This is a genomic window from Streptomyces dioscori (assembly GCF_003024195.1).
In the GTDB taxonomy this organism is placed as follows: domain Bacteria; phylum Actinomycetota; class Actinomycetes; order Streptomycetales; family Streptomycetaceae; genus Streptomyces; species Streptomyces dioscori.
On the sequence record NZ_KZ679047.1, the window covers coordinates 234,734 to 348,507 of the forward strand.

General features: G+C 71.6%; 95 protein-coding genes and 1 pseudogene (1 of these 96 cut by a window edge). 45 read left to right on the forward strand and 51 right to left on the reverse strand.

All coding sequences use genetic code 11. The features are described from left to right. The first annotated feature begins 775 nt into the window (after positions 1-775). From dhaK to C6Y14_RS25340, 3 genes are all read left to right on the forward strand, one after another. Positions 776-1,768, forward strand: a complete 993-nt coding sequence (gene dhaK / locus C6Y14_RS25330; RefSeq protein ID WP_107019119.1) for a dihydroxyacetone kinase subunit DhaK — start codon at positions 776-778, stop codon at positions 1,766-1,768. A gap of 68 nt (positions 1,769-1,836) precedes the next feature. Beyond that, positions 1,837-2,436, forward strand: a complete 600-nt coding sequence (gene dhaL / locus C6Y14_RS25335; protein ID WP_107019120.1) for a dihydroxyacetone kinase subunit DhaL — start codon at positions 1,837-1,839, stop codon at positions 2,434-2,436. Then, a complete protein-coding gene (locus C6Y14_RS25340) occupies positions 2,429-2,884 on the forward strand; it encodes a PTS sugar transporter subunit IIA domain-containing protein (protein WP_404828825.1) in 456 nt (151 codons plus the stop codon). Before dhaL ends, C6Y14_RS25340 begins: the two co-directional genes overlap by 8 nt. Before the next feature lie 34 nt (positions 2,885-2,918). Here the strand turns inward: C6Y14_RS25340 and C6Y14_RS25345 are convergent, their stop codons facing one another. Continuing rightward, positions 2,919-3,701, reverse strand: coding sequence for a glycoside hydrolase family 75 protein (locus tag C6Y14_RS25345; protein WP_107019121.1), 783 nt, complete (start codon positions 3,699-3,701; stop codon positions 2,919-2,921). A gap of 430 nt (positions 3,702-4,131) precedes the next feature. Between C6Y14_RS25345 and C6Y14_RS25350 the strand changes: the two genes are divergently transcribed. After that, positions 4,132-5,130, forward strand: a complete 999-nt coding sequence (locus C6Y14_RS25350) for a fibronectin type III domain-containing protein (RefSeq protein WP_107019122.1) — start codon at positions 4,132-4,134, stop codon at positions 5,128-5,130. A 160-nt stretch (positions 5,131-5,290) separates the two neighbouring features. Next, complete coding sequence (locus C6Y14_RS25355) at positions 5,291-5,863, forward strand: hypothetical protein (protein WP_107019123.1); 573 nt, start codon at positions 5,291-5,293, stop codon at positions 5,861-5,863. Positions 5,864-5,917: 54 nt separating this feature from the next. On the opposite strand, the gene C6Y14_RS25360 is transcribed toward C6Y14_RS25355, so the two are convergent. From C6Y14_RS25360 to C6Y14_RS25370, 3 genes are all read right to left on the reverse strand, one after another. Continuing rightward, the gene (locus C6Y14_RS25360; RefSeq protein ID WP_107019124.1) at positions 5,918-6,475 is read right to left on the reverse strand and encodes a PadR family transcriptional regulator; all 558 of its coding nucleotides are present in this window, start codon (positions 6,473-6,475) and stop codon (positions 5,918-5,920) included. A 40-nt stretch (positions 6,476-6,515) separates the two neighbouring features. Further along, positions 6,516-8,531: an NADPH-dependent 2,4-dienoyl-CoA reductase gene (locus C6Y14_RS25365; RefSeq protein ID WP_107019125.1), complete on the reverse strand. Its 2,016-nt coding sequence runs from the start codon at positions 8,529-8,531 to the stop codon at positions 6,516-6,518. 422 nt (positions 8,532-8,953) lie between these two features. Continuing rightward, a complete protein-coding gene (locus C6Y14_RS25370; RefSeq protein ID WP_107019126.1) occupies positions 8,954-9,778 on the reverse strand; it encodes a putative protein N(5)-glutamine methyltransferase in 825 nt (274 codons plus the stop codon). A 317-nt stretch (positions 9,779-10,095) separates the two neighbouring features. On the opposite strand from C6Y14_RS25370, the gene C6Y14_RS25375 reads away from it, so the two are divergent. Then, positions 10,096-10,518 (forward strand): MarR family winged helix-turn-helix transcriptional regulator, encoded by a 423-nt coding sequence (locus C6Y14_RS25375; protein WP_107019243.1) that lies wholly within the window; start codon positions 10,096-10,098, stop codon positions 10,516-10,518. A 45-nt stretch (positions 10,519-10,563) separates the two neighbouring features. Here C6Y14_RS25375 and C6Y14_RS25380 read toward each other — a convergent pair whose 3' ends face one another. After that, positions 10,564-11,292, reverse strand: a complete 729-nt coding sequence (locus C6Y14_RS25380) for a GNAT family N-acetyltransferase (RefSeq protein ID WP_107019127.1) — start codon at positions 11,290-11,292, stop codon at positions 10,564-10,566. Continuing rightward, entirely contained in the window at positions 11,289-12,209 is a 921-nt protein-coding gene (locus tag C6Y14_RS25385; protein WP_107019244.1) for a quinone oxidoreductase family protein, read from the reverse strand. The genes C6Y14_RS25380 and C6Y14_RS25385 overlap by 4 nt, the downstream gene beginning before the upstream one ends. A gap of 254 nt (positions 12,210-12,463) precedes the next feature. Between C6Y14_RS25385 and C6Y14_RS25390 the strand changes: the two genes are divergently transcribed. Together C6Y14_RS25390 and C6Y14_RS25395 are read left to right on the forward strand one after the other, a co-directional pair. Further along, positions 12,464-13,069, forward strand: coding sequence for a sulfite oxidase-like oxidoreductase (locus C6Y14_RS25390; protein ID WP_107019128.1), 606 nt, complete (start codon positions 12,464-12,466; stop codon positions 13,067-13,069). Between the two features lie 10 nt (positions 13,070-13,079). After that, positions 13,080-13,856 (forward strand): ferredoxin reductase, encoded by a 777-nt coding sequence (locus tag C6Y14_RS25395; protein WP_107019129.1) that lies wholly within the window; start codon positions 13,080-13,082, stop codon positions 13,854-13,856. 88 nt (positions 13,857-13,944) lie between these two features. Here C6Y14_RS25395 and C6Y14_RS25400 read toward each other — a convergent pair whose 3' ends face one another. Then, positions 13,945-16,386 (reverse strand): phosphoketolase family protein, encoded by a 2,442-nt coding sequence (locus C6Y14_RS25400; RefSeq protein WP_107019130.1) that lies wholly within the window; start codon positions 16,384-16,386, stop codon positions 13,945-13,947. A gap of 343 nt (positions 16,387-16,729) precedes the next feature. On the opposite strand from C6Y14_RS25400, the gene C6Y14_RS25405 reads away from it, so the two are divergent. The 3 genes from C6Y14_RS25405 to C6Y14_RS25415 all read left to right on the forward strand — a co-directional run bounded on the left by C6Y14_RS25405 (position 16,730) and on the right by C6Y14_RS25415 (position 18,866). Then, positions 16,730-17,344, forward strand: a complete 615-nt coding sequence (locus C6Y14_RS25405) for an Rv1733c family protein (RefSeq protein ID WP_107019131.1) — start codon at positions 16,730-16,732, stop codon at positions 17,342-17,344. A 267-nt stretch (positions 17,345-17,611) separates the two neighbouring features. Beyond that, positions 17,612-18,076, forward strand: coding sequence for a Crp/Fnr family transcriptional regulator (locus C6Y14_RS25410; RefSeq protein WP_107019132.1), 465 nt, complete (start codon positions 17,612-17,614; stop codon positions 18,074-18,076). 91 nt (positions 18,077-18,167) lie between these two features. Further along, positions 18,168-18,866 carry a response regulator gene (locus C6Y14_RS25415; RefSeq protein WP_107019133.1) on the forward strand — a complete coding sequence of 233 codons (699 nt, stop codon included), beginning with the start codon at positions 18,168-18,170 and terminating at the stop codon, positions 18,864-18,866. Positions 18,867-18,902: 36 nt separating this feature from the next. On the opposite strand, the gene C6Y14_RS25420 is transcribed toward C6Y14_RS25415, so the two are convergent. Next, positions 18,903-20,810 carry a sensor histidine kinase gene (locus tag C6Y14_RS25420; RefSeq protein ID WP_107019245.1) on the reverse strand — a complete coding sequence of 636 codons (1,908 nt, stop codon included), beginning with the start codon at positions 20,808-20,810 and terminating at the stop codon, positions 18,903-18,905. A 212-nt stretch (positions 20,811-21,022) separates the two neighbouring features. On the opposite strand from C6Y14_RS25420, the gene C6Y14_RS25425 reads away from it, so the two are divergent. The 3 genes from C6Y14_RS25425 (at position 21,023) to C6Y14_RS25435 (ending at position 24,220) form a co-directional block, all read left to right on the forward strand. Further along, the gene (locus C6Y14_RS25425; RefSeq protein ID WP_107019134.1) at positions 21,023-21,991 is read left to right on the forward strand and encodes an acetylxylan esterase; all 969 of its coding nucleotides are present in this window, start codon (positions 21,023-21,025) and stop codon (positions 21,989-21,991) included. A 147-nt stretch (positions 21,992-22,138) separates the two neighbouring features. Then, the gene (locus tag C6Y14_RS25430; RefSeq protein ID WP_107019135.1) at positions 22,139-23,314 is read left to right on the forward strand and encodes a serine hydrolase domain-containing protein; all 1,176 of its coding nucleotides are present in this window, start codon (positions 22,139-22,141) and stop codon (positions 23,312-23,314) included. Positions 23,315-23,473: 159 nt separating this feature from the next. Continuing rightward, entirely contained in the window at positions 23,474-24,220 is a 747-nt protein-coding gene (locus tag C6Y14_RS25435; RefSeq protein WP_107019136.1) for a GntR family transcriptional regulator, read from the forward strand. 72 nt (positions 24,221-24,292) lie between these two features. Here C6Y14_RS25435 and C6Y14_RS25440 read toward each other — a convergent pair whose 3' ends face one another. Next, positions 24,293-26,491, reverse strand: coding sequence for an MMPL family transporter (locus tag C6Y14_RS25440; protein WP_107019137.1), 2,199 nt, complete (start codon positions 26,489-26,491; stop codon positions 24,293-24,295). Between the two features lie 111 nt (positions 26,492-26,602). On the opposite strand from C6Y14_RS25440, the gene C6Y14_RS25445 reads away from it, so the two are divergent. After that, entirely contained in the window at positions 26,603-27,181 is a 579-nt protein-coding gene (locus C6Y14_RS25445) for a TetR/AcrR family transcriptional regulator (RefSeq protein WP_107019138.1), read from the forward strand. A gap of 246 nt (positions 27,182-27,427) precedes the next feature. Here the strand turns inward: C6Y14_RS25445 and C6Y14_RS25450 are convergent, their stop codons facing one another. Beyond that, positions 27,428-28,333: an MEDS domain-containing protein gene (locus C6Y14_RS25450; RefSeq protein WP_107019139.1), complete on the reverse strand. Its 906-nt coding sequence runs from the start codon at positions 28,331-28,333 to the stop codon at positions 27,428-27,430. 168 nt (positions 28,334-28,501) lie between these two features. Between C6Y14_RS25450 and C6Y14_RS25455 the strand changes: the two genes are divergently transcribed. Both C6Y14_RS25455 and C6Y14_RS25460 read left to right on the forward strand, forming a co-directional pair. Then, positions 28,502-30,574, forward strand: a complete 2,073-nt coding sequence (locus C6Y14_RS25455) for an ATP-binding protein (protein ID WP_107019140.1) — start codon at positions 28,502-28,504, stop codon at positions 30,572-30,574. A 202-nt stretch (positions 30,575-30,776) separates the two neighbouring features. Next, on the forward strand, positions 30,777-31,598 hold the full coding sequence (locus tag C6Y14_RS25460) for an alpha/beta fold hydrolase (protein ID WP_107019141.1): 822 nt from the start codon (positions 30,777-30,779) through the stop codon (positions 31,596-31,598). A gap of 66 nt (positions 31,599-31,664) precedes the next feature. On the opposite strand, the gene corA is transcribed toward C6Y14_RS25460, so the two are convergent. From corA to C6Y14_RS25495, 7 genes are all read right to left on the reverse strand, one after another. Further along, positions 31,665-32,747 carry a magnesium/cobalt transporter CorA gene (corA, locus tag C6Y14_RS25465; RefSeq protein ID WP_107019142.1) on the reverse strand — a complete coding sequence of 361 codons (1,083 nt, stop codon included), beginning with the start codon at positions 32,745-32,747 and terminating at the stop codon, positions 31,665-31,667. Positions 32,748-32,898: 151 nt separating this feature from the next. Then, on the reverse strand, positions 32,899-33,312 hold the full coding sequence (locus C6Y14_RS25470; protein WP_107019143.1) for a VOC family protein: 414 nt from the start codon (positions 33,310-33,312) through the stop codon (positions 32,899-32,901). A 161-nt stretch (positions 33,313-33,473) separates the two neighbouring features. Next, positions 33,474-34,103 carry a potassium-transporting ATPase subunit C gene (locus C6Y14_RS25475; protein WP_107019246.1) on the reverse strand — a complete coding sequence of 210 codons (630 nt, stop codon included), beginning with the start codon at positions 34,101-34,103 and terminating at the stop codon, positions 33,474-33,476. A gap of 34 nt (positions 34,104-34,137) precedes the next feature. After that, the gene (gene kdpB / locus C6Y14_RS25480; protein ID WP_225891262.1) at positions 34,138-36,267 is read right to left on the reverse strand and encodes a potassium-transporting ATPase subunit KdpB; all 2,130 of its coding nucleotides are present in this window, start codon (positions 36,265-36,267) and stop codon (positions 34,138-34,140) included. Further along, on the reverse strand, positions 36,264-37,928 hold the full coding sequence (gene kdpA, locus C6Y14_RS25485) for a potassium-transporting ATPase subunit KdpA (protein WP_107019144.1): 1,665 nt from the start codon (positions 37,926-37,928) through the stop codon (positions 36,264-36,266). Before kdpA ends, kdpB begins: the two co-directional genes overlap by 4 nt. A 7-nt stretch (positions 37,929-37,935) precedes the next feature. Next, positions 37,936-38,043 (reverse strand): K(+)-transporting ATPase subunit F, encoded by a 108-nt coding sequence (gene kdpF, locus C6Y14_RS25490; RefSeq protein WP_225891263.1) that lies wholly within the window; start codon positions 38,041-38,043, stop codon positions 37,936-37,938. 313 nt (positions 38,044-38,356) lie between these two features. Beyond that, positions 38,357-39,091, reverse strand: a complete 735-nt coding sequence (locus tag C6Y14_RS25495; RefSeq protein ID WP_107019145.1) for a class I SAM-dependent methyltransferase — start codon at positions 39,089-39,091, stop codon at positions 38,357-38,359. Positions 39,092-39,212: 121 nt separating this feature from the next. On the opposite strand from C6Y14_RS25495, the gene C6Y14_RS25500 reads away from it, so the two are divergent. After that, the gene (locus C6Y14_RS25500) at positions 39,213-40,796 is read left to right on the forward strand and encodes an alpha-amylase family glycosyl hydrolase (protein ID WP_107019146.1); all 1,584 of its coding nucleotides are present in this window, start codon (positions 39,213-39,215) and stop codon (positions 40,794-40,796) included. 15 nt (positions 40,797-40,811) lie between these two features. Here the strand turns inward: C6Y14_RS25500 and C6Y14_RS25505 are convergent, their stop codons facing one another. Then, positions 40,812-42,101 carry a cytochrome P450 family protein gene (locus C6Y14_RS25505; protein ID WP_107019147.1) on the reverse strand — a complete coding sequence of 430 codons (1,290 nt, stop codon included), beginning with the start codon at positions 42,099-42,101 and terminating at the stop codon, positions 40,812-40,814. Positions 42,102-42,140: 39 nt separating this feature from the next. Then, on the reverse strand, positions 42,141-43,328 hold the full coding sequence (locus tag C6Y14_RS25510) for a flavin-dependent monooxygenase (protein ID WP_107019248.1): 1,188 nt from the start codon (positions 43,326-43,328) through the stop codon (positions 42,141-42,143). 351 nt (positions 43,329-43,679) lie between these two features. On the opposite strand from C6Y14_RS25510, the gene rho reads away from it, so the two are divergent. Together rho and C6Y14_RS45155 are read left to right on the forward strand one after the other, a co-directional pair. Continuing rightward, positions 43,680-44,825, forward strand: a complete 1,146-nt coding sequence (gene rho, locus C6Y14_RS25515) for a transcription termination factor Rho (protein ID WP_107019148.1) — start codon at positions 43,680-43,682, stop codon at positions 44,823-44,825. A gap of 401 nt (positions 44,826-45,226) precedes the next feature. Further along, a pseudogene (locus tag C6Y14_RS45155) lies at positions 45,227-45,895 on the forward strand (D-alanyl-D-alanine carboxypeptidase family protein); the annotation flags it as partial. An 11-nt stretch (positions 45,896-45,906) separates the two neighbouring features. Here the strand turns inward: C6Y14_RS45155 and C6Y14_RS25525 are convergent. The 9 genes from C6Y14_RS25525 to C6Y14_RS25565 all read right to left on the reverse strand — a co-directional run bounded on the left by C6Y14_RS25525 (position 45,907) and on the right by C6Y14_RS25565 (position 55,042). Next, positions 45,907-47,382, reverse strand: a complete 1,476-nt coding sequence (locus C6Y14_RS25525) for a glycosyltransferase 87 family protein (protein WP_107019149.1) — start codon at positions 47,380-47,382, stop codon at positions 45,907-45,909. Further along, complete coding sequence (gene mptB / locus C6Y14_RS25530) at positions 47,379-48,785, reverse strand: polyprenol phosphomannose-dependent alpha 1,6 mannosyltransferase MptB (RefSeq protein WP_107019150.1); 1,407 nt, start codon at positions 48,783-48,785, stop codon at positions 47,379-47,381. Before mptB ends, C6Y14_RS25525 begins: the two co-directional genes overlap by 4 nt. Before the next feature lie 124 nt (positions 48,786-48,909). Next, positions 48,910-49,833 carry a glutaminase gene (locus tag C6Y14_RS25535; protein ID WP_107019249.1) on the reverse strand — a complete coding sequence of 308 codons (924 nt, stop codon included), beginning with the start codon at positions 49,831-49,833 and terminating at the stop codon, positions 48,910-48,912. Positions 49,834-50,272: 439 nt separating this feature from the next. Next, positions 50,273-51,334 (reverse strand): asparaginase, encoded by a 1,062-nt coding sequence (locus C6Y14_RS25540; protein ID WP_107019151.1) that lies wholly within the window; start codon positions 51,332-51,334, stop codon positions 50,273-50,275. Continuing rightward, on the reverse strand, positions 51,331-52,800 hold the full coding sequence (locus C6Y14_RS25545; RefSeq protein ID WP_107019152.1) for an amino acid permease: 1,470 nt from the start codon (positions 52,798-52,800) through the stop codon (positions 51,331-51,333). The genes C6Y14_RS25540 and C6Y14_RS25545 overlap by 4 nt, the downstream gene beginning before the upstream one ends. Further along, positions 52,797-53,543, reverse strand: coding sequence for a FadR/GntR family transcriptional regulator (locus C6Y14_RS25550; protein ID WP_107019250.1), 747 nt, complete (start codon positions 53,541-53,543; stop codon positions 52,797-52,799). Before C6Y14_RS25550 ends, C6Y14_RS25545 begins: the two co-directional genes overlap by 4 nt. Before the next feature lie 188 nt (positions 53,544-53,731). Further along, positions 53,732-54,106 (reverse strand): fluoride efflux transporter CrcB, encoded by a 375-nt coding sequence (gene crcB / locus C6Y14_RS25555; RefSeq protein WP_107019251.1) that lies wholly within the window; start codon positions 54,104-54,106, stop codon positions 53,732-53,734. After that, positions 54,103-54,591, reverse strand: coding sequence for a fluoride efflux transporter CrcB (gene crcB / locus C6Y14_RS25560; protein WP_107019153.1), 489 nt, complete (start codon positions 54,589-54,591; stop codon positions 54,103-54,105). The genes crcB (C6Y14_RS25555) and crcB (C6Y14_RS25560) overlap by 4 nt, the downstream gene beginning before the upstream one ends. A gap of 52 nt (positions 54,592-54,643) precedes the next feature. Beyond that, positions 54,644-55,042, reverse strand: a complete 399-nt coding sequence (locus C6Y14_RS25565; protein WP_107019154.1) for a nuclear transport factor 2 family protein — start codon at positions 55,040-55,042, stop codon at positions 54,644-54,646. Between the two features lie 210 nt (positions 55,043-55,252). Here C6Y14_RS25565 and C6Y14_RS25570 point away from each other — a divergent pair, with 210 nt between their 5' ends. Then, positions 55,253-56,764 (forward strand): AMP-binding protein, encoded by a 1,512-nt coding sequence (locus tag C6Y14_RS25570; protein ID WP_107019155.1) that lies wholly within the window; start codon positions 55,253-55,255, stop codon positions 56,762-56,764. Between the two features lie 72 nt (positions 56,765-56,836). Here the strand turns inward: C6Y14_RS25570 and C6Y14_RS25575 are convergent, their stop codons facing one another. After that, the gene (locus C6Y14_RS25575; RefSeq protein WP_107019156.1) at positions 56,837-58,432 is read right to left on the reverse strand and encodes a glycoside hydrolase family 53 protein; all 1,596 of its coding nucleotides are present in this window, start codon (positions 58,430-58,432) and stop codon (positions 56,837-56,839) included. A gap of 276 nt (positions 58,433-58,708) precedes the next feature. Next, complete coding sequence (locus tag C6Y14_RS25580) at positions 58,709-60,769, reverse strand: beta-galactosidase (protein WP_107019157.1); 2,061 nt, start codon at positions 60,767-60,769, stop codon at positions 58,709-58,711. A gap of 184 nt (positions 60,770-60,953) precedes the next feature. Between C6Y14_RS25580 and C6Y14_RS25585 the strand changes: the two genes are divergently transcribed. Genes C6Y14_RS25585 through C6Y14_RS25600 form a run of 4 tightly spaced genes read left to right on the forward strand, consistent with a single transcriptional unit; the run spans position 60,954 to position 65,123 of the window. Further along, on the forward strand, positions 60,954-62,273 hold the full coding sequence (locus C6Y14_RS25585) for an ABC transporter substrate-binding protein (RefSeq protein ID WP_107019158.1): 1,320 nt from the start codon (positions 60,954-60,956) through the stop codon (positions 62,271-62,273). Beyond that, positions 62,270-63,193: a carbohydrate ABC transporter permease gene (locus C6Y14_RS25590; RefSeq protein WP_107019159.1), complete on the forward strand. Its 924-nt coding sequence runs from the start codon at positions 62,270-62,272 to the stop codon at positions 63,191-63,193. The genes C6Y14_RS25585 and C6Y14_RS25590 overlap by 4 nt, the downstream gene beginning before the upstream one ends. Next, positions 63,190-64,095, forward strand: a complete 906-nt coding sequence (locus C6Y14_RS25595; protein WP_107019160.1) for a carbohydrate ABC transporter permease — start codon at positions 63,190-63,192, stop codon at positions 64,093-64,095. The genes C6Y14_RS25590 and C6Y14_RS25595 overlap by 4 nt, the downstream gene beginning before the upstream one ends. Beyond that, positions 64,092-65,123 carry a LacI family DNA-binding transcriptional regulator gene (locus tag C6Y14_RS25600; RefSeq protein ID WP_107019161.1) on the forward strand — a complete coding sequence of 344 codons (1,032 nt, stop codon included), beginning with the start codon at positions 64,092-64,094 and terminating at the stop codon, positions 65,121-65,123. The genes C6Y14_RS25595 and C6Y14_RS25600 overlap by 4 nt, the downstream gene beginning before the upstream one ends. Positions 65,124-65,132: 9 nt before the next feature. On the opposite strand, the gene C6Y14_RS25605 is transcribed toward C6Y14_RS25600, so the two are convergent. Then, the gene (locus C6Y14_RS25605) at positions 65,133-65,561 is read right to left on the reverse strand and encodes an SseB family protein (RefSeq protein ID WP_225891264.1); all 429 of its coding nucleotides are present in this window, start codon (positions 65,559-65,561) and stop codon (positions 65,133-65,135) included. A gap of 381 nt (positions 65,562-65,942) precedes the next feature. On the opposite strand from C6Y14_RS25605, the gene C6Y14_RS25610 reads away from it, so the two are divergent. From C6Y14_RS25610 to C6Y14_RS25625, 4 genes are all read left to right on the forward strand, one after another. Continuing rightward, positions 65,943-66,527 (forward strand): TMEM165/GDT1 family protein, encoded by a 585-nt coding sequence (locus C6Y14_RS25610; protein WP_107019162.1) that lies wholly within the window; start codon positions 65,943-65,945, stop codon positions 66,525-66,527. A gap of 150 nt (positions 66,528-66,677) precedes the next feature. Then, positions 66,678-67,028, forward strand: coding sequence for a VOC family protein (locus C6Y14_RS25615; protein WP_107019163.1), 351 nt, complete (start codon positions 66,678-66,680; stop codon positions 67,026-67,028). 78 nt (positions 67,029-67,106) lie between these two features. Then, positions 67,107-67,529, forward strand: coding sequence for a MarR family winged helix-turn-helix transcriptional regulator (locus tag C6Y14_RS25620; protein ID WP_107019164.1), 423 nt, complete (start codon positions 67,107-67,109; stop codon positions 67,527-67,529). A gap of 86 nt (positions 67,530-67,615) precedes the next feature. Continuing rightward, a complete protein-coding gene (locus C6Y14_RS25625; RefSeq protein ID WP_107019165.1) occupies positions 67,616-68,602 on the forward strand; it encodes an AraC family transcriptional regulator in 987 nt (328 codons plus the stop codon). A gap of 262 nt (positions 68,603-68,864) precedes the next feature. Here C6Y14_RS25625 and C6Y14_RS25630 read toward each other — a convergent pair whose 3' ends face one another. From C6Y14_RS25630 to C6Y14_RS25640, 3 genes are all read right to left on the reverse strand, one after another. After that, positions 68,865-69,269: an SseB family protein gene (locus tag C6Y14_RS25630; protein WP_107019166.1), complete on the reverse strand. Its 405-nt coding sequence runs from the start codon at positions 69,267-69,269 to the stop codon at positions 68,865-68,867. A gap of 120 nt (positions 69,270-69,389) precedes the next feature. After that, entirely contained in the window at positions 69,390-70,631 is a 1,242-nt protein-coding gene (locus C6Y14_RS25635; RefSeq protein ID WP_107019167.1) for an acyl-CoA dehydrogenase family protein, read from the reverse strand. Between the two features lie 125 nt (positions 70,632-70,756). Continuing rightward, entirely contained in the window at positions 70,757-73,732 is a 2,976-nt protein-coding gene (locus tag C6Y14_RS25640; protein WP_107019168.1) for a carbohydrate binding domain-containing protein, read from the reverse strand. 206 nt (positions 73,733-73,938) lie between these two features. Here C6Y14_RS25640 and C6Y14_RS25645 point away from each other — a divergent pair, with 206 nt between their 5' ends. Then, entirely contained in the window at positions 73,939-75,204 is a 1,266-nt protein-coding gene (locus tag C6Y14_RS25645; protein WP_107019169.1) for an alpha-L-fucosidase, read from the forward strand. Positions 75,205-75,288: 84 nt separating this feature from the next. On the opposite strand, the gene C6Y14_RS25650 is transcribed toward C6Y14_RS25645, so the two are convergent. Together C6Y14_RS25650 and C6Y14_RS25655 are read right to left on the reverse strand one after the other, a co-directional pair. Further along, positions 75,289-76,773, reverse strand: a complete 1,485-nt coding sequence (locus tag C6Y14_RS25650) for a purine-cytosine permease family protein (protein ID WP_107019170.1) — start codon at positions 76,771-76,773, stop codon at positions 75,289-75,291. Between the two features lie 137 nt (positions 76,774-76,910). Continuing rightward, positions 76,911-79,130: an NADP-dependent isocitrate dehydrogenase gene (locus C6Y14_RS25655; RefSeq protein ID WP_107019171.1), complete on the reverse strand. Its 2,220-nt coding sequence runs from the start codon at positions 79,128-79,130 to the stop codon at positions 76,911-76,913. Between the two features lie 307 nt (positions 79,131-79,437). Between C6Y14_RS25655 and C6Y14_RS25660 the strand changes: the two genes are divergently transcribed. After that, positions 79,438-80,901 (forward strand): MFS transporter, encoded by a 1,464-nt coding sequence (locus C6Y14_RS25660; protein WP_225891265.1) that lies wholly within the window; start codon positions 79,438-79,440, stop codon positions 80,899-80,901. Between the two features lie 66 nt (positions 80,902-80,967). Here C6Y14_RS25660 and C6Y14_RS25665 read toward each other — a convergent pair whose 3' ends face one another. Genes C6Y14_RS25665 through lnt form a run of 4 tightly spaced genes read right to left on the reverse strand, consistent with a single transcriptional unit; the run spans position 80,968 to position 85,951 of the window. Next, positions 80,968-82,902, reverse strand: coding sequence for a helix-turn-helix domain-containing protein (locus C6Y14_RS25665; protein ID WP_107019253.1), 1,935 nt, complete (start codon positions 82,900-82,902; stop codon positions 80,968-80,970). A 59-nt stretch (positions 82,903-82,961) separates the two neighbouring features. Beyond that, on the reverse strand, positions 82,962-83,762 hold the full coding sequence (locus C6Y14_RS25670) for a 3-hydroxybutyrate dehydrogenase (protein WP_107019172.1): 801 nt from the start codon (positions 83,760-83,762) through the stop codon (positions 82,962-82,964). A 60-nt stretch (positions 83,763-83,822) separates the two neighbouring features. Further along, on the reverse strand, positions 83,823-84,296 hold the full coding sequence (locus tag C6Y14_RS25675) for an NUDIX hydrolase (RefSeq protein WP_107019173.1): 474 nt from the start codon (positions 84,294-84,296) through the stop codon (positions 83,823-83,825). 26 nt (positions 84,297-84,322) lie between these two features. Further along, on the reverse strand, positions 84,323-85,951 hold the full coding sequence (gene lnt / locus C6Y14_RS25680) for an apolipoprotein N-acyltransferase (protein ID WP_107019174.1): 1,629 nt from the start codon (positions 85,949-85,951) through the stop codon (positions 84,323-84,325). Between the two features lie 263 nt (positions 85,952-86,214). Between lnt and C6Y14_RS25685 the strand changes: the two genes are divergently transcribed. Further along, positions 86,215-87,258 (forward strand): O-antigen ligase family protein, encoded by a 1,044-nt coding sequence (locus tag C6Y14_RS25685; protein ID WP_107019175.1) that lies wholly within the window; start codon positions 86,215-86,217, stop codon positions 87,256-87,258. A 106-nt stretch (positions 87,259-87,364) separates the two neighbouring features. Here the strand turns inward: C6Y14_RS25685 and C6Y14_RS25690 are convergent, their stop codons facing one another. Both C6Y14_RS25690 and C6Y14_RS25695 read right to left on the reverse strand, forming a co-directional pair. After that, positions 87,365-87,922 carry a hypothetical protein gene (locus C6Y14_RS25690; protein ID WP_107019176.1) on the reverse strand — a complete coding sequence of 186 codons (558 nt, stop codon included), beginning with the start codon at positions 87,920-87,922 and terminating at the stop codon, positions 87,365-87,367. A 142-nt stretch (positions 87,923-88,064) separates the two neighbouring features. Then, positions 88,065-88,850 carry a glutamate racemase gene (locus tag C6Y14_RS25695; RefSeq protein ID WP_107019177.1) on the reverse strand — a complete coding sequence of 262 codons (786 nt, stop codon included), beginning with the start codon at positions 88,848-88,850 and terminating at the stop codon, positions 88,065-88,067. 58 nt (positions 88,851-88,908) lie between these two features. On the opposite strand from C6Y14_RS25695, the gene C6Y14_RS25700 reads away from it, so the two are divergent. Next, positions 88,909-90,081: a glycosyltransferase gene (locus C6Y14_RS25700; RefSeq protein ID WP_199854850.1), complete on the forward strand. Its 1,173-nt coding sequence runs from the start codon at positions 88,909-88,911 to the stop codon at positions 90,079-90,081. Positions 90,082-90,100: 19 nt separating this feature from the next. Here the strand turns inward: C6Y14_RS25700 and C6Y14_RS25705 are convergent, their stop codons facing one another. Continuing rightward, on the reverse strand, positions 90,101-91,402 hold the full coding sequence (locus C6Y14_RS25705; RefSeq protein WP_107019179.1) for a TerD family protein: 1,302 nt from the start codon (positions 91,400-91,402) through the stop codon (positions 90,101-90,103). A 292-nt stretch (positions 91,403-91,694) separates the two neighbouring features. Here C6Y14_RS25705 and C6Y14_RS25710 point away from each other — a divergent pair, with 292 nt between their 5' ends. The 4 genes from C6Y14_RS25710 (at position 91,695) to C6Y14_RS25725 (ending at position 96,408) form a co-directional block, all read left to right on the forward strand. Further along, positions 91,695-92,156, forward strand: coding sequence for a DUF6643 family protein (locus C6Y14_RS25710; protein ID WP_107019180.1), 462 nt, complete (start codon positions 91,695-91,697; stop codon positions 92,154-92,156). A gap of 46 nt (positions 92,157-92,202) precedes the next feature. After that, complete coding sequence (locus tag C6Y14_RS25715; RefSeq protein WP_107019181.1) at positions 92,203-93,027, forward strand: MOSC domain-containing protein; 825 nt, start codon at positions 92,203-92,205, stop codon at positions 93,025-93,027. A 161-nt stretch (positions 93,028-93,188) separates the two neighbouring features. Continuing rightward, positions 93,189-93,794 carry an Rv1733c family protein gene (locus tag C6Y14_RS25720; RefSeq protein ID WP_199854851.1) on the forward strand — a complete coding sequence of 202 codons (606 nt, stop codon included), beginning with the start codon at positions 93,189-93,191 and terminating at the stop codon, positions 93,792-93,794. Positions 93,795-93,972: 178 nt separating this feature from the next. Continuing rightward, a complete protein-coding gene (locus C6Y14_RS25725; RefSeq protein WP_107019183.1) occupies positions 93,973-96,408 on the forward strand; it encodes a right-handed parallel beta-helix repeat-containing protein in 2,436 nt (811 codons plus the stop codon). Positions 96,409-96,444: 36 nt separating this feature from the next. On the opposite strand, the gene C6Y14_RS25730 is transcribed toward C6Y14_RS25725, so the two are convergent. Continuing rightward, a complete protein-coding gene (locus C6Y14_RS25730; RefSeq protein ID WP_404828827.1) occupies positions 96,445-98,868 on the reverse strand; it encodes a hypothetical protein in 2,424 nt (807 codons plus the stop codon). 305 nt (positions 98,869-99,173) lie between these two features. Here C6Y14_RS25730 and C6Y14_RS25735 point away from each other — a divergent pair, with 305 nt between their 5' ends. Together C6Y14_RS25735 and C6Y14_RS25740 are read left to right on the forward strand one after the other, a co-directional pair. Further along, a complete protein-coding gene (locus tag C6Y14_RS25735; RefSeq protein WP_107019255.1) occupies positions 99,174-100,007 on the forward strand; it encodes a DeoR/GlpR family DNA-binding transcription regulator in 834 nt (277 codons plus the stop codon). 158 nt (positions 100,008-100,165) lie between these two features. Beyond that, a complete protein-coding gene (locus tag C6Y14_RS25740) occupies positions 100,166-100,651 on the forward strand; it encodes an SRPBCC family protein (RefSeq protein ID WP_107019184.1) in 486 nt (161 codons plus the stop codon). Between the two features lie 192 nt (positions 100,652-100,843). Here C6Y14_RS25740 and C6Y14_RS25745 read toward each other — a convergent pair whose 3' ends face one another. After that, positions 100,844-101,977 carry an L-cysteine desulfhydrase Cds1 gene (locus C6Y14_RS25745; protein ID WP_107019185.1) on the reverse strand — a complete coding sequence of 378 codons (1,134 nt, stop codon included), beginning with the start codon at positions 101,975-101,977 and terminating at the stop codon, positions 100,844-100,846. Between the two features lie 500 nt (positions 101,978-102,477). Between C6Y14_RS25745 and C6Y14_RS25750 the strand changes: the two genes are divergently transcribed. Both C6Y14_RS25750 and C6Y14_RS25755 read left to right on the forward strand, forming a co-directional pair. Continuing rightward, positions 102,478-102,801 carry a hypothetical protein gene (locus C6Y14_RS25750; RefSeq protein ID WP_107019186.1) on the forward strand — a complete coding sequence of 108 codons (324 nt, stop codon included), beginning with the start codon at positions 102,478-102,480 and terminating at the stop codon, positions 102,799-102,801. Positions 102,802-103,018: 217 nt separating this feature from the next. After that, a complete protein-coding gene (locus tag C6Y14_RS25755) occupies positions 103,019-103,603 on the forward strand; it encodes an ATP-binding protein (RefSeq protein WP_107019187.1) in 585 nt (194 codons plus the stop codon). Between the two features lie 310 nt (positions 103,604-103,913). Here the strand turns inward: C6Y14_RS25755 and C6Y14_RS25760 are convergent, their stop codons facing one another. The 3 genes from C6Y14_RS25760 to C6Y14_RS25770 are packed head-to-tail and all read right to left on the reverse strand — an operon-like array spanning position 103,914 to position 107,691. After that, on the reverse strand, positions 103,914-106,475 hold the full coding sequence (locus C6Y14_RS25760; RefSeq protein WP_107019188.1) for an ABC transporter permease: 2,562 nt from the start codon (positions 106,473-106,475) through the stop codon (positions 103,914-103,916). Beyond that, positions 106,472-107,377 carry an ABC transporter ATP-binding protein gene (locus tag C6Y14_RS25765; RefSeq protein ID WP_107019189.1) on the reverse strand — a complete coding sequence of 302 codons (906 nt, stop codon included), beginning with the start codon at positions 107,375-107,377 and terminating at the stop codon, positions 106,472-106,474. Before C6Y14_RS25765 ends, C6Y14_RS25760 begins: the two co-directional genes overlap by 4 nt. Next, the gene (locus C6Y14_RS25770; RefSeq protein ID WP_107019190.1) at positions 107,374-107,691 is read right to left on the reverse strand and encodes an SHOCT domain-containing protein; all 318 of its coding nucleotides are present in this window, start codon (positions 107,689-107,691) and stop codon (positions 107,374-107,376) included. Before C6Y14_RS25770 ends, C6Y14_RS25765 begins: the two co-directional genes overlap by 4 nt. Positions 107,692-107,925: 234 nt before the next feature. On the opposite strand from C6Y14_RS25770, the gene C6Y14_RS25775 reads away from it, so the two are divergent. The 3 genes from C6Y14_RS25775 to C6Y14_RS25785 are packed head-to-tail and all read left to right on the forward strand — an operon-like array spanning position 107,926 to position 110,071. Continuing rightward, a complete protein-coding gene (locus C6Y14_RS25775; RefSeq protein WP_107019191.1) occupies positions 107,926-108,546 on the forward strand; it encodes a TetR/AcrR family transcriptional regulator in 621 nt (206 codons plus the stop codon). A 17-nt stretch (positions 108,547-108,563) separates the two neighbouring features. Further along, on the forward strand, positions 108,564-109,148 hold the full coding sequence (locus C6Y14_RS25780) for a DUF4865 family protein (protein ID WP_107019192.1): 585 nt from the start codon (positions 108,564-108,566) through the stop codon (positions 109,146-109,148). Further along, positions 109,145-110,071 carry a phosphotriesterase family protein gene (locus C6Y14_RS25785; protein WP_225891266.1) on the forward strand — a complete coding sequence of 309 codons (927 nt, stop codon included), beginning with the start codon at positions 109,145-109,147 and terminating at the stop codon, positions 110,069-110,071. Before C6Y14_RS25780 ends, C6Y14_RS25785 begins: the two co-directional genes overlap by 4 nt. Before the next feature lie 111 nt (positions 110,072-110,182). Here C6Y14_RS25785 and C6Y14_RS25790 read toward each other — a convergent pair whose 3' ends face one another. Then, positions 110,183-111,424 carry an ROK family protein gene (locus tag C6Y14_RS25790; RefSeq protein WP_107019193.1) on the reverse strand — a complete coding sequence of 414 codons (1,242 nt, stop codon included), beginning with the start codon at positions 111,422-111,424 and terminating at the stop codon, positions 110,183-110,185. A 50-nt stretch (positions 111,425-111,474) separates the two neighbouring features. Continuing rightward, on the reverse strand, positions 111,475-112,179 hold the full coding sequence (locus C6Y14_RS25795; protein WP_107019194.1) for an alpha-ketoglutarate-dependent dioxygenase AlkB family protein: 705 nt from the start codon (positions 112,177-112,179) through the stop codon (positions 111,475-111,477). Positions 112,180-112,275: 96 nt separating this feature from the next. Between C6Y14_RS25795 and C6Y14_RS25800 the strand changes: the two genes are divergently transcribed. After that, positions 112,276-113,442 carry a methyltransferase gene (locus C6Y14_RS25800; RefSeq protein WP_225891267.1) on the forward strand — a complete coding sequence of 389 codons (1,167 nt, stop codon included), beginning with the start codon at positions 112,276-112,278 and terminating at the stop codon, positions 113,440-113,442. Here C6Y14_RS25800 and C6Y14_RS25805 read toward each other — a convergent pair. Then, positions 113,423-113,774, reverse strand: partial view of an AraC family transcriptional regulator gene (locus tag C6Y14_RS25805; protein WP_107019195.1) — the 3' end only. It continues 437 nt past the right edge of the window; the window shows 352 of its 789 coding nt (coding positions 438-789); its start codon lies beyond the right edge, outside the window; its stop codon occupies positions 113,423-113,425. The two genes, C6Y14_RS25800 and C6Y14_RS25805, sit on opposite strands and share 20 nt — an antisense overlap.

A 113,774-nucleotide genomic window follows, 5' to 3' on the forward strand; every position in this document is an offset into this window, starting at 1 on the left:
CCGACCCGACGCCGACGCTCCTCCAACCGCCCAGGCCGACGACCACCCTCCGCCGCCGCATCCACCGCCACCGCCGCAACCCGACGACGCTCCCCCGCCTCCTCCTGATCCTCCCGGGAGGGCTGCGGCACTTCGGCGGCCGAGGTCAGGTCGGCGGGGGCGGAGTTCGACCGGCCCCTGCCGGTCACCAGGGCGGCTGTCTCGGCGGAGCCCGTCTGCCGCTGATCTGCCCCTGCGGAACCGGGACGGGGACCACTCGACGCACGCTGGATCGCTGCCGCGACGGCCCTGTTGCCCGCTTGGCTCTGCAAGGAGGCCAGCGAGGGCCGCGGACTCTGCGTGCGGCGCTTCGCCGGGTCTCCGGCGTCCGTGCGACGTGGCTGCGTTTCGCGCGGGCGGTCCAGCACGGACAGCTCCTTCTGACTGAGAGACCAGGACGGTTGAGCAAAAGGAACATCAGGCGCAAACGACCCCGTATCAAAAAAGAACGCAACGTGAACAGGGGAACACCACGACGTTTCGAAAAACCTACCCGTGCCGACCGAGCCGCGTGTTTCCTTTGTGTTTATTGTTCGAGCGAGCTGCGTTTCGGTGTTGTTCAGACGGTTCGGCGCAGCCGCCGGCGTCGAGGCGTGACCTTCGCCGGCGACGGGTCGATACTGCCGATGACGGCACCCCCACCGACACTCGTGGGGCCGCTCCCGCACGCACGTCATACGCTTCGAACAGCTGGAACGCAGACTGAACGCCCTGCCAGGCACCCCAGGAGGTACCCATGAAAATGCTCATCAACGTCGCGGAGACCGTGGTGGCGGACGCGCTGCGGGGGATGGCCGCCGCGCACCCCGAGCTGACCGTGGACGTCGAGAACCGGGTGATCGTGCGGCGGGACGCGCCGGTGGCCGGGAAGGTGGGGCTCGTCTCGGGCGGCGGGTCGGGGCACGAGCCGCTGCACGGCGGATTCGTGGGTCCCGGGATGCTGTCCGCCGCCTGTCCCGGTGAGGTGTTCACCAGCCCGGTGCCGGACCAGATGGTACGGGCCGCCGCGGCCGTGGACAGCGGCGCCGGGGTGCTCTTCGTCGTGAAGAACTACACCGGTGACGTCCTCAACTTCGACATGGCCGCGGAGCTGGCCGAGGACGAGGGCATCCAGATCGCCAAGGTGCTCGTCGACGACGACGTGGCCGTCACCGACAGCCTCTACACGGCCGGCCGCCGCGGCACCGGCGCGACGCTGTTCGTGGAGAAGATCGCGGGCGCCGCGGCCGAGGAGGGCCGGCCGCTGGAACGGGTCGAGGCGCTGGCCCGTCAGGTCAACGAGAACTCGCGCAGTTTCGGTGTCGCGCTCAGCGCCTGCTCCACTCCCGCGAAGGGCAGCCCCACCTTCGATCTGCCTCCGGGGGAACTGGAGCTGGGCGTCGGCATCCACGGCGAGCCCGGCCGGGAGCGGCGGGCGATGATGACCTCGCGGGAGATCGCCGATTTCTCGGTGAACGCCGTCCTGGAGGACATGAACCCCCGCAACCCCGTTCTGGTCCTGGTGAACGGCATGGGCGCCACCCCCCTGCTGGAGCTGTACGGCTTCAACGCGGAGGTGCAGCGGATCCTGGCCGACCGCGGCGTCCCGGTGGCCCGCACCCTCGTCGGCAACTACGTCACCTCGCTCGACATGGCCGGCGCCTCGGTGACCCTGTGCCAGGTCGACGAGGACCTGCTGCGGCTGTGGGACGCGCCGGTGCGTACCGCGGGTCTGCGCTGGGGCATGTGAGGGGCCGTACCCCTTCCTCGTACCTCCCGGCGCGACCCGGCAACACCCTCACCACGCAAGGAGATCCAGTGCTCGACGCCGACTTCTTCCGCCGTTGGATGACGGCGACCGCCGTGTCCGTGGAACACGAGGCGGAACGGCTCACCGCCCTCGACTCACCGATCGGCGACGCCGATCACGGCAGCAATCTGCAGCGGGGTTTCCGCGCCGTGGCGACCGCGCTGGAGAAGGAGGAGCCCGGCACCCCGGGCGCTGTCCTGATCCTCGCCGGACGCACGCTGATCTCGACGGTGGGCGGCGCCTCGGGCCCGTTGTACGGGACTCTGCTCCGGCGCACCGGCAAGGCGCTCGGTGACGCCGCCGAGGTCGACGAGGCGGAGTTCGCGCAGGCGCTGCGTACCGGCGTGGACGCCGTGACCCAGCTCGGTGGCGCGGCGCCCGGCGACAAGACGATGATCGACGCGCTCCTGCCGGCGGTCGACGCGCTGGGACAGTCCTTCGCGGCCGCACGGTCCGCGGCGGAGGAGGGTGCTCAGGCGACCACTCCGCTGCAGGCGCGCAAGGGCAGGGCGAGTTATCTGGGCGAACGCAGTATCGGGCACCAGGATCCCGGTGCCACCTCCTCGGCGATCCTGATCGCGGCGCTCGCGGAGACGGCCGGTGAGTGACCTCGTGAGCGGCGGGACGAACGGCGGGACAGCCGACGGCGACGGCGCGAGGCTCGTGGGTGTCGTGCTCGTGTCGCACAGCGCCGCGGTGGCCGCCTCGGTCGCCGAACTGGCGACGGGGCTCGCGGGCGGCGGCACGCTCGCCCCGGTCGCGGCGGCGGGCGGTGACGGCGACGGCGGTCTGGGCACCAGTTCCGAGCTGATCTCCGCCGCGGCGGCCGCCGTGGATCGCGGCGCCGGGGTCGCCGTTCTCACGGACCTGGGCAGCGCGGTCCTCACCGTGAAGGCCCTGCTGGCCGAGGGCGACGAACTGCCGCCGGACACCCGGCTGGTGGACGCGCCGTTCGTCGAGGGCGCGGTGGCGGCGGTCGTCACGGCGTCCGCCGGAGCGGACCTGGCGGCGGTGGAGGCCGCGGCCGCGGAGGCGTACACGTACCGGAAGGTCTGACACCGGCACGCAGAAACACCGAGAAGGGTGTGGCTCAGCTGCGGCCGACGAGTTCGCGGGCCAGCCGTTCCCCCTGGGTGACGGCTGCCCCGGGGCTCTCGATGGGAGAGGCTCCGGAGCCCTTGAACAGGATGTAGGTGACTCCGGACGCCGCTCCGCCGCCCTTCGGGTCGGGGCTCAGCCCGAGGTTCCGGGCCAGGGCGTACGAGGCCTCGCCGATGATGTCCTCGGGGCCGATGTCGCCGACGACCGCGTACCGGACACGGTCGCCGTGGACGACCGCGGCGACCGTCCCGCGCCGGACGTCGTGCTCCTGGTGGTCCCAGCGGTGGCTGGGGCCCGGCACGACCACGTACGGCAGTCGCTCGGCGCTCAGCTGCCGCCCGTCGGACTGCTGGAAGGCGGTGGTGTCGCAGAAGAGCGGGTCGGTGCGTGCGTTGCAGTGCCGGCCCGGCCTGCCGTCGCAGTCGATGTCCAGGTCGGCCTTCCAGAAGACGGCCTCTTGTCTGCCGCAGACCTCGATGTCTGCGGGCTCGCCGTCGTCGCTGCTGAAGCGGTCGTCCGAGACGGGAGCGCAGTCGCGTACGGCCGCCAGGAGTTCCGTGGCCCGGACGTTCCCCGGAGGCGGTGCCTTCTCTGCCTTCTGCGCCTTCTGGGCCTCCGGGGCACCAGCCGCTCGCGGGACGTTCCCCGCGCTCGGGCCGCCGTATCCGGCCCGCTCGTGCCCGGCCTCGGGCGGCGGGGCGGCGCCGGGGAGCGCGGTGGGGGCGACCAGGGCGGCACCGGCCGCGGCCAGCATCAGTGACCGGACACGCACGATAGAAGACCCTCTCCTGAGCGGGCACTGACGAACACTCAGCCCAATCTGGTGGGGGTCCGCCGGTGCGGCCACTGCTGGGGGGCCGTACGGTGCACGTCCGGTGACGCGTCGGACGTACGGGGGGATGTACGAGGGGGATGTACCCGCTGACGTGCCGGGTGACGTGCCGTCGGGGGTCGGGTGGCCGGATTCGTCGACGACTCCGGCCACCCGGCCGCCCTCGCCGGCGCGGGATCAGCGACGACAGCATTCCGCACCGAGGGCATGAACTTCCCTGCGACATGGGTGAGTTCAGCCGCTTGGAGGATCAGCATACGTAACGATCGGCCGATATCGCGAACGGCGGCCCTCTTGTTACGGCCCCACCGAGGACGCCATATTGGTCCGGACCAATCTCGTTGTGGAAGGGTCGAAGGAGGGCAGGGCTGTGCGACGCGTACTCCTGCGAGCCGCCGTGGTCTGGGGCGCGCTGCTCATGGTGGTGTCCTGCGGTCGGACCGGGCAGGGCTCGGGCGAGGACGGCCGGCCTCCCGGCGCTCCTGCCGGCGTCACCGCGGCGGCGGGCAGCGCGACCAGCGTGCATGTCATGTGGAACCGGGCCTCGGGAAAACCCGCGGTAACCCGCTATGAGGTGTATCGCGGCACCACAAAGGTGAAGGAAGTGCCGGGTTCCGAGTACATGGTCGACATCACCAGGCTCAAGCCTTCGACCCAGTACGCCTTCTCCGTGCGGGCCCGGGACGCCGACGGCAGGCTGGGGCCGCCGAGCGAACGGGTCCGGGCCACCACGCCCGCCGCGACCGCTGCCGACGAGCGGGCCCCGAGCCGCCCGGGGCGTCCCGGCGGGAAGGCGGTCGGTAGCCGGGCCGCGCAGCTGTCCTGGACCCGGTCCACGGACGACCTGGGCGTGGCCTCGTACGACGTCTATCAGGGCGGCACGAAGATTCACAGTGTGGGCGGTGCCCAGACGGCGACCGTGGTCACCGGGCTGCGGCCGGGGACGCGCTACTCCTTCACGGTCCGGGCGCGCGACGCGGCGGACAACGTCTCGCCCGCGAGCGAGGCGGTCCGGATCACCACCCCGGCGGGCCCCGACGGCGCGAAGGGCACGGACGGCGGGACGGGCATGGCGCCCTCCGCGTTCCGCGCCACGACGCATCGCAAGGACGGGGCGCACTACCTCGACCTGTCCTGGATCCAGCCGGAAGTGGACGGAGTGATCACGGAGTACCAGATCCAGCTCGACCGGAAGCCGGTCACCTCGCTCGTCTGGGGCGCGACCCCTCCGCCCGGCAGGGCGACGTACAGCTTCTACGTGGGCCGTGAGGCCGGGCTCGTCCAGCGGGTACGGCTCCGGGCGAAGCTGCCGGACGGCACGTGGGGCGCCTTCTCGGCGGAGCGGACGGTGACGACCGGGAAGTCGTGAGGAAGAGCCGCGCACCACGGCAATTGTTCACCTGTACGGTCCTGGCCCGCATGCGGAAACGGTGGCCGTCGCATTGGCTCGGTCCGAAGGCAGCACGGGCGTTCCCGACCCCAGGCGGCTCATGGGATGTACCGCCACCGTGCCGCTGGAGGGCAGTCCTATGCGTATGACTCAGACACTCGTCCGCTCCGTGCAGGCCGTGGCGGTCGCCGCGCTGCCGTTGGCCCTCACCGCGGGCATGCCCGGCACGGCCGCCGCGGCGGCAACGGGCATCGATGTGACCACCAGTGGCGGGACGGTGCAGGTGACCACCACCGCGTGCGTCACCAGGTCCAACGGATCGATGGGGAACGCCTCGCTGCTCTCCAGCGGTCAGGCGAACTTCGCGCAGGGGCGCCAGGTGACCCTGTCCGGGACCAGCGGCAGTCAGTCCGCGGCCTGGTCGAGCGTCACCTCCGGTACGTACACCGTCGTCGTGGTGTGCGCCGACGGGTCGACGGCGGGTACCCAGTCCGTGACCGTCTCGCCGGTCTCGACACCCACCATCTCGGCGACGAGGACCGCGACGGCCACGGCCACGGCGTCACCCTCGCGCGGGGTGATGGGCGGTATGGGCAGCACCAGTCAGGACTACGGCACCGTCACCTACGCGGCGGGCGGGGTCCTGGTGGCCGCCGGGGTCGGAGCCACCGTCTGGGTCCTGCGCCGACGCTCCAAGCCGAACCGCTTGTGACCGGTTCGGCCGTGACCCGTTCGGCCGCGACTTGTTCGGCCGTGACCGGGCCGGTCAGGGTGTGGTGGATCCCTCGGCCGGGATGCGTTCGAACTCCGCCAGAGCGTGCGTGAGCCAGCCCGTCCAGAAGGTCTCCAGATCGATCCCCGCACGCAGGACGAGATGCTGGAGCCGGTCCGCGGGAGCGTCCTTGCCGGGTGGGAAGTCGCGCTCCTGGATCTCCTCGTACTCCGCCAACTGCCGCCGGTGCAGGTCGAGATGGCGGCGCAGGTCCTCCCCGATGCCCGCGGTGCCGACCACCGCCGCCGCGCGCAGCCGCAGCAGCAGCGTGTCGCGCAGGGGCTTGGGGTCCTGGGACGCGGCGGTCCAGCGGGCCAGTTCGGCGCGGCCCGCCGGCAGGACCTCGTACCGCTTCTTCTGCCCGCGGGCCGGCTGCTGCGAGGCGAGGGCCCTGATGGAGCCCTCGGCCTCCAGCTTCCCCAGCTCGCGATAGATCTGCTGATGCGTCGCCGACCAGAAGTAGCCGATCGACCTGTCGAAGCGGCGGGTCAGCTCCAGCCCCGACGACGGCTTCTCAAGCAGGGCGGTGAGGATCGCGTGCGGGAGTGACATGGGGTCATCCTAGGGACGGGTCAGGGCGGGGTCCGGCGGCCTACAGCGCCGCCGCCAGCTCGGTGCCCTGCTTGATGGCCCGCTTGGCGTCCAGTTCGGCCGCCACGTCGGCGCCACCGATGAGGTGCACGCTGCGGCCCGCGGCGAGCAGTGCCTCGTACAGGTCGCGGCGGGGTTCCTGGCCCGTGCAGAGCACGACGGTGTCGACCGGCAGGACGGAGCTCTCGCCGCCGACGGTGACATGCAGTCCTGCGTCGTCGATACGGTCGTACCGGACGCCGGGGACCATGGTGACTCCGCGATGCTTGAGCTCGGACCGGTGGATCCAGCCGGTGGTCTTGCCGAGCCCCGCGCCGACCTTGGACGCCTTGCGCTGCAGGAGGTGGACGCTGCGCGGCGGGGCAGGCCGCTCGGGGGCGCCGAGGCCGCCGGGTGCCTGGTAGTCCATGTCGACGCCCCAGTGCCGGAAGTACGTCGCCGGGTCCTCGCTCGCCTTGTCGCCGCTGTCGGTCAGGTACTCGGCGACGTCGAAGCCGATGCCGCCCGCGCCGAGGATCGCGACCCGGTCGCCGACGGGGGCGCCGTCGCGCAGCACGTCGAGGTAGCCGACGACGCTCGGGTGGTCGACGCCGGGGATGTCGGGGGTGCGCGGTCCGACGCCCGTGGCGACGACGATCTCGTCGTACGCGGCGAGGTCGCCGTCGGTCACCCAGGTGTTCAACCGGACGTCCACGCCGTGCAGTTCGAGCTGCGTGCGGAAGTAACGGATCGTCTCATCGAACTCCTGCTTGCCTGGGACCTTGCGGGCCACGTTGAGCTGGCCGCCGATCTCGGCCGCGGCGTCGTAGAGGGTGACCTCGTGTCCGCGTTCGGCGGCACTGACCGCGCAGGCCAGTCCGGCCGGGCCCGCGCCCACGACAGCGATCCGCTTACGGGTACGGGTCGGGGCCAGGACCAGTTCCGTCTCGTGGCAGGCCCTCGGGTTCACCAGGCAGGAGGTGATCTTTCCACTGAAGGTGTGGTCGAGGCAGGCCTGGTTGCAGCCGATGCAGGTGTTGATGGCCTCCGGGCGGCCGGCCCTCGCCTTGCTGACGAAGTCGGGGTCGGCGAGCATCGGGCGGGCCATCGACACCATGTCCGCGTGGCCGTCCGCGAGCAACTGCTCCGCCAGTTCGGGGGTGTTGATGCGGTTCGTCGTCACGAGCGGGATCGACACGGCGCCCATGACCTTCTTGGTGACCCAGGCGTACGCGCCTCGCGGCACCGAGGTCGCGATGGTGGGGATGCGTGCCTCGTGCCAGCCGATGCCGGTGTTGATGATGGTCGCGCCCGCGGCCTCCACGGCCTGGGCGAGGGTGATCACCTCGTCGAGGGAGGAGCCGCCCGGGACCAGGTCCAGCATCGACAGGCGGTAGATGACGATGAAGTCCTCGCCGACGGCTTCGCGTACGCGGCGGACGATTTCGAGGGGGAAGCGTGTGCGGTTCTCGTAGCTGCCGCCCCAGCGGTCGTCGCGCTTGTTGGTCCGGGCGGCGATGAACTCGTTGATCAGGTAGCCCTCGGAGCCCATGATCTCGACGCCGTCGTAACCGGCGGCCTTGGCGAGGCGGGCGGTCCTGGCGTAGTCGTCGATGGTCTGCTCGACCTCGTCGTCCGTCAGGGCGCGGGGGGTGTGGGGGCTGATGGGGGCCTGCAGTGCGCTCGGGGCGACCAGGTCGGGGTGGTAGGCGTAGCGGCCGAAGTGCAGGATCTGCATCGCGATCTTCCCGCCCTCGCGGTGGACCGCGGCGGTGATTTCGGCGTGCTGTTCTGCTTCCGCCTCGGTGGTGAGTTTGGCGCCGCCGTCGTAGGGGCGGCCCGCGTCGTTGGGGGCGATGCCGCCGGTGACGATGAGGCCTACGCCGCCGCGGGCTCTGGCCGCGTAGAACTCGGCCATGCGCTGGAAGCCGTGTTCTGCCTCTTCCAGGCCTATGTGCATGGAGCCCATGAGTACACGGTTCGGCAGGGTGGTGAAGCCCAGGTTCAGCGGGTTGAGCAGGTGTGGGTAGTGGGTCATTGGCCCCTCCGTGCGCGGCGTCGTCCCCATGTTTGTAGACGACGCCCGGGGGTTTATGCAACTAGTTGCAAAAGGGAGGGGCTCATTGTGACGAGAACCTCTCGCGAGGGGGTCGTCTGCGGGTGCGGCTCCGGGGTGGCTGGTCGCGCCGTTCCCCGCGCCCCCAGGGGGTGGGGGGCTCAGGTGTGATCTGAGGTGCGGGAACGTCGTGGTTGCTCGCGCCGTTCCCCGCGCCCCCAGGGGGGCGGGGGCTCAGGTGTGATCTGACGTGCGGGAACGTCGTGGCTGCTCCTGTCGTTCCTCGTGGTCCTTTGGCGGGTGGCGGCCCATCGTGGCGCGGGCGGCGTCTTTGGGGGCGCGGGGAACTGCGCGGCCAGCCACGGCGAGTCCGCAGATGCAGTCCCGCTCACGCCCCCGAGCTTTCAGGGGCGCGGGGAACTGCGCGGGCGGTTGCCGAGTGTGTGGTGGCCGATCACCACGTTCGCGTGCAGCTCCGTCGAGACCTTCGTGCGCGCCACAAGCCCCGCCGCGGCGAAGATCTCGACGGCGAGCCCCACCTGCCGCTCGCTCGTCTCGACGAGCAGACTCCCCCCGGGCGCCAGCCACCCCGGCGCCTGCGCCACCACGCGGCGCAGGACGTCGAGCCCGTCCCCTCCCCCGTCGAGCGCGACCAGCGGCTCGTGGTCGCGGGCTTCCGGCGGCAGGAGCCCCACCTCCCCGGTGGGCACGTACGGCACGTTCGCCGCCAGCACCCCGACCCGCCCGCGCAGACCGCGCGGCAACGGCCCGAAGAGGTCACCCTCGTAGACCCGGCCGCGTTCGCCGACGTTGCGGCGCGCGCAGCGGACAGCAACGGGGTCGATGTCCGCGGCATGCAGCTCGGCGCCGGGAATCGACGCCACGAGCGCCGCCCCCACCGCCCCCGAACCGCAGCACAGGTCCACGACGACCGGCGTCTCGGAGGGAAGGGCGTGGGCGAGACCGACGGCCTGCCCGACCAGGAACTCCGTGCGCCGGCGCGGTACGAAGACGCCGGGTTCCACCAAGATCCGCAGACCGCTGAACTCGGCCCAGCCCACGACGTGTTCAAGGGGCCGGCCCGCCGCACGACGGTCCACCATGGCGGTGAGTTCGGCCGGGGTACGGGCGGCGGCGAGGATGAGTCGTGCCTCGTCCTCCGCGAAGACACACCCCGCGGAGCGGAGCGCGGTGACGACATGCACGTAAGAAGGTGAAGAAGGTGGCATGGAAGCCGAGGAGCCTTTCGGGAAGCCGAAGAGCGCTCTCCGAGGCCGGCAGGGCCTAGGTCACCTGTTGCCGACGAGGCCACGAGGCGGGAGCACCCGAGCTGACACAGCGGTAATGGGGCTCACCTCCTCGGTCTTGGTCCGGCGCGGCTGAGGGCAGTCCACGACCCGCAACCGGACGGCAACATTACACGCCGACCCTGTGATTGCCCCACGCAATTGATGGTTGTATCGTGCAACCATCAGGGAGGGGCAGGCCAGTGACCGCAGCCGACGGGACCGCAGCCGACGTCGCCATCGAGACGATCCATCACGAGATGACGGCCTTCGCCCGCCGCGCTCGGGCCTCGGCCGGGCGTCTGCACCCGGAGCTGTCCCTGGTCTCGTACACACTGCTCGGTCATCTGGAGGAGCGCGGCGGCTGCCGCGCCACCGATCTCGCCGCCCACTACGCCCTGGACAAGTCCACGGTCAGCCGCCAGGTGTCGGCCCTCGAAGGCGCCGGGCTGATCGAGCGACGGTCCGATCCGCAGGACCAGCGTGTGCAGGTGCTCCACCTCACGGCGGCCGGGACGGAGATCCTCGCGCAGGTGACCGCGAGCCGCCGGGTGGCCTTCCGCGAGCGGCTGGCGGGCTGGCCCGAGGAGGATCTTCGACGGTTCGCGGGCTATCTGCTGCGGTACAACGCGGCGGGCCCAGGCACGGACCCGGGCCCGGCCGACTCGCCCGCGACCGGCTGAGCGGCGCCCGAGGGCGCAACCCCGGGCGCCCACTTCGCCTCCCCCTCAGCCGACCGCCGCCACCCGCCCGTCCTCCAGCCTCTCCGGCCGCTCCGGCACCCGCGCCGCCAGGAACCTGGTCCTGCGCCGCAGCCGGAAGCCCAGTGACTCGTAGAGGCGGACGGCGGTGGTGTTGTCCGCGCCCGTGTGCAGGAACGGGGTCTCGCCCCGGGCGCGTATGCCGTGCGCGACCGCCAGCGTCAGCCGGGTCGCCAGGCCCTGGCCGCGGACGGCGGCGTCGGTGCAGACCGCGCTGATCTCCGTCCAGCCGGGCGGATGCAGCCGCTCCCCCGCCATGGCGACCAGGGCCCCGTTCCGGCGTATCCCGAGGTAGGTGCCGAGTTCGACCGTGCGCGGCAGGAACGGGCCCGGTCTGGTCCGCTCCACGAGAGCCAGCATCTCCGGCACGTCGGCGGGGCCCAGCCGGACGGCCTCCGGGTCCGGCGCGGCGGCCAGGCCGTCGTCGACGAACTGCACGCCCTCCCCGCGGAACGTGACCTCCCAGCCCTGAGGGATCTCCCCGCGGAAACCGGGCAGCGCGATCTCGTTGCCCGGTCCGGCGAGCGCCGCGACGTCGGCCCAGTCGTCGGCGCCGGGGTCGTCGGGCAGCGCGAGCCAGGGCGACACGTCGGCCTGATAGCGCAGCACCCGGCCGCGGCGTTCGGCGAAGTGGGCGTGCGGGCCGGTCAGCGAGGCACGCGCGGGGTTGTCCAGGATGTGGGGCGTGTCGCTCATTCCGCGACCTCGATCACGACCTTGCCGCGGGCGTGGCCCTCTTCGACGGTACGCAACGCCTCGCCGGCCTCTTCGAGGGGGAAGGTCCGTGTCACCAGGGGGTCGAGCCTGCCGTCGACGACGAGCCGGACCACCTCGTCGAGGACCGCGGCGGTACGGGCCCGTACGACGGGTGAGCCGCCGAGGCCCTCCACGATGTCCTTGCCGCCTGCGGTGATCAGCTCGGCGCGGTCCTTCACCAGCTCGGCCGCGGCCTCCAGGACCTCGCCGCCGACCAGGTCGTACACGGCGTCCACGCCGTCGGGCGCCAACGCCCGGACACCCTCGGCGAAGTCCGGGCCGGAGGGCACGTGCGCGGCGCCGAGGGACTCGACCAGGTCCTTCTTGCCGGCGCTCGCGACTCCGATGACGTTCAGGCCGTCGGCGCGGGCGATCTGGGCGACCGCGACGCCCACACCGCCGCCCGCGCCCGTGACCAGGAGGGTCGCGCCCGTCGGCAGGCCGAGCTGGCGTACTCCGTCCCAGGCGGTGGCCGCGGCGACCGGCAGGGCTGCCGCGTCCGTGAAGGAGACACCGGCGGGCTTGTGCGCGGTCACGGCCACGGGGAACAGCGCGTACTGGGCGTAACCGCCGGCCACGGGGTTGCCGAAGACCTCGTCGCCGACCGCGAAGCCGGTGACCCCTTCGCCGATCTCCTCGACGACACCGGCGGCCTCGTTGCCGAGGACGGCGGGCAGTTCACGCCGCTGCTGGCCGGGCCGCTGGTAGCCGGTGCGCTGCTTCCAGTCGACGGGGTTGACGCCCGCGGCCCGGACGGCGACCAGCAGCTGGCCGGGCCCGGGGGACGGCCGGTCCTGTTCGACGAGGGCCTCGGTCTCCGGACCGCCGTACTGGGTGAAGACGTACGCCTTGGGCATCTGCTCCGTCACTCTCCTTCACGCCGATGAGGCCACTGGCCGGGCCATGGCCGGCCACTGGCTGGGCACTATCGGCAAGGAAGATCGCGGGTGCGGCTATTCCCGGGAACCGCCGGACCCGGCGAGTGTTCATACGGCGGCAATGATCCCCGGTGGGGTGCCGTCGGCGGGCCCGGTACCGTGGAGGGCGTACGCAACGATCAAGGGCCGCCGTCCGGTGGGCCTGGAGGCACCACTCGCATGAACGTGACCCGATGAACGTCACCCGGGGTTTCGCCGGGCGTCCGCGCGTCCGCAACGACGGACTGCCGCCCGGCCAGTACGACGCCCGCGACGACTGGCCCGTCCTGTCCGCGGAGGTCACGCCGGAGCTGGCGACCTCGCAGTGGACGTTCACCGTCGACGGACTGGTCGCCGAGGAGCGCACCTGGTCCTGGGACGAGGCGCACGCGCTGCCGCCGTCCGCCTACGAGGGCGACATCCACTGCGTGACGAGCTGGTCGAAGTTCGGCGTGCGGTTCTCGGGGGTGTCGCTCGACGCGTTCCTCGATCTCGCCCGCCCGGCCGCCGAGGCCACCCACGCGGTCGCCTACTCGCACACGGGCTACACCACGAACCTGCCGCTCGCCGATCTGACCGGCGGACGGGCCTGGATCGTCTGGGAGTACGGGGACGAGCCGCTGCCCGCCGAGCACGGTGGCCCGGCGCGGCTGATCGTGCCGCACCTGTACTTCTGGAAGAGCGCCAAGTGGATCGCGGGCATCCGTCTCCTGGACCACGACGAGCCGGGTTTCTGGGAGCAGAACGGCTACCACCACCGCGGCAATCCCTGGGAAGAGCAGCGCTACTCCGGTGACTGAGACGACCCCCATGTCCTCGACAACCTCCACGCCCTCGCCGGCCGCCGCGCCCGCGACACGCTTCGCCGTGCCCGGCCGGATCGCGGTGAGCAACCGGGCCGCGGCCACCTGGCAGCGCGCCACCCTCACCGAGGTCCGCCGGGAGACGCCGTACGCGTCGACCTTCCGGTTCGCCGTGCCCGCGTGGGCGGGGCATCTGCCCGGCCAGCATCTGATGCTCCGGCTGCGGGCCGAGGACGGTTACGTCGCCCAGCGGCACTACTCGATCGCCTCGCCCCCCGACGACGACGGACACGTCGAACTCACCCTCGACCACGTCGACGGCGGGGAGGTGTCCGGCTGGTTCCACACCGTGGCCAAGCCCGGCGACGAGGTCGAGCTGCGCGGACCGCTCAGCGGGTTCTTCGCCTGGCCCGGCGACCGGCCCGCCCTGCTGATCGGCGCGGGCTCCGGTGTCGTACCGCTGATGTCGATGGTCCGCCACCACCGTGCGCGGAACCTGACGGTGCCCCTGCGGCTGCTGGTGTCGGCCCGCGGCCCCGAGGAGCTGATCTACGCGTCGGAGTACGGACCCGAGACGACCACGGTGTTCACGCGCAGCGCCCCGGAAGGTGTGGCCGTGGGCCGTGTGGCGGCCGCACATGTGGCGCGCCTCCTGGCAGACGCGCCCGATGGTGGGTGGGAAGCCTATGTGTGCGGCTCGAACGGGTTCGCCGAGCATGCCTCGCGGCTGCTGGTGGACGCGGGCCAGCCGGTGGACCGTATCCGGATCGAACGCTTCGGCTGACCGCCCCGAAGCCCGCATCACACGTGTCTTTACACGACACATGTCTTCACGCCTGTCTTTGCGCGTGTCTTTGCGTCTTCCGTCCTTGTCAGCCGGACCAGGTCCACTCGGCGACCTCGGGCAGGTCGGTGCCGTGTTCGCGGATCCAGGCCTCGTGGCGGGTGTGCACGTCGGCCATCCGCTGGCGTACGGCGGCGGCGCGCACGGCGAGGCCCGGGACGCGGTCGATGACGTCCATGACGAGGCGGTACCGGTCGAGGCGGTTGCGGACGACCATGTCGAAGGGGGTCGTGGTGGTGCCCGACTCCTGGTAGCCGCGCACATGGAGGTTGGCGTGGCCGGTGCGCCGGTAGGCCAGCCGGTGAATCAGCCAGGGATAGCCGTGGTAGGCGAAGATCACCGGCTTGTCCGCGGTGAAGAGGGCGTCGTACTCGGAGTCGGCCATCCCGTGCGGGTGCTCGCCCTGCGGCATCAGCCGGGCGATGTCGACGACGTTGACGACCCGGACCGCCAGGTCGGGCAGGTGGGTGCGCAACAGGGAGGCGGCGGCCAGGACTTCCTGGGTGGGTACGTCTCCGGCGCAGGCCAGCACCACGTCCGGTTCGCGGTTGCCGTTCTCCGTGCCGGCCCACTCCCAGATGCCCGCGCCCCGCGCGCAGTGGGCGCGGGCCTGCTCCATGGACAGCCAGTCGAAGCAGGGCTGCTTCCCGGCGACGATCACGTTCACGTGGTCGCGGCTGCGCAGGGCGTGGTCGGCCACGGACAGCAGGGTGTTGGCGTCCGGCGGCAGATAGACCCGTACGACCTCCGGACTCTTGTTGAGGACGTGGTCGACGAAGCCCGGGTCCTGGTGGGAGAAGCCGTTGTGGTCCTGGCGCCAGACGTGCGAGGTCAGCAGGTAGTTGAGGGAGGCGAGCGGCGCCCGCCACGGCAGCTCCCGCGAGGTCTTGAGCCACTTGATGTGCTGGTTGACCATGGAGTCGACGATGTGCACGAACGCCTCGTACGACGAGAACAGACCGTGCCGTCCGGTGAGGAGGTAGCCCTCAAGCCAGCCCTGGCAGAGGTGTTCGGACAGGACCTCCACCACGCGGCCGTCGCGGGCGAGGTGTTCGTCGGTGTCGAGGGTCTCGGCCTGCCAGGCCTTGCCGGTCGCCTCGTACAGCGCGCCCAGGCGGTTCGACTCGGTCTCGTCGGGGCCCACGACACGGAAGTTGCGCTGTCCGGCCGTGTCGGCCATGACGCGGGCGAGCATGCCGCCGAGGACCCGGGTGGGCTCGTGGGTGCTCGCGCCGGGCTTGTCCACGGGGACGGCGAAGTCGTCCAGGTCCGGCAAGGGCAGCGAGGTCAGCAGCAGGCCGCCGTTGGTGTGCGGGTTGGCGCCGAGACGGCGGGGACCGTCGGGCACGCCGTCGAGGACGAGGCGGGTGGGGCGCCCCTCGGCGTCGAAGAGTTCCTCGGGCCGGTACGAGCGCAGCCAGGCCTCCAGCTGACGCAGGTGCTCGGGGTTCTCGCGGACACCGGAGAGCGGGACCTGGTGGGAGCGCCAGGTGCCCTCGACCGGCTCGCCGTCGACCTCGGCCGGGCCGGTCCAGCCCTTCGGGGTCCGCAGGACGATCACGGGCCAGCGGGGACGACCGCTCGCCGCGCCCTCGCTCGTGCCGCCGCGGCCCCTGCCGCTCCGGGCCTTGCCGCTCCGAGCCCCACCGCTCTGCGCCTTGCCGCCCTGGCCGGCCCTTCCGTCGCGGGCCTCCCGCTGGATCTCGGCGATACGGTCCAGCGCCTGGTCCATCGCCTTCGCCAGGTCCCGGTGGACGCGTCGGGGGTCGTCGCCGGACACATGGATGGGGTCGTGCCCGTAGCCGCGCAGGAGTTCGTCGAGTTCGGCGCGCGGCAGACGGGCGAGCACGGTGGGGTTGGCGATCTTGTAGCCGTTGAGGTGCAGGACGGGCAGGACGGCGCCGTCGTGCACCGGGTCGAGGAACTTGTTGGAGTGCCAGGAGCCGGCGAGGGGTCCCGTCTCGGCCTCGCCGTCCCCGATCACACAGGTGACCAGGAGATCCGGGTTGTCGAAGGCGGCCCCGTAGGCGTGGGCGAGCGAGTAGCCCAGCTCGCCGCCCTCGTGGAGGGAGCCCGGGGTCTCGGGGGCGACATGGCTGGGGACTCCGCCGGGAAAGGAGAACTGCCGGAAGAGGCGTTCCATGCCGGCGGCGTCCCGGGTGATGTCCGGGTACGTCTGGGTGTAGCTGCCTTCGAGCCAGGAGTTCGCGAGGACCGCGGGGCCGCCGTGGCCCGGCCCCCACACACAGATCGTGTCGAGGTCGCGCTCGGCGATGACACGGTTGAGGTGGGTGTGCACCAGGTTGAGGCCGGGCGAGGTGCCCCAGTGCCCGAGCAGCCGTGGCTTGATGTGCTCGGGCTTCAGGGGCTCGGTCAGCAGCGGGTTGGCGAGCAGGTAGATCTGACCGACGGCCAGGTAGTTCGCGGCACGCCAGTGCGCGTCGAGCGCCGCCATGCGGTCCTTGGCCATGGTGAGGGACTCCTGTCAGAGGATTACGGGGGTTGCGGGGGGGGTCCGGCGGTCGCGCTGGTTGCGAGGGGGTGGGACGCGGGTTCCACACGGGGCGCCGATCAGTCGTGGAGGGACGGGTTGTTCGGCCGTTCGTGTCAGTGGCCCCCCGTGGGCGATGGCCGCCGTGTCCGGTGACGGGCCCCGCTACGGGCGCCTACGTGACGTTCGCACCGGCCGCCGGGCGGACGGGAGTGGCGAACCGGCCCCTGGGAGGGTCCGTTCGGCCCGCACGGGGCACACGCACGGTGTACGGCGGTGGCTCGGGCGGCGCGGCACGGTCACGGGTGCTGAGGAGGCGGACATGCGGACGCGGGAACAGCGGGCGAGCGAGAAGCGGGCGCGGGTGATCGGGCGGCGCTGGCGGCACAATCCGCTGTGCCGCCGTACCGACGTGGTGGAGGCCTGGACCGCGCTGGTCGTCTCCGTGGTGCTGTGGGCCGGTGCGCCGCTGGCCGGGCTGGCGGCGGGCTGGTGGGCGTACGACGGGGCGCGGTCCACTGCGGCGGAGCAGCGGGCCGAACGCCACCGGGTCCTCGCGGTGATCGTCGGGGGGTCGCACGCCTCCGCGCCCACCGGCGAAGGGGACCGGCGGCCGGTGAAGCGGGTGAGCGTCCGCTGGACGGAGCCGGGCGAGCGGGCGCGTACGGCGGAGACCCGGGTGCCCGCCGGAGCCGGGGTCGGCGACCCCACGTACATCTGGCTGGACCGGCATGACCGGATCGTGCCCGCCCCGACGAGCGGCACGGTGGTCTGGCAGCACGCGCTGGCGGTGGGCGCCTGCGCCGCGGGGGTGGCCGCGGCCGGCGTACTGGCCCTGCACGCCCTGATACGCCGGGTCGCCGCACGCCGTCGGCTGGCCGAGTGGGAACGGGAGTGGGCCCGTACGGGGCCCGAGTGGGCGCGGGACCGGACCTGACGGACGGGACGGGACGGGCCGAACGGCGGCGGGAGCGGCGGGCCGGGCGGACGGGACGAACGGCGTCAAGGGCGGCAGGCCGGGCGGCGGCAGGAGCGGCCCGTCCGTCCACGACGGCCGGGCCCACCAGCCCCGGAACGGGACCTGTCGGCCCCTGTCGGGACCGGTTGGTCCCTGTTCCGGGAGGCCGGCGCCCGGGACCCTGGAGGTGTCCCGACGCGATGTCCGCGGCATTCCGGAAAGCGGCACACCAGAAAGGGGACCCGCATGCTCGCAACCTCCACTCCCCGACTGTCCGAGGCCCTGCCCGCCGAGCAGACGCACCGCCTGATGCGGCTCGCGCGGGAGGTGTCGTTCGCACCGGGCACACGCATCTTCGAGGAAGGAGGGCGGGCCGACCACTTCTGGATCGTGCGCACCGGAACCGTAGCCCTCGACCTGCGCGTTCCCGGCCGCAGCTCCCCCGTCATCGACACCCTCGGCCACGGTGAACTCATCGGCTGGTCGTGGCTGTTCCCGCCCTATGTGTGGCAGTTGGGCGCTCAGGCGCTGTCGCCGGTCGAGGCGTACGAGCTGGACGCCTCGACCGTACGTCTGATGTGCCACTCCGACCCCGCCCTCGGCACGGCGGTCGGGCAGTGGGTCGGACGGGTGCTCGCCCGGCGCCTGCACGCCGCGCGCACGCGACTGCTCGACCTGTACGGCCCTCATGGCGGCGGCGCTCCGCGCTGAGCCCCCGAAGGGGACCGTTCGGCCCTGTCGGCGTCCCGTCCGGTGCGCGACGCTCGGTCGGGACAGCCCAGCCACCCAGGGAGTTGTGGTCATGGCCGAACGCCAGAACGTGCCCGGCAGCGCACCGGTCCGGATCTTCCTTCTCGACGACCACGAGGTCGTACGCCGGGGACTGCACGATCTGCTGGACGCCGAGCCCGACATGGAGGTCGTCGGGGAGGCCGCCACCGGCGCGCAGGCGCTGGTACGCGGGCCGGCGCTGCGGCCCGACGTGGCGATCCTGGACGTCCGGCTCCCCGACAGCGACGGCATCACCGTCTGCCGCGAACTGCGGTCCCTGATGCCCGGGGTGGCCTGTCTGATGCTGACGTCCTTCGATGACGACGACGCGCTGCTGGACGCGATCATGGCGGGGGCGGCCGGTTACGTCCTCAAGCAGATCAAGGGATCCGACCTGATCTCGGCGGTCCGCACGGTCGGGGCGGGGCAGTCGATGCTCGACCCGGCGACCACCGGCCGGCTCATGAACACCCTGAGGGCCCCGGCGGGCGATGCCCCGGCCCCGGACGACGCACGGCCGGCGGGCCTCTCGGAGCGCGAGCGCGAGTTCCTCGTCCTGATCGGCGAGGGGCTCACCAACCGGCAGATCGGCCAACGGCTCTACCTCTCCGAGAAGACCGTCAAGAACGGCATCTCCCGGCTGCTGGCCAAGCTGGGCGTGGAACGGCGCATCCAGGCGGCGGTGCTCGCGGCGCGGCTGCCGCCCCCTGGCCGGAAGGGCGCACGGTGAGGCCGGAGCACGTGTCCGCCAAGTGGCACCGGGCGTTCACGGAGCCTCGGACGCCCGATGGGTGTCCGGCGGCGCCCGGTGGGTTTCCAGCGGCACCCGCCACGTCAGCGTCGTACCGCTGCCGCCGGCCGGCACGTCACTCCCGTCCATGACGTCACGCCCGCTCCCGGCGTCGCCTCCTCCGTCACTCCCCTGACTGCTCGTCAGCAGCAGTTCGCCGCCCCGGCGTCGGGCCCGTTCCGCGAGGTTGCGCAGGCCGCTGCGGCGGCCGTCGCCGTCGGTGGGCATTCCCGTGCCGTCGTCGGTGACGGTGAGCGCGAGGTGGCCGTCGCGCACGACGAGGGCGACGTCCACCGCGGTGGCCTTCGCGTGCCGGGCGATGTTGGTCAGTGCCTCGCCCACCACGGCCACGGCGTCCTCGGCGACATCACCGGGTACGTCGACGTCGAGCAGCCCCTCCATGCGCAGGGACGGTGTGAAGCCGAGGACCGCCGCCGCCTCCTCCAGGGCGCGCACGACGCGGACACGCAGTCCCACGGCCGCCGTCTCGTGGGCGCGCAGGCCGAAGATCGTGGACCTGATGATCTTGATGGTGGTGTCGAGGTCGTCGACGGCCCGGCCCAGCCGCTCGGCGGCCTGCGGATGCTGGACGAAACGCTGTGCGCTCTGCAGGGTCATGCCCGTCGCGAACAGCCGCTGGATCGCGAGGTCGTGCAGATCGCGGGCGATGCGGTCGCGGTCCTCCAGCAGGCTCATCTGCTCGGCGTCGCGGCGCCGGTCCGCCAGCTCCATGGCGAGCGCGGCCTGCCCCGCGAAGTTGAGGAGCGACATGGTCTCCCGCTCGTTGAACGGCGGCCGGCCCGCGCCACGGGCCAGCATCAGGACGCCGCGCAGTCCGTCGTTCGTTCCCAGCGGCACGGCCACGGCGGGGCCGAGTCCGTCCCAGCGGTCGGGCCCGTAGGTGATCCTCGTGTCCTTGCGGACGTCCGTCGTGGTGACGAGGGTGCCCGCGGTGAGCGCGGCGCCCGCGAAGGTCCCCTCCCGTGGCAGCAGCAGGCCCAGATGGGTCTCGGCCTGCCGGCCGCGTGCCAGCGCTCCGCGCAGGTCGCCGGTGCCCTCCACGATCAGGTCGACGACGCCGAGGTCGGCCGCGGTGATCTCCCGGGCGCGTTCCAGCATCACTTCGAGGACCTGTTCCTGGGGCACGTTCGAGAGCAGTTCGCTGGTGATCTCCGCGCCGGCCGCCAGCCAGCGCTCCCGTAGTCTGACCTGTTCGTAGAGGCGGGCGTTCTCGATGGCCACGCCGGCCGCCACGGCCAGCGTCGACAGGACGGCCTCGTCCTCCGGGTCGAACTCCCCGCCGCCGCGCTTCTCGGTGAGGTAGAGGTTGCCGAAGACCGTGTCGCGGACGCTGATCGGTACGCCGAGAAAGGTGTGCATCGGCGGGTGGTGGGGCGGGAAGCCTGCGGACGCCGGGTGTCCGGACAGTTCGGCGAGCCGCAGCGGTTCGGGGTGCCGGATGAGTTCGCCGAGCAGGCCGTGTCCTGACGGCAGTTCGCCGATCAGTGCCCACTGCTCGTCGCTGATGCCCACGGGCACGAACTGGTCGAGCTGTCGCTGCTGCCCGATGACGCCGAGGGCGCCGTACTCCGCGTCGACCAGGACGATCGCGGACTCGACGATCCGGCGCAGCACCTGTGCGAGGTCCAGTTCGCGGCCCACGGACAGGACGGCTTCGAGGAGTCCCTGGAGCCGGTCCCGGGTGCCGCGGACGGTTTCGATACGCCCCTGGAGCTCGTCGAGCAGTTCGTCGAGGCGCAGCTTCGGCACCTGTTCCCGTGCGGCTCGGCCGCCTCCTTCACGGCCGCCTCCTTCACGGGCGCCTTCTCCGCGGGCGGCCTCACCGTGGCCGCCCTCACCGTTCCCGTGTCCGCCCCCGCCCATGCGTCCCTCCACATCGGGAACCGACGGGACGTCGTCCCCCGGTCTCTCACCGTAACCGGTGAACGACGCGGTGGCATCGCGCAGTTGGGCCACTCGTGGCGGGGCCGCCGGTGGGCGCCGGGGCCGTCCGTGGACATGGCCTGGCGGCCTTCGGGCACCACCCGTACGGTGTGGATCATCCGCACCCTCATCCGTAGCAAAGGCGGTCCTCCATGGCCTTGTTCGACCTCCCTCTCGATCAGCTGCGGGAGTATCGCAGCGCGTCCGTGGAGCCCGAGGACTTCGACGCCTTCTGGGGAAAGACGCTGGCGGAGGCGCGCGAGCACGACCTGGCCGCACGCTTCGAGCCGGTCGAGACGCATCTGCGGAACGTCACGGTGCACGACGTCACGTTCGCCGGGTTCGGCGGGCACCCGGTACGGGGCTGGCTGGTCCTTCCTGCCGGGGCGGACACGCCGCTGCCCGCGGTCGTGGAGTTCATCGGGTACGGCGGAGGACGCGGCCTCTCCCATACGCATCTGCTGTGGGCGTCGGCCGGGTTCGCGCACTTCGTGATGGACACGCGGGGGCAGGGCGGCGCGTGGGGCGGTGGCGGTGACACGCCCGATCCGGTGGGCAGCGTGCCCGCGTATCCCGGGTTCATGACGCGGGGCATCGACGCTCCCGAGAACTACTACTACCGGCGGGTGTTCACCGACGGGGTGCGGGCCGTGGAAGCCGCGCGCTCGCATCCGCTGGTCGACGCCTCGCGGACCGCGGTCGTCGGTACGAGTCAGGGTGGCGGTGTCTCGATCGCGGTGGGCGGGCTGGTGCCGGACCTGGTGGCGGTCGCGCCCGATGTGCCGTTCCTGTGCGACTACCCGCGCGCGACGAGGCTGACGGACCGGGATCCGTACCGGGAGATCGGGAACTACCTGAAGACGCACCGCGGGCGGACCGAGTCGGTGCTGCGGACGCTGTCGTACTTCGACGGGGTGCACTTCGCTGTGCGGGGGCGGGCGCCCGCGTTGTTCTCCGCGGCGCTGGAGGATCAGACGTGTCCGCCGTCGACGGTGTTCGCCGCGTTCAACGCGTGGGGGCATGTCGACAAGGGGATCGAGGTGTACGACTTCAACGACCACGAGGGCGGGGGGCCTTACCAGGAGGCGGTCAAGTTGGCTTGGCTGCCGGCGTATTTCTGAGCGGCTGTTCGTTGTCCGATGTCTGCGGGTTCGCTGTGGCTGGTCGCGCAGTATCCCGCGCCCCTTGGGGGGCTGTCTGTACCGGGGCTTTCATGCTGTCCGACCAGTCGGTATGTTGCAGGGAGGCCGGTGGACGACGGAGGAGCCATGGTGCAGGTTCAGGGACACTGCGATGCGCGTTTCGAGGGTGTGCGCAGCGCGTTCGAAGAGAATTTTCGGGACCGGGCCGAGCTCGGTGCGGCCGTGAGCGTCACCCTGGGTGGCGAGGTCGTCGTGGATCTCTGGGGCGGCTGGGCCGACGCGGGCGGCACGCGTGCCTGGGGACGGGACACGGTCGTCAACGTGTGGTCGACCTCCAAGGGGCCGACCGCCCTGTGCGCGCACATCCTGGCCGACCGCGGGCTGCTCGACCTCGACGCCCCGGTGGCCGCGTACTGGCCGGAGTTCGCGGCGGCGGGCAAGGAGTCGGTGCTCGTACGGCATCTGCTGTCCCACCGGGCGGGGCTCGCCGGGCTGCGCGAACCGCACTCGCTGGAGCAGCTCTTCGACTGGGAGCTGACCACGAAGCGGCTCGCGGCGACGGAACCCTGGTGGGAGCCGGGGACGGCGTCGGGCTATCACGCGCTCACCTACGGCTTCCTGGTCGGTGAAGTGGTGCGCCGCGTCTCGGGGTTGCTCCCGGGCGCGTTCCTTCGGCGGGAGGTGACCGGGCCCCTCGGCATCGACTTCAGCATCGGGCTGCCGGAGGAGGAGGCCGGGCGCGCGGCCGAACTGGTGCGTCCCCCGGCCGCCGAGCCCAGCGAACAAGCGGCGATCTTCAGCCAGTTGGCGCCGGTGGCACTGGCCGCCCTGACGAACCCGGCGGCGGGTGCGCCCGAGGCCAACACGGCGGCCTGGCGGGCCGCGGAGATCCCGGCCGCCAACGGGCACGGCACGGCCCGTGCGGTCGCCGCGCTGTATGGCATCTTCGCCGGCCGGGGCTCGTACGGGACCCACCGTGTCCTGTCCCCCGAGGCCGCCGAGCGGGTCCGGGAGGGACAGGGCGCCGGTCGTGACCTGGTGCTCGGCCATGGCCTCGGAAGCGGGACGGAGATCGGCCTCGGCCTCTGGCTGAGCGGATCCAATCAGTCCTACGGCCCCAATCCCCGGGCGTTCGGACACGACGGTTTCGGCGGTTCCTGTGGTCTGGCCGACCCGGAGGCGGGTGTCTCACTGGGATACGTCATGAACCGTATGGGCCCGAACATCGCCGACGACCCGCGCAAGACGGCACTCGTCGACGCCCTCTACAGCGCGCTCCAGGGGCGGGGCCGGACGGACTGAAACCGGCCGATCCTCCGGGACGCACTTCCTGCATGGTTTAGACCAATGCTAGAGATGGTCGCTCACGAGGAACCGCGTCCTCCGGCCCCATGACCAGGGCAGCGGGAGCGCGGGTCCACCGCCCGCACGGCTACGTCTTGTCACAAGGGGAGCGCGGACATGGCCCGCAGCACCACGCACGATGACCCTCAGCCGCTGTACGCGCGGATCGCCTCGGAGCTGCTCGGGGCCCTGCGCGACGGATCCGTTCCGCCCGGCGAACGGCTGCCGGGCGAGCGGCAGTTGGCAGCGCAGTTCGGAGCAAGCCGGGAGACGGTCCGGCAGGCCCTGGACATCCTTCGCCGGGACGGCCTGGTCTCCACCGACCGGCGCGGCACCCATGCGAAGCTGCCCGGCCTGCCGGTCGGGCATCTCCCGTCGCTCGGCTTCCCGCTCGGCGCCGACACGACCCCCTCCCGCGCCGTCGACCGGGCCACCGTGAACTGGGAGACTCCCCCGCCGGACCATGCGGCGGCGCTGGGTCTGGCCCCGTGGCGGCCGACCCTGGTGCACCGCTACGAGTCCGCCGCACCGGACGGGCACGGGCGGCGGACCGCGGTGACGTCGTTCTCGGCGGTCGCGCTCGCGGAGGTCGAGGAACTCGCCCGCTACCGCGACCGCGCCGACGGCAGGTCGTCGGCACAGCTGCGGCGCGTGTACGACTGGATGCGCCGGGCGGGGCTGACCCTGCACCACCGCGACTCCATCACCGGGCCCGGCGACGCGGCCTCGGTACGGGTGACACGGCAGGTGCACGACCAGTACGCCCGGCCCCTGGAGATCACCGACCTGGTGGTGAACGCCGAGCAGGACGCACTGGTCTACGAGTTCACGCTCCCGGCCGTCGCCGAGCCGCACGGGACGTGACGGCCGGCCGGAGAGCTGCGCGGGGGCTCCGGCCGGCCGGTGCGCCCGTCAGCGGGAGCCCAGCGGGGGCGGTCAGCGGGAGCCAGGAGCGCCCACCGCCTCGCGGTGCTCGTCCTCCTGTCCGGCCGGGGCGCGCTGCGGCAGCTTGGCGCCCTCGATGTCCACGTCGGGCGTGACCCGGTCGAGCCAGCCGGGCAGACCCCAGGCGCGGCGGCCGATGAGGGCCATGACGGCCGGGACGAGGGTCATCCGGACCACGAACGCGTCGACGAAGACGCCGAAGGACAGCGCGAAACCGATGGACTTGATGATCGGGTCGTGGTTGAAGACGAAGCCGCCGAAGACCGCGACCATGATCAGCGCGGCGGCGCTGACCACCCGGCCGCTGCGCGCCACTCCGTGCACGATGGCCTCGGAGGCGCTGCCCGTCCGCTCGTAGTGCTCGCGCATCCGGCTGACCAGGAAGACCTCGTAGTCCATGGCCAGCCCGAAGAGGACGCCGATGAGCAGGACGGGGAGGAAGCTGGTGACGGGTCCGGCGGACGGGATGTCGAGAACGCCGTTCAGGTGACCGTTCTGGAAGACCCATACGGTGGCGCCGAGGGACGCGGCGACCGACAGCAGGAATCCGAGGGCGGCCTTGAGCGGGACCAGCAGGGACCGGAAGGCGATGGTCAGCAGGATCAGCGCGAGGATCACGATGATGGCGATGAACAGCGGCAGGGCGTCGGACAGTTTGCCCGCGACGTCGATGGCCGCGGCGGTGGCGCCCGCGATGTAGAGGGTGCCGCCCGCCTTGTCGATGCTGGGCGCGTTGTCCCGCAACCGGTGCACCAGGTCGGTGGTGGCCTGGGCGTCCGGGCCGGTCTTCGGCACGACCGCGACGACCGCGAGGCTGGAGTCCGGGTTGGTCACCGGCTTGGCGACGGCGGCCACTCCGGGGTCACCGGCCAGGCTCGTACGCAGCCGGGTGAGCGTGTCGGTGCGGTCGGCGGCCGGGATGCCGCTGGTGTCGACGACGGCGGTCACGGTCGCGTTGAAGCCGACGCCGAAGCCCTCGCTCAGCAGGTCGTAGCTCTTGTGCTGGGTGCTCTCGACGGGCTGGGAGGCGTATCCGGGCAGGCCCAGGCGCAGGTCGCGGGCGGGCAGGGCGAGCGCGAGGAGGCCGACCACACCCACCAGGAGGACGATCACGGGCTTGCCGGTGACGAGCCGGGCCCAGCCCAGGGCCCAGGAGCCGGCGGCGCGCTCGGAGCGGCGGGGGCGCGGACGCAGCCGCTCACCGAACATGCCCAGCACCGCGGGCACCAGGCTGATGGCGATGAGCACGGCGAGCAGGACCGTCACGGCGGCGGCCAGACCCATGATCGTGAGGAACGGGATGCCGGTGACCGCCAGCGCGGAGAGCGCGATGATCACGGTCGCTCCGGCGAAGACGACCGCGCCGCCCGCGGTGGCCACGGCCCGTGCGATGGAGTCCTCGACGTCCATGTCGGGGTCGGCGAGCTGTTCGCGGTGGCGGGAGAGGATGAACAGGGCGTAGTCGATGCCCACCGCCAGGCCGATCATGAGGGCGAGCACGGTGGCGGTGCTGGTCATCTCCACGAAGCGGGAGACGAACTGGACGCCCAGCACGCCGATCGCGACCCCCACGACGGCGGTCAGCAGCGGGAGCCCGGCCGCGATCAGTGAGCCGAGCGCCAGGGCCAGGACGGCGAAGGCGATGACGACGCCCACGATCTCCGCCGGGCCGCCGACCTCGGTCTGCGGCTGCATCGCCGAGCCGCCGAACTCGACTTCGAGCCCGGCGTCCCGGGCCTGCTCCATCGCGTCCGACAGGGCGTCCTTGGACGTCTGGGGCACGCTGTCGGCCGCCTGGCGGAACATCACGTCGGAGTAGCCGATGCGCCCGTCCCGCGAGACCGTGCCGGTCCCGGCCGGGTCGGAGACGTTCACGACGCCGGGCACCCCGGCGGCCTTCTTCAGGCTCGCGGTGAGGGCCGCGTCGGCCTTGGAGTCACCGAGCGTGTCTCCCTCGGGGGCGGCGAACACGACCCGGGCCACCCCGCCGGCGGCGGCCGGGAACTCCTCCTTCAGCAGTTCCTGGGCCTTCTGGGACTCGATCCCCGGCACCGAGAACTCGGTGCTCACCTTGCCGTGCAGGGTGATCCCGAGACCTCCGACCACGGCGAGCAGCAGCAGCCAGACGGCCAGGACCCGGCCGCGACGGCGTACCGCCCATCGTCCCCAGGTGTACAGGCGTGACGCCATGACGCGTCTTCCTCCCTCTCCCCGCGGCCCCCGGTCGGACCGCGACATCTCTACACCCTAAAGCATTTTTACAGTCGGATGTAAATTAACCATGGGTGGTAAAGTGGCGTCATGATGAGCGACGGCCTACGGGAACGCAGCAAGGCGCGACGCCGGGAGGCGATCGTCCGCGCGGCCTACGAGCTGTTCGCCGACCGTGGGTTCGAGGCGACGACGATCGCCGACATCGCGGCGGCGGCGGAGGTCTCACCTCGTACGGTGACCCTGTATTTCCCTTCCAAACTGGAACTGGCGATGTCGGAGTTCGACTCCGTCACCGATCAGGTCAGGGCCGCCGTGCACGACCGGGAGCCCGGCCTGACGATCCTGGACGCGCTGGAGCGCTGGCTGCGCGAGGAGATCGCCGAGCCCAGGGGCCTGGCCGATCTCACCGACCGCGTGCTGGAACTGAACCCGCAGCTGCGCGCGGTGGCCGAGGCACGGCTGACGGAGGTCATCAAGTTCGGCGCGAAGATCCTCGCCGAGGAGCGGGGCAGTTCTCCCGACGACTTCGGACCGCGCATGGCGTCGGCCGCCGCCGCCGCGGTGATCAGCGAAGTGTGCTACCGGCCCCAGGAGGCCGACATCGACACGGCGATGGCCTTCCTGCGCGCCGGACTGGCGACCCTGCCGCCCGGCCCGGCCTCCTGAGGTCCGCGCCACGCGACCGCCGGCGCAGGGCGTGCGACCGCCGGCGCAGGCCGTGCGGCCGCCGGTCCAGGGCGGTCACCCGCGGAACACGTCGGCCGTCCCCGCGGAACACGTCGGCCGTCTCCGTGGAGACCTCGGCCGTCCCCGTGGCGTACGGAGTCGGCCATCACCTCGTGCGCGGAGGCGGCCATGTCGTGCGCCCGCCGCTGGGGCGCTCCCACGCCCGACGGGCGAGCCCCCGGCGGGTCAGGGCACCGCCCCCTCCTTCACGTCGCCCTTGTCGAGGCGCAGACCGGGGATCCTGTCCCAGCCGGTGACACGCATGAGCCGCTGGATGTGCGGGGCGACGCCGTGCAGGGCCAGGGTGCCGCCCGAGGTGTGCAGGGACAGGGCCGAGAAGACCAGCAGACGCAGCGCGCCGACGTCGATGAACGCCAGCTCCCGCAGGTCGAGCCGGATGCTCGTGCCGGCGACCGCACGGGCGCGGGCGCGGGTGGTCTCGGCCTGCAGGGCGCGGGCCAGGGCCGTCACGTTCGTGTCGTCCACCTCGCCGGCGAGCGCCAGGCCCGGCGGGGCGAAGGTGCGGGTGATGGAGAGCAGTTCGTCGCGCCACACCAGGTCTGCGGCGACCCTCCCGTGGTGCAGCCCGTCGAGCGGGGCCAGTTCCATGTCGTCGAAGACCCTGCGGTCGTACTGGCAGATCCCGAGGACCGGCAGGGACGCGAAGACCGGTTCCAGGAGGAGTTCGCTGTCGTGCAGCGTCTTGAGTCCCTTTCCCGCCTGGCCGCGCATGATCTCCATACTGACGCGCAGGCCGAGATAGCCGTCCCCGACCGCGCGGCGCGCCTCGCGGCGGATCACCTCGTCGAGGTCCCACAGCCCTTCGGGCGTCCCGAGGTGCGGGTCCACCGTCAGCCGGCCGGCGGCGAGTTCGTCGTCGACGGCACAGCCGCGGGACTCCAGGAAGGTGAGCGCGAGTTCGGCCGGCAGATCGGCCGGGCCCAGCACCAGCCCCCGGTGCCCACTGGCGAGCCCGTCGAGGAGGAACGCGGCGACCACGGTCTCGCGCTCCTCGTCCGCGTCGTAACCGAGCAGCAGATGGTCTCCGGCGCGCATCTCTCCCACCGCTCTGAGCGCGGGCACAACTTCCATTTCCCGCACCTCCAGATCTCCCGCTCGGTGTGCCGGAACGCCTCCACGCTACGCCCGTCGACACCTCTGCGAGAGGATGAGTACCCGATTTCCGTCACCCCGCCGGGACTCGGACACGGGCGTCGCGGAGCGTTAGGGTGACCGCCATCGGCCGGGTGAGGAGGAGCGATGGGCGCCTCGGTACGCAGCGGCAAGAGCGGCAATCTTCCGGCCGAGCCCAACACATTCGTCGGCCGCGCATCCGAACTCGCCCGGATCGGCGCACTGTTGGAGTCCACGCGCCTCCTGACCCTCACCGGCCCCGGAGGTGTCGGCAAGTCCCGGCTGGCGCTGCGAGCCGCACATGCCGCGCAGACCGAGTTCTCCGGCGGCGTATGGCTGGTGGAGCTCTCCGACCTGCAGAACGCGGACCTCCTGACGAACGCGGTGGCGGAGGCGACCCGGCTGACCGAGCAGACGCTGCGCCCGCTGCTCGTGGCGGTCTGCGAGCATCTCGACGACGGGCCCCTGCTGCTCGTCCTGGACACCTGCGAGCACGTACTCGCCGAGTGCGGCCGTGTCGTCCAGGAACTCCTGGCGCGCGTACCGGAGTTACGGATCCTGGCCACCAGCCGTCAGCCGCTGGGGGTGCCCGGTGAGCATCTGCTGTCGCTGGCCCCGCTGCCGCTCGGCGAGCACGCCGACGCGGTCGCGCTGTTCACGGCCCGCGCCGCCGCCGCCGTGCCGTCGTTCGCGCTGACCGACACCAACCGGACCGATGTCGCGGCGGTCTGCGCCCGGCTCGACGGGATTCCGCTCGCCCTGGAACTGGCCGCGGTACGCCTGCGCGGCTTCCCGCTCGACCGTCTGCTGCAGGGCCTCGACTCCCGCTTCGACCTGCTCGTCTCGCCCGCCCGGCCACGGCTCGCCCGGCATCAGACGCTGCGTACGGCGATCGGCTGGAGCCATGAGCTGTGCACCCCGCTGGAACGGCTGCTGTGGGCCCGGCTGTCCGTATTCGCGGGTGGCTGGGACGTGGAGGCCGCCGAATTCGTGTGCCACGGCGGCCCGTTGGACGCGGAGGAGATCCTCGCCCTGCTCGCGTCACTCACCGAGAAGTCGATCGTCACCCGGGAGAACGACAGCGTGGCCGGGCGCTACCGCATGCTCGACACCATCCGCACCTTCGGCGCCGACTGGCTGGAGGGCCTCGGTGAACGGGACGCCGTACGCGCCCGTCATCTCGACTACTTCCGCTGGATCGCCCGGCAGGGGGAGGCCGAGTGGCTGGGCCCCGGCCAGCGCATGTGGGCCGAACGGCTGAGTGTGGAGCACGCCAATCTGCGGGTCGCGCTGGAGGAGAGCCTGGCGGCGCCGGAGCCCGAGCCGGCGCTCGAACTCACCGGCACGCTCTGGTACTTCTGGTTCGCGTGCGGGTTCGCCGACGAGGGGCGCGGCTATCTGGAGCGGGCGCTTCGCCGGGCACCCGAGGAGACCCCCGGACACACCCTGGCGACCTGGGCGCACCGGCTGGTCACCGTCGTACCGGACGACGTGGACGCGGCCGAGTCCGTGAGCGCGGCGTACGTGTGGCTGGCACAGGAGCGTCAACTACCTATAGCCGCACTGCCGTTGACGGGTGCGAGCCTCGCGGTGCGCGGCGAGTCGGCGCGGTCCGCCCTGCTGTACGGCAGCAGCACCCAGGGGCCGGGGGGCGGGGGCGGCGCGGAGTTCTTCCAGCTGCTGACGCTGGCCGTGCAGGCGTATCTGCTGGCCGGGCAGGGCGCGTTCGAGCGGTGTGCGGTGGTCGCGGAGCGGCTGCGCCTCGACTGCGAGAAGCGGGGAGAGCTGTGGATGCGGGCCTGGGGTGACTTCTTCGTCGCCCTCGCCGGGATCGGGCTCGGACGGCCGGAGGCGGCGCTGCTCTCCGCGCGTGAGGCACTGGCGGCGAAGTGGCGCGTCCACGACCGGCTCGGCGCGGCTGCCGTGGCCGACCTGCTGATCGCGGCGGAGGCCGCCGCCGGTGAGCCGGAGCGCGCGGCCCGGCTGCTGGGCGTGGGCACCCGGCTCTGGTACACGGCCGGACTCCCCCAGCTCGCCGACATCGAGGCGACCGTCTTCCGCCGGGAGTACGCCCGCCAGCTCCGGGCCACCCTCGGCGACACCCGTTTCGCCGAGGCCGTGCGCGAGGGCCGCGGTCTTGGCCCGGAGGCGGCGATTCGGCTCGCGCTGGACGGCGTACCGGACGAGGCGGATCTCTGACGCCCGGCTGTCAGGTCCGTGAACGCGGCCGGACGACGGATTGCGGAAACCCCGCACCGGCCTAGTGTCGAAAGCGTACCCACCGGCGAGGCACCACGGACCCGGCAGGCGCCGGGCCACTCCTTCGGCCGAGCACACATGAGGCGCATGTGCACGCACGAGCCGCATGAGCACGCGACGACACGGACAGAGAGGCACCCCCATGGCAACCTTCACCACCAGCGACGGCACCGGGATCTTCTACAAGGACTGGGGCACCGGTCAGCCGGTCGTCTTCAGCCACGGCTGGCCGCTGAACGCCGACGCCTGGGACGGGCAGGCCCGCCTGGTGGCCGACAACGGCTTCCGTGCCGTCGCCCACGACCGCCGGGGCCACGGCCGCTCCGACCAGCCGTGGCAGGGCAACCACATGGACCAGTACGCGGACGACCTGGCCGAACTCATCGAGGGTCTCAACCTCGACAACGTGATCCTGGTCGGTCACTCGACCGGCGGCGGCGAGGTGACCCGTTACATCGGCCGCCACGGCACCCGGCGGGTCGCCAAGGTCGTCCTGCTGGGCGCCGTACCGCCGCTGATGCTGAAGACGGCGGACAACCCCGAGGGCACCCCGCGTGAGGTGTTCGACGGCATCCGCGCCGGCGTCGAGGCGGACCGCTCGCAGTTCTACTGGGACCTCAGCGAGTCGTTCTACGGCTTCAACCGGCCCGGCGCCACCGTGTCGGAAGGTCTGCGCCGCTCCTTCTGGCTGTGGAGCATGCAGGTCGGCCTCAAGGCCGCGTACGACTGCGTCGAGCAGTTCTCCGAGCAGGATTTCACCGAGGACCTCCGGAGCATCGACGTCCCCACGCTGGTCGCGCACGGCGAGGACGACCAGATCGTGCCCATCGGGGCCGCCGCCCTCAAGACGGCCCAGATCGTCAAGGACGCCACGCTCAAGACGTACCCGGGCGCCCCGCACGGCCTGGTCGGCGAGTTCGAGAAGGCCTTCGACGCCGACCTGCTGGCCTTCGTCAAGAGCTGACTCCGACGCACGGGCCGGCTCCGGCGCACGGGCCGGGCCCGCGCTTCCGCCCCGGCGGGGCCGGGCTCAGAGCCAGCCGTTGCGCCGGAACCCCCGGTGGATGCCCAGGCAGAGGGTGGCGATGACACCGAGGGCCAGCGGATAGCCGTACGTCCAGTGCAGTTCCGGCATGTGGTCGAAGTTCATGCCGTAGATACCGCAGATCATGGTCGGCACGGCGACGATGGCGGCCCAGGCCGTGATCTTGCGCATGTCCTCGTTCTGGGCGACCGTCACCTGCGCCACATGGGCCTGGAGGATCGAGTCGAGCAGCCCGTCGAAGGCGTTGATCTGCTCGGTGGCGCGGGCCAGGTGGTCGGCCACGTCACGGAAGTACGGCTGTATCTCCGGGGACACGGCGGCCGGCGGTTCGTGGGCGAGGATCTGCAGGGGCCGGTGCAGGGGCACCACCGCGCGCTTCAGTTCGAGGAGTTCGCGCTTGAGCTGGTAGATCTGGCCGGCGTCGCCGCGGGCGGTGCGCTCCGCGAAGACCGCGGTCTCGACGGCCTCTATGTCGTTCTGTACGGCGTCCGTGACGTCGAGGTAGTCGTCGACCACCCGGTCCGCGATGGCGTGCAGGACCGCCGAGGGCCCCTTCTGGAGCTGGTCGGGCAGCCGCTCCAGGGCTTCCCGGAGCGGACCGAAGGAGCCGTGGCTGCCGTGCCGGATGGTGATCACGAAGTCCCGGCCGACGAAGACCATCACCTCGCCGGTGTCCACGACCTCACTGGTCGCGGTGAGCTGCTCGTGCTCGACGTACCGGACGGTCTTGAAGACGGCGAACAGCGTGTCGTCGTACCGCTCGACCTTCGGTCGCTGATGCGCGTGGATCGCGTCCTCGACGGCCAGCGGATGCAGGCCGAACAGCTTGGCGAGGCCGGCGAACTCCTCCTCGGTGGGCTCGTGGAGACCGATCCAGACGAAGCCCTCCCGGTGCTCGCGGGTCCGGCGGATCGCCTCGCCCGGCGCCCAGTCGCCGGGCTGCCGTCCGCCCTCGCGGTAGACCACGCAGTTCTCCACCGCGCTCCCGAGAGGGGAACGGGCGGGATGGCTGAGGTCCACCGTGCGGTGATAGGCGCGGCGGACCGCTCTGCTGAGGTTGCGGATCATGGGCACTGGCTGGGCTCCTTCGGTGACCGGGTCAGTGTGCCACCGGTCCGAGACCGGCCCGTGCCACCGGTCCGCGAACGCCTCGCGCTCAGTTGTCCGACGCGACCGGAGTGGGCGGCCCGGCGGGGCCGCCCACTCCCAGGGCCCGTCGTCAGTGCTGTGCCGGGCCGATGTTGACCATCCAGGGAATGCCGAACCGGTCCGTACACATCCCGAAGACGTCACCCCACATCTGTTTCTCCAGCGGGACGGAGACCGTGCCCCCGGCGGACAGCTTCTCCCAGTAGCCGCGCAGCTCGCTCTCGTCGTCGCCGCTCAGGCTCACCGAGAAGTTGCCGCCCGGTGTGTACTCCATGCCCGGTGGGGTGTCGGCTCCCATGAGGGTGAAGCCGCTCGGCGTCTCCAGCATGCCGTGCATGATCTGGTCGGCCTCCGGGGTGCCCGGCGCACCGGCCTCCCCGAAGGTGTTCAGCGCCAGCGTGCCGCCGAAGACCTCCTTGTAGAACTCCATCGCCGGCCGGGCGTCGCCGTCGAAGCTGATGTAGGGGTTGAGGCGTGAAGCCATGAAAACCTCCCAGATCGGACAGAACGAGCAGGTGTCCGCAGACTAGCGCGGGCCACTGACAACGGCCCGGACCAGGCGATCGGCTCCTCCCGACCGCCTGGCGTACCCACGGGCCCGCTCGCCATGGCCTCAGCCGTCGCAGGCTCCCGCTCGTCCCGATGTCAGCCCTTGGTCAGCTCCTTGAGCGCGGTGTTGAGTTCGAGGACGTTCACCCCGGGCTCGCCCATGAAGCCGAGCGTGCGGCCTTCGGTGTGCCGGTCCACGAGCTGCTGCACCCGGCTCACGGGCAGGCCGTTGCGCTCGGCGACCCGGTGCACCTGGAGGTCGGCGTAGGCCGGGGAGATGTCCGGGTCGAGGCCGGATCCGGAGGACGTCACGGCGTCGGCGGGGACCTGGGACGGACTGACCTTGTAGTCGGCCGTCGAGTTGTCCTTGACGACCTCGGCCTTGGCCTCCTTCACCCACGCGATCAGTTCGGCGTTGTCGCCGGAGCGGTTGGTGGCACCCGAAAGAATCAGCTTGTACTGGGTGTTGACCGAGTTCTCGCCGAGGCCGTTGGCCGGCCGGGGCTGGAACCAGTCGAGGCCGTAGCCCTGCTGGCCGATCAGCGAGGAGCCGACGACCCTGCCGCCCGAGGTGATCTCCGAGCCGTTCGCCTTCGTGTTGAAGAGCGCCTGGGCGACGCCCGTCACGGCGAGGGGGTAGAGCACTCCGCAGACGACGGTGAGGACCAGGAGCGCCCGCAGCCCGGCGCCCAGCAGCCGGGCGGTGTTCGTGACCGAGTTGTTCATGACGATCAGCACGCTTTCGAGGAAGGTCGGGGAGCTACAGCCCGGGAATGAGGGAGAGGAGCAGGTCGATGATCTTGATGCCGATGAAGGGCGCGATCAGTCCGCCCAGGCCGTAGATGCCGAGGTTGCGCCGCAGCAGCCGGTCGGCGCTGACCGGCCGGTACCGCACTCCGCGCAGGGCGAGCGGCACCAGGGCGATGATGACCAGCGCGTTGAAGATCACCGCGGAGAGGATCGCGGAGTCCGGCGAGGACAGCTGCATGATGTTGAGCTTGTCCAGGCCCGGGTAGACCGCCGCGAACAGCGCCGGGATGATCGCGAAGTACTTGGCGACGTCGTTGGCGATGGAGAACGTCGTCAGCGCGCCCCGGGTGATGAGGAGCTGCTTGCCGATCTCGACGATCTCGATGAGCTTGGTCGGGTTGGAGTCGAGGTCGACCATGTTCCCGGCCTCCTTGGCGGCCGAGGTGCCGGTGTTCATGGCCACCCCCACGTCCGCCTGGGCCAGCGCCGGCGCGTCGTTCGTACCGTCGCCCGTCATCGCGACGAGCTTGCCGCCCGCCTGCTCCCGCTTGATGAGCGCCATCTTGTCCTCGGGGGTGGCCTCCGCGAGGAAGTCGTCGACGCCCGCCTCCTCGGCGATGGCCCTGGCCGTCAGCGGGTTGTCGCCGGTGATCATGACGGTCCTGATGCCCATGCGGCGCAGTTCGTCGAACCGCTCGCGCATCCCGTCCTTGACGACGTCCTTGAGGTGGATGACACCCAGCACGCGGGCGCCCTCGGTGTCGTCGACGGCCACGAGCAGCGGGGTGCCGCCCGCCTCGGAGATCCGGTCGGCCCGGTCCGCCACGTCCGCGGTGACCGTGCCGCCCCGCTCCTTCACCCAGGCGACGACCGAGCCGGCCGCTCCCTTGCGGACCCTGCGTCCGTCCACGTCGACGCCGGACATCCGGGTCTGGGCGGTGAAGGTGATCCACTCGGCGTGCGCCAGCTCGCCCTGGTGGCGCTCGCGGAGCCCGTACCGCTCCTTCGCCAGGATGACGACGGAACGGCCCTCGGGGGTCTCGTCGGCCAGCGAGGAGAGCTGAGCGGCGTCGGCCAGTTCGGCCTCGGTGGTCCCGGCGACGGGTACGAACTCGGCGGCCTGCCGGTTGCCGAGCGTGATGGTGCCGGTCTTGTCGAGCAGCAGCGTGGACACGTCACCGGCGGCCTCGACCGCCCGGCCGGACATGGCCAGGACGTTGCGCTGCACCAGCCGGTCCATACCGGCGATGCCGATCGCGGAGAGCAGAGCGCCGATCGTGGTCGGGATCAGACAGACGAGCAGCGCCACCAGCACGACCATCGAGAGGTGGGTGCCCGCGTAGTCCGCGAACGGCGGCAGGGTGACCACCGCGAGGAGGAAGACGATCGTCAGCGAGGCCAGCAGGATGTTCAGCGCGATCTCGTTGGGCGTCTTCTGCCGGGCGGCCCCCTCGACCAGGTTGATCATGCGGTCGATGAAGGTCTCGCCGGGCTTTGTGGTGATCTTGACGACGATGCGGTCGGACAGCACCTTGGTGCCGCCGGTGACGGCCGAGCGGTCGCCGCCGGACTCGCGGATGACCGGGGCCGACTCCCCCGTGATCGCCGACTCGTCCACGGAGGCCACGCCCTCGACGACGTCACCGTCGCCGGGGATGATGTCGCCGGCCTCGCAGACGACCCGGTCGCCGATGCGCAGTTCGGTGCCCGCCACCGGCTCCTCGGGGCCGCCGTCCGTGGACAGCCGGCGCGCGATCGTGTCGGTCTTGGCCTTGCGCAGGGTGTCGGCCTGCGCCTTGCCGCGGCCTTCCGCGACCGCCTCCGCCAGGTTGGCGAAGACGACCGTCAGCCAGAGCCAGGCGCTGATCGTCCAGCCGAACCAGTCGCCCGGGTCCTTGAACGAGAAGAGCGTCGTCAGGACCGAGCCGACCAGCACCACGAACATCACGGGGGACTTGACCATCACCCGCGGGTCGAGCTTGCGGAAGGCGTTCGGCAGCGACTTGACCAGCTGCTTCGGGTCGAAGAGACCCACGCCGACCCGGCCTTCGCCGACGGTGCGTCCGGCCGGTGCGCCGGTGTCGGCACCGGTGTCACCAGCACTGTCGCTGTCACTGTCGGGGTGTATGTGTGTCGTCATGATGCCAGCCCCTCCGCCAGCGGACCCAGCGCGAGCGCGGGGAAATACGTGAGACCGGTGATGACGAGGATCGCGCCCACCAGCAGTCCGGTGAACAGCGGCTTGTCCGTGCGCAGGGTGCCCGCCGTCTCCGGTACGGGCTTCTGTCCGGCGAGCGAACCGGCCAGTGCGAGGACGAACACCATGGGCAGGAACCGGCCGAGCAGCATCGCCACGCCCAGGGTGGTGTTGAACCACTGGGTGTCCGCGTTCAGACCCGCGAAGGCCGAGCCGTTGTTGTTGGCGGCGGACGTGTAGGCGTACAGGATCTCGGAGAAGCCGTGTGCCCCGGTGTTGGTCATCGAGTTGCCCGGCGTCGGCAGGGCCATCGCGGCCGAGGTGAGGACGAGTACGAGCGCCGGGGTGATGAGGATGTACAGGGCCGCGAACTTGATCTCGCGGGTGCCGATCTTCTTGCCCAGGTACTCGGGGGTGCGGCCGACCATCAGACCGGCGATGAACACCGCGATGATCGCCATGATCAGCATGCCGTAGAGGCCGGAGCCGGTGCCGCCGGGCGCGATCTCGCCGAGCTGCATGCCCAGCATGGTGATGCCGCCGCCGAGGCCCGTGAACGAGGAGTGGAAGGAGTCCACCGCGCCGGTCGAGGTCAGGGTCGTGGACACCGCGAAGATCGACGAGGCGCCGACGCCGAAGCGGGTCTCCTTGCCCTCCAGGGCACCGCCCGCGAGGTCGAAGGCGGGGCCGTGGTGGGCGAACTCGGTCCACATCATCAGGGCGACGAAGCCGACCCAGATGGTGGCCATGGTGGCGAGGATCGCGTAGCCCTGCTTCAGGCTGCCGACCATCCGGCCGAAGGTGCGGGTCAGCGAGAACGGCACCACCAGGATCAGGAAGATCTCGAAGAGGTTCGAGAAGGGGGTGGGGTTCTCGAAGGGGTGGGCGCTGTTGGCGTTGAAGTAGCCGCCGCCGTTGGTGCCGAGTTCCTTGATGGCCTCCTGGGAGGCGACCGCGCCGCCGTTCCACTGCTGTGAGCCGCCCGAGAACTGGCCGACCGCGTGGATCCCGGAGAAGTTCTGGATCACTCCGCAGGCGACCAGGACGATCGCGGCGACCACGGACAGCGGTATCAGGATGCGGACGACCCCGCGGACGAGGTCCGCCCAGAAGTTGCCGAGGTCGCCGTCACGGGAGCGCGCGAAACCTCGTACGAGGGCGACGGCGACCGCCATGCCGACGGCCGCGGAGACGAAGTTCTGCACGGCCAGACCGGCGGTCTGCACGACGTGGCCCATGGCCTGTTCGCCGTAGTACGACTGCCAGTTGGTGTTCGTGACGAAGGAGACGGCGGTGTTGAACGCCTGGTCCGGGTCGATCGAGGAGAAGCCGAGCGAACCGGGCAGCACACCCTGCAGGCGCTGCAGGAGGTACAGGAAGAGCACACCGGCGGCGGAGAAGGCGAGGACTCCGCGCAGGTACGCGGGCCAGCGCATCCCGGTGTCCGGGTCGGCGCCGATGCCCTTGTAGATCCACTTCTCGACGCGCAGATGCCGGTCCGAGGAGTAGACCCGGGCCATGTGGTCGCCGAGGGGGCGATAGGCGAGTGCCAGCGCCGCTATGAGTGCCAGCAGCTGAAGGATGCCGGCGAGTACGGGGCTCATGTCGTGCTCAGAACCTCTCCGGGAACACAAGGGCGAGGATGAGATAGCCCAGCAGGGCGACGGCCACGATCAGGCCGATGCCCATCTCAATATTGGATGCGGCCTCGGCGGTCACAGCTTCGTCACCCCCTTGGCTACGAGGGCCACCAGCGCGAAGAGCGCGATCGTGGTGACGACGAAGGCCACATCGGCCATCGTGAGCTCCTGAATGAGGTTCCGGATGCGGTGCCGGTGCCCTGGCGGACCGCGCCAGCGCCCCGGCCGAACGCCTTGACGTTCAGAGCAAACATCCGCCGGAGGCGCTCGCGGCGCGCGTTGACGGCTCCCTGACGCCGTTCCGTGCGCTCTTGACGCATCTCATACGCCGGTACGGCGCACCGCTGTGGAACCGGGGGGCGGAAGCGGCCCCCGGAGTGATCCCGGAGCGGTTAAACCGCTGGTCCGGGCCTTGTGGCCACGACCATCCGGCAGCGCGGGCTGCCGTCGTCCCTGCGGCCGAACTCGGGCAGGGCGTGCAGCTCGACCGTGAAGCCCGCGCGGGTCAGTTCCCGTCGCACGTCGCCGAGCCGGAATTCCCGGTAGTACATGACGAAGGGCGGACGCCACACCGCGTTGCGCACCTTCATCACCGCGTCGAAGCCGAGCATGGCCCAGTAGCCGGGCGAGGCGGGAGGGGCCGGGGCGACGATCGGGAAGGCGAACCGGCCGCCGGGCCTCAGCACCGAATGGACCTGCTCGAACAGGCCGGGCAGTTCACGGGGCAGGAAGTGTCCGAACGCCCCGAAGCTCACGACCAGGTCGAAGACCGGGCCGAACGGCAGGGCGAGGGCGTCGCCGCGCACCCAGCCGGCGGGCGGTCCGGCGGGCCGTTCACGCCGTCGGGCCTCGGCGAGCATGCCCGCGCTGATGTCGATGCCGGTGACGCTGTCCCGGCACACCGAGCCCAGCACGTCCATGCCCGCGCCGGTGCCGCAGCACAGGTCCAGCCCGCGGCCGAACGGTCCCATGCCGGTCAGGGCCCGCGCGACGGACCGCAGGAACGCGTCCGGCGTACGGAACGGGGTCTGGTCGAACTTCGGCGCGAGGAGGTCGTAGCCGTGCTCGACGGACGACAGCGCCTGCACGGCGAGTTCGCGGAACGTGGGGCCCTGAGGGGTGAACATCGTCGATCAGCTTAGAGCTTCCCGCCGGTCTCCGGCCAAGGCGCGGCCTTTCGGACACTGCCAGGCGCTGTCACCCTCGACATCGAGGACGTTCCGCCCAGGGAAAGGCTGTACCTGCCCCATGAGCTCCTTCCGCCCCGCACCCGCATGGCTGGCCGACGCGGTCTTCTACCAGATCTACCCGCAGTCGTTCGCGGACTCGAACGGCGACGGCATCGGTGACTTCGACGGCATCTGCGAACGGCTGGACCATCTGGCCTGGCTCGGGGTGAACACCGTCTGGCTGAACCCGTGTTTCGCCTCGCCGTTCGGGGACGCCGGGTACGACGTCTCCGACTACCTGAACGTGGCCCCCCGCTACGGCTCGAACGACGACCTCGCGGGGCTCGTCGACCGGGCGCGCGGCCACGGGATCCGCGTACTCCTCGATCTGGTCGCGGGACACACCTCCGACCGGCACCCGTGGTTCACCGCGTCGGCGGACGATCCCGACGACCACCGCTACATCTGGGCGGCGGAGGGCCGCCCGGAGGGGTTCGTGGCCTCACCCGGCAGCCGTCCGGGTGCGTATCTGCCGAACTTCTTCGCCTTTCAGCCCGCCCTCAACTTCGGTTACGCGCGCACGAGTCCGGACGAGCCGTGGCGTCAGCCGGTGGACGCGGAGGGCCCGCGCGCCAACCGGGAGGCGTTGCGCACGGTCATGGACCACTGGCTGGGCCTCGGCCTGTCGGGCTTCCGCGTCGACATGGCCGCCTCGCTCGTCAAGGACGACCCGGACAAGGCGGAGACGAGCAGGATCTGGACGGAGCTGCGTCACTGGCTGGACCGTACGCACCCGGACGCGGTGATCCTCTCGGAGTGGGGCGAGCCGGAGGTGTCCGTCCCGGCGGGGTTCCACACGGACTTCTTCCTCCAGTTCGGCGGTCCCACGGACGGCCTCGCGCTGCGCTCGCTGTGGAGCAACGGTTCCGGGACCGTCAACCTCGACTGGGATCCGCTCGACTGCTTCTTCGACCCGAGCGGCAAAGGCTCGCCGCGGCCCTTCGTCGAGGCCTGGCAGCAGGCGTCGACGGCCCTCGGCGACACCGGCTTCATCTCGCTGCCGACCGCCAACCACGACTTCTCGCGTCTCAACTGCGGGCCGCGCTCGGCCGAACAGCTCCCGGTCGCCTTCGCCTTCCAGCTCACCTGGCCCACCCTGCCCGCGATCTACTACGGCGACGAGATCGGTATGCGGTACATCCCGGACCTCCCCGACACGGAGGGCAGTGTGCTCGGGCCTGCCTACAACCGCGCCGGTTCCCGTACGCCGATGCAGTGGGACGACGGCCCGAACGCCGGTTTCTCCACGTCCGAGCACCCCTATCTCCCGGTCGACCCCGATCCCGGCCGCCCGACCGTCGCCGCCCAGCGCGCCGACGACACGTCCCTCCTCCACCTCGTACGCCGACTCATCGCCCTGCGCACGTCCACGCCCGAACTCGGTCCGGACGGCTCGGTGGAGGTGGTGCACGAGGGCTACCCGTTCGTGCACGTACGCGGCGGGCGGTACCTCGTGGTCGTCAACCCCCGCCAGGAGCGGACGAGTTGTCCGCTCGGGGACTTCCGGCCCGGCCGGGCCCTCGAAGCGTCCGGTGTCGTCGCCGAAGGCGGCACGGTCACGGCGGAGGCGTTCGGCTACGGAATCTTCGAACTGATCCGGTAGCCGAACCGCCCTGCGTCACACCCGAACGGGGAGTGTCTGGACGCTGTTGCCCACGAAACTGGCGCCGCGGGTGAGGTCCGTCTCGGGCACGGCGAGGTCGAGGCCGGGGAAGCGGGTGAACAGGCGTTCCAGGGCGATGGCGGACTCCGTCCGGGCCAGTGGGGCGCCCAGGCAGTAGTGGGCGCCGTGGCCGAGGGAGAGATGCCGGGCAGCGCCGGACCGGGCGGGCCTTGTGACGTCGAAGAGGTCGGCGTCGGGGCCGTGCGCGGCCCGGTCGCGGCCCGCGGCCGAGTAGCCGGCGAGGACGGGTGTGCCCTGGGGTATGACGGTGCCGTCGACGGTCAGGTCGCCGACCGGGTAGCGGAAGGGGAAGTAGCTGACCGGCGCGTCCCAGCGCAGGGTCTCCTCGACGACGTCGGCCCAGCCCGCCTCGCCCCGCACGACCCGTTCCAGCTGGTCACGGTGGACGCACAGGGCGCGCACGGCGTTGGTGATCAGGTTCAGTGTGGTCTCGTGCCCGGCGATGATCATCAGGACCAGGGTGCCGAGGAACTCCTCGTGGGTGAGCCGGTCGCCGCCCTCGTCGCGGGCGGCGATCAGGGCGCTGGTGAGGTCGCCGCCGGGCCGCTCGGTCCTGGCCTCGACGACCGCACCGAGGACGGCCATCAGTTCCCGGTTGGCGGCCAGCGCACGCTCGGGGCCTATGTCGGTGGCGACGACCTGGTTGGAGAGGTGGTGGAGCCGGTCGCGGAACTCGGCTTCCACGCCGAGCAGTTCACCGATGACGCCCATCGGCAGCGGCATCGCGAAGTGCGCGCGCAGATCGGCGACTCCCCCGCCGTCGCGGGCCGCGCGCTCCAGATCATCGAGCAGCTCCTCGGTCAACTCCTCTATGCGTGGGCGCAGTTGCTCGACCCGCCGGGCGGTGAACGCCTTGCTGACCAGCGATCGCAGCCGCCGGTGGTCGTCGCCGTCCGCGGTCGTCATGCCCCGTACCGTCGCGAAGGTGGCAAGGGGCCATCCGGGGGCGATGCGGCCCTCCCGCAACGCGGTGAAGTGCGCTGCGTTCTTGGCGACTTGAGGGTGTGCGAGGAACTCCTTCAGCGCCTCGTGCCCCAGCACCGCCACGCCGTCCACCCCGCCGGGCAGGAGGACCGGCGCCACGGCTCCGCGGGCGAGAAGGCGCGCGTTGTCGGCGTGCGGACAGCCGCCGGCCGGGTCGAGGCGGTGCGGCTCCGCGGACGCGCGGGACGTACCGGAGGTACCTGACGTGTCGTTCGACGGTTCGGCTGCCGTAGTGTCCAACGCGATCTCCTGACTGCGGTCGACGGCAGTCGGAGGCCGTCACAGGAAGGGGGTGCCCGGGTCGACGCCCGAGAGTACGCGGCCGTAGATCTCCAGGTTGGTGGCGGGGTTGACGAAGGAGTGCAGCGTCAGGGCGTTGATGTCCCGGGCGATGCGCTGCAAGGGCACGGACCGCTGGAGGGAGGAGGCGCCGGCGGCCGAGGCGAGCAGGTCGACGGCCTCCTTGCAGAGCCGGGTGAGATAGCCGCACTCGGCCCGGATCCTGGACCGCTCCAGCGGGGTGTACGGGTCGCCGTCATGGGCCTTGGTCTCGATCTCGGCGATCAGCCGGCCGGCCACCAGTTCGGCGGCGGAGATCCTCATCTGCGCCTCGGCGAACTGGAGATGGGTGACGGTGGCCTCGTTCTGCCGCTCGTGGAAGGTGTACGTGATGCCGCGCCGGTGGATCCGCTCGTCGAACTCCGTGAGCGCCGCCCGCCCCAGGCCCAGTGCGGCCGCCGCCGTCCAGGCGCAGAACAGCAGCAGCACGGGCATACGGTAGAAGGGGTCGTCCGCGTTGGTCTTCGACGGGGTCCGCCCGGCCAGCATCGGCCCGACCGGGAGCACCCGGTGCGCGGGGACGGGAATGTTCCGGGCCACGACCGTGTTGCTGCCGGTACCGGCGAGACCTGTGGCGTCCCAGTCGTCCAGGATCTCCAGCTCGGACATCGGCACCGCGACCCACAGCACCTCCGGTGGCCCCTCCTGGGGCCGTCCGCCGGCCGGGACGACCGCGGCCGTCAGCAGATGCCAGTCCGCGTGATGGCAGCCGGTCGCGAAGCCCGAGGCGCCGTCCACCCGGTAGCCCCCGTCGTACGGCATCGCCGTGGCGCCGGGGACGAGCGTGCCGCCGATCCTGACATCGGGGCCGGCCGGCCCGGTGAAGAAGTCGTCCTGTGCCTCGTCGGGAAAGAGCGCAGCGATGTACGAGACGCCCGCGTGACTGAGTGTCACCCATGCCGTGGAGGCGCATTCGAGGGCGATCTCGGCGAAGGCGTCGACCTGGGTGCGCAGCGGGGTCCGCTGACCGCCGTAGCGCGCGGGGACGTTCATCCGGTGCACTCCGGTGCCGCTCAGGGCGGCGACGACCTCGTCCGGCACCCGCCGGCCGTGCTCGGTCCGCAGCGCGTTCTGCCTGATCAGCGGCCGTAACTCCCGTATGCGTGCGACGATCCCGGCATCGACCATGCCGACCACCGTGGCGCGCGGCACCACCTGTGTCAACGCCCCGGGATCCGGCCGCTTCCGGCGTCACCGGACGAGAAGGTGCTACAGTGCCATCAGCACTTGTGTACGCCATCTTCAGGCGCCGGTGCAGCTTTCCTCTTATCCCGCTGGTCCGCCCGTCGATTCCGACCGGCGCACAGCATCTTCTTCGCGGCACCTCTCTTCGTACGGCGTTCGTCCGTCGTACGCGTTCCGAGAAGTGACGCGTTCCGCCGTGCAGGGCGTGAAGTCACCGCCCCTGCATCGGCCTCTCCCCCAACCGCGTGACACATCCGAGAACTTCGACCATCCGTCCGCGAAAGGACACCCACCATGACCACCACACTCGAACGCCCGCCCACTCCCGTCACCGACCTGGAGCAGGCCACCGGCGTACTCGACCTCACATCGAACGGGCAGGGCCACCTGCGCGCCGAGAACCTGCTCCCCGGCGCAGCCGACCTTCAGGTCTCCGCCTCACTGATCCGCCGGTACGGCCTGCGCAAGGGCGACCATGTCGAAGGACTGCGCGGCCGGCAGCGCGCCCTCACCGAGATCCGGCGGATCAACGGCCGTCCCGCCGACGAGGCACGCGGCCGTCCGCACTTCCGTGATCTGACCCCGCTGCACCCGCGCGAGCGGCTGCGCCTCGAACACCCCGCGGGCGGACTCACCACCCGCCTCGTCGACCTGGTCGCGCCGATCGGCAAGGGTCAGCGCGGCCTGATCGTCGCCCCGCCCAAGACCGGCAAGACCGTACTGCTCCAGCAGCTGGCCGCAGCCGTCGCCGGCAATCACCCCGAGGCCCGGCTGATGGTGGTGCTCCTCGACGAGCGTCCCGAGGAGGTGACCGACATGCGCCGGTCCGTCCGCGGCGAGGTGTTCGCCTCGACCTTCGACCAGAGCCCCAAGCAGCACATCGCGCTGGCCGAGCTGGCGATCGAGCGGGCCAAGCGGCTCGTCGAGGCGGGCCAGGACGTCGTGATCCTGCTCGACTCGCTCACCCGGCTGTGCCGGGCGCACAACAACGCGGCCGCCGCGGGGGGCCGCACCCTCAGCGGCGGTGTCGACGCGGCCTCGCTCCAGGGGCCCAAGCGGCTCTTCGGCGCGGCGCGGCTCGCCGAGGAGGGCGGCTCGCTCACCATCATCGCCACGGCCCTCGTGGACACCGGCTCCCGTGCCGACGACTACTACTTCGAGGAGCTCAAGAGCACCGGCAACATGGAACTCCGGCTGGACCGCACCCTCGCGTCCCGCCGCGTCTTCCCCGCCGTCGACATCACCCCGTCCGGCACCCGCCGCGAGGAACTCCTCGTCCCCGCCGCCGAGTTGGCGGCCGTACGAGGTCTGCGGCGCGCCCTGCACTCCCGCGGTGACGGCCAGGCCGGTCTGGAGACCCTGCTGGAGCGGATGCGGCAGACCCCGGACAACGCGACCTTCCTCCGGCAGGTCCAGCAGACGGTGCCGGGCAGCCAGTAGGCACCCGCGAACCTGTGCCGTGCGTCGGTGTCCGCTGCGGCATCCGGGTGTTCGGCAGCTCCGTTCGGCCGAGGCGGTTCGCCAGGCGACCTGCGCGTTCCTACGTTTGCGGTATGACCATCGGACTCCCCGCCCGCACGGCCGTCTCCTGCTCCGCCCTCTGCGTCGTCGGAGCGCTCGCCCTCGTGCCGGGACCGGTCGCGGCCCTCGGCGCGGCACACACGACCGTCACCGGGCCGCGCGCCGGGACGGCCGTCGCACACACCGGGCCCACTCCGAGCACCGCCAATCCCCCTCCCGCGCCCGCCTCGTCGTCCTCACCACCCTTGCCGCCTCCGACATTGGACCGTCCCGGGACACAGGTCGCGCTCCGGGCCGGAGCGCCCGGCGTGCCGCGGGAGATGTCCGCCCGGTCCTGGCTGGTGGCCGACGCCGACACCGGCGATGTGCTCGCGGCACACAACGCACACCTCGCCCTGCCGCCCGCCAGCACGTTGAAGACCCTCTTCGCGGTGACCGTGCTCCCCGTGCTGCCCTCCGCGGTCCGGCACACCGTCACCGAGGCGGACCTGGCCGGCATCGGCCCCGGCAGCAGCCTGGTCGGGGTCCGCGCGGGACGTACCTACCGGGCGTCCGACCTGTGGCGGGGCGTCTTCCTCAACTCCGGCAACGACGCCGTCCACGTACTCGCCGAGATGAACGGCGGCTGGCGTGCCACGGCCGCCCAGATGCAGGCCAAGGCCCAGGCCCTGGGCGCCCGTGACACCCGGGTCGTCTCACCCGACGGCTACGACACACCCGGCCAGGTGTCGTCCGCGTACGACCTGGCCGTCTTCGGGCGCGCGGGGCTGCGCAACACGGACTTCGTCCGCTACTGCGCCACCGTCCGCGCGAAGTTCCCCGGCGACGGCTGGGCGTACGAGATCGAGAACACCAACCGGCTGCTCTCCGGTGCCGACGGGGTCGCGCCCTATCCAGGGCTCATCGGCATCAAGAACGGGTCCACCTCCCAGGCGGGCAGCACGCTCGTCGCCGCCGCGCGCCGGGGCGGGCACACCCTCGTCGTCACCGTGATGGACCCTCAGGAGGGCGGCAGGTTCGCCGTGTACGAGGAGGCGCGCTCCTTGCTCGACTGGGGTTTCGGGGCCACCGGCCGGGTCGATCCGGTCGGCTCGCTCCTGCCCCGTCCCGTGCCACGTGCCACCGCGGGTCCGGCGGCCGGGGCACGGCCCGGCCCCGGTCCGGGTGCCGCCCCGCCGGCCGGGCCCGCGGCGCCCGCGGACGAGGCCGACGGCCCCGCGGGTGCCGGTGGCTGGCTGACGACGGCGGGAACGCTCGCCGGCTCGGGCGCGCTCGGCGCGGGTGCCGTGGCACTGGCCCTGCGCCTCCACGGCCGGCGTTCCGCCACGCGACGCTGATCGAGGGGCAGCCCGAGCAGCAGCCCCAGCGTGATCCACACGTACGCGTTGCTGCCGACGAAGCCGACGATGCCCGACGCGTCGTCGAACCACAGCCACACGACGCTGCTGCACAGCAGGACGTACAGGCCCGCGGTGAGCCACAGCAGCCCTGCGCGCCGCCGCCGCAGGCCCGTCTCGGCGAGAATCACCAGCGAGGGCAGCAGCCAGACGAGGTGGTGGACCCAGGTGATGGGGCTGACCAGGCACGCGGCGAGTCCGGTGAGGGCGAAGGCGCCGAGGACGTCCCCGCCCGCGAGGGCCCGGCGCGCCCGCCACATCCACACCCCGAGGACAGCGAGCGCCAGCAGCGCCCAGACGGCACGGCTCGGCTCGGCGGGGTCGGCGAGACGGGCCAGTACGCCCTGCAGCGACTGGTTGGAGACATAGGCGAGGCGGCCGATACGGGACGTGTCCCAGACCGCGTCGGTCCAGTAGAAACGGGACGCGTCCGGCGCGGCCAGGGCCGCGAACGCGGTGGCGGCCGCCGCGACCCCCGTGGCGGTGGCCGCCGCGCGCGGGCGCCGGGCGAGCAGCAGCAGGACGATGAAGATCGCGGGCGTGAGCTTGACCGCCGCGGCAAGACTGATCCCGACGCCCGCCCAGCGGCTGCGCCCGTGCGCGATCAGCCGGGCGTCGGCGAGGACCAGGGCCAGCAGCAGGAGGTTGACCTGGCCGAAGCTGAAGGTGTCGCGGACCGGTTCGAGGAGGGCGAGCAGACAGACACCCACGCCGAGCCCGAACAGGCCGTACCGGCGCAGCCTGCGCCCGGTCAGCACGTACAGGGTGTGCAGGACGAAGCCCGTCGCGGCCAGGTTGAGCAGCAGGCCGACAGCGATCGCGGTCTGCAGTCCGAGCAGCGCCATCGGCAGCATGCCGACGGCCGCGAACGGCGGATACGTGAAGCCGTACGTCGTCCCCGGCACCCGGTAGTCGTAGAGGTGCCCGCCGTGGTGGATCCAGGTGTCGACGGCCCCGTGGTAGACCCGCAGGTCGAACCAGTCCCGCAGCAGGGGCACGGTCGCGGTGAAGACCGTCACGGCGGTGGCCAGGACGAGAACGAACAGCAGACGCCCCCGGTCGGTGCGCGGCAGCCTCATGCCGTCCGCCCCAGGACGGGCGCGTTCGACGTCTGGTGCGCCTGCCAGAGGACGACCAGCGCCAGCATCCCGCCCGACACCGCGAGTGCCAGCTGCTCGCTGTCGGGCGGCCCGCCGCTGGGCAGGACACCGAGGGCGAGCACTCCGGTCACGGCGGCCACCCGGTGGCGTACGGACGCACTGGGCGCCGCCGCGGCGATGAGGAACAGGCCCCACAGCGCGTACCAGGGCCGGACGGCCGGGCCGAGCACGGCCACCGTCGCCAGGCTGAGGCCCAGCGCGTAGACGGGGCTCACGCGGGGGCGGCGCAGCCAGATGCCGGCGATGACGACGACGGTGAGGACAAGGCCGAGGGCGTGCCAGGCGGGCAGCGCGTACGGGGCGAGATCGCTGCCGAGGCCCCGCAACAGGTCGCCGGTGGCGCGGCCGAGGAGGCTGGTGGGCGACCAGTTGTGCGGGGACACGGGTGTCCTCAGGGCGGCGATCCAGCCGTATCCGGTACCGGCCGCGGCGGTCGCGGCGACGGTGGTGGCGAGGGCGGCGGCCGTGGTCGTGGCGACGGCCCGCGCCATGCTCCGTCCGGCGCGTACCTGGAGCGCCACGACGGCCGCCAGGCCCAGCACGGCCGGAACCTTGACCAGGGCGGCCAGGGTGACGAGGACGGCGCCCAGGACGGGCCAGCGGCCGAGGGCCGCCACCAGTCCGGCGCCGAGGAGGCCGAGCATGAGGGCGTCGTTGTGCGCTCCGGCCACCAGATGCAGCAGCACGAGCGGGTTGAGCGCGCCGAGCCACAGCGCGGCGGCGGGGTCGGCGCCGCTGTGCCGGGCCAGCCTCGGCAGTACGGCGGCCATCAGCGCCACACCGAGCAGCGCGACGACCCGCATGCCGAACAGTCCGGCGGGCACCTCGCCCCGCGTCAGGCCGGACAGCGCGGAGGCCACCGCGAGGAAGACGGGCCCGTACGGGGTCGCGGTCCGCCGCCACACGGGCGCCACCTCGTCCGCGAGGGGTCCGCCCAGGATGGCGGGGCCGTGGGTGTAGACGTCGAGGTGCGCGTCGACCATCGCGCCCTGGGCCAGATAGCTGTAGACGTCCCGGCTGAACAGGGGCGGCGCGAGCAGCAGGGGAACCGCCCACACGGCGAGGACGACCAGCAGGGCACGGGGCGTCGGCGGTTCGGGGCCTCGGACCACCCGCCCCAGCAGCACCCAGGCGGCGATGAGCAGGACGACTCCGAAGTACACGCCCACCAGGCCGAGTGCCGCCCTTCCGGACGCGAGGGACGGCAGTTCCCGTACGGGCAGGGCGCCGGCCGTCTCGCCTCCCGCCGTGAGGACGACGGAGCCCGCGAGCCCGAGCAGCTGACAGCGACGCAGATCGACGGTGAAACCCTTGGCCAACACTCGGCAAGCGTGTCAATGCGGGGTGGCCGGAAAGCGACGCGTCCACTTCGGAGCGGCAGCCGCGGCATGGCCGCCGTCTTACTGACCAGGACGGGCGTCCGGACGGCTGTGCGGGTGCGGCTGCTCAGAACACCGACAGGCCGGTGATGGTGGTGAAGCGGTCCAGAGCGGCGACTCCCGCGACCGAGTTGCCGTGTCCGTCCAGGCCGGGGCTCCACACGCAGAGCGTGCAGCGGCCGGGGACGACGGCGATGATCCCGCCGCCGACACCGCTCTTGCCGGGCAGGCCCACGCGGTAGGCGAACTCGCCCGCCGCGTCGTACGTGCCGCAGGTGAGCATGACCGCGTTGACCTCCTTGGCCTGGCTCATCGTCAGGAGGCGGGTGCCGTCCGCGCGGATGCCGTGCCGGGCGAGGAAGCCGGTGGCCAGGGCGAGGTCCGCGCAGGACGCCTCGACGGAGCACTGCCGGAAGTACTCGTCGAGCAGGACCGGGACCGGGTTGCCGATGTTCCCGTAGGACGCCATGAAGTGGCCGAGCGCGGCGTTGCGGTCGCCGTGGGCGGTCTCGGAGGCGGCCACGTCCTCGTTGATGGCGAGCTCGTCGTTGCCGCTCTCCGCGCGCAGGAAGCCGAGGAGGGTGCCTGCCGCGTCGCCGGTCTGGGTGTGGAGGCGGTCGGTGACGACGAGGGCGCCCGCGTTGATGAAGGGGTTGCGGGGGATGCCGTTCTCGTACTCCAGCTGGACGAGTGAGTTGAAGGGGTTGCCGGAGGGTTCACGGCCGACGTGTTCCCAGAGTTCGTCGGCCTCGTGGGCCAGGTCCAGGGCCAGGGTGAAGACCTTGGTGATGGACTGGGTCGAGAAGGGCTGGCGCCAGTCACCGACTCCGTACACCGTGCCGTCGAGCTCGGCGACGGCCATGCCGAAGCGGCGGGGGTCGCAGGCGGCGAGGGCCGGGATGTAGTCGGCGGGCCGGCCGCGGCCGGGGGTCTGCTCGATCTCTGCGGCGATACGGTCCAGGACGGGCTGGAAGGTCAGCGGCGAACTCATGATCACATTCTGCCGCCGGGGCACTCCGTGCGGGTGGGTGCGGGCCGGTGGGGGTGGGCCGCGCAGTTCCCCGCGCCCCTGAAAAGCAAAAGACTGCGCCGTTCCCCGCGCCCCTCAAAGACAAAAGACTGCGCCGTTCCCCGCGCCCCTCAAAGACAAAAGACTGCGCCGTTCCCCGCGCCCCCGGTATTTGGGGGCGCGGGGAACTGCGCGGGTGACCCCCACCGACCCGCACCCCACCACGGGCGGAGCCCCACGCGGGGACGCCAGGCGGCGTTTAGGGGCGCGGGGAACTGCGCGGGTGACCCCCACCGACCCGCAGCCCACCACGGGCCGGAGCCCGCGCGGGGCGTCACGCGGCATGCAAGGGTGCGAGGAACGGCGCGGGTGACCCCCACCGGCCCCGCAGCTCACCACGGGCGGAGCCCCTCGCGGGGCGTCAGGCGGGTCGGCCCGACAGTGCCGGCGCCGGCGGTGGCTCCGGTAGTGGGTCGAGCGCGCGGGTCGTCCGGATGTGCCCCACCACCGCACCGCCCCCGAGCAGCGGCGCCCCCGCGAACTCGGCGAGCGCGGCCGGGTCGACGCCGACCCGGGCGAGCGCCGCCGCGGCGACCGGTACCCGCGCGCGGTCCGCGCCGTCGGCGATCTTCACGGCGACGGCCCGGCGGTCCGGCAGCGCCGCGACCTGCACACCCTCGAAGCCGTCCTTCGCGAGCAGCCCCGGCACGGCCCGCATCAGCGCGGCGACGTCACGCCCGGACCCGGACGCCATCTCGGCGTGCTCGCGCATCGCGTCGGCCACCCGCGCCTCGGGCGTGCCGGGCGGGGCCGTCGTGATCCTGGCGGCGGCGCGGGCGAGTCCGTGCAGCGAGACGGCGAACAGCGGGGCGCCGCAGCCGTCGACGGTGACCTGGGCGACGGCCTGCCCGGTCAGGTCCTCGACGATCTCCTCGATCGCCTGCTGGAGGGGGTGCGCGGGGTCGAGGTAGTCGTCGAGCGACCAGCCGTTGAGCCGTGCCGTGTAGAGCATCGCGGCGTGCTTGCCCGAGCAGTTCTGGGCGAGCCGCGACGGCAGCCGCCCGGCGCGGATCCAGTCCTCGCGGACGACCGGGTCGAAGGGCAGGTCGGGGACGTTGCGCAGGTCGTCCTCGGTGAGTCCGGCGAGTTCCAGGATCCGCCGGCTGCCGGCGAGGTGGCGTTCCTCGCCGGAGTGGCTGGCCGCGGCCAGCGAGAGCAGGTCGTCTTCGAGGGGCAGCCCGGCCCGCACCATGGCCACCGCCTGTACGGGCTTGAGCGCCGAGCGCGGGTAGAAGGCGGCCTCGATGTCGCCGATCTGGAGGTCCACGCTGCCGTCGGCGGCCAGCACGACCACCGAGCCGTAGTGGATGCCTTCGATGACACCGCCGCGGACGAGATGGGCGACGGGCGCGTGCAGCGGTTCCCTGATGGAGGGTGCCGCGCCGAGCGAACTCCCGCATCCGGCGAGGGCGTCGGTGCTCATGCGTCCACCTGGCCGTCGCGCAGGGCGGTGACGCGGGCGCGTACGCCGTACCAGCCCGCCACCAGCGCCGCCACGATCAGCGGGAGGCACAGGACCGTGGTCCGGCCCGCTCCCCCGTCCGCGTACATGAGGACCAGGACGGAGGCGAGGAAGAAGAGGGTGACGAGTTCGGTCCAGGGCGAGCCGGGGAGCCGGTAGCCGGGGCGGTCCACCTCGCCCTCCTGCGACTTCCGCCAGAACTGCAGATGACAGATCATGATCATGCCCCAGGTGGCGAGGATGCCGAGCGCGGCGAAGTTGAGCACGATCTCGAAGGCGTCGGCGGGGACGACGAAGTTGAGCCCGACGCCGAGCACGCAGATACCGCTGGTCAGCAGGATTCCGCCGTACGGGACCTGGCTGCGGCTCATCACCGAGGTGAACCTGGGCGCCGAGCCGGCCATCGACATGGAGCGCAGGATGCGGCCGGTGGAGTACAGCCCGGAGTTGAGGCTGGACATGGCGGCGGTCATCACGACGAGGTTCATCACGCCGCCCGCGGCCGGGATGCCGATGTTGGAGAGCACGGTCACGAACGGGCTCTCCCCGGCGGTGTACTTGTTCCAGGGCAGCAGCATGGACAGCAGGAGCACCGAGCCGACGTAGAAGAGACCGACGCGCCACATGATCGAGTTGATGGCCTTCGGGAGGATCTTCTCGGGGTTCTCCGTCTCGCCCGCCGCGACACCGACCAGTTCGACGGAGGCGTACGCGAAGACGACACCCTGGATGATCAGCAGCATCGGCAGCAGACCGCTCGGGAAGAGTCCGCCGTTGTCGCTGATCAGGGAGGGGCCGGGGGTGGCTCCGTCGACGGGGTGCTGCGTGACCAGGACGAAGATCCCGATCAGCATGAACGCGACGAGCGCGCCGACCTTGACGATGGCGAACCAGAACTCCAGCTCGCCGAAGATCTTCACCGAGATGAGGTTCACGGTGAGCACGACCGCCAGCGCGATCAGGGCGATCACCCACTGCGGGATGTCGGAGAACATGCCCCAGTAGTGGGTGTAGGTGGCGACCGCGGTGATGTCGGCGACGCCGGTGGTCGCCCAGTTCAGGAAGTACATCCAGCCCGCGGTGTACGCGCCCTTCTCGCCCAGGAACTCCCGGGCGTACGACACGAAGGCGCCGGAGGACGGCCGGTACAGGACGAGTTCGCCGAGGGCGCGGACGACGAGGAAGGCGAAGATCCCGCAGACTGCGTACGCGATGAAGAGGGACGGGCCCGCCTCCGCGAGCCGGCCGCCGGCGCCGAGGAAGAGGCCGGTGCCGATGGCCCCGCCGATGGCGATCATGTTGACGTGCCGGGACTTCAGGGACTTGCTGTACCCCGCGTCACCGGCGTCGACATGGCTGCTCGGCCGCCTCTTCCGCTCCTCCTGTGGTGTCTGTTGCGTCTGGTCTTCGAGGGACTGCTCGCTCACGCGTGTGTTTCGCCTTCTGTGGGGGTGCCCGCGGGGTCGGTGCGCTCGGGGCGCACGATCGCGGTGAGGGTCGTCTCGACGCGGTCGAGGTGGTGCGCCATGGCGTCGACCGCGTCGGCCGCGCTGCCGTCGACGAGGGCCTCGACGATGGCGCGGTGTTCCCGGTTGGACTGCTCGCGACGGCCGCCGAGTTCGTTGAGGAACGCGGACTGCCGGGCCAGTGCGTCGCGGATCTCCTCGATCACGCGGCGGAAGACCGGGTTCTGGGCGGCCTGCGCCACGGCGAGGTGGAAAAGCGTGTCCATCGCGACCCACGCGGTGGTGTCCCGCTCGCGCTCCATCCTTTCGAGCAGATGGGCCAGGTGGTCGAGGTCCTCGGGGGTCCGGCGCACTGCCGCGTATCCGGCCACCGGGATCTCGACGTGCCGGCGGACCTCCATCAGGTCGCTGGCCGTGTAGTCGCCGAAGGTGGGGTCCTCGACGGGGCCGCTCGACACGACGAACGTGCCCTTGCCGGTCCGTGACACGGTCAGACCCATGGTCTGCAGGGCGCGCAGGGCCTCCCGCAGCACGGGCCTGCTGACCTCCAGCCGTCGGCACAGCTCCGCCTCGGAGGGCAGCTTGTCCCCCACGGCGTACTCACCGCCCTCGATGGCACCGCGAAGATGCCCGAGTACGGCCTCCATGGCGCTTATGCGCCTCGGCACGGAGCCGCCAGCTGTCTGGCTGTCTGACAGGTTCACGGGGTGATCCTGCGGGCCACGGGAGGCGACTGTCAAGGTCGACGGGTCCGCGCCCGCCACCAGCCGGTTCCTTGCGCCGCCTCGGCCTGGCGCTCCGGCAGTCCGGCAGTCCGGCGGGCCGGTCGACCGGCCCGGTACGAGTCCGGGCGGCGTGTCGCGGCGTGCCACCGTACGGACGGTCTCGGGGGCTACGACCAGAGGGACTGGGCCGCCGCGACCCCCGCGAACGCCGCCCCGAGCCCCGCGGCCACGCTCACGATCGCGTTGGCGGCGGCTTGCGGTCGGGCGCCGTTCTCGGCCAGCCGCAGCGTCTCGTACGAGAAGGTCGAGTACGTGGTGAGCGCCCCGCACAGGCCCGTACCGAGCAGCAGTTGCAGGTGGGAGGAGGCCGCGCCGGCCGTGGCCGCGCCGGTCAGGGCGCCCAGGACCAGGCAGCCGACGACGTTCACGGTGAAGGTGCCCCAGGGGAAGCCCGAGTCGTGGCGGGCCTGCACCGCACGGTCGGTGAGGTAGCGCAGGGGTGCGCCGACCATGCCGCCGACGATCACGAGTACCCAGTTCACGAGGGCTCCCGCCCCGCGCTCCACCGGGCCGACACCCGGCGCGTCAGCGCCACGGCCGCCCATACCGCCGCGAGGGCCGCGACGAGAGTGGCCGCGAGGTAGGCGAGGGCGGTCCGGGGGTGCCCCTCGTCGAGCAGCCTCTGGATGTCCACGGCGTAGGTCGAGAAGGTCGTGAAGCCGCCCAGCACGCCGGTACCGAAGAAGGGGCGCACCAGCGGGTGGGGCGCCCACACCTCGGTGACCAGGACCATGAAGACGCCGATCACGCAGCAGCCGACGACGTTGACCCAGAACGTGGTCCACGGGAAGCCGCCCGTCCGCGCGGGCCAGAGCAGTGCGGCCCCGTAGCGCGCCGACGCACCGGCCGCGCCGCCCACCGCGACCACCGCCACGGCCGGCCCCTGCCCCCGCCACACCGGCGCGCGCCGGGCGGGCGCACCGTGTTCCGCCGGTTCGTCCACCGTCTCCGGGCGGGGGCTGGTCATGCGCGGTGTCTCCTGATCTCGGGCCGGAGACCAGGCTATCCGCCGCTGCCGGTCAAGAGGCGGCCGACGCCGCCCCGGCGATGGCGTCGAAGCGGGCCGCCATCGCCGCCTGGAGCGCCTGGGCCGCCGACAGGGGGCGGACCATGACGGTGAGGTCGTCGATCCGGCCGTCCTCACCGAAGTGCAGGATGTCGCAGCCCTGGAGGGCACGGTCTCCCACGCGCGCCTCGAAGACGAGGACGAGGTCACGGCCGCCGGGGTCCGCGATCTCGCGGACGTAGTGGAAGTCCTCGAACACCTCGATGACGGCGCCCAGGATCGCGGAGGTGATCGCCTTCCCGGCGTACGGCTTGAAGACCACCGGGCTGGTGAACACGACGTCCTCGGCGAGCAGGTCGACGACGGCCGCGTGGTCGCCGTCCTCGACCGCCTTGCGGAAGGGATGCGTCATCCTGCACCTCTCACTCTCTCTTGCTCATCGGTGTTCAACGTCGGTACTCACCATCGATACTCAACATGTTGATTAGGTGTTTTGGACAGTACTCCTCGGGCACGTCGGTCCGCAATGGGGATTGGGGAGACAGGGATCCGTGACGGCTCCATGGGGGTACGCGGGCGGTCCGGCGAGGTAGGAAGGAATCACCGAACCGGAGGTGCTGTCGTGTACTACCCGCTGACCGTCCGTGACTTCCTCGACCGCGCGGCCCATGTCTACCCGGACCGCGTCGCCGTCGTCGACGAACCGGAACAGCCGGGGCCCGGCCTCGGCGAGCTGACCTACCGGGACCTGGCGAGGCTCGCCCGCGCGCAGGCGGCCAGACTGGACCGGCTGGACGTGCCGGTGGGCGGCCGGGTCGCGGTGATCTCACAGAACTCGGCGCGCCTGCTGACCTCGTTCTTCGGCGTCTCCGGCTGGGGGCGGGTCCTCGTTCCGGTGAACTTCCGGCTCACCCGGTCGGAGATCGACTACATCGTCCGGCACTCCGGTGCCTCGGTCGTCTACGCGGACCCCTCCTGCGCGGAGGTCCTCGACTCCCTCGACGTCAAGCACAAGTTCGTCCTGGGCGACGACGACGATCTCTTCCTTACCGACACCGAACCGCGGGACTGGGCGGAGCCGGACGAGGGCGCGACGGCCAGCGTCAACTACACGTCGGGAACGACCGCCCGTCCCAAGGGAGTTCAGCTCACCCATCGCAATCTGTGGCTGAACGCGACCGTGTTCGGGCTGCACACCACGATCAGCGACCGTGACGTCTATCTGCACACGCTCCCGATGTTCCACGCGAACGGCTGGGGCATGCCGTACGGCGTGACGGGCGTCGGCGGCCGGCACATCGTGCTCCGGCAGATCGACGGCGCCGAGATCCTGCGCCGCGTCGAGCGGCACGGCGTCACCCTGATGTGCGCGGCACCCGCCGTCCTGAACGCGGTGCTCGACGCCGCCGCCGACTGGGAGGGCGGGATCCCCGGCCGCGACCGGGTCCGTATCGTCTGCGCGGGCGCGCCGCCGCCGACGCGCACGATCGAGCGGGTGACGGTCGAACTGGGCTGGGAGTTCATCCAGATCTACGGGCTCACCGAGACCTCGCCGCTCGTCACGGTCAACCGCGGTCGCGAGGAGTGGGACGACCTCGACCCCACCGAGCGGGCCCGCAGGCTCGGCCGGGCGGGCGCGCCCGCTCTCGGCGTACGTGTGGACGTCGACGTGGACGGGGAGGTGCTGACCGCGTCCAACCACAACCTCGACGGCTACTGGGAGCAGCCCGAGGAGACGGCGAAGGCCCAGGAGGGCGGCTGGTTCCACACCGGGGACGGCGGGTACCTCGACGACGAGGGGTACCTGGTCATCTCCGACCGCAAGAAGGACGTCATCATCTCCGGCGGTGAGAACGTCTCGTCGATCGAGGTGGAGGACGTGATCACCTCGCATCCCGCGGTGCGCGAGGTGGCGGTGATCGGCATCCCGGACGCCAAGTGGGGCGAGCTGGTGACGGCGCTCGTGGTGACGGACGGGTCCGGGGTCACCGCCGAGGAGTTGATCGCCCACTGCCGGACGCGGCTCGCGGGCTTCAAGACACCCAAGCGGGTCGACTTCGTGGAGTCGCTGCCGCGGACGGCGACGGGGAAACTGCAGAAGTTCAAACTGCGGGAGCCGTTCTGGCGGGACTGACGGGAGCCGCAGGGGGTGGGGCGGAAACGAGCAGCCGTTTCCGCCCCACCCCCGTGGCCTACGTCCGCGCCGTCACCGGTGGCTGAACCACGCCATCGCCGGCAGCGCCTTGTCGTCGTAGCCGAACAGGGCCTGGTTCTCCCAGCCGTTGCCGGACGAGGGATCCGTGGGGTCCCAGCCGTTGCCGGTCACCGCGGTCCAGGTGGACTCCCAGTAGAAGATGCCGAGCCCGCGGCCGTTCGGTACGGCCTCCACGATGCTCGCGACGTCCTTCATCCACTGGGTCTGCCCTGCCGTCGAGGCGGCGTAACCGGGCACCAGCTCACTCGCGAGATCGATGATGTTCTCGTGTGTGTCCTTGCTGTCCAGCCGGAAGGGATAGGCCGTCTCGGCGAGGTACACCGGCTTGCCGTAGCGGGACGCGGCGTCGTCCAGGGTCGTCTGGAAGTCGGCGAGCGTGCCGTGCCAGTAGCCGTAGTAGGACAGGCCGATGACGTCGAACTTCACGCCGTTGGACACGGCGCTGTCGAACCACCAGCGGGTGCCTGCCAGATCGCCGCCCTTGGCGAGGTGGATCGCCACGGTCGTACCGGAGTTGACCGCCTTGACGGCGTCGTAGCCGGAGTTCAGCAGTCCGGCGAGCTGCGACCAGTTCGAGGTGGAGCCCTCGTTCCAGAGCATGCCGCCGTTGATCTCGTTGCCGACCTGCACCATGTCGGCGGTGGTGCCCTGGGCCTTCAGGGCGTTGAGAACGTCGTACGTGTGGTTGTAGACGTCCGTCCTCAGCTGGCTGTACGAGTGTCCGGACCAGGCGGCGGGCTTGGACTGGGCGCCCGGGTCGGCCCAGGTGTCCGAGTAGTGGAAGTCGACGAGGAGTTTCATGCCCTGCGCCTTGACACGCTTGGCGACGGCGAGGACGTGCGCCTTGTCGTTGTAGCCGTCGGCGGGGTTCACCCACACCTTGAGACGGGCGTAGTTCTGCCCGGCGGACCTGAGGACGGCGAGGGCGTCACCGGTGGCGCCGGAACTGTTCTTGTAGACCCCGCCCTTGGCCTCGCTCTTGGCGAGTGACGAAACGTCAGACCCCTTGATGGCAAGCCCTGTTGAGCCGGAGGTGAAAGTCAGGTCGTCCACATTGATCCAGTTGCCGGCCTTGGCGTCGGAGTTGACGCTGATCGTGCACTGGTTGTTCGTCACGGCTATGGAGGTGACGATCCGGAGCCAGCCGCTGGACGAGACCGGGATGTCGGTGCGCTGCTCCGCGCTGCCGCAGTTCTTGAGCGCGAGGTAGGCGGAGTTCTGGCCGCCGCCCGAGCGCACCCAGGCGGTGAGCTTGTAGGTGCCGTTGGTCAGGCCGGAGAGGTACTGGTAGGTCTCCACCTTGTACGCGGAGGCCGCGTAGTGCGTGAGCCGGTAGCCGCCGGTGTGGCCGCCCGACTCGGTGAAGGAGGCCGCGTTCTGGCCTCCGGCCGAGTAGGCCGTCCAGCCGGTGGGAGTGGCGGTGCCGGTGCCGTTCGCTTCGAAGCCGGGGTTGGCGAGGGTGGTGGCCGCGGATGCGCTCTGCGCGGGTAGCAGGGTGAGGGAGAGGGCTGCTGCGAGGGGCAGGAGCAGGGCCCTGAGTGTGCGGCTTGTGCGGCTTGTGCGGCTGGTGCGTCTGGGTTGGAACATCGTCGTCGTTGTCCCTTCGACGTGATGTGGATGTGATCCCCGTGCGGTGACGGGGGGTTTTGCTCGCCCCCGCCGCCCCTACCCGTTCCCGTCCACGACTCGGGGGCGCTGCCCCCGAACCCCCGGTCCTCAAACGCCGGACGGGCTGAAGCGTCGCCGGACCGGCGGATACCTCCAGCCCGTCCGGCGTTTGAGGACAAAGGGGGGCGAGGGGGCGCAGCCCCCATGCAGTGACGGGAAGGGTAAGGGCGGCGGGGGCGAAAACTGCAGGTCGGATCAGTCGTCGAGGCGCACGACCCGTACGGCCCCCGCCGGCACCGCGAGCCGCCCAGCAGCCCGCTCCCCCGTCAGCAACTCAGTACCGTGCGCATCGAGCGGCACCTTGACCTCCACACCGGAGTGGTTGATGGCGAACAGGAACGCCCCCGACTCCCCCGCCCGCCGCACGACCTCGACATCCCGCGGCAGATCGGCCCGCGGAGCGATCCGCGCATCGTCCGCGGCCCACCCGATCAGCGCGTCCAGCCCGGCGGCCCCCAGCCGCGTGGACACGTACCACGCGGACCCCGCCCCGAGCCGGTGCCGGGTGACCGCGGGATGCCCGGCGGCGAGCCCGTCGGCGTACGTCCACACGGTCTCGGCGCCGCGCGGCACGACGAACTCGCTCCACACGTCACCGGCGAGTTCGGAGCCGTCGGGACCGGTGAGGCGCACCTGGTCGCCCGCGAGGAGCGGCGAGAACTCCTCGACGGTCAGGCCGAGCACGTCCCGCAGCGGGCCGGGGTACGCGCCGTCGTGCACGGCGTCGTGCTCGTCGACGATGCCGGAGAAGTACGAGACGACGAGCGTGCCGCCGTTCTCGACGTACTCCTTGAGGTTGAGCCCGGCGGCCTCGGTCATCAGGTAGAGCGCGGGGACCACGACCAGCGGGTAGGCCGACAGGTCGGCCTCCGGGTGGGCGAAGTCGACGGTGAGGTGCCGGTCGTAGAGAGCTTCGTAGAAGGAGTCGGCGCGCTCGCGCGGGTCGTGGTCCTCGCTCGGCCGCCAGGCGAGGTTCTGTGCCCACCAGGAGTGCCAGTCCCACAGGACGGCCGCGTCGGCCACGGTGCGGGTGCCGCGGACCACACTCAACGAGTCGACCGAGGCGCCGAGTTCGACGACTTCGCGCCACACGCGTGAGTCGGTGCCCGCGTGCGGCAGCATCGAGGAGTGGAACTTCTCCGCACCCCGTCGTGACTGCCGCCACTGGAAGAACATCGCGCCTTCGGAGCCCCGGGCCACATGGGCGAGCGAGTTGCGGGCCATCTGGCCGGGCTCCTTCGCGGGGTTGCGGGCCTGCCAGTTGACGCCGGACGTGGAGTGTTCGAGGAGCAGCCAGGGGGCGCCGCCCGCCACGGAACGGGTCAGGTCGGCGGCCATCGCGAGGTTCACGTGCGTACGGCGGCCGTCGGTGATCAGGTAGTGGTCGTTGCTGACGAGGTCGACCTCGCGGCCCCAGGCCCAGTAGTCGACGGAGTCGCACTGGCTGAGGGCGGTCATGAAGTTCGTGGTGACCGGGATGCCGGGCGCCAGGCGGTGCAGGATGTCTCGCTCGGCCACGAAGTTCTCGCGCATGGTGGCGTCGGCGAACCGCTTGTAGTCGAGTGCCTGGCCCGGGTTGCCGACGGTCGGGGCGAGGCGGGGCGGGTTGATCTGGTCGAGGTCCGCGTACCGCTGGCCCCAGAAGGCCGTGCCCCAGGCCTCGTTGACCGCGTCGATCGCGTGCACCGCGCCGTCCGGGCCGGCCGTGCCGTAGGTCTCCGTGAGCCAGCGGCGGAAGTGTGCGGCGCAGTTCTCGCAGTAGCAGGCCGAGACCGGGACCCCGTACTCGTTGTGGACGTGCCACAGGGCGAGTGCGGGATGCGCGGCGTACCGCTCCGCGAGGCGCTCGGTGATGTTCGCGGCGGCGGCGCGGTAGTGCGGGTTGCTGTGGCAGATGGCGCCGCGCGAGCCGAACTCGTACCGGGTCCCGTCGGCGGCCACCGGCAGCGCCCCGGGGTGCTCCCGGTAGAACCAGGCGGGCGGCGCGACGGTCGGCGTACCGAGGTCGACGCGTATCCCGTTCTCGTGCAGCAGGTCCAGCACCCGGTCGAGCCAGCCGAAGTCGTAGGTGCCCGGCGAGGGTTCGAGCAGCGCCCAGGAGAAGATCCCGACGCTGACCATCGTGACGCCGGCCTCGCGCATCAGCCGGACGTCCTCGGGCCAGACGGACTCCGGCCACTGCTCGGGGTTGTAGTCCCCACCGAAGGCGAGCCGTGCAAGGCCCTTGGGGGTGGTCTCCGGCTTGGACTCCGGCATGGATTGTCTCCCGCTAAATCGATCATTTGGGAACGTGCACACACTGTTCCAGCGGCGCGAGGCCAACATAACCGCACAGCAACAACCATTGACAAGTGTCCGGGATGTTTCTCTACTGTGAACGCTCACAGAAGCATGGCAGGCCTCCGCAGCAGGCGGAGACCACGGTCAGGGAGATACATCCATGCCACACACGAAGCTGCGCCGCCTCGTGACCATCTCGGTCGCCGTCTCGCTCGGCGCCACCGCACTCGCCGCCTGCGGGTCCTCCGACGACGACAGCGAGGCCGATGCGGGGCCCGTCTCGCTGACGTACTGGTCCTGGACGCCGGGCATGGACAAGGTCGCCGACCTGTGGAACGACGGCCAGGGCAAGAAGGACCAGATCAAGGTCACGGTCAAGAAGCAGGCGTCCGGCGACACACTGGTCACCAAGATCCTCACCGCGCACAAGGCCAAGAAGGCCCCTGACCTGGTCCAGGCCGAGTACCAGGCGCTGCCGACGCTGGTCAGCAACGACGCGCTCGCCGACATAGCCGGTGACGTGGACGGGGTGAAGGACAAGTTCGCCGAGGGCGTCTGGCAGCAGACCACACTGGGCTCGGACGCGGTGTACGCGATCCCGCAGGACTCCGGGCCGATGATGTTCTACTACCGCGAGGACCTGTTCAAGAAGTACGGCCTCGACGTCCCGAAGACGTGGGAGGAGTTCGCCGAGACCGCCCGCGCACTGAAGAAGAAGGCGCCGGAGACGGACCTGACCACGTTCTCCGCCAACGACTCCGGACTGTTCGCCGGTCTCGCGCAGCAGGCCGGCGCCAAGTGGTGGACCACCGAGGGCGACAAGTGGAAGGTCGGCATCGACGACGCGGCCTCGCAGAAGGTCGCCGACTTCTGGGGCGGTCTCGTCAAGGAGGGCGCGATCGACAACCAGCCGATGTACACGCCCGCCTGGAACAAGGCGCTGAACACCGGCAAGCAGATCGCCTGGGTGAGCGCGGTCTGGGCGCCGGGCACCCTCACCACCGCCGCGCCCGACACCAAGGGCAAGTGGGCGATGGCCCCGCTGCCGCAGTGGTCCGCGTCCGAGAACGTCACGGGCAGCTGGGGCGGCTCGTCCACGGCCGTCACCACGGACTCCACGCACAAGTCGGCCGCCGCGAAGTTCGCCACCTGGCTGAACACGGACCCCGAGGCGCTGACCGCGCTCGCGAAGGAGGGCGGCATCTACCCGGCCGCCACGACCGCGCAGACCAGTGACGCCTTCACCGAGCCGCCGGCGTACTTCTCGAACCAGCCGGACTTCTACACCCAGGCCGCCGCCATCGCGAAGACCACAGCCCCGTCCGCCTGGGGCCCGAACGTGAACGTCGCGTACACCACCTTCAAGGACGCCTTCGGCGCTGCCGCCAAGAACAAGTCGGACTTCGGCGCGGCCCTGACGAAGATGCAGGACGACACCGTCGCCGACCTCGACAAGCAGGGCTTCGAGGTCGCGGAGTGATCAGCGCACGCCGGAAGTCGTACGGGGTCAAGGGGGCCCCGTATGCCTTCCTCCTCCCCGCGACGATCCTCTTCGCCCTGTTCTTCGCGCTGCCCATCGGCTACGCGGTCTGGCTCAGTCTGCACAAGGTGCAGGTCAAGGGCCTGGGCCTTGGTTCGGGGGCCCGGAAGGAAGTCTGGGCCGGTCTGGAGAACTACACCGACTCCCTGACCGACTCCGAACTGCTCGCCGGAGCGCTGCGCGTGCTCGGGTACGGCGCCATCGTCGTCCCGGTCATGCTGGGGCTGGCGCTGCTCTTCGCGCTGATGCTCGACACGGACCGGGTCCGCCTCGCCCCGGTCACCCGCCTCGCGATCTTCCTGCCGTACGCCATTCCGGGCGTCGTCGCCGCGATGCTCTGGGGCTTCCTCTATCTGCCGGACGTCAGCCCCTTCTACTTCGTCCTCGACCGACTGGGCCTGCCGCAGCCGGATCTGCTGGACGGCGGGCCGCTGTACATCGCCCTGTCCAACATCGCGGTGTGGGGCGGCACCGGCTTCAACATGATCGTCATCTACACCGCGCTGCAGGCCATCCCCGCCGAGGTGTACGAGGCGGCCAAGCTGGACGGCGCGACGCCCCTGCAGACGGCGCTCAGGATCAAGATCCCGATGGTGGTGCCCTCGCTGGTGCTCACCTTCTTTTTCTCGATCATCGCGACGCTCCAGGTGTTCAGCGAGCCCACCACGCTCAAGCCGCTCACCAACTCCGTCTCCACGACCTGGAGTCCGCTGATGAAGGTGTACCAGGACGCCTTCGGCAAGGGCGACATCCACTCCGCCGCGGCGACCGCGGTGATCATCGCGCTCGTCACGCTGGTCCTGTCCTTCGGCTTCCTGCGGGCCGCGAACTCCCGTAACAAGCAGGAGGCAGCACAGTGAGTTCTCTTGCCGTCCGCAAGGCGGCTCCGGCCGCCGGCACGACGCCCGGTACCGCCCAGGGGCCGCCGCTGCGCCGCCGTATCGCCTTCGTCCCGACGGTGACCCTGCTGATCGGCGCGCTCTACTGCCTGCTGCCGGTGGCGTGGGTGGTGATCGCGGCGACCAAGTCGGGCAGCGAGCTGTTCTCGACGTTCACGTTCCTGCCGGGCACCGGCTTCACCGAGAACGTCAGGGACCTCAACGCCTACCGCGACGGCGTGTACTGGAAGTGGATGGGCAACTCCGCCCTCTACGCGGGCCTCGGCGCCCTCCTGTCGACGGCCGTCTCGGCGTTCAGCGGCTACGCGCTGGCCATCTACCGCTTCCGCGGGCGCGAGGCCGTCTTCAACATTCTCCTCGCCGGCGTGCTGATGCCGCCCGTGATCCTCGCGATCCCGCAGTACCTCCTCATGGCCAAGGCCGACCTCACGGATTCCTACGCGTCCGTGCTGCTGCCGCTGGTCCTGTCCCCGTACGGCGTGTATCTCGCGCGGATCTACTCCGCGGCGGCCGTGCCGACCGATGTCGTCGAGGCGGGGCGGATGGACGGCGCGAGCGAGCTGCGGATTTTCACCCGGATCGCGCTGCCGATGATGGTGCCCGGCCTGGTGACGGTCTTCCTGTTCCAGTTCGTGGCGGTGTGGAACAACTTCCTGCTGCCGTACATCATGCTCAGCGACGACGAGAAGTTCCCCATCACCCTCGGTCTGTTCACCCTTCTCGAACAGGGCTCCAACACTCCGGCCCTCTACACGCTGGTGATCACCGGCGCGCTGCTCGCGGTGATCCCGCTCGTCGCGCTCTTCCTGGTCATCCAGCGGTTCTGGAGTCTGGATCTGCTGTCGGGAGCCGTAAAGTCGTGACCATGAGCCAATCGGGGGGCCGGCGCCGACCGCCGACGATTCATGATGTCGCGCGCGAGGCGGGAGTGTCCCGGGGGACGGTGTCGCGCGTCCTGAACGGCGGGCACTATGTCAGTCCCGCCGCCCAGGAAGCGGTCAACGCCGCCATCCGCAGGACGGGTTACGTCGTGAACCGGCACGCCCGCTCGCTGATCACCGGACGCTCGGACTCGATCGGCTTCCTGCTCACCGAACCCCAGGAGAGGTTCTTCGAGGACCCCAACTTCAACGTCCTGCTGCGCGGTTGTACGCAGGCACTGGCGGCGCACGACATCCCGTTGCTGCTGATGTTGGCGGGCACCGAGGACGAACGGCGCCGCATCACGCGGTACATCACGGCGGGCCATGTCGACGGGGTGCTGCTGGTCTCCAGCCACTCCGGCGACCCGGTGGCCGAGCAGCTGCGTGACGCCGGGGTGCCGCTCGTCATGTGCGGCAAGCCCATCGGCGTCGGCTCCAAGATCAGTTATGTGGCAGCGGACGACCGGGACGGCGCCCGGGACATGGTGCGCCATCTGGTGTCGCTCGGCCGGCGCCGGGTGGGCATGGTGACCGGACCGCTGGACACCCCCGGCGGTGTCGAGCGCCTGGCGGGCTACCGCGAGGTGCTCACCGAGTCGGGCATCGAGCTCGACGAACGCCTCGTCACGTCCGGCGACTACAGCCGGGCCAGCGGCGAGGCGGGCGCCGAACTGCTCCTGGAGCGGGCGCCGGACATGGACGCCGTCTTCGTGGCCTCCGACCTGATGGCGCAGGGCGTACTGACCGCACTGCACCGGGCGGGCCGCAGCGTCCCCGGCGATGTGGCGGTGGGCGGCTTCGACGACTCCTCGGCGGCCGTCGCGGCGAGCCCCGAACTCACCACCATCCGCCAGCCCTACGACCGGATCAGTTCCGAGATGGTCCGGGTGCTGCTCGCCCAGATCGGCGGAGAGGATCCGGCGGCGGTCATCCTGCCGACGGAGCTGGTGAAACGCCGGTCGACCTGAGGCGTGGGTTCACCGGTCGCCGGCGGACAGCAGGGTCCGTACCCCCTCGGCGGTCAGCATCACGCTGTCCGGTGACCCGGCGTCGATGGTCAGGGAGGGGTCCCGCTCGGGCCAGTACGCCGGGAGCGTGCCGAGCGGGACGAGACAGTAGTGGCGGACGCCCGGCAGGGAGTGGATCATGCGTGCTTCCGAGGTGAAGACCAGCACGGTCCGCTCCGTGACCGGCAGGATCAGCGTCATTGGATCCCCGCCGTCGTCGTCCGGGCCGTCGCCGTCCGGGCTGTCGTCGTCCGGGCCGTAGGACGGGATCAGTACGTCGCTGCCGGCGAGCGTCGCCCGCGCGCGCCGGTCCCCGCCGTCGTGGGCCAGCACGCCCAGGGCCCGCAGGATCACCTCGGCGGTGTCTTCGTCGGTCGCGTCGGTCGTGGTCATGGTCATGGTGCCGCGTCCCGTCCTTCCCGTACGGCCCCCACCCGCACGGCCCCCGAGACGATTGCCCGGAGATGATCCATCCGTACGGAATGCACCTCTTCTACCCACTCATCCCGCTCCCATGCGGCACCCATACAGATGCCCTGTACACTGAGTGACTGCGAAGGGGAGTAGTCCTGCGAACCGGTCGTCGACACACTGGAACCCTCGGGTTCCCGGTGGCCGGGCCCATGTGACACACGGGTGGACGAGACCTTCGGCCAGGCATTGCCGTGCCCGCGACCCCGCGGCGCACCCGACATGCCGGGCCGATCGGTTCTCCTGTCGCCCCGACCGAGGGCGCTTCGCGAGGATCCGGGGGCCCGGTCCCTACAGAAAGCCACCGGAATGCATCTCGACCCTCTGGCGATCCTCACCGCCTTCGGGCTGATCTTCCTCGCCGAGCTGCCGGACAAGACGATGTTCGCGTCGCTCGCCATGGGTACCCGTATGCGGCCCCTCTACGTGTGGTTCGGCACGTCCACCGCGTTCATCGTCCATGTCGCCATCGCGGTCGGCGCCGGAAGCCTCATCGGCCTGCTGCCCGACTGGACCGTCAAGTCGGTCTCGGCCGCCCTCTTCGCGTTCGGCGCCTTCATGCTGCTGCGCGGGGGCGACGACGAGGACGACGAGGATGCCGGCGGCCGTACCGTGACCGGCTTCTGGCCCGTCTACACGACCGCATTCATGGCCGTCTTCATCAGCGAGTGGGGCGATCTGACGCAGATCACGACCGCCAACCTCGCCGCCACGAACGGGGTCGCGTCCGTGGCCGTCGGTTCGGCGGCGGCCCTGATGTCGGTCTCCGCGCTGGCGCTGCTGGCCGGGCGCTTCATCGCCAAGCGCGTGCCGCTGAAGACCGTGCAGCGCGTCGGCGGGATCTGCATGCTCGGCCTCGCCGTCTGGTCGGTGGTGGAGATCTTCGCGGGCTGACGGGCCGGGGCCGCTCCGCCCCTGACTGGTCAGGATCGGAGAAGCGGCCGGGCACCACCCGGTCGTAGCGTGATGGCACCGGCGAGAAACCGCCGGGAGACCGGCGGACGAAGGACCGCCGGTCCGATCACGACCACGGAGGAGCCCCTCATGCCCGAAGGCCTCAAGACCATCAACTACCCCGTCAAGGACCTCGCCCGCGCCAAGGCCCTGTTCGGCACGCTCCTCGGCGTGGAGCCGTACGTGGACGAGGCGTACTACGTGGGATTCCGGGCGCCGGGGCGGCCCGAGGTCGGACTCGACCCGCACGGGCACGCCAAGGGTCTGACCGGGCCCGTCCCCTACTGGTACGTCGACGACATCAAGGCGGGCCTCGCCGGTCTGGTGGGCGCCGGTGCCGAGGTGGTCCAGGACGTCCAGGACGTCGGCGGCGGCATGCTGATCGCCTCCGTGAAGGACGCCGACGGCAACGCGATCGGCCTGGTCCAGGAGGCCTCCTGATCCCGGACCCGGTCAACTGTATGCAACTGCACTAGTTGCACACTCAATAAGTGGCCTCTTCTCTGTTACCGTGCGGACATGGCAGCAGAGAAGGCCGCTTCCCGGCTGGAGGACCAGTGGCGGGACATCCTGTCGGTGCACGCGCGCACCATGTGCGAGATCGATCGCGAACTCCATCCGCACGGCCTGGGCGCCAGTGACTTCGAGGTGCTCGACATCCTCGTGTCGGGCACCTCGGCCCCCGACGCACAGGTGAGCACGGGCCCGGCCCCCGCCGAGCAGTGCCGCGTGCAGAACATCGCCGACCGGATCCATCTGAGCCAGAGCGCCCTCTCCCGGCTGATCGGACGCCTGGAGAAGGAGGGCCTGGTGGAGCGGAGCATCTGCCAGGAGGACCGGCGCGGCGTCTGGGTGGCCCTCACCCGCAAGGGCCGTGACCTGCACGCTCAGGTCCGCCCCCTCCAGCGCGCCGCCCTGGCGCGCATGCTGACCGACGCCTGAAGATCCTTCCGCCGGGCGCGGCGCATCCCGTACCGTCGCATGGTCGCCGTGCGCGGAGCGGCGCGGACTGTGTCGGGGGGATCACAGTGGTCGAGGACGAAGAGCGGCAGGCCGGGGTCAGCAGCTACGAGACGCGTTGTGTGGAGGAGTCACATGACGTCATCGCGGAGCACTACTACGACCTTCGCCTCGAAGTGGCGGGCCCGGCCGAGGACTTCCTCACCCGGCTCGCAGTGGCCGAACTCGGCGCGCTGACCGTCGGCGACGTCAGTTTCGGTACCGAGGTGACGCTCGGCTTCGCACAGCCGCGGGTCTACCACGTGACCGTGCCGCTCACCGGCCGCTTCCGCTGCCGGCAGGGGTTCGGGGCGCCGTCGTACACCGTTCCCGGGCGCGCGGTGTTCCTCAAGCCGGAACGCGGGATCCGGGTGGACGACTGGTCGGCCGACTGCCGTGCCCTCACCGTGAAGATCGACATGGCCGCCCTGCACGAGCGGCTGGAGGCCCTGCTCGGCGGGCCCGTGCGCCGGCCCCCGTCCTTCGAGACGTACATCGACGTCGGCCAAGGGGCCGGGCGCAGCTGGGCGGATCTCGCGCTGTGGTGTCTGCGGGAGAAGAACACCGCGGACGGACTGCTGGGCCGGCCCCTGATCCGGTCACGGATCGAACAGACCCTGCTGGAGGGCTTGTTGCTCGCGTGCGGGCACTCGTACCGCGGCGCGCTGGAGGCGCCCGTGCCGGCGGCGCGGCCCGCCACGGTCCGGCGGGTCATGGAGGCGATCGAGGAGCGGCCGGACGAGCACTACGACGCGGCGCGGCTGGCCTCGCTGTCCCAGATCGGGGTGCGCGCCCTCCAGGAGGCCTTTCGCAAACATGTGGGGATGTCCCCCACCGCCTATGTCACCGAGGTCCGGCTGCGGCGGGCGCACGAGCAGCTGCTCGCGGCGGATCCCGCGACGATCACGGTCACGGAGGTGGCGTACCGGTGGGGGTTCGCGCATCTCGGGCGCTTCGCGCAGCGCTACCGGATCCGGTTCGGGACCTCGCCCGCGCAGACGCTGCGGTCGGGCTGAGGGGCGCCGCCGCGCATACCGGACAACCGCCGCGCTTTGCGGAGCGATTCCGGCGCGGGTGTCGGCCTACCGTTGATCACGGCGCCCGTGCGTCAGGGATGAACGGTGTCGGCGCCGTTCATCCCTCACGGATTCCACGGTTTCCACGGCTTCCACGGTTTCGGACCAGGGGCGCGGGAGCGGGAGTGCGCCCGCGTCCCAGGGCCCGGCCGCTCCCCTCCGACAGGTGGCCGGGCCCGATCCGCCGTCCGCACCGTCCGTCTCAGGCGCGGGGCGCCAGCAGGGTGCGTACGCCCTGGGAGTCGAGGGTCAGGCCGTGGGGCGTGCTGGCGTCGATGCTCAGCGAGAGGTCGCTGGAGGGCCACTGCGCGGCGAGCGTACCCAGGGGTACGAGGCGGTAGCGCGACACGGACGGCAGCAGCTCGGCCATCGTCACCTCCGAGGTGAACACCGGGACCAGCGGGTCGGAGCCCGGCTGTTCGAGAACGGGCAGGGCCACGACCGTGGGGTCGGCCACCGTCTCGTCCTGGGCGTCGTCGGGCACCGGGACCAGCACGTCACTACCGGCCAGTGTGTCCAGCGCCGCGCCGTCCCCGGCATTCTCGGCCAGGACGCTCAGCGCGCGCTGGGCCTCCACCGTGGCGCTGTCGTTCGAGGAAATATCCATGGCACATCCAGACGTAGTGGCGAAAACAGGCCGCCCGTGTCGTCTCCGACTCGGGCGCGGCTGGTCGCGTACCCGTCCTGCGGGGTGCCATGCCCGCTCCACACACCCGTCACGCAACGGTCACGGGATGAGCGGAATGTCGTGCGAGGGCAGTCCCAGCCGGTCGCGGCCGACGCGCCGGGCGAGTGGCTCGGCCATGCTCGCCCCGATGTGCGACCAGTACGTGGCGGCGTCCCGGAAGTAGCGTTGTATCCGCTCGCCGTCGCGTGCGTAGCGGGAGCCGGCCGTGCGGAAGAGGATGTTCTGCAGGGCGTCCCAGGCCGTGCGTCCCGCGTTGAGGAAGACGATCGCGAGCCGGTTGTCGTCGGCGACGGTGAAGGGCGCCTCGCCCGAGACGTTGCGGCGGCAGGCCTCCATGTAGTCCTCGGCGTTGCGCTGGAGGGCCGCCTCGGCGGTGTGGATCAGGCCGAGTGCCTCGCCGAGGTGGCGCTGGTAGTCGTGCAGTTCCGAGCGGGTGCGGTCCGGTTCCAGGGTGAGCGGCCGGCCTTCGAGGATCCGGGTGTACTCGTCGGCGGCGGCGTACGCGATGCCGGTCATGATGGCCGCCAGCTCCCCGTGGTAGACGCTGGGCGCGCGCCCCGCGTACAGGGCGTTGCCGTGCAGTTTCGAGCCGGGGGTGCCGCCCTCCACCGGCAGGTCGAGCAGGCTCACCTCGCGGGTGAGGTGTTCGGGGATCCGGGCCCGGTCCATGCGGACGCTGTTGGAGCCGCTGCCGCGCAGGCCGAGGACGCCGTGCCAGTCGTCGACGAGGGTCCACACCGGGCGCGGGGCGACGAACAGGACCAGTGGTCCGGGCGGGTCGCCGGGCTTCTCGGGGGCGCGCAGGGTCTGGCCGAGGTAGTGGGTGGAGTACGGGGAGCCGGAGGAGTAGGGCCAGGTGCCGTCCAGGAGGATCCCGCCGTCGCCGTCCGGTTCGGCGACTCCGACGGGTGCGACGGTGGACGCGGCGCGGAACTCGCCGTCGGCGCCGAAGACCTCGTCCTGTGCCCGCTCGTCGAACTGCGCGGCGAACTGCAGGACATGGGCGGCTGTCAGGGACAGGGCCCAGCCGGTGGAGGGGCAGCCGCGGGTGATCTCGGTGACCACGCGGAGGAAGGTCGGCAGCCCGAACTCGTAGCCTCCGTATCGGCGCGGCTGCAGGGTGCGGTAGAAGCCGGCCCGCAGGAAGTCGTCGTGCGTCTCCTGCGGGTAGCGCGTCAACTCCTCCGTCTGCGCCTGGCGTTCGAGCAGTACGGGCCGCAGGTCTGTGGCCCGGTCGATGAGTTCGCGTTCGGTCAGTCCGGGTTCGGGAGGGGCGATCACGGTGCCTCCTGACGGGTGGGGCGGTCCGTATGTGACGCGGTACCCGTGATTGAACACGCGACCGGTGTCTCCTGTACCCACCGGATACCGCCAACTGGACCGCCCCCGTGCCTGCTTCCTCACGCCTACTTCAGGTACGGGCCGTCGGCGCCGATCTTCCCGGGGCCGTTCAGCACGTACACGCGGAGGTTGCCCTTGCCGGGTGCGCCGACGCTCAGCGTGCCGTTGGAGACGGTCTTCACGTCCCCGGTGACGGCGTCCTTGTAGGTGCCGTTCGGGATGCCCGTGTAGGTGGCGCCGCCCGTGACCGTGACCAGGGCGAAGCTGTCCGTCGAGCCGCTGGTGTACCGGCGTTTGAAGGCCATCGAGCCGCTGATGCCCTCGGTGGAGTACTGGCCCGTCTGCAGGGCGGGGACGGCCCGGCGGATCTGGTTGAGGCGCTGGACGTGCTTGACCAGGGGCTGCGCGAGGGTGTTCGCGACCTCGCCGCTCGCGGAGCCGACCGTGCCGAAGCCGGAGGCCGTGACGCTGCCCGCGAGATGGTCGCCGTAGTACGCGCGACCGGTCGTCGCCAGCGGGCAGCTCGGACCGCAGTCGATCTTCTTGCCCTTCTGGAACTCGATCTCCGAGCCGTAGTACAGGGTCGGGATGCCGCGGAAGGTCCACATCAGGGCCATGTTCTCGGCCCACGCGTCGGTGCCGCCGGTGTAGCGCTCACTGCTCTTGTTGGGCCCGTAGTCGTGGCTGTCGACATAGACGACGTTGTACGTGGCGTCGTTGACGCTGTCGTCGGAGTCCTTGCCGTTGCCATAGGCGTTCTGCGCGTCACCGAAGTTCATGTGCATCCGCATGTCGATGATGTTCATGCCGGAGAACCGACTGCGGTCGGGGGTGTGGTAGTTGTTCCCGTCCAGGAAGGCGTTGGTGGACGTCGGCTGGTTTCCGGTGCCCTGGTCGTTCTCGTAGGTGAACTGTTCCAGGGCCGCCGCCTCGTCGTCCGCGCTGTACTCCTTGCGCTCCTTCCAGGTGTAGAACTGCGCGGAGTGGTTGACCGAGCCGCGGTTCCACTTGTCGTTGACGAAGGCCGCGACCTCGCCGAAGACGAAGAAGTTCCGCGCGGCCTCGGCGCCGAACTTCTGGGTGACCCGCTCCTGGATGGCGGGCAGGAAACGGCGGTTCCAGGTCACGCGCGGGATGTGTACGGCCGTGTCCACGCGGAAGCCGTCGACACCCATGTCGATGTACTTGTCGTACGCGCCGATCAGGTAGTTCTGGACGGTGGTGTTCTCGGTGTTGAAGTCGGCCAGGTCCTCGTGCAGCCAGCAGGAACGCGCGTCCTCGCCCTCCCAGTTGCCGATCCAGCACCGGTGGTAGAGCGCCTTGGGGAACATGCCCGAAGTGGGGCTCGGCCACTGGCAGTTGTAGAGCGTGTAGCCCTCGGCGCTCTTGCCTCCGGTGGGCTTGCCCCAGTTGAGGCAGGTGTTGCCGGACGGTTCGGCGGTCGACCACAGGTCGCCGTTGTAGTACGCCTTGCCGGACTTGGGTTCGACGGTCAGTCCGTCGTACTCGAAGCCCTCGTTCCTCTCGTCGTAGTACCAGCTCCACTGGGAGTCGCGGACGCCGTACACGGTCGGGGTGAACAGGCCCTTGGCACCCCAGCGGGAGCTGTGGTTGTACACGACGTCCTGGTAGATCTTCATGCCCTTGGCGTGCGCCGCGTCGATCAGGTCCTGGTAGGAGGCGCCGGCCGACTCCAGGCGCGGGTCCACCTTGTAGAAGTCGTAGCCGTGATAGCCGTGGTAGTCGTAGTCCGAGCGGTTGAGGACCACCGGGGTGACCCAGATCGCCGAGAAGCCGAGCGCCTTGACGTAGTCGAGTTTCTCGACCAGTCCCTTGAAGTCGCCCCGGAACATGGGGTCGTTGTTGGCCGCGTTGCCCGACTTGGTGTGCTGGCTGCCGCCGCGGTTGTTGGAGCTGTCGCCGTCGTGGAAGCGGGCGGTGAGGACGAAGTAGATGGGGTCCTTGCGGGGGTCGGTGCCCAGCGGGGTGCCGGAGGCGGGGTCGGAGGCCTTCTCGCCGGTCGTCGCGGTGGCCGCGGCGGAGGCGGGCGAGGTGTTCCCGGCCGCGTCGACCGCCTTGACCGTGTAGCTGTAGCCCGTCTTCTCCTCAAGTCCCGTGTCGGAGAACACCGTTGAGCCGATGTCGGTGACGACCGTGCCCTTGGTGCCGCCGGTACGGGTCACCTGGTACTTGACCACTCCGATGTTGTCGGTCGCCGCGTCCCAGCTCAGCACGACGGAGGTGTTCGTGGCGTTCGCGGTCACCTTTGTGGGCGCGGTCGGCGCCTCGGTGTCCGGCTCGACGGCGGCGCACGGGTCCGCCGCGTCCTTGGTGACCGTACGGTCCTTGACGGTCGAGGTGCCCGAGGTGAGGGCGTAGTCGGCGCTGTTGTTGTTGTCCCAGACGCCGTTGCCGTTGTTGAAGGCGGCCTTCAGCGAGGTCGCCGTGCCGAGGTCGAGGGTCCTCTTCCACCAGCCGGTGCAGGCGGCCTCCATGCCGACGCCGGGCGAGGTCGTCCAGGTGCCGCCGGTCGGCGCGTAGTGGATGTTGGCCGTCGTCCAGCCGGTGGTGGCGGTCGAGTAGTAGACCGTGGCCTTGTTGCCCTCGGCCGGTTCGGTGCCGGCGCACGGGTCGCTGTGGGCGATCACCCCGTCCTTGACGGTGATGTTCCCGCTGCCGAGCGCGTAGTTGACGCCGGAGTTGTTGTCCCAGGTGCCGGCGCCGTTGTTGAAGGTGGCCGCGAGCCCGGCCGCCGAGCCGAGGTCGACGGTCTGCTTCACCCAGTCCGTGCAGGCCGCCTCCATCGTCGTGCCCGGCACGGTGGTCCACGTGCCGCCGTCCGGCGCGTAGTGGAGATAGGTGGAGGACCAGTTCTTGGTCTTCGTGTAGTAGAAGACGGTCGCCGTGTTCGCGTCGGCGGCGACCGTCTCCATCGCGTCGGGGCCTGTCTCCGGCGGCCCCGCGAGCGCGCCGAGCAGTCCGGTCGCCACCAGCGCCGCGAGGAACGGGCGCCGCGACCGGCAGAGGGGTGTACGTCTCATGAGCGTCTCCAATGCGGGCCGTGGGGCGCCGAGTTGCTCTGCAAGAAGAACCAGCAAGTTCCAGAAATTCCTTGCAGCGCGGAAGCTACAGGTACATGACAGTCACGTAAAGGGATCGCGCAGCGTATGGTCCGTGCGGTGAAAACGGACCAGTAGTGGTGACCGGCGCCCACGCGCCGGCGACGGCGCGCGCCTAGCGTGGACGCATGCCGATGCAACCCTGGTTTCCCGCTGCCAAGCTGGGCATCTTCATCCACTACGGCGTCTACGCCGTCGGTGGCGCCGCCGAGTCCTGGTCCTTCTACACAGGCGAGATGACGCACGAGCAGTACATGAAACAGCTCGACGGCTTCAGCGCCTCGCACTACGATCCCGACGCCTGGGCCGAGTTGTTCGCCCGCGTCGGTGCCCGGTACGCGGTCCTCACCACCCGGCACCACGACGGCGTCGCCCTCTGGGACACCGGCCACCGCAATCTCGACGTGGTCCGTGACACCCCAGCGGGCCGCGACCTCGTCACCGGGTTCGTCGACGCGCTGCGCGCCCGGGATCTCAAGGTCGGCCTCTACTACTCACACTCCGACTGGAACCACCCGGACTACGCGAGCGAGCGGCACCCGGGCCCGTACGTCGTGCCGCTCAACGCGTACTCACAGGCCGAGCCCGGTCAGGAGGACCCGGCGGCCTGGGCGCGCTATCTCGCCTACCGCGACGGACAGGTCCGCGAACTCGTCGAACGCTTCCGGCCCGACATCCTCTGGTTCGACGGCGAGTGGGAGCGCACCGAGGAACAGTGGCGGACGGACGAACTCGCCGACGTTATCCTCGCGGACAATCCGGACACCGTCTTCAACGGCCGGATGCCCGGCCACGGCGACTACGCCACGCCGGAACAGGGCGCCCCGCTCCAGGCCCCGGACGGCCCGTGGGAGCTGTGCCTCACCATCAACGACTCATGGAGCCACCGGCCGCAGGACCGCGCCTTCAAGTCGGTGCGCCAGCTGGTGCGGTACTTCACCGAGACCATCGGCATGGGCGGCAACCTGCTGCTGGCCGCGGCACCGCGCGAGGACGGCACGATCCCCGAGGAACAGATCGCCCGTATGGAAGGTCTCGGCGCGTGGATCGGGCGGCACTCGGACGCCGTGTACGGCACCGTCGCCGGACTGCCCGCCGGGCACCACTACGGCCCCAGCACCCTGTCCGCGGACCGGCGCACGCTCTATCTGGTGTGCTTCGACGCCCCGCGTGACTCCGTGTCGGTACGCGGGCTGCGGAACCGGGTCCGGCGCGTCACCGTCCTCGGCACGGGCACGGAGCTCGGCCACCACGTCACGGGCGGGCTCGACACCGTACCGGGGGTGATGTGGATCGACGCGCCCGCGGCGGCCGACCTGGACGAGGAGGCGACCGTGTTGGCCGTGGAGCTGGAGGGGGAACTGGACCTGTACACGGGGGCGGGACGGCTCTGACCGGCTTGCTGGTGTGGTGTCCGGGCCGGCGCCGGGGGATTCAGCGCTCCGTGGTGAGTACCTCGGCCACAGTGCCGACCCGGATCAGCGGCCGGTGGAGGTCCATGATGTGTCTGTCGGGGCCTGCTCCTCCTGCGTACGCACTCTTCCGCGGCCGAGTGCGAGGGTGCCGAGGAAGCCGAGGGCGAGCGCTACGAGGACGCCCAGGTTCGCGTACGCCCAGGTGCCGTCCTTGCCGCCGAGGCCGAGGGGGCCGAGCAGATAGCCCTGCCACTCCAGCCAGCCGGCTGCCGAGTTGGTGACCAGGCCCCAGCCGAGCGCGGTGGCGGCAAGGGTGAGCAGCAGCGGGAGCGGTTCGACGTCTCCGTAGCGGCCCTGCACGCGGAACAGGTCGGCCTCGTCGTAGTCGCGGCGGCGCAGGGCCAGGTCGGCGAGCATCACCCCGCACCAGGCCGCGACCGGCACGCCGAGCGTGGTGAGGAAGCCGATGAACTGGCCCAGGAAGTCGTCCGCGAAGAACACGATGTAGACGGAGCCCGCGATCATCAGGACGCCGTCCAGCAGGGCCGCCAGATAGCGCGGTACGCGCAGGCCCGCGGCGAGCAGGGCCAGGCCCGAGGAGTAGATGTCGAGGACCGCTCCGCCGACCAGGCCGAGTACGGCCACCACGGCGAAGGGGATCAGGAACCAGGTGGGCAGGATCGTGGTGAGCGCGCCGATGGGGTCGCCCGCGACGGCCGTGCTGAGCGCTGTGGACGATCCGGCGAGCAGCAGACCGAAGACGAGCAGGAGCAGGGGTGCCACCGAAGCGCCGAAGGTCGTCCATCCGGCCACGCCCCGGCTGGAGGAGTCGCGCGGCAGGTAGCGCGAGTAGTCGGCGGCGGCGTTGACCCAGCCGAGGCCGAAGCCGGTCATCATGAAGACGAGCGCGCCGATGAACTCCTGGGCGGAGCCCGCCGGTACGGCGCTGACGGCCGACCAGTGGATGTGGTCGGCGACGAGCCCGATGTAGACGACGGTCAGGATCCCGGTGACGACGGTGATGACCGTCTGGAGCCGCATGATCAGGTCGAAGCCCATCACCCCGCCGACCACGACGAGCGCGCCGACGACGATCAGGGCGACCACCTCGGTCCCGGTGCCGCCGCCCCAGCCGATGCGGTCGAGCACGGTCGAGGTGGCCATGGTCGCCAGTGCCGTGAGGACGGTCTCCCAGCCGACGGTGAGCATCCAGGACACGACGGCGGGGAGCCGGTTGCCGCGCACACCGTAGGCGGCCCGGCTGAGCACCATGGTCGGCGCCGAACCGCGCTTGCCCGCGACCGCGACGAGCCCGCAGAGCAGGAAGGAGAAGACGATCCCGATCACTCCGGCGGCCAGGGCCTGCCAGAACGAGATCCCGAACCCGAGCACGAAGGACCCGTAGCTCAACCCGAGAATGGAGACATTCGCCCCGAACCAGGGCCAGAAGAGGGTACGGGGCGTGCCTTTGCGCTCGGCGTCACCGATCACGTCGAGGCCGTGCGTCTCCACCTGGAGCTGCTGTCTGCTGCCGGATGTGCCCGTCATGGTCGACCTGCCCATCTGGGATGCGGGGTCGGTGAATCGAACCGCGCAGCCCCACGCCCCCTCAGGGGCGCGGGGAACTGCGCGACCAGCCACAACGCGCCCGCAGTCGACATCCGGGCGCAAGCGGAGCTACAGGCTCAGGCGAGCGTCGCCAGCGCCGCGTTCAGCGTCGCGGACGGCCGCATGACAGCCTCGGCCTTGACCGGGTCGGGCTGGTAGTACCCACCGATCTCGGCCGGCGACCCCTGCACCGCGTTCAGCTCGGAGACGATCGTCTCCTCCTGCGAGGTGAGCGTCTCGGCGAGCGGAGCGATCACCTTGGCGAGCTCGGCGTCGTCGGTCTGCCGGGCCAGCTCCTGCGCCCAGTACAGCGCGAGGAAGAAGTGGCTGCCGCGGTTGTCGATGCCACCGAGGCGACGGCTCGGCGACTTGTCGTTCTCCAGGAACGTGGCCGTCGCGCGGTCGAGCGTGTCGGCGAGGACCTGGGCGCGCGCGTTGTCCGTGGTCTGCGCGAGGTGCTCGAAGCTGGAAGCCAGCGCCAGGAACTCACCCAGGCTGTCCCAGCGCAGGTAGTCCTCCTTGACCAGCTGCTGCACGTGCTTGGGCGCCGAGCCGCCGGCACCCGTCTCGAAGAGGCCGCCGCCATTCATCAGCGGGACGATCGAGAGCATCTTGGCGCTGGTGCCCAGCTCCAGGATCGGGAACAGGTCGGTCAGGTAGTCGCGCAGGACGTTGCCGGTGACCGAGATGGTGTTCTCGCCGCGGCGGATGCGCTCCACGGAGAGCTTGGTCGCCTCGACGGGCGACAGGACACGGATGTCCAGGCCCTCGGTGTCGTGCTCCGGCAGGTAGGCGTTGACCTTCTCGATGAGCTTCGCGTCGTGGGCGCGGCTCTCGTCCAGCCAGAACACGGTCGGGTCGCCGGTGGCGCGGGCGCGGGTGACGGCCAGCTTGACCCAGTCACGGATCGGGGCGTCCTTGGTCTGGCAGGCGCGGAAGATGTCGCCGGCGGAGACCGTCTGCTGCAGGACGACGTCGCCGGCCTGGTCGACGAGGCGGACCGTGCCGGTGGTCGCGATCTCGAAGGTCTTGTCGTGGCTGCCGTACTCCTCGGCCTTCTGCGCCATCAGACCGACGTTCGGGACGGTGCCCATGGTCGAGGGGTCGAAGGCGCCGTTGGCGCGGCAGTCGTCGAGGACGACCTGGTAGACACCGGCGTAGCTGGAGTCCGGGAGGACCGCCAGGGTGTCGGCCTCGCCGCCGTCCGGGCCCCACATGTGGCCGGAGGTGCGGATCATCGCCGGCATGGAGGCGTCGACGATGACGTCGGAGGGCACGTGCAGGTTGCTGATGCCCTTGTCGGAGTCGACCATGGCCAGCTCGGGGCCCTCGGCGAGCTCGGCGTCGAAGGACGCCTTGATCTCGGCGCCCTCGGGCAGGGACTCAAGGCCCTTGTAGATGCCGCCGAGACCGTCGTTGGGGGTCAGCCCCGCGGCGGCGAGCGCCTTGCCGTACTGGGCGAACGTCTTCGGGAAGAAGGCGCGCACCACGTGGCCGAAGATGATCGGGTCGGAGACCTTCATCATGGTGGCCTTGAGGTGCACGGAGAACAGCACGCCGTCGGCCTTGGCCTTGGCGATCTGCGCGGTGAGGAACTCGCGCAGCGCGGCGACGTGCAGCACGGAGGCGTCGACGACCTCGCCCGCGAGGACGGGTACGGACTCACGCAGGACGGTGGTGGAGCCGTCGTCGCCGGTCAGCTCGATGCGCAGCGAACCGGCCTCGGAGATCACCACGGACTTCTCGGTGGACCGGAAGTCGTCGACGCCCATGGTCGCGACGTTCGTCTTCGAGTCGGCCGTCCAGGCGCCCATGCGGTGCGGGTGGGCCTTGGCGTAGTTCTTGACCGACGCGGGGGCGCGGCGGTCGGAGTTGCCCTCGCGCAGCACCGGGTTCACGGCGCTGCCCTTGACCTTGTCGTAGCGGGCGCGGATGTCGCGCTCCTCATCGGTCTTCGGGTCGTCCGGGTAGTTCGGCAGCGCGTAGCCCTGCGACTGCAGCTCGGCGACCGCGGCCTTCAGCTGCGGGATCGAGGCCGAGATGTTCGGCAGCTTGATGATGTTGGCACCGGGCGTCTTGGCCAGCTCACCCAGCTCGGCGAGGGCGTCGGCGATGCGCTGCCCCTCCTCCAGGAACTCGGGGAAGAGGGCGATGATCCGCCCGGCCAGCGAGATGTCACGGGTTTCCACAGTGACACCGGCCTGCGACGCGTACGCCTGGACCACCGGCAAGAACGAATACGTCGCCAGGGCCGGGGCCTCGTCAGTGTGCGTGTAGATGATGGTCGAGTCAGTCACCGGGTGCTCCGCTCCACGTCTGCAAAGTCTGCAACATTGCTCGACATCAAGATATCTCGTGATGGGGCCGGACCGGACAGGAGGCTGTACAACTCGGTCGCGGTCCGGTCGACAGGCGGCTTCGGTCCGGTCGGGAGCGGGCGGCCCGCGCCTCCGGTGCCCGGCATGGTGGGCCCGCCCCGCATGGTGGGCGCACGCACTTCATTGGCCAGAACTATGTTGTCCCACCACATGTGCGCCTGACCTGCGCCTTCCTACGGTGTGCCGATACGTACCCGTCCCCGTCGAACACCCGGAAGTGGTGCACATGGCCTCCGCAGCAACCGCTCCCCCACCACCAGCCTCCACACCACCCAGCAGCCTCAAGCGCATCGTCGCCGCGAGCCTGATCGGCACCACCATCGAGTGGTACGACTTCTTCCTCTACGGATCCGCCGCCGCGCTCGTCTTCAACAAGCTCTTCTTCCCGGGCTCCGACCCGCTCGTCGGGACCCTGCTGTCCTTTCTGACGTACGCGGTGGGGTTCGCCGCCCGGCCGCTCGGGGCGCTGGTCTTCGGGCACTACGGCGACCGGCTCGGACGCAAGAAGCTGCTGGTCCTGAGTCTGCTGCTGATGGGCGGGGCGACCTTCGCGATCGGCCTGCTGCCCACGCACGCGACCATCGGTACGGCGGCCCCGGTGCTGCTGACCGTGCTGCGCCTGGTGCAGGGCTTCGCGCTGGGCGGGGAGTGGGGCGGCGCCGTACTGCTGGTGTCGGAGCACGGCGACGCGCGGCGACGCGGTTTCTGGGCCTCGTGGCCGCAGACCGGGGCGCCCGCCGGGCAGCTGCTGGCGACGGGTGTGCTGTCGCTGCTGACCGCCGTGCTCTCGGACGCCCAGTTCACGGCGTGGGGCTGGCGCATTCCCTTCCTGCTCTCGGGCGTGCTCGTCATGGTCGGTCTGTGGATTCGTCTCTCCGTCGACGAATCACCCGTCTTCAAGGCCGCCCTGGCCCAGGCCGAGGCGCGCAAGTCCGTTCAGGACGGTGCCGCGGAGAAGCTGCCGCTGGTCTCCGTGCTGCGGTACCACTGGCGGGACGTCCTCATCGCGATGGGCGCGCGCATGGCGGAGAACATCAGCTACTACGTGATCACCGCGTTCATCCTCGTGTACGCCACCACGTCCACCGGACTGTCCAAGCAGACCGCGCTGAACGCGGTGCTCATCGCGTCCGCCGTGCACTTCGCGGCGATACCGGCGTGGGGCGCCCTGTCCGACCGGGTCGGCCGCCGGCCGGTGTACCTGCTGGGCGCGGCCGGTATCGGGCTGTGGATGTTCCCGTTCTTCGCGCTCATCGACACGGGGAGTTTCGGCAACCTGATCCTCGCCGTGACCGTGGGCCTGGTCCTGCACGGAGCCATGTACGCGCCGCAGGCCGCGTTCTTCTCGGAGATGTTCGCGACGCGCATGCGGTACTCCGGGGCCTCGATCGGCGCGCAGTTCTCGTCGGTCGCCGCGGGTGCGCCCGCACCGCTCATCGCGACGGCGCTGCTGGCGGACTACGACAGCTCCACGCCGATCGCCCTGTACGTGATCGGGGCGGCGGTGCTGACCCTGATCGCCGTGGGGGTGGCGAAGGAGACCCGCCACCGCGACCTCGCGGACGTCGACGGGGAGGCGGGGGCGGCGGATGCGGCGGAGGCGGGGGCTGGAACCGGGCCGTCCGGTGTCGCGCTGCCGGGCGCGGAGGCCGCGAACGACTCCCGTCCCGCGGACGCCCGTACCGTCTGAACACCCGCTGGGCGTTTCCGGCCGTTCTTCGGCGACCGGCCCCCGCGCGCCTGCCGCGCGCGGGGGTCAGTGCTGTCCGGGGGACGCCGAGGACGACAACCGGTGCAGCCGCAGGGCGAGCTGGATCTCCAGCGCGCGGGCCGGGCTCTGCCACTCGGGTCCGAGCAGCCGGCCCACCCGCTCCAGACGCTGCGCGACCGTGTTGACGTGGACGTGCAGCTCGTCCTTGGTACGTGCCGGGCTCATCCCGCACGCGAAGTAGGCGTCGAGGGTGCGCAGGAGATCCGTGCCGCGCTTCTCGTCGTACGTGACGACCTGGCCGATGGTCCGCTCGACGAAGCCGGGGATGTCCCGGCTCCCGGCCAGCAGCAGTCCCAGGAACCCGAAGTCCTCGGCGGCGGCTCCGTCCCCCGCGCGGCCGAGGAGCCGCAGCGCGTCGAGGCACCGCTGCCCCTCTGCGTAGGCCTCGGCCACGGTCTCCGGGCGCGCCGCGAGATCCCGGACAGGCGCGGAAGCCCCAACGGTGACCGCCTCGTGGACGGCCGTGCCCAGGTCTCTCGCCGTACGGCGGGCCAGCTCCGTCGCCGTGTCGCCGCGGCCGAGAGGCAACAGCAGGACGGTGCCTCCGTCGCGGGCCGCGGCGAGTCCCTGCCGGGTGGCCGCGAGGTGGGATGCCGCGGACCACAGTCTGCGCCGGGCCGCCGCCTCCTGGTCGGCGTCCGCCACCGGGCTGTCCAGACGGGCGGCGAGCACCACATGGACGGAGTCGAGGTCGGCGTCGAACCGGGCCGCGCGCTCGCGCAGCAGCCGGGGGTCGCGGTCGCGGGCGTCGAGCAGATCGTCCAGCAGCTCGCCGCGGACGCGCTGTTCGGCCTCGGCTGCCGACCGCCGGGCCAGCAGCAGGAGCGAGGTGACCATGGCGGCGCGCTCCAGGGTGCGCTGGTCGACGGGGTCGAGTCCGGGCTGGCCGTCCAGCACCAGCGCGCCGAGCAGTTCGCCGCCGGCGGCGACGGCCGCCACCCAGTCGTCCCCGTGGCGGACGGCGTGGCCCTCGGCCCGTGACACCTCGACCGCGTCGCCGGGTGCCGCTCCCGCGTCGGCGAAGCGGACGGTGCCGTCGAGGACCTGGGAGACCGCGGCCGACACGTCGTGGACCCCGCCGCCCCGCAGAACGAGCTCGGCGAGCCGGTCGTGGACGTCCGAGGCCCGCTCGATGACCCCGCTGCGGTCTCCGATGATCTCGTTGGCCCGCTCCAGGTCGGCCAGTGTCTGACGGGTCTCGGTGAGCAGGTTCGCGGCGTCGATGGCGGCCGCCGCCAGGGCCGCGAACGAGCCGAGCAGCGCGATCTCCTGCCGCTCGAAGACCCGTGCGCGGCGGTCGGCGGCGAAGAGCACGCCGATGACGTGCGGGCCGAGTGCGAGGGGCACGCCGAGGATCGCCACCAGCCCCTCGTCCCTTACCCCCGTGTCGATCGTCAGCGTGTGCCGGAAGCGGTCGTCCCGGAAGTAGTCGTCCGTGACGTAGGGGCGGGCCGTCTGGGCGACGAGTCCGCCGAGCCCCTCCCCCATGCCCAGGCGCAGCTGCTGGAAGCGCGCCGCGACCGAGCCCTCGGTGACCCGCATGTACGTGTCGCCACGCGCCGGGTCGTTCAGGCTGAGGTACGCGACGTCCGTGCTCAGCAGCGAGCGGGCGCGCTGCACGATCGCCTGGAGCACGGCGTCGAGGTCGCGCAGTCCCGCCAGGTCATGGGCCGTCTCGAAGAGCGCGGACAGTTCGGCCTCGCGTCTGCGGCGTCCCTCCATCTCCGAGCGCACGCGCAGGGCGAGCGCCTTGGCGTCCTCCAGCGCGGCGATCCGGCCGGCGGCCGTGCCGTCCGCACGGGCGAGCAGCACCGGCTGCTCGTACGCGTCTGCGGACGCGCCCCTGGCCAGCAGTTTCAGGAACGGCGTCTCCGCGCTCGTCTCGGAGCGCCCGGCCGACTTCGATTGATCACGGAACATGTCCACCAGGATTACCCGTCGCACCGACACCCTGACCAGCCCTGTGGATAACTCACCGCTCAGTGCGCGGTCCAGCCGCCGTCGAGCACCAGCGAGGTGCCGGTGACGAAGGACGCGGCGGGGCCGCACAGATACGCCACGGCCTCGGCGACCTCCTCGGGCTCGATGAGGCGTTTGACGGCACTGTCCTGCAGCAGGATCTCCGTCAGTACCCGCTCCCGCGGTATGCCGTGGGCCGCCGCCTGGTCGGTGAGCTGTTTCTCGACCAGGGGTGTACGCACATAGGCGGGGTTCACACAGTTCGAGGTGACTCCATGGGGGGCGCCTTCGAGCGCCGCTGTCTTGGAGAGGCCCTCAAGACCGTGTTTTGCCGCCACATAGGCCGACTTGAAGGCGGAGGCGCGCAGCCCATGGACGGAGGACACATTGACGATGCGGCCCCACCCTTGCCCGTACATGTGCGGCAGCGCCCCGCGGATGAGCCGGAACGGTGCCTCCAGCATCACGGTCAGCACGGTGTGGAAGATGTCGGGCGGGAAGTCCTCGATGGGGCGCACCAGTTGAAGTCCGGCGTTGTTGACGAGGATGTCGGTGCCCGCCGCGGCGGACTCCGCCGCGTCCAGGTCGGTGAGGTCGAGGAGGTGCGGCTCGACGGTTCCCGCGAGGCCGCGGGCCTGTTCGGCGAGTGTCTCCAGTCCCTCGGCCTGCCGGTCGACCGCCCGCACCTTCGCGCCGGCGGCGGCGAGCCGCAGCGCGCACGCGCGGCCGATGCCGCCTGCGGCGCCGGTGACGAGGGCGGTACGGCCGCCGAGGTCGAAGGAGGGGGCCTGGGAGCCTGCGAGGACGCTGCGCGCGGTCATGCTCCGACCCTAGGGGGCCCCTCCAGCTCGACCCATGTGGTCACAACCCACACTTCACCCTCAGGTCGTGGGGTCGAACCACGTGGGCTCGTCGGACAGCGCCTGTTTGATCCGGACCAGACCGTGCTCGTTCAGCTCCGGCAGCGCGTCCACGGCGAACCAGGCGACCTCCAGCGACTCGTCGTCGTTGACACGGGCCTCGCCGCCGACGGCCCGGCACCGGATGGTGATGTCCATGAACTGACAGATGTCGCCGTTCGGGTACGTGATCGGCTTCAAGGCCTGGACGAGGACGACGCGCTCGGCGACGCACCGGACGCCCGTCTCCTCGTAGACCTCCCGCACGGCGCAGGCCGCGGGCTGCTCCCCCGGCTCCGACATCCCGGCGATGACGGCCCACCTGCCGGTGTCGACCCGGCGCCCGAGCAGGACTCTGCCCTCGTCGTCGAAGACGACGGCGGTGACTCCGGGAAGCCACAGCAACTGCTGTCCGGCGCTGGCCCGGATCGTACGGATGAAGTCAGGAGTAGCCATGGACCGACCCTAACGGGCCGGTCACGTCACTCTGCCGCGTTCCGACCGCCGCGCTGGGAACGTCCGCGCGCGGCCGACGCCACCGCCCAGCCGAGTCCGCCCGCGGCGATCAGGACCAGCACCATCTCGGGCGCGATGCCGAAGCGGGTGGCGGGCGTCTCGGAGGACCGCAGCGGCACCTTCTGGACGAGGGAGTCGGCGACGAACATCCCGGTGCGCTGGGTGATCTCCCCGTCCGGCATGATCATGGCGCTGACGCCGCTGGTCACCGGGACGGTGACGGTCCGGCTGTGCTCGACGGCCCGGATGCGGGACATGGCGAGCTGCTGGTAGGTCATCTCGCTGCGGTCGAACGTGGCGTTGTTGCTCGGTACGGAGATGATCTGGGCGCCGTGGGTGACGGTGTCACGCACGGCCCAGTCGAAGGCGGCCTCGTAGCAGGTCGCGAGGCCTACCTGGGTGCCCGCCATGGTGAACACGCCCGGCTTGTCGCCCCGGCTGAAGTCCTGGCGGACCATGGAGGTCCAGTTCTCGTTGATGGCGCCCAGGAGCGAGCGCATCGGGAGGTACTCGCCGAACGGCTGGACCTGTCGCTTGTCGTAGGTGGCGCCGGGGCCCTTCACCGGGTCCCACAGGATCTGCTCGTTGTAGAGCTTGCCGTCCTTCTCCACGACGCCGCCGACCGAGATGGGCGCGCCGATCGCCCTGGCCGCCTTGTCGATCACGGCGTAGGCGTCGGGGTTGCGGAAGGGGTCGATGTCGGAGGAGTTCTCCGGCCAGAGCACGAAGTCGGGCTGGGCCACCTTGCCCGCCTTGACCCGCGCGGCCAGCCGCTCGGTCTCGCGTGCGTGGTGGTCGAGGACGGCACGGCGCTGGGAGTTGAAGTCGAGTCCCGCGCGCGGGACGTTGCCCTGGACGACGGCGACGGTCGCGGTGCCGTCCTCGGCGCTGTCACTGACCAGGGAGCGTGCGGCGAAGGCGCCCGCGACGGGGAGGACGAGACTGACCAGGGCCACCGCGGCGGCCCCCCGGCGCACGACACGGGTGCGCCGCGCTTCGAGGCCCAGGCGGACGGTCTCGTACAGGCCGAAGCCGCACAGGACGACCGCGAAACCGAGCACGGGGGTGCCGCCCACCGCCGCGAGCGGCAGGAACACCCCGTCGGCCTGACCGAAGGCGATCTTGCCCCAGGGGAAGCCGCCGAACGGCACGCGCGCGCGTGCCGCCTCACCGGCGATCCACAGGGCCGCCGCCCACAGCGGCCGGCCGGGCAGCTTCGACACAGCCGCTATACCGGCGCCGACGAGTGCGACGTACACCGCTTCGATGACGACGAGCGCCAGCCATGGTCCGGGACCGACCTCGACGCCGGTCCAGACGAGCAGCGGCAGCAGGAAGCCGAGGCCGAAGAGGTAGCCGAGGCCGAGGGCCGCCTTCCAGGTGCGGCCGTGCAGGCACCAGGCGAGGATCGCGAAGGCCGGCAGGGCCAGCCACCACAGGGTGCGCGGCGGGAAACTGACGTAAAGCAGCACCCCGGAGAGTGCCGCGGCGGCGGCCGGAAGCAGCCGTCGCGCCAGGCGAACCGTGCGCGAAACGGGCCGGTCCTGCGGGTCGAGCTGTTCCGGCTCGTCTACGGGGGTCGCTGTGGCGGTCACCCCGGGAGTCTACGGCGCGTGACCACGGCGCCGACAGCGCGGCCCCGGCTCCCGGCCGGGCCCCCGCCGCGTACTGAGGCGGTGGCGCGGAGGTACCGACCGGGCACTTGCCCCTCACTTGCCGCATCGTTTCTGCGCAACTCGTCCACAAACCGGCGCATCACCCGTTACGGTGTGCCGGAGCCTTCGACGTACGGGCCGTTTCCGGCCGGGCGGTCGGGGCCCGTCACAGGTCGGGGGGCGTCGGGGTGGGGTCCACGGGGATGACTTCGGCGACCGGTCCGGCGTCGGCACACGACAGACGCAGCGCCTCGGACGCGACGGGCGTCGTCGTGCTCGGCGCGTGCGCGGCCTGGTCCCTGATCACCGCCGCGGTGCACGGCGGGCGTCCCGAGGGGGTCCTGCTCGCGGTGCTCGCCGTGGCCGCCGGCTACGCGGTGGGGCGGATCTGCGGAGAGCTGCTGCCGGTCGCCGTGCCCGGCGCGGGCGCGTTCGCCGGACTCGGGCTCGCCGTGGCGGCCCCGCACATCAATCCGGGCAGCCAGGTGACCTCACCGCTGGGCCAGACCGGCGCGACCGCCGCGCTGCTCACCCTCTCCGCGGGGGCCGCGTGCTGTGCGGCCTGGGCGGCCCGCCCGCCGGGACTGCGGCTCGCCCTGCGGCTGCTGGCCGCCGGTATCGCGGTCACCGCGGCCGTCCTGGGGTCGACGTCGGGCTTCGTGGCCTGTCTGGGAGTGCTGCTCTGCTCGCTCGCCGCCGACCGTATGCGCCGCCGTGCCGTGGGGCTCGGCGGTCTCGCGCTCGCCGCGGCCCTGGTGACCGGCGCGACCTGGGCGACCGCGGAGGACGTACTGCCGGACGGTCTGACCTCGTCCCTGGAGGGGCAGCTCACCCAGCACCGCGTACTGCTGTGGCACGACGCGCTCGACATGGCGGCCCGGGAACCGGGGCTGGGCATCGGCCCCGGACGCTTCGCGGAGCTGAGCCCGACCGTCACCCAGACGCTGCCGCCCGACGGCAAACCCCACTCGGCACCGTTCCAGCAGGCCGCCGAGCAGGGAATCCTGGGCGTGGTCCTGCTCGCCGCGGTGTTCGGCTGGGTCCTCTACGCCCTGTGGAGGTCACCGCGCCCCACGCCGGTCGTGCTCACCGCGGGCGCCGCCCTGACGGCGCTCGCCGCGATCGCCTCGGTCGGCAACGCCCTGAGCTTCACCACGGTCACGGCGGGCGCGGGCCTGCTCGCGGGCCTGGCCACAGCACGCCCTGCACCGACCGTACCGACCGTGCCGACCGTCTCCACGGGGTAGCCGACGGACGCGGACGGGAGGACGGTTCCGGAAGGGACAGCAGGCCCAGAAGGGACAGCAGGTCCGGACCTGGACAGCAGGTCCGGACGGGACGGTGTTTACGTCGTCAGCGGGGCCGGCCCAGGGCGGCGACCCGCAGCCGGTCGCGGATCACTCGCACGGCCGCTTCCGCGTTGTCCACCGTGATGGTGAACGTGTGCCCGTCGCCCAGGAGGAGCACCAGCCCCTCGCCGCGTCGTACGACCACGGCGGTGCCCTGGTCGGGGCGCCAGCGGTAGCCCCAGCCACCCCAGTGGCGCGGGGTGACCCGGGGCGCGAAGTCGGCTCCCGTGATGTGCGACAGCGGGATGCGGCGGCGCGGGACACCCATGTGGCCGCAGCGCACTTCGAGGCACTCCTTGTCGACCTTCACGGCCACATGCACGAACGCCAGCGTCCCGAAGAGGACGAGAAGCCCCGCCGCGATGCAGCCGACCACCGACATGGCGAGGGCGGCGATGCCCGACGTCCACGTCGAGTCGACGGCCAGCTGGATGCCCAGCGCCAGGCAGGCGGCTCCGATGCTCGCGAGCAGCCACTGCATACGGTTGGACGCGCGACCGTGCCAGACCTCGGTATGCGGGGCGTCGGCAGCGCCCTGTTCGCCGTGGGGGTGGTCCGTCATGCCAATGAGCGTACTCACGTTCCGCAGAGAGGGCACCTGATCGCGGACCGTGACCGTCGCGCGTGGAGGCGAACCCTCCGCCGGACGAGCGCCGCCGCGCGCTCGGGCAGCCGCTCGGGGCGCTGGCGGCTCGGTGGGCGGGTCAGCGGGCGGGGCTGACCGCCTGGAGCAGCCGGCCCTCGTCGTACGTCAGCGCGGTGGCGGGCAGGACGCCCTCCCGGCCGCCGAGCAGCACGGTGAGCGTGCCCTGGTCGGGTGCCTGCGGGGCCGCCGTCTCGCCGGTGCGGCGCAGTGCCTGGGCGGCCACGGCGCCGGCCGAGCCGTGCAGGACGAGCGGTGCCGTGCCGGGCCGCTGCACGGCGGCGCGGATGCGCTCGGCGACCAGTTCGTAATGGGTGCAGCCCAGGACGACGGTCGTTACGTCGTCGGGTGTACGCGCCGCGGCCGCGGCGATCGCGGCGTCGATGGCGGCCTGGTCGGCGTGCTCGACGGCGTCCGCGAGGCCGGGGCAGGGCACCTCGGTGACGCTCGCCCCGTCGGCGAACTCTCGGATGAGGCCGCGCTGGTAGGGGCTGCCGGTGGTGGCGGGCGTGGCCCAGATCGCGAAGGGTCCGCCGCCCGCGGCGGCCGGCTTGATCGCGGGGACCGTGCCGATGACGGGAATCCCCGGTTCCAGGCGGGCCCGCAGGGCGGGCAGGGCGTGCACGGACGCGGTGTTGCAGGCCACGATCAGGGCGTCGGGCCGGTGCGCGGCGGCGGCCTCGGCGACGGCGAGGGCGCGCGCGGTCACGTCCTCGGGCGTGCGGGGTCCCCAGGGCATGCTGCCGGGGTCCGAGGAGAGAACGAGCTCCGCGTCGGGGCGCAGCCGACGTACCGCGGCGGCTGCCGCGAGCAGTCCGATTCCGGAGTCCATGAGCGCGATCTTCACCCGGTCACCATAGTGGATCCGGCTCGGCGGGCCGCAGTGGTGGGGCAGACTGCGGCGGGTGAGCGCCCTTGTGTGGACCGCTGTCGGATCGCTGGCCGCCTGGCTGTGGCTGCTGCTCGGCCAGGGCTTCTTCTGGCGTACGGACCTGCGGCTGCCGCCGCGAGGGGAGCCGGAGAGCTGGCCGTCGGTGTGTGTCGTCGTACCGGCGCGCGACGAGGCCGCCGTCCTGTCCGAGAGCCTGCCCTCGCTGCTCGCGCAGGAGTATCCGGGGCGGGCGGAGATCTTCCTCGTCGACGACGGCAGTTCGGACGGCACCGGGGAGCTGGCCCGTGAGCTGGGGCGGCGGCACGGCGGGCTGCCGCTGACCGTCGGCTCGCCCGGGGAGCCGCCGGCCGGCTGGACCGGCAAGCTCTGGGCGGTGCGGCACGGCATCGGCCTGGCACGCGCGCGTGGGCCCGAGTATCTGCTGCTCACGGACGCGGACATCGCCCATGCGCCGGACAGTCTGCGGGAGTTGGTGGCCTCGGCCGTGACCGGGGACTTCGATCTCGTCTCCCAGATGGCCCGGCTGCGTGTGGAGAGCGTCTGGGAGCGGCTCGTGGTGCCCGCGTTCGTGTACTTCTTCGCGCAGCTGTATCCGTTCCGGTGGATCGCCGTGAAGGGCTCGCGGACCGCCGCCGCCGCGGGGGGCTGCGTCCTGCTGCGTGCCACGGCCGCCGAGCGGGCCCGGATTCCGGACGCCATCGGGCAGGCCGTCATCGACGACGTGGCGATGGCGAGGGCGGTGAAGGGCTCCGGAGGACGCATCTGGCTGGGGCTCGCCGAGCGTGTGGACAGCGTGCGTCCCTATCCGCGGCTGCACGATCTGTGGCGGATGGTCTCACGCAGCGCGTACGCCCAGCTGCGGCACAACCCGCTGGTGCTGGCCGGCACGGTGGCGGGTCTCGCGGTGGTGTATCTGGTGCCGCCGGTGGCGCTCGTCGTGGGTCTCGTGACGGGCGCCCACCTGGCGGCGGCGGCCGGCGGACTGGCGTGGCTGGTCATGGCCGGGACGTATCTGCCGATGCTGCGGTACTACCGGCAGCCGCTCGCGCTCGCCCCTCTGCTGCCGTTCACGGCCCTGATGTACCTCTTCATGACGGTGGATTCCGCGGTGCAGCACTACAGGGGGCGCGGCGCGGCCTGGAAGGGCCGCACCTACGCCCGTCCCGACGCGGCGCCCGGCCCCTGAGCGGGCGCGGCGCGTCGGCTCACTTCCTGCCCGGGGTCCAGTTCATGCCCCAGCCGTAGGCGTAGTCGACGGTGCGCTGCGGGCTCACGCCACGGTCGGGGACGAGGAAGCGTGCCTCGCGCTGGACCACGAGGTCGGTGCCGGTGTTCGTGATGAGGGCGAGCGCGCACACCGTGGAGGGCACGGTGCACTCGCCGAGCGAGAAGTCGACGGGTGCGCCGTGCAGCGGCTGGAGGGTCACCGAGGCGTCCAGGTCGGCGAAGGAACGCGCCCCTTCGTAGATGGTCACGAAGATGAGGATGCGGCGGAAGTCCCGGATGTGGTCGAGGTTGACGCTGATGTTCTCGCCGCTGGACGACGCGCCGGTCCGGTCGTCGCCGTCGAGGTGGATGAACGGGGGTTGGTGCAGCGCTCCGAAGGCGTTGCCCAGGGCCTGGACGACACCCTTGCTGCCGTCGGACAATTCGTAGAGGGCGCACAGGTCGAGGTCGAGGTCCGCGTGCATGGCGATGGCCCGGCCCAGCTTGGCCTGCCATCCCGAGAACTGCTTGCGCACCGTCCAGTTGAGGTTCACGCGCATCACGCCCGAGGTGCCGCCCTGCTTGGTCAGCGAGACGGACGGGGCGTCCTTGGTGAGCGTGACCTTGGTCAGGCGTACGGGGGCCGCGGGCTGGGCGGGGGGTGCCGGAGGAGCGGGCGGGGGTGTCATCGGCCGGGGCGCGGTGACGGGCGGGGCGACGGGGGCCGGGGGCGGAGTGGCCGTGACCGGCGGGGCGACGGGAGCGGGCGGCGCCTGCTGCTGCGGCTCGTCGACGGTGATCCCGAAGTCCGTGGCCAGTCCCATGAGTCCGCTGTCGTAGCCCTGTCCGACGGCGCGGAACTTCCAGGCGCCCTGTCTGCGGTAGAACTCGCCGAGCACGAAGGCGGTCTCGACGCTCGCGCCCTCGCTGTCGAAGCGCGCGACCTCCGTGCCCTGCTGTGCGTCGAGGACCCGGATGTAGAGCCCGGGGACCTGTCCGAACGTGCCGCCGTCGGAGGAGGCGGCGAGGACCACCGTCTCGATTCCGGGCTCCACGCGCGCGAGGTCGACGAACAGCGTGTCGTTCACCTGGCCGCCGGCGTTGCGTTTGCCCTCGTGGCGCACCGCGCCGGAGGAGTGCGCCGGCTGGTTGTAGAACACGAAGTCCTGGTCGGAGCGGACCTTCCCGGACGCCAGCAGCAGCGCCGAGGCGTCCGCGTCGGGCACTCCGGGGCCCGTGCGCCAGCCCAGTTCGACACGCAGTCCCGTCGTCGGCACCGGAACGTTCGATCCTTTAGGCATTGACATGTCCGCCCCCATCGGTGTCTCCGCGACGACCGCGACTCGGTCCGTTCGCCCGTTCTGCGCCAACCTAATCCCCCGAGCGGCGAACGCCCATGACCGGGCCCGGAAGATCGGCGGCCGACCCGTGGGTAACCCCTCCGGAACTCGGCCTTTACACGATCCTGGCAGTCTCCGCTGCCCTTTTTCGCCAAGTTCGCTCACATTGGGGGTCCCGCGTCACTGCCGACACGGAAAACAACCCTCTTATCGGTCTCCCCAACCGGCAGATCGTGGGCTTAACTTATGTGCCATGACCTCCCCCCGCTCCACCTATGGCGGCGGTTACTACTCCGCCTCCTTCCCGGACACCCCGATCTACGACTCCCTCGTGGCCGAACGGGGCACCCCGCAGATCGCCCCGATCCGGGTTCCCGCGGCGTACGACACGGGCGGGAACCTGCCCGCGCTCCCGTCGGCGCTGCCCGCTCTGCCCGCCGCGCCTTCCCCACAGGCTCCCCAGTACGGCTACCCCCAGGCCCAGCAACCGGCTCCGCTGCAGCAGGCCGCGGCTCCTTACATCCCGCAGCAGGGCGGCGCGCCGCGCGGCTACCCGGGCCCCCAGGCGCCGCAGCAGCAGCGCCCGATGAACGGCGGCGGCACGGGCTACGAGGCGATGCGTCCGGCAGCGCCGCGGCCCGCCCCGGCGGCCCCGCGCCCCGCTCCGGCGCCGTACCAGGACCCGTACAACAACCAGCAGTACCGCGGCTACTGAGGGTGATGCGGCGGAGGTTGTCCGAGCCCTCCGGCAGGATGACCTCATGTCGAAGCCGGTACTGCACTCGATCCACGTCTACCCGCTGAAGGCGGCCGCGGGGTACGACCCGCACGAGGCCGTCGTGGAGCCATGGGGTCCGGCGGGCGACCGGCGCTGGGTGCTGACCGACGACAAGAACCGGATCATCACTCAACGCGCGCGACCGCGGATGGCGTTGGTCCGCGTCAAGGCGCAGGCCGGCGGCGCGATCCTGGTGTCCGCGCCCGGCCGGGAGCCACTGACCGTCCCCGTGCCCGAACCGGGCGGCACCACGACGGTGGAGATCTGGAACGACAAGGTGGAGGCGGTCCCCGCCGGGGTCATGGCGGACGTCTGGTTCAGCGGCTTCCTCGGCGTCGCCGTGCGGCTCGTGCATCTCGACGACCCGGCCACCCGCAGACCCGTCGACCCGCGGTTCGCGCGGCCGGGCGAGACGGTCAGCTTCGCGGACGGCTACCCCCTGCTCGTCACCACGCTCGCCTCGCTCGATGCCCTGAACACCCTGATCGCACAGGGCGACCGGCCCGAAGAGGGCCCGCTCCCCATGAACCGCTTCCGGCCGAACATCGTGGTCGACGGCACCGCGCCCTGGGCCGAGGACGGCTGGTCCCGGATCGCCGTCGGCGAGGTCGTCCTGCGCGTCGCCAAGATGTGCGGGCGCTGTGTCGTGACCACCACCGACCAGACGACGGCCGAGCGCGGCAGGGAGCCGCTGCGCACCCTCGCCCGGCACCGCCGTTTCGGCGACAAGCTGGTCTTCGGGCAGAATCTCGTACCGGAGTCCCCCGGCTCGGTCCGGGTGGGCGACCCGGTGCGGATCCTCGAATAGGCCTTCGCCCGGGGAACACCCACGCCGGGCACAGCCGTTGAGTCCGTGTGAGAAGTTCATGAGAGGCCGGCAGGAGAGGTGATGTGCCTCTCTCTTGCCCGGCCGCGCGCGTGAACGGCTCCGAGGGGGGTTATCACGGACGCGGAGGGGGGTGCGGAGCGGTGCGGGCAATCCGGGGAATCTGGCGCTGGCGGCACAACCCGCTTCGGCGTACGACGGATCTCTGCGAGGCGTGGCTGGCGCTGGGGGCACTTGTGCTGATCCTCGTCGCCGCGCCCCTGGTCGGTGTGCTGGTCGGCGGGATCGCCGGGGACGCCCTGCAGCGGTCCGTGCGAGAGCAGCGGGAGAGCCACCACCCGGTGGTCGCGACCGTCATCAGAAAGTCGGACCGCACTCCGCTGGACCCCGACCCCGAGACGGCCTCCGGACGGGACTCCCACAGCCGGGTGCTGGCCCGCTGGACGGCACCGGACGGCACCGCGCGCCGGGGCACGGCCATGGCGGCCCTCAGGACCCCCGATCGAGGCGACCACTTCACGGTGTGGACGGACGGACAGGGCCGAATAGTGGGCCGGCCACTGGACACCGCGACCGCCGCCACTCACGCCGTACTCGCCGGGTTCGGCACGGCCGCCGCCTGCGCGGGTCTCGTCGAGGGCACCCGGCGTCTGCTGGTCTGGCGCATGGTGCGGCGCAGGTACGACCGCTGGGACCAGGCGTGGTCCCAGGCGGGGCCGGACTGGGGCAGGACGGGCACGGGCAGCTGACGGCCTCCCCGCTCCGGTCAACCGCGCGGCCCCGCGCACGCTACGGTGGACCGGCCGAGGTGTTCGGCACCGTCATGAGAGGCTGTTTCCCGTTCCCCGTGAGCCGAGTTGACGGCCAGGCGCTGGGAACACGGCTTCTCAGGACCCGCGTACGACGAGGTGGGGGCACAGCAGCGCCATGGCACAGGGCACGGTCCAGGTGACGCACACCGGCACGTCGCGGTGGCGGCGCCGCACAGGTGAGTACGCATCGCTCGCCGCCGCCCTGGAGGCCGCGGCCGACGGTGACGTGCTCACCATCGCCGCCGGGACCTACCGGGAGAACCTCGTCATAGAGCGGGCGGTGACGCTGCGCGGCCCCGAGGGATCGGCCGGTTCCGTGCGCATCGCGCCCGTCGACGGCGTGCCGCTGACCGTACGTGCCTCCGCCGTGGTCCAGGACCTGCTCGTGGAGGGCCAGGACTCGGCCGCGCCCGCGCTGCTCGTCGAGGAGGGCACCCCGGAGCTCATGGACATCCGGATCGTCACCCGGTCCGCGGCCGGCATCGAGGTGCGCGGCGGCGCGCGCCCGACGGTGCGGCGCTGCACGGTGGACAATCCGGCGGGCGTCGGCATCTCCGTGCTCGACGGCGGGGGCGGGGTCTTCGAGGAGTGCGAGGTCGTGGCCGCCGGCCAGTCGGGCATCTCGGTGCGCGGCGGCGCCCATCCGCGTCTTGAGCGCTGCCGGGTGCACCACACGGCGGGCGCGGGCCTGTCGGTGACCGGCGAGCAGTCCGCCCTCGAAGCGGTGGGCTGCGAGGTCTACGAGGTCAGGGGCAGCGGCGTACAGATCTCCGCGCGGGCCACGGCGCATCTCACGGACTGCGATGTGCACCGCACGACGTCGGACGGTGTCACGCTCGACACGGACGCCGTGCTGACGCTCGCCGACTGCCGTATCCACGACATCCCGGAGAACGCGGTCGACCTGCGCTCCCGCTCGGTCCTCACCATGACGCGGTCCACCGTGCGCCAGTTCGGCCGCAACGGTCTGTCGGTCTGGGATCCCGGCACGCGCGTGGACGCCAACCAGTGCGAGATCCACGACAGTACGGGCGACTACCCCGCGGTGTGGGTCAGCGACGGCGCGACGGTCGTCCTCGAATCGTGCCGGGTGCACGACGTGCCGGACGCCCTGTTCGTGCTCGACCGCGGCTCGCGCGCGGACGTCGTCGACAGTGACATCAGCCAGGTCCGCAACACGGCCGTGTCGGTGAGCGACGGCGCCACCGCGCAGCTCGACGACTGCCGGATCCGGGACGCGGCGACGGGCGCCTGGTTCCGCGACCACGGCAGCGGCGGGACCCTCTCCGCCTGCACGATCGACGGCACGCAGACGGGCGTGATCGTCACCAAGGGCGCCGATCCCACGATCGAGCGGTGCACCGTCACCTCGCCCGCGGAGGCGGGTTTCTACGTGTCGGCCGGCGGTCGCGGCAGCTTCCACGGCTGCCGGGTGACGGGCAGCGGCGGGTACGGCTTCCACGTCATAGACGGCTGCCGCGCCACCCTGAAGAAGTGCCGTACGGAGCGCTGCGCGCGCGGTGGTTACGAGTTCGCCGACGCCGGGGGCGACCAGGCGTCCGGCACCGGGCCGCTGGTCGAGGACTGCACGAGCGACGAGAGCGCCCACGTGCGGACCCCGGCCCCGGAACCCGCCGTACAGACCGCGGGGCAGTCCTCGGGCCTGCTGGGGGCCATCCCGGGCCAGCGTGTCACCGAGCAGGAGCCGCTGATCGCCGCCGCGGAGCCCGAGCGGCCGGCGCGCACCTCGGAGGCCGTGCTCGGCGAACTGGACCTGCTGGTGGGCCTCGACAGCGTCAAGCGCGAGGTGCGGGCGCTCACCGACATGATCGAGGTGGGCCGCCGACGGCAGCAGGCGGGACTCAAGGCCGCCTCCGCCCGCCGCCACCTCGTCTTCACCGGCTCCCCCGGCACCGGCAAGACGACGGTCGCCCGCCTGTACGGCGAGATCCTGGCCTCCCTCGGCGTCCTGGAGAAGGGGCATCTCGTCGAGGTGTCCCGAGTGGACCTGGTCGGCGAGCACATCGGCTCCACGGCGATCCGTACGCAGGAGGCGTTCGACAAGGCACGCGGCGGCGTCCTGTTCATCGACGAGGCGTACGCGCTGTCGCCGGAGGACTCGGGGCGCGACTTCGGCCGCGAGGCGATCGACACCCTGGTGAAGCTCATGGAGGACCACCGGGAGGCGGTGGTGGTGATCGTCGCGGGCTACACGGCCGAGATGGAGCGCTTCCTTTCGGTCAACCCCGGTGTGGCGTCCCGTTTCTCACGGACCATCACCTTCAACGACTACGGCGCCGAGGAACTGCTGCGGATCGTGGAACAGCAGGCGGACGAACACGAGTACCGGCTCGCGCCGGGCGCGGACCAGGCACTGATCGAGTACTTCAAGGCGATCCCCAAGGGGCCCGCGTTCGGCAACGGCCGTACCGCGCGGCAGACCTTCGAGGCGATGGTGGAGCGGCACGCGGGGCGGGTCGCCCAGCTCGCCGAGACGAGCACGGACGACCTCACCCTGCTGTACGCGGAGGACCTGCCGGAACTGCCCTGAGGCCGGCGGGACTTCCGTCGGACCTGGCCGCCCCTCCTAGACCGGCGTCGGTTCCGCCCGGGGGCCGCCCTCCGGTTCCTCGGGGCCGGTGCCCGGTCGCGGGGCCGGGATGTCCGTCCTGAGCCGGGCGAGGAGCTTCTCCCGCTCCTCGGCGAAGACGGGGTCCGCCTGGTAGTCCGAGTGTCCGAGGATCGGGGCGGGCAGCGGGTGCTTCTCCGACCGGCAGTACGCGAGGGGGTCCTCCAGGGCCTCGCGGTCGACCTGGGGGCCGCAGTCGCCGGGCAGCCGCATGGGGCCGCCGATGGGGTCGGTGGCCCGGTAGAGGTTGCGCCAGCAGTCGACGTCCCGGTGCAGTCCGCTGAGCGCCTCGGGCCCGAAGTGCGCCGGGAACCAGCGCCCGTACAGCCGCTCCAGCGGTGAGCCGTAGGTCAGCAGCGCGACCCGCTTGCGCACCGCCGGTTCGAGCTGCCAGGCCGCGGCGGCGGCGAGGACGCTGCCCTGGGAGTGGCCGGAGAGGACGAGACGGCCGCCGGTGGCGCGGGTCCAGCCCGCGATGCGCCAGGTCAGGTCGGGGACGGCGCGCTCGGCGTAGCAGGGGGGCGCGAAGGGGTGTGCCGCGCGCGGCCAGAACGTGCCGACGTCCCACAGGATGCCGATGGTGCGGCGGGCCGTCTGGTCCTTGTAGGCGCGGCGGCCCCAGGTGACGAACAGTATGAAGCCGACACCGATGAGCCAGGAGCCGAGTGCCTGCGCGGTCTCGGCCGCGCCCTGTACGACGGGGTACGTACCGCGGGCCGCCTCGCCCGGGGCGTCCTCGGTGGCCAGGGCTCCCGCGACGGCCAGGCCGCCCAGGACCAGCGTCACGACGGAGGTGACGCCGATGATCCGGGGCGCCCGGTCGGTGAGGGAGGCCATGGCACGGATGCTCGCGATCCGGCGGGTGGTGGACTCGTCCTTGGGCTCGTCCTCGTAGGCGAGTTCCACCGCGGCCGTCTCGGTGCGGCGCAGCACCACCGTGCGCCGGGCCAGCCAGCCGACGAGGACGAACAGGACCAGCAGCAGGGGCGGGATGACGGACGCCTGCCAGGTCAGCAGCACGGGCGGTCCCGCGATCGTGTGTCCTGTGCCGTCCAGCCAGTCTGCGACGCGCTGGGAGACTCCGCCGGACATCACCCCGCCCAGCGCGCAGGCCAGCATCGCGACGGCGGGCCCCGCCAGGCCCCGCATCGCGGTACGGGGATCCGGCCGGTCCCGGTACAGCACGTGGGCCACGATCCCGAGGACGATCACGAGCAGGCACTCGACCAGCGCGATGGTGCCGAAGGCGGCGCCGCCGCCGGACAGCCGGTGGTCCGAACTCCACCCGGGGCGCGACCAGCCCGCGTAGACGAGGGTGAGGACGAGCAGGGCGAGCGAGCCGAGGGGCAGCCGGCGCACCAGGGCCGCGTCGAGCCGCCGGTCGAGCCGGTGCTCACTGCGGCCCCGGCTGCAGACGACCCATAGCACGAAGACCGCCCCCAGCACGAACGACCCGTTCAGGAGCCACCCGAGCACGTCCAGGGCGGCCGGGCCGCCGGCCTCACGGTCGTGGCGGGCCGCGGCGACGCCTACCGCCGCGGCGATCGTCAGCAGACCCGCGGCGGTGTGGGCGACCCGCAGCCGGGCGACCAGCCGGCGTCCGTACCAGAAGCCGGGGCGGCCGAGCCCGGCCCTGCTGCCCTCCTCCTCCGGCTCGTTCTCGCGCGGCCTCGGCTGCTGGGACTCGTACGCGCTCCAGGTGCGGTGCGCGAGGTACCAGAGGAGGCCCGTGAGCGCGGCTGGCACCAGTGCGGCGAGGGCGAGGCGGCGGCCGGGCTGGCTCCACCAGCCGCCGTCGGAGACCGCCGGGGACAGGAAGCCGAGCCAGGAGTGCTCCCTGGCGCAGTCGGGCGTCCCCGCGCACTGCCAGGCGGCCAGGTCGAGGGCGACCTCGCAGGCCGCGGCGACCAGCAGCACCGTGAGGGTCAGACCGGCCAGGCGCACCAGCAGGCCGTAGAGGCGGACCGCGGGCGTGCGGTTGTCGCGCACGGTGGGCCGCATCCAGTGGGCGAGGTTGACCACCATGAACGGCAGGAGCAGCAGCCACAGCGCCCGGGAGCCGTTGCCCGAGGTGAGGTTGCACCAGACGTACGCCTCGGGAATGGGTTTGCCCTGGTGCTCCGCGGGCCGGCGCGTCGCGTCCGTCTCGGCCTCGACGTCGTCGGCGCGGCGGAAGACCGCGGCCGTGTCGTCGCCGGTGATCCGGACCGTGCGCGGATCGTTCAGCATTTCCTGGGGCGTCGTGCCACCGACGCCGTGGACCAGGAGTTCGAGCGCGGTGTCGGACGCCTGCTGCGGCCCGGAACCGTTCGCCTCGTTCGTCGGGGCGTGCCCCTGTAGACGCTCCACTGTTGTGTGTCCCCCGTGATGCCCGTACGACATGTGTCATGTCCAGATACAAGGATCTCCTCTGCTGACCCAGCGCGCACCACTCGTCACGGAATCTCCCCGATCCGTGTGACAGAGCCGGACACGAGGTGGCAGCGTGACGTGTGCGTACCGCCACAGGCAGTGGCGCGACCTGCGGCGGCCCGTGCGAGGATGGGGCGTCCCGCGGTCCACAGGTGAGTCCACAGGCTGGTCCGCAGGTGGGTCCACAGGTGAGGGGAACGTCCTTGTCGGTGTTCGGCACGGGGGCTGCACAGGGGTATGTCGGGCGGGTCGAGGCGAAGGGAACCGGAGCGGACGTGAGCGAGAATCAGAACCTGCTCGCGGAGCAGCGGCGCGCTCTGATCCTGGACGAGGTCCGGCGGCGCGGTGGCGTCCGCGTGAACGAACTGACCAGGAAACTCGGCGTGTCCGACATGACGGTCCGTCGCGACCTGGACGCGCTCGCCCGGCAGGGCGTGGTGGAGAAGGTGCACGGCGGCGCCGTCCCGGTGGTCGAGGCGAGTACGCACGAGCCGGGTTTCGAGGCCAAGTCGGGGCTGGAGCTGACGGCCAAGGAGGACATCGCGCGGGCCGCCGCCTCACTGGTGGCGCCGGGCACGGCGATCGCGCTGTCCGGCGGTACGACGACGTACGCGCTCGCCCATCAGCTGCTCGACGTGCCGGACCTGACGGTGGTGACCAACTCGGTGCGGGTGGCCGACGTCTTCCACTCGGCGCAGCGCACCTCGGGGCAGCGGCAGGGCGCGGCGACGGTCGTGCTGACGGGCGGCGTACGCACACCGTCGGACTCCCTGGTGGGTCCCGTCGCCGACCAGGCCATCGAGGCCCTCCACTTCGACGTGCTCTTCCTCGGGGTGCACGGCATATCGGTGGAGGCGGGTCTGTCCACGCCGAACCTCGCGGAGGCCGAGACGAACCGGCGCCTCGTACAGTCGGCGCGGCGGGTCGTCGTGGTCGCGGACCACACCAAGTGGGGGACGGTGGGGCTGAGTTCGTTCGCCGCGCTGGAGCAGATCGACACCCTGGTGACGGACGACGGGCTGCCCGCCGAGGCGCGCACGGAGATCTCCGAGCATCTGCGGCTGATGGTGGCGGGCGAACCCGAGGACGAGGACGCGCCGGACACCTGAGGGGCCGTAGGGGCGCCGGGGCGCCCATGGGCGGTACAGACATCTGACGTACCGCCGGTTATGGTGACCCTCCCCCGTCAACTTCCTTGGCGTGGGGCCGCGTTCAGGACTCGCTCTCCGACTCGTTTCCGACTCGTTCCCGCGAGGAGGTCGTACGCATGGTTCACCGACTGCGGCCTGTGGAACTCGACTTCGTCGAGACCGCTCCCGTGCGGCTGGTGTTCGCGAGAGGGGTGACCTCGTCCCCCGAGGGGGTCTACCGCGCGCTGGCCGAGGACGTCGAGGGCTGGTCGGAGTGGTTCTCCGCCGTCTCGTCTGCACACCTGTCCGAGGGCGGCTCCGGACGGCGGATCCGACTCAGGGGCGGCACCTGCTTCGAGGAGACGATCCTCGCGGCCGAGCCCCACGAGGTGTACGCGTACCGCGTCGACGTGACGAACGCCCCCGGCGTGCGCGCCCTCGTCGAGGAGTGGCGGCTCGCTCCGGACGGCGGCTCCGGTACGCGGGTGCAGTGGACCGTGGCCGCCGACGGCACGGCGGCGTTCCGTCTGGTGATGAAGGTGAGCCGGACAGGTCTCGGCCGGGCGTTCCGCGACGCGGTGCGGAAGCTGGACCGGCGGATCGGCTCGACTCACGCCGGCTGACGGCCGCCGACAGCCGCCGTCCGGACCGACCGCCGCCGGCCGACGCCCGCGCCACCCCGGCCGGGCCGTCCCTGGGGCCCGCGCCACGCCTGAGCCCGCGCCATGCCTGAGCCCGCGCCATGCCTGAGCCCGCGCCGCCCTTGAGCCGCGCCGCTCCGGGAACTGAGCCGCGCCGCTCCGGGAACCGACCGCTCAGGCAGGCCAGACTCCCGTGGCCAGCAGCGCGTCGATCGTGGCCGCGTAGGGCGCGATGTCCAGTCCCTGACCGGCCAGCCAGGTGTCCGAGTAGTACTTGTCCAGATAGCGGTCCCCGGGGTCGCACAGCAGCGTGACCACGCTCCCGGTCCGTCCCGCCGCCGCCATCTCCGCGACGATCCTCAGCGAGCTCCACAGGCCCGTGCCGGTCGAACCGCCCGCCTTGCGCCCGATGGCCTGTTCCAGTGCCCGCACGGCCGCCACGCTCGCCGCGTCCGGCACCTTCATCATCCGGTCGACGGCTCCGGGTACGAAGCTGGGTTCCATCCGCGGCCGGCCGATGCCCTCGATCCGTGAACCGCAGTCGGTGGTGACCTCCGCGTCGCCCGTGGTCCAGCCCTCGAAGAAACAGGAGTTCTCCGGATCGGCCACACAGATACGGGTGTTGAACTGCATGTAGTGCACATAGCGGGCGATGGTCGCCGAGGTGCCGCCGGTCCCCGCGGTGGCCACGATCCACGCGGGCTCGGGGTAGCGCTCCAGCTCCAGCTGGCGGTAGATCGACTCGGCGATGTTGTTGTTGCCGCGCCAGTCCGTGGCCCGTTCCGCGTACGTGAACTGGTCCATGAAGTGCCCGCCGGTCTGCGCCGCGAGGGACGCCGACTCCGCGTACATGGTCCGCGGGTCGTCGACGAAGTGGCACCGGCCGCCGTGGAACTCGATCAGACGGCACTTCTCCGGGCTCGTGGTGCGGGGCATCACGGCGATGAACGGCACCCCGATCAGCTTGGCGAAGTACGCCTCGGAGACGGCCGTGGAGCCGCTCGACGCCTCGATGACGGGGCGGCCGTGCCGGATCCAGCCGTTGCACAGCCCGTACAGGAAGAGCGAGCGGGCGAGGCGGTGCTTGAGGCTGCCGGTGGGGTGGGTGGACTCGTCCTTGAGATAGAGGTCGATGCCCCAGCGCTCGGGAAGCGGGAAGCGCAGGAGGTGGGTGTCCGCCGATCTGTTCGCGTCGGCCTGGACCTTCCGCACGGCTTCTTTGAGCCAGTGCCGGTACTCCGCGTCGCTGTGATCGACATCGAGCGTGGCCGTCGGCTCATGGGGGCGGGCCTGCTGTGGGGTGGTCACGGCGGGGCTCCTTCAGGTGGCTGCCGACGTCGGGTCACGCGGTCGGACGCCTCGATCATAGGCACCTGGCGCACGCTTCTCACCTGCATAAACACTCCTTTGAGAACCTCAAAGGGACGCCTGGTGCGGTCGCGCGCGTTGGGCTTGGGGGGCGCATTCACGCGAGTGCGCCACAGGGCATGTGCCACCCCGTGATGCGTACTGGTGCTCGACGCCCTGCGCGGGCAGACTGCTCGCACAGGACGCCGGTCCCGGCGGGACGCACAATGGAACGGGACCCGCGCTGTACGTACGACGGGCTCAACCCGGCAGCACGACGGGCTCTACGGGCGCGATCCGGCGTACGTGATTCGGCGTACGCAGTCCGGCGTGCGCAGTCCGGCGTGCGCGGCGGGGTACGGCCCGTGTGGCACGACCGCAGGTACGACGGGGCACGACCCCGTATGGCACGACCGCAGGTACGACGGGGCACGACCGAAGCGCACAAGGGGGCGGGGCACATGGCGGAGCCGGAGTTCACAGCCACAGGCGTGCGGATCGGGAAGCGGCTGCGTTCGCTCACCCGGGCCGGGCAGGTCCGGATCAGCGACGGCAGGCTGGAGTTGCTCACCAGCTACGGCAGTGAGATCGACAGCGCGCCGGTGCAGGCGGTCCGTGCGTCCAAGCCGTGGTTCGCCCAGGCGGACCGGGCGCTGGCGGACGTCAACGGCACCCGCTATCTGCTCACCCTCGGCGACCACGATCCGGCCCCCGGAGAGCCCGGTCCGCCGGCGGCCCGCCGGTTCATCGAGGCCGTGCGCAATGCGGCGGGGCGCGTGCGCTGAGCCCCGCGCAGGGCGCCGTCCGTCCGGCCGCCGAGATCACCGCGAGTTGCGGGAGCGCGCCTCCTGAGCCACTCTGTTGTCACGTCACTCTGGGTTTACCGGCGATAACGCTGCGAACCAGCCCGCCGGCCACCGACAGCAGGCGGTCGGCGCGCGCAGGCAGCCCGCTGGATCCGCACTCGTCTTCTTCCGGACCTCAATTCGGGGAGTCGCAGCCGTGATCAGCCAGCCAAGCAAACATTGCACGGTCGAGCTCAACGCTCTGCCGTCGCGGATCGGCCAGGTCCGCAGAATCGTATCTGCGCAGTTGCGCTACTGGCGTCTGGATCCCTTGATAGACCGGGCCGCGCTCGGCGTGACCGAGCTGTTGACCAATGTCCATCTGCACGCCCGGCCCGACAAGCTGTGCACCGTCGAGATCGAGCTGTCGGTCGACCGGCTCACCGTCTCGGTGCACGACCGCGACCCGCGCCTTCCCGAGGTGCGGGACGCCACCTCTCTCGCGACCTGCGGGCGTGGTCTCTCCATGGTCGCCGCGGTGAGTGAGAGCTGGGGTGTGCGGGCGGACGGTGAGTCGGGGAAGGTCGTGTGGTTCACCCTCACGGCTCCGGCTCCGTCTCCGTCCGCGCCTCCGTCCGCGTCTCCGGCGGCTGGGCTGCCCGGCCGGGCGCCGTACTCCGCTGTCGCGGGGGCGGGAGCGGGGGCTGGTGGGGTCGGGTTCGTTGGGGTGGAGCATGCCGATGCGCTGGCGCCGGCTCCGGGGGGTGGACACGCTCCCGCCCGGTCGGCCGTTGCCGGCTGACCGGGCGGTGACAGTCGCTCCGCGGCGGGTGGGTGGGGGTGGCGGTTCGGTTTTCGCCCCCGCCGCCCCTACCCGTTCCCGTACCTGCCTCGGGGGCCGGCCCCCGAACCCCCGGTCCTCAAACGCCGGACGGGCTGAAAGGCAGCTGTGCGGGCTGAGGGGTGGGGCAGGGGCGCAGCCCCACCCCTCAGGGGCGCGGGGAACTGCGCGACCCGCCCCCACCGGCCCGCAGGCGAAATCTCCAAGCCCGTCCGGCGTTTGAGGACCGGGGGGCCGGGGGACCGGGGGCGCAGCCCCAGAGGCGAGTTCACTACTCTGACGCGATGGCGTGCAGCACGTCCAGACGTGCTGCCCGTCGTGCCGGGCGCAGGCCCGCGAACGCCCCCGCCACGAGCCCCACCCCCGCGATCACGGCGAACTGAACCGGCGGCACCGCGAACGCGAACGCGCTGTTCGACGCCCCGTCGGACGCCCTGACGAGCACCCAGCCGAGGAAGCCGCCGAGCGCCAGCCCGCCCGCCGTGCCGAAGGCGGCCACCAGGACGGACTCCCAGCGGACCATGGCGCGCAGCTGCGACCGGGTCTGGCCGACGGCCCGCAACAGGCCCAGTTCGCGGGTGCGTTCGTGGACCGCGAGGGTCAGCGTGTTGGCGATGCCGAGCACGGCGATGAGCACGGCGAGCGCGAGCAGCGCGTAGACCAGGGTGAGCATCATGTCGATGGCCCCGGCCGAGGACCGCGCGTACTCGTCGCGGGTCTGCACCTCGGGGTTGCCGTACGCCTTCGCGACCCTTTCAACAGCCGCCTTGCCCTCGGACGCCGTCACGCCGTCCTTGAAGCTCACGGCGACGACCGTGTCGGAGTCCTGGGTGCGGTGCGGGGCCCAGGCCTCGCGGGTGATGACGTACTCTCCGGCCAGCTCGGAGCGGCCGTAGACCGCGCGGACGGTGAAGGTCCGCGTCGCGCCGTCGGTGAAGGTGAGCCGGGTGGTGTCGCCCGCACTGAGGTCCTGTTTGTCGGCCTCCTGTTGCGTGATGGCGATGCCGTTCGCGCCCAGGTCGCGCGTCGAGCCGCGTATCCCGCCGAGGTCGAAGGTCCGCTCCAGCGCGACCGGGTCCGTGACCGTCAACGCCCGGCCCTTGCCGTCGACTTCGGCGACCCCGCGGCCCAGCCCGACCGCCGTGTCGACCTCGGCCCGTTCACCGATCGCGCCGGCGAGTGCGGGGCTCAGTCCGCTGCCGCCCGCGCCGAAGGACGGGGTGCTCACGACGACGTCCCCGGCGAAGGACCGTGACACCGTCCGGTCCATGGTCTCCTTCAGCGAGGCACCGAAGACGGTGAACAGTGACACCACGGCCACACCGATCATCAGGGCGCTCGCGGTGGCCGCGGTGCGCCGCGGGCTGCGCAGGGCGTTGCGTGCGGCCAGGGCGCCGGTGACACCGCGCAGCCGGTCGAGGGGAGCCCCCAGGACGCGTACGGCGGTGGTCGCGGCGACGGGGCCGAGGACCACGAAGGCGGCGAGCGCCAGCACCGCGCCCCCTCCCGCGAGCCACAGCGACGGGCTGACGACGACGCCGGTCAGGGTGACGGCGACCGCCAGTGCCGCGACGCCGGTGCCCACGACGGCGCGGGTCCGGGACGCGCCGGACCGGTCGACGGACGTCTCGCGCAGGGCGGCCAGCGGTGCGGTGCGCCCGGCACGTACGGCGGGCAGCAGCGCGGAGCCGAGGCAGACCACGACACCGACCGCGAGCGGCAGGACCATGGACAGTGCGCTGATCACCAGGTCGCCCTCGGGGAAGGGGAATCCGATGGCCGGGAACAGTGCCTGCAGGCCTGCCGCGATACCGATGCCACCCGCGAGACCGGCCGTGGACGCGACCACGGCGACCGCGCTCGCCTCCACGAGCGTCGACGCGGTGACCTGGCGGCGGGAGGCGCCGAGGGCACGCAACAGGGCGTTCTCACGGGTGCGTTGGGCGACCACGATCGCGAAGGTGTTGTGGATGGAGAAGGTCGCGACGAGCAGCGCCACACCCGAGAACACCAGCAGGAACGTGGTGAAGAGCGTCAGGAACTGGCCGGAGATCATCTCGGTGTTCTCCGCCGCCACCTCCTGGCCGGTGATCGCCTCAACACCTGCGGGAAGTTCGGGAGTCAGGGCGTCGACGAGTTCCCGCTGACCGACGCCGGGGCCGGCCCGTACGAGGATGCTCGCGGCCTGGCCGGGCTTCGCGGTCAGGTACTTCTCGGCGTCGGGGCGTGTCATGCCGGTGAAGGTCACCTGTGCCATGCCGTCCTCGCCCCCGAAGGTCGCGAGGCCCACGATGGTCACCTCGACGGGATCGGGCGTCCGCAGGGTCGTCGTGTCGCCGACGTGCAGGTCGCCCTTCTCGGCCGCGCCCCGGTTGACGACGACTTCGCCGGACCTCGCCGGGGCGCGGCCCTCGGCGAGGCGGTAGGCGTTGAGTTCGGGGTCGTCGATCCAGTTGCCCGCGAGGGTGGGCGGGCCCTGGCCGCCGACGGGCTCGCCGTTCGCGCCGACGAGCTGGCCCGCGCCCTGGATGTCGGGTGCCGCCGCCGCGACACCCGGGGTCTTCTCGACGGCCGCCACCAGGTCGGTGCCGACCGGCTGCCGTACGCCCTGGCTCTCGCCCGGTGTGGTGATGGTGTCGGCGCTGCGGACCACGGCGTCGGTGCCGCTGGTGGCGTCGCCGAACATCGTGTCGAAGGAGGCGCGCAGGGTGTCGCCCATGACGAGCGTGCCCGCCAGGAAGGCCACACCGAGCAGGACGGCGAGGAAGGTACCGGCGAACCGCCGCTTGTGGGCGCGCAGCGAGGAGACGCTGATCCGCACGGACGCGTTCATGCCGAGGCCCCCTTGCCGTCGGACTTGCCGTCGGACTTGCCGTCGAACGCCTTCAGCCGGTCCAGGACCCGGTCGGCCGTCGGGGACTCCATGCGGTCCACCAGGCGGCCGTCGGCGAGGAAGACGACCTCGTCGGCGTGCGCGGCGGCGACCGGGTCGTGGGTGACCATGACGACCGTGCGGTCCATCTGGCGTACGGCCCGGCCGAGCAGGTTCAGGACCTCCTCCCCGGAGCGGGAATCGAGGTTGCCTGTCGGTTCGTCGGCGAAGACGACATCGGGCCGGCCGGCGAACGCCCGCGCCACGGCGACGCGTTGCTGCTGCCCGCCGGAGAGTTCGGCGGGCCGGTGGTGCAGTCGGTCGCGCAGACCGACGACGTCCACGAGGGCGTCGATCCACTCGCCGGACGAGCCACCACCCCTGCCGTCGTGCCTGTCATCGTGCCTGCCGCCACCCCTGCCGTCGCGCCTGCTTCGGCCCTCACGGTCACGGTCACGCCCGCGCCCGCGCTCACGCCCGCGCCCGGCCAGGTCCATGGGCAGCGTGATGTTCTCCGCGACGGTCAGTGTCGGCACCAGGTTGAAGGCCTGGAACACGAAACCGATGCGGTCGCGGCGCAGCAGCGTGAGCCGGCGGTCGTCGAGCGTGCCCAGCTCGGTGTCGCCGATGAAGGCCGTGCCCGAGGTGAGGGTGTCCAGGCCCGCCGCGCAGTGCATCAGGGTGGACTTGCCGGAGCCCGACGGCCCCATGATCGCGGTGAAGCGTCCGGCGGGAAAGGTGACGTCGATCCCGTCCAGGGCCCGTACGGCGGTGCCGCCTGCCCCGTACACCTTGACCGCTCCGGCGACCCGGGCCGCAGTGCGTGTGCCCTTGGTTGCGGTCGGCGCGGGTGGCGCGTTCATGCCGCACCGCCCTTGCCCGTACGGCCGTAGCGCTCGTCCGCGCCCGTGCGTCCGAACTGCTCGTCCAGGACGGAGAGGCGGCGCCAGTACTCGTCCTCGTCGATCTCGCCGGCCGCGAAGCGCCTGCCCAGCATCGCGATCGGCGAGTCGCCGGACGGGCGGGACCGGTCGGGGCCGTGCCACGGGCCGCGACGGCCGCGCCACACCGTGCGGCGCAGGACGGTCACGACACCGATCACGACGGCCGCCCAGATCAGCGGGAGGAACAGGATCCACGGGCCGGGGCCGCCGTCCCAGTGCGCCAGCGTCTGCATCTGAAGTCATCTCCTCGGGAGGTCCGGCACTCCGGCCGGTTCCGGGTGTTCCGGTGATGCTTCGAGGCTCGCGCCGGGAGGGGGTCCGGGTCGTCGTACGGCCAGCGGCAGTGCGCGTACCTCCGTGGGAGTAGGAATGCGGACTTCAGCTGCTCCTCGCGCCTTCGGCTTCACCTGCCTCTCGCGGCCTGCCTCTCGTTTCTGTCGCCAGCAGTAGTCTCTGTAACTACTAGTATGTACAGTGTCTGTGTGAGCACTCCGGAGCGTCTGATCGAGGCCACCCGTGAGCTGCTGTGGGAGCGCGGCTACGTGGGCACGAGCCCCAAGGCGATCCTGCAGCGGGCGGGCGCGGGCCAGGGCAGCATGTACCACCACTTCAACGGCAAGCCCGATCTGGCCCTGGCCGCGATCCGGCGTACGGCCGAGGAGATGCGCGCCACCGCGGAGGCGGTTCTCGGCGGGCCCGGTTCCCCGTACGAGCGGGTCGAGGCGTATCTGCGGCGCGAGCGCGATGTCCTGCGCGGCTGTCCGGTAGGGCGGCTGACCATGGACCCGGACGTCGTCGTGAGCGACGAACTGCGCGCGCCCGTGGACGAGACGCTGGACTGGCTGCGCGAGCGGCTGGCCGGGATCGTCGAGGAGGGCCAGGAGCGGGGCGAGTTCGCATCGGCGCTGGACGGCGAGGAGATCGCCGCGACGATCGTGGCCACGGTCCAGGGAGGCTATGTGCTGGCCCGCGCGTCCGGCTCGACCGCCGACTTCGACATGGGGATCCGCGGACTGCTGTCCCTCCTCGCGCCCCGCTCCCCCACCGGCGACTCCCCCACTTCCACGAGCACTTCCACGAGCGCCTGAGCCGCCGGGAGGCACCGATGCACGCCATGCAGTACGAGATCACCCTGCCCGCGGACTACGACATGGGCATCGTCCGGGACCGGGTGGCCCGCGTCGGGCATCTGCTCGACGACTGGGACGGCCTCGGCCTGAAGGCCTATCTGCTGCGGGAGCGGGGCGTGGACGGCTCGCCCGTCAACCAGTACGCGCCGTTCTACCTCTGGGACACCCCCGAGGGCATGAACTCCTTCCTCTGGGGGCCCGGCCTCCAGGGGCTCGTGACCGACTTCGGCCGCCCTGTGGTGCAGCACTGGGCGGGCCTGGCGTACGAGGACGGGGGCGCCGCCGGTGCGGTGCCCGAGGTCGCGGTACGCAGGCGGGTGAGCGTCCCCGAGGGCGTGCCGCTCACCGAGGTCGCGCGGGAGGCCGTGGCGGAGGCGGGGCGTCTGGCCGCGCTGGACGGGGTCGTGGGTGCCGCTGCCGCCGTCGACCCGCGTCACTGGGAGGTCGTGCACTTCTCCCTCTGGGCCCACGACAGGCCCAAGGCCGAGGGCGAGACGTATCGCGTGCTGCATCTGTCGGCGCCGGGGCGGGACCGGCTGCGCAGGGGACGGCAGTGGTGAGCCGCGGCCTGGCGCCCCGTACCGTCCGCACGGTCCTCGGGGACGTTCCCCCGGCCGAGTTGGGGGTGTGCAACGCGCACGACCATCTCTTCTTCGGCAGCCCCCGCCTTCCGGGGCAGGAGTTGCGGGACGCGGGCGCCGCGACGGCCGAGCTGACCGCGTTCGGCGCGGCGGGCGGCGGCAGCGTCGCCCAGTGGACCCCGTACGGGCTGGGGCGGCGGGCCGCCGATCTGCCGCCGCTCGCCCGTGCCGCCGGGGTGCATGTCGTGGCCGCCACGGGACTGCACCAGGCCGTCCACTACGCGCCGGAGGTGCTCGACCGGCTGCGGGGCAGGCTCGCCGAGGTCTTCGTGTCCGAGCTGACGGAGGGGCTTGCCACGTCCGGTGTGCGGGCGGGTTTCATCAAGGTCGCGGGCGGTTTCCACGCGCTCGACGCGCATGCCCGCTGGACGATGACCGCGGCGGCCGAGGCGCACCACGCCACGGGCGCGCCGGTCGCCGTGCACCTGGAGCTGGGCACGGGCGCGCTCGACGTACTCGACCTGCTGTGCGGGGAGTTGGGGGTGGCGCCGAGCAGTGTGATCCTCGGGCACCTCAACCGCGCCCCCGACCCGGTGGTGCACCGGCAGGCCGCGGAGTCCGGCGCCTATCTGGCGTTTGACGGCCCGTCACGCGCGAACCACGCGACCGACTGGCGCATGCCCGACGCTGTACGCGATCTCGCCGACGCCGGGTTCGGCGACCGGCTGCTGCTCGGCGGGGACACGACCACGGCCGGGGCCCGCTCGGTGAACGGCGGGCCTGGAATGCCGTATCTGCTGCGCCGCGTCCGGCCCAGGCTCGAACTCGCCCTGGGAAGTGAGCTGGTGAAGCAGATCCTGACGGCGAATCCGCAGCGGGCGTTCGCCGTCGGGTGGACGTAGACCCACGGGCGGCAGTGAGGACGATGTTCGGCCGCGGGACGGCGGGGGCGGGCCGCGCCGTTCCCCGCGCCCCTCGGGGAGGGGCGCGGGGAACGGCGCGATCAGGTCGGCTCAGGCGTGCGCCAGGGCCGCGATCGGGTCGTCCAGCACCGGCTGCCACGCCAACTCGGCGGCGCCCACCAGGCTGTTGTGGTCCAGCGTGCAGGCCAGGATGGGGACGCCACCGCTCTGCCCCCACAGGCTCCGGTCGGCCACGACGGCCCGCAGCCTCTCCGGGTCGGCGTCGAGGAGGGTGCGGTGCAGGCCGCCGAGGATGATGCGGTCCGGGTTGAGAATGTTGACCAGGCCCGCGAGGCCCTGGCCCAGCCGGTCGACGAGTGCCTCGACGGCGGTGCGTACGCCCGGGTCGGCGTAGTGGTCGCGGATCAGTTCGTTGGCCTGCTGGAGCAGTGACACCTCGGGGCCGGGGTCGCGGCCGGCCGCCGTCAGGAACGCCAGGGGGTCCGCCTCGACGTCCAGGCAGCCGCGGCTGCCGCAATGGCAGGGACGGCCCTCCGGGTTGACCGTGAGGTGGCCGACTTCGAGCGCGAGGCCCGAACTGCCCGTGTGCAGGCGCCCGTCGAGCACCAGCGCACCGCCGACACCGCGGTGTCCGGTCGCCACGCACAGCAGATCGCGGGAGCCGCGGCCCGCGCCGTGCCGGTGTTCGGCGAGCGCGGCGAGGTTGACGTCGTTGGCGGCGAACGCCGGACCGGTGATGCCGGCTTCGCGGACGCATTCCGCGAAGATCTCCCGCACGGGCGCGCCGGCCGGCCAGGCCAGGTGCAGCGGGTTGAGCGCGGTGCCCTCTGGTTCGGCGACGGCCGACGGGACGGCCACCCCGGCGCCCACACAGCGGCGGCCCGTCTCCCGGAGCAGTTCGGCGCCCGCCTCCACCACCGAGCGGAGCACCTTCGCCGGGTCGGCGTCCACGGTCTCGCAGCCCGGCGCGGTCGCCACGAGCCGGCCTCCGAGGCCGACCAGGGCGGCCCGGAAGCCGTCGGCGTGCACCTGGGCGGCCAGCGCCACGGGGCCGTCCTCGGCGAGTTCGAGCCGGTGCGAGGGGCGGCCCTGCGAACCGGCCGGGGCGCCCGGACGGGCGTCGACGCGGATCAGGCCGAGCGCCTCCAGCTCCGCGGCGACCGCGCCCGCCGTCGCCCGGGTGACTCCCAGCTCGGCGGTGAGCACGGCCCGGGTCGGCGCGCGTCCCGTGTGCACGAGCTCCAACGCGGGTCCGAGCGCACCGCGCCCTCGGTCCAGCCGTGTCCTGGTGCTTCCTTCTCCCACCGCTCCGGGGGCCGCATCGCCGCTCATGAGGGCGAGTCTCCCATGATCCGGTGGCCCGGTGACCGGTCAGTAGCCGCTCACGCGCTCCGGAGGCCGCTCACCCGCAGGGTGATGTTCAGGCGGCCGGTCAGTCCCAACTCGGGCGGCGCCGTACCCGCGTGGACGCGCGGCACGCCGTGGTGGGCGAGCCGGGCCGCGCCGCCGAACACGAACAGGTCGCCGCTGCGCAGTTCCACGTCCGTGTAGGGACGGCCCCTCGACCCGGTGTTGCCGAACCGGAAGACGCAGGTGTCACCGAGGCTCAGCGACACCACGGGGGCGTCGGACTTCTCGTCGCTGTCGCGGTGCATCCCCATACGGGCGTCGGCGTCGTAGAAATTGATCAGCGCGATGTCGTAGTCGTACGGGGGCGGCGGCGGGCCCTCTGCCGTCGGGAGGTGGTCGCCCGGAGCGGTCAGCGTGCCGTTGCCGAGCGCGTCCCGTGCCGCCCGGCGCCCCAGTTCCCCCAGCCAGGCGGGGAATTTCTTCACGGGAGCCCCGTCCCCGTCGACGACCGTTGACGCGTACCCGTACGGATACCAGTGCCATCCGAGGCAGACCTGCCGTGAGGTCATCGTGCCGCCGCCCGGGGTACGGACCGTGCGCAGTCCCGCGGGCGGCCTGGCCCAGTCGCGGCAGGCCTCCAGGAGCTCCTTCTGGCGCCCGGGCGGCAGCCAGTCCGGCAGGTGCACGGCGCCCGGCGCGATCTCCGTCCGGCTCCTGGGAAACAGTTCGGCGTCCATGACTCCCATCCTCGCGCAGGGTCCGCGCACACTCGCGCCGTACCCTCACGTGGCCGCCGGGCGTCCCTGAGCTGCGCCTCAGTTAGCCTGGTCCCGATGACCGACCGTATGACGACCCCCTCGGCCGAGCTGATGCTGGCGCGCTTCCCCGAGGACTCCCGTGACCAGCTCCGTGCGTGGGACGCCTCCGACGAGTACCTGCTGAGGCATCTCGCGGACAGCGGCCTGGCACTCGACGGCACGGTCGTCGTGGTCGGTGACCGCTGGGGTGCCCTCACCACGGCCCTCCAGGCGCACGCGCCGGTGCAGATCACCGACTCGTTCCTCACCCGGGAGGCGACCCGCGCCAATCTGGCGCGCAACGGCGCCGACGCCGGATCCGTACGCCTTCTCACCACGCAGGACGCGGCGCCCGAGCGCGTCGACGTGCTGCTGGTACGTGTCCCGAAGAGCCTCGCGCTGCTGGAGGACCAGCTGCTGCGGCTGGCGCCGTCCGTGCACGAGGGGACCGTCGTCGTCGGCACCGGCATGGTCAAGGAGATCCACACCTCGACGCTCAAACTGTTCGAGCGGATCATCGGACCGACCCGGACCTCACTGGCCGAGAAGAAGGCCCGGCTGATCTTCTGCACCCCGAACCCGGGGATCGTGCCCGCGGCGAACCCCTGGCCGCTGAGCTACACACTGCCCGACGGCATCGGCCCCGTCTCCGGCCGCACGGTCGTCAACGAGGCCGGCGTCTTCTGCGCCGAGCGCCTGGACATCGGCACCAGGTTCTTCCTGCAGCACCTGCCGTACGAGCGCGGGGCCGGGCGCGTCGTGGACCTGGGCTGCGGGAACGGCGTGGTCGGTACCGCGGTGGCACTGGCGCGGCCGGAGTCCGAGGTGCTGTTCGTCGACGAGTCGTACCAGGCGGTGGCCTCGGCGGAGGCGACGTACCGGGCGAACACCGACAACACGGCCGAGCACGGCAAGGCGGAATTCCGGGTCGACGACGGCCTGAACGGTGTTCCGGAGGACAGCGTCGACCTGGTCCTGACCAACCCGCCCTTCCACTCGCACCAGGCGACGACCGACGCCACGGCGTGGCGGATGTTCGTCGGGGCGCGCCGCGCGCTGCGGCCCGGCGGCGAGCTGTGGGTGGTCGGCAATCGCCATCTGGGCTACCACGTGAAGCTGCGCCGCCTCTTCGGCAACAGCGAACTGGTCGCGAGCGACGCGAAGTTCGTGGTCCTGAAGGCCGTCAAGCAGGGGCAGGAATAGCGCCGGTCCCGTCGCGCAGGGCGCGCGGTGAGGCGCCGAGTTCGCGTCGGCAGGCCTTGTTGAAGGCCTGCAGGTCGGGGATGCCGACCGACGCGGCGACCGCCGGGATGGACAGGGTCGAGGCACGCAGCAGATGCCGGGCGCGGTCGAGCCTGCGGCGGCGGATGTACGCGACCACGGTGGCGCCGGTCGCGTCACGGAAGAGCCGGGTCAGGTGGTTGTGCGAGACGCCCGCGGCGCGGGCCACCGCGGGCACGGTGAGCGGGGCGGCGAGATGGCCCTCGATGTACGCCATGGCGGCGGTGACGGCCGGGTGCGGACCGGGCCGTTCG

Coding starts and splice junctions, on each gene's coding strand:
- C6Y14_RS25400 (WP_107019130.1), bottom strand. CDS start 16,386: ATGGCCAAGGACCGCATGGCGGCGCTCGACGCGCACTGGCGTGCCGCG.
- C6Y14_RS25415 (WP_107019133.1), top strand. CDS start 18,168: ATGGCCGAACGCCAGAACGTGCCCGGCAGCGCACCGGTCCGGATCTTC.
- C6Y14_RS25370 (WP_107019126.1), bottom strand. CDS start 9,778: ATGCCACCTTCTTCACCTTCTTACGTGCATGTCGTCACCGCGCTCCGC.
- C6Y14_RS25730 (WP_404828827.1), bottom strand. CDS start 98,868: ATGTCGTACGGGCATCACGGGGGACACACAACAGTGGAGCGTCTACAG.
- C6Y14_RS25375 (WP_107019243.1), top strand. CDS start 10,096: ATGACGGCCTTCGCCCGCCGCGCTCGGGCCTCGGCCGGGCGTCTGCAC.
- C6Y14_RS25665 (WP_107019253.1), bottom strand. CDS start 82,902: ATGTTCCGTGATCAATCGAAGTCGGCCGGGCGCTCCGAGACGAGCGCG.
- C6Y14_RS25500 (WP_107019146.1), top strand. CDS start 39,213: ATGAGCTCCTTCCGCCCCGCACCCGCATGGCTGGCCGACGCGGTCTTC.
- C6Y14_RS25475 (WP_107019246.1), bottom strand. CDS start 34,103: ATGAACAACTCGGTCACGAACACCGCCCGGCTGCTGGGCGCCGGGCTG.
- C6Y14_RS25380 (WP_107019127.1), bottom strand. CDS start 11,292: ATGAGCGACACGCCCCACATCCTGGACAACCCCGCGCGTGCCTCGCTG.
- C6Y14_RS25405 (WP_107019131.1), top strand. CDS start 16,730: ATGCGGACGCGGGAACAGCGGGCGAGCGAGAAGCGGGCGCGGGTGATC.
- C6Y14_RS25395 (WP_107019129.1), top strand. CDS start 13,080: ATGTCCTCGACAACCTCCACGCCCTCGCCGGCCGCCGCGCCCGCGACA.
- C6Y14_RS25715 (WP_107019181.1), top strand. CDS start 92,203: ATGTCGAAGCCGGTACTGCACTCGATCCACGTCTACCCGCTGAAGGCG.
- C6Y14_RS25740 (WP_107019184.1), top strand. CDS start 100,166: ATGGTTCACCGACTGCGGCCTGTGGAACTCGACTTCGTCGAGACCGCT.
- C6Y14_RS25800 (WP_225891267.1), top strand. CDS start 112,276: ATGACCGACCGTATGACGACCCCCTCGGCCGAGCTGATGCTGGCGCGC.
- C6Y14_RS25455 (WP_107019140.1), top strand. CDS start 28,502: ATGGGCGCCTCGGTACGCAGCGGCAAGAGCGGCAATCTTCCGGCCGAG.
- C6Y14_RS25575 (WP_107019156.1), bottom strand. CDS start 58,432: ATGTTCCAACCCAGACGCACCAGCCGCACAAGCCGCACAAGCCGCACA.
- dhaK (WP_107019119.1), top strand. CDS start 776: ATGAAAATGCTCATCAACGTCGCGGAGACCGTGGTGGCGGACGCGCTG.
- C6Y14_RS25690 (WP_107019176.1), bottom strand. CDS start 87,922: ATGACGGACCACCCCCACGGCGAACAGGGCGCTGCCGACGCCCCGCAT.
- C6Y14_RS25435 (WP_107019136.1), top strand. CDS start 23,474: ATGGCCCGCAGCACCACGCACGATGACCCTCAGCCGCTGTACGCGCGG.
- rho (WP_107019148.1), top strand. CDS start 43,680: ATGACCACCACACTCGAACGCCCGCCCACTCCCGTCACCGACCTGGAG.
- C6Y14_RS25610 (WP_107019162.1), top strand. CDS start 65,943: ATGCATCTCGACCCTCTGGCGATCCTCACCGCCTTCGGGCTGATCTTC.
- C6Y14_RS25385 (WP_107019244.1), bottom strand. CDS start 12,209: ATGCCCAAGGCGTACGTCTTCACCCAGTACGGCGGTCCGGAGACCGAG.
- C6Y14_RS25790 (WP_107019193.1), bottom strand. CDS start 111,424: ATGAGCGGCGATGCGGCCCCCGGAGCGGTGGGAGAAGGAAGCACCAGG.
- C6Y14_RS25365 (WP_107019125.1), bottom strand. CDS start 8,531: ATGACCCACTACCCACACCTGCTCAACCCGCTGAACCTGGGCTTCACC.
- C6Y14_RS25495 (WP_107019145.1), bottom strand. CDS start 39,091: ATGTTCACCCCTCAGGGCCCCACGTTCCGCGAACTCGCCGTGCAGGCG.
- C6Y14_RS25620 (WP_107019164.1), top strand. CDS start 67,107: ATGGCAGCAGAGAAGGCCGCTTCCCGGCTGGAGGACCAGTGGCGGGAC.
- C6Y14_RS25685 (WP_107019175.1), top strand. CDS start 86,215: ATGACTTCGGCGACCGGTCCGGCGTCGGCACACGACAGACGCAGCGCC.
- C6Y14_RS25585 (WP_107019158.1), top strand. CDS start 60,954: ATGCCACACACGAAGCTGCGCCGCCTCGTGACCATCTCGGTCGCCGTC.
- C6Y14_RS25645 (WP_107019169.1), top strand. CDS start 73,939: ATGCCGATGCAACCCTGGTTTCCCGCTGCCAAGCTGGGCATCTTCATC.
- C6Y14_RS25470 (WP_107019143.1), bottom strand. CDS start 33,312: ATGGCTTCACGCCTCAACCCCTACATCAGCTTCGACGGCGACGCCCGG.
- C6Y14_RS25770 (WP_107019190.1), bottom strand. CDS start 107,691: ATGCAGACGCTGGCGCACTGGGACGGCGGCCCCGGCCCGTGGATCCTG.
- C6Y14_RS25750 (WP_107019186.1), top strand. CDS start 102,478: ATGGCGGAGCCGGAGTTCACAGCCACAGGCGTGCGGATCGGGAAGCGG.
- C6Y14_RS25440 (WP_107019137.1), bottom strand. CDS start 26,491: ATGGCGTCACGCCTGTACACCTGGGGACGATGGGCGGTACGCCGTCGC.
- C6Y14_RS25430 (WP_107019135.1), top strand. CDS start 22,139: ATGGTGCAGGTTCAGGGACACTGCGATGCGCGTTTCGAGGGTGTGCGC.
- C6Y14_RS25775 (WP_107019191.1), top strand. CDS start 107,926: ATGTACAGTGTCTGTGTGAGCACTCCGGAGCGTCTGATCGAGGCCACC.
- C6Y14_RS25670 (WP_107019172.1), bottom strand. CDS start 83,762: ATGACCGCGCGCAGCGTCCTCGCAGGCTCCCAGGCCCCCTCCTTCGAC.
- C6Y14_RS25650 (WP_107019170.1), bottom strand. CDS start 76,773: ATGACGGGCACATCCGGCAGCAGACAGCAGCTCCAGGTGGAGACGCAC.
- C6Y14_RS25445 (WP_107019138.1), top strand. CDS start 26,603: ATGATGAGCGACGGCCTACGGGAACGCAGCAAGGCGCGACGCCGGGAG.
- C6Y14_RS25420 (WP_107019245.1), bottom strand. CDS start 20,810: ATGGGCGGGGGCGGACACGGGAACGGTGAGGGCGGCCACGGTGAGGCC.
- C6Y14_RS25565 (WP_107019154.1), bottom strand. CDS start 55,042: ATGACGCATCCCTTCCGCAAGGCGGTCGAGGACGGCGACCACGCGGCC.
- C6Y14_RS25450 (WP_107019139.1), bottom strand. CDS start 28,333: ATGGAAGTTGTGCCCGCGCTCAGAGCGGTGGGAGAGATGCGCGCCGGA.
- C6Y14_RS25780 (WP_107019192.1), top strand. CDS start 108,564: ATGCACGCCATGCAGTACGAGATCACCCTGCCCGCGGACTACGACATG.
- corA (WP_107019142.1), bottom strand. CDS start 32,747: ATGATCCGCAACCTCAGCAGAGCGGTCCGCCGCGCCTATCACCGCACG.
- C6Y14_RS25390 (WP_107019128.1), top strand. CDS start 12,464: ATGAACGTCACCCGGGGTTTCGCCGGGCGTCCGCGCGTCCGCAACGAC.
- C6Y14_RS25425 (WP_107019134.1), top strand. CDS start 21,023: ATGGCCTTGTTCGACCTCCCTCTCGATCAGCTGCGGGAGTATCGCAGC.
- C6Y14_RS25535 (WP_107019249.1), bottom strand. CDS start 49,833: ATGAGTTCGCCGCTGACCTTCCAGCCCGTCCTGGACCGTATCGCCGCA.
- kdpB (WP_225891262.1), bottom strand. CDS start 36,267: ATGACGACACACATACACCCCGACAGTGACAGCGACAGTGCTGGTGAC.
- C6Y14_RS25640 (WP_107019168.1), bottom strand. CDS start 73,732: ATGAGACGTACACCCCTCTGCCGGTCGCGGCGCCCGTTCCTCGCGGCG.
- C6Y14_RS25460 (WP_107019141.1), top strand. CDS start 30,777: ATGGCAACCTTCACCACCAGCGACGGCACCGGGATCTTCTACAAGGAC.
- C6Y14_RS25705 (WP_107019179.1), bottom strand. CDS start 91,402: ATGCCTAAAGGATCGAACGTTCCGGTGCCGACGACGGGACTGCGTGTC.
- C6Y14_RS25710 (WP_107019180.1), top strand. CDS start 91,695: ATGACCTCCCCCCGCTCCACCTATGGCGGCGGTTACTACTCCGCCTCC.
- C6Y14_RS25675 (WP_107019173.1), bottom strand. CDS start 84,296: ATGGCTACTCCTGACTTCATCCGTACGATCCGGGCCAGCGCCGGACAG.
- C6Y14_RS25360 (WP_107019124.1), bottom strand. CDS start 6,475: ATGTCACTCCCGCACGCGATCCTCACCGCCCTGCTTGAGAAGCCGTCG.
- C6Y14_RS25525 (WP_107019149.1), bottom strand. CDS start 47,382: ATGAGGCTGCCGCGCACCGACCGGGGGCGTCTGCTGTTCGTTCTCGTC.
- C6Y14_RS25510 (WP_107019248.1), bottom strand. CDS start 43,328: ATGGTCGATGCCGGGATCGTCGCACGCATACGGGAGTTACGGCCGCTG.
- C6Y14_RS25580 (WP_107019157.1), bottom strand. CDS start 60,769: ATGCCGGAGTCCAAGCCGGAGACCACCCCCAAGGGCCTTGCACGGCTC.
- C6Y14_RS25795 (WP_107019194.1), bottom strand. CDS start 112,179: ATGGACGCCGAACTGTTTCCCAGGAGCCGGACGGAGATCGCGCCGGGC.
- C6Y14_RS25765 (WP_107019189.1), bottom strand. CDS start 107,377: ATGAACGCGCCACCCGCGCCGACCGCAACCAAGGGCACACGCACTGCG.
- kdpA (WP_107019144.1), bottom strand. CDS start 37,928: ATGAGCCCCGTACTCGCCGGCATCCTTCAGCTGCTGGCACTCATAGCG.
- crcB (WP_107019153.1), bottom strand. CDS start 54,591: ATGACCAGCCCCCGCCCGGAGACGGTGGACGAACCGGCGGAACACGGT.
- C6Y14_RS25355 (WP_107019123.1), top strand. CDS start 5,291: ATGCGTATGACTCAGACACTCGTCCGCTCCGTGCAGGCCGTGGCGGTC.
- C6Y14_RS25540 (WP_107019151.1), bottom strand. CDS start 51,334: ATGAGCACCGACGCCCTCGCCGGATGCGGGAGTTCGCTCGGCGCGGCA.
- C6Y14_RS25725 (WP_107019183.1), top strand. CDS start 93,973: ATGGCACAGGGCACGGTCCAGGTGACGCACACCGGCACGTCGCGGTGG.
- C6Y14_RS25605 (WP_225891264.1), bottom strand. CDS start 65,561: ATGACCATGACCACGACCGACGCGACCGACGAAGACACCGCCGAGGTG.
- C6Y14_RS25410 (WP_107019132.1), top strand. CDS start 17,612: ATGCTCGCAACCTCCACTCCCCGACTGTCCGAGGCCCTGCCCGCCGAG.
- C6Y14_RS25660 (WP_225891265.1), top strand. CDS start 79,438: ATGGCCTCCGCAGCAACCGCTCCCCCACCACCAGCCTCCACACCACCC.
- C6Y14_RS25615 (WP_107019163.1), top strand. CDS start 66,678: ATGCCCGAAGGCCTCAAGACCATCAACTACCCCGTCAAGGACCTCGCC.
- C6Y14_RS25760 (WP_107019188.1), bottom strand. CDS start 106,475: ATGAACGCGTCCGTGCGGATCAGCGTCTCCTCGCTGCGCGCCCACAAG.
- C6Y14_RS25630 (WP_107019166.1), bottom strand. CDS start 69,269: ATGGATATTTCCTCGAACGACAGCGCCACGGTGGAGGCCCAGCGCGCG.